The 99,752-nt window shown below is 66.9% G+C and carries 88 protein-coding genes and 2 pseudogenes; 31 read left to right on the top strand and 59 right to left on the bottom strand.

The annotated features are described in order from the left end of the window. The 5 genes from HAV18_RS36435 to HAV18_RS36415 all read right to left on the bottom strand — a co-directional run. On the bottom strand, window positions 1-2,451 hold a 2,451-nt coding region (locus tag HAV18_RS36435; protein WP_279573968.1), incomplete at its 3' end, for an ESPR-type extended signal peptide-containing protein. A gap of 1,401 nt (window positions 2,452-3,852) precedes the next feature. Continuing rightward, on the bottom strand, window positions 3,853-4,755 hold the full coding sequence (locus HAV18_RS36430; protein ID WP_166965465.1) for a ferritin-like domain-containing protein: 903 nt from the start codon (window positions 4,753-4,755) through the stop codon (window positions 3,853-3,855). Between the two features lie 95 nt (window positions 4,756-4,850). After that, entirely contained in the window at window positions 4,851-5,069 is a 219-nt protein-coding gene (locus HAV18_RS36425; protein WP_021157097.1) for a hypothetical protein, read from the bottom strand. Between the two features lie 243 nt (window positions 5,070-5,312). After that, on the bottom strand, window positions 5,313-5,963 hold the full coding sequence (locus HAV18_RS36420; protein WP_166965463.1) for an NADPH-dependent FMN reductase: 651 nt from the start codon (window positions 5,961-5,963) through the stop codon (window positions 5,313-5,315). Window positions 5,964-6,273: 310 nt separating this feature from the next. Then, window positions 6,274-6,579 (bottom strand): NIPSNAP family protein, encoded by a 306-nt coding sequence (locus HAV18_RS36415; RefSeq protein ID WP_048251235.1) that lies wholly within the window; start codon window positions 6,577-6,579, stop codon window positions 6,274-6,276. A gap of 279 nt (window positions 6,580-6,858) precedes the next feature. Here HAV18_RS36415 and HAV18_RS36410 point away from each other — a divergent pair, with 279 nt between their 5' ends. From HAV18_RS36410 to HAV18_RS36400, 3 genes are all read left to right on the top strand, one after another. Beyond that, the gene (locus tag HAV18_RS36410) at window positions 6,859-7,647 is read left to right on the top strand and encodes a GNAT family N-acetyltransferase (RefSeq protein ID WP_166965461.1); all 789 of its coding nucleotides are present in this window, start codon (window positions 6,859-6,861) and stop codon (window positions 7,645-7,647) included. A 359-nt stretch (window positions 7,648-8,006) separates the two neighbouring features. Continuing rightward, window positions 8,007-10,091, top strand: a complete 2,085-nt coding sequence (kdpB, locus tag HAV18_RS36405; protein ID WP_166965479.1) for a potassium-transporting ATPase subunit KdpB — start codon at window positions 8,007-8,009, stop codon at window positions 10,089-10,091. A gap of 64 nt (window positions 10,092-10,155) precedes the next feature. After that, the gene (locus HAV18_RS36400) at window positions 10,156-10,863 is read left to right on the top strand and encodes a winged helix-turn-helix domain-containing protein (protein WP_166965459.1); all 708 of its coding nucleotides are present in this window, start codon (window positions 10,156-10,158) and stop codon (window positions 10,861-10,863) included. Between the two features lie 10 nt (window positions 10,864-10,873). On the opposite strand, the gene HAV18_RS36395 is transcribed toward HAV18_RS36400, so the two are convergent. The 4 genes from HAV18_RS36395 to HAV18_RS36380 all read right to left on the bottom strand — a co-directional run bounded on the left by HAV18_RS36395 (window position 10,874) and on the right by HAV18_RS36380 (window position 16,747). After that, a complete protein-coding gene (locus HAV18_RS36395) occupies window positions 10,874-11,521 on the bottom strand; it encodes a lytic transglycosylase domain-containing protein (RefSeq protein WP_166965457.1) in 648 nt (215 codons plus the stop codon). Between the two features lie 212 nt (window positions 11,522-11,733). Further along, the gene (locus tag HAV18_RS36390; RefSeq protein ID WP_166965455.1) at window positions 11,734-13,077 is read right to left on the bottom strand and encodes a DUF3999 domain-containing protein; all 1,344 of its coding nucleotides are present in this window, start codon (window positions 13,075-13,077) and stop codon (window positions 11,734-11,736) included. Beyond that, complete coding sequence (locus tag HAV18_RS36385; RefSeq protein WP_166965453.1) at window positions 13,074-16,478, bottom strand: DUF2339 domain-containing protein; 3,405 nt, start codon at window positions 16,476-16,478, stop codon at window positions 13,074-13,076. Before HAV18_RS36385 ends, HAV18_RS36390 begins: the two co-directional genes overlap by 4 nt. Window positions 16,479-16,504: 26 nt before the next feature. Next, window positions 16,505-16,747, bottom strand: coding sequence for a hypothetical protein (locus HAV18_RS36380; protein WP_166965451.1), 243 nt, complete (start codon window positions 16,745-16,747; stop codon window positions 16,505-16,507). Window positions 16,748-16,962: 215 nt separating this feature from the next. Between HAV18_RS36380 and HAV18_RS36375 the strand changes: the two are divergent. The 4 genes and pseudogenes from HAV18_RS36375 to HAV18_RS36360 all read left to right on the top strand — a co-directional run. Beyond that, window positions 16,963-18,254: pseudogene (locus tag HAV18_RS36375) on the top strand (glycine betaine/L-proline ABC transporter ATP-binding protein); the annotation flags it as partial. Continuing rightward, window positions 18,247-19,143 carry a choline ABC transporter permease subunit gene (gene choW / locus HAV18_RS36370; protein ID WP_166965449.1) on the top strand — a complete coding sequence of 299 codons (897 nt, stop codon included), beginning with the start codon at window positions 18,247-18,249 and terminating at the stop codon, window positions 19,141-19,143. The pseudogene HAV18_RS36375 and the gene choW, both read left to right, overlap by 8 nt. A 107-nt stretch (window positions 19,144-19,250) precedes the next feature. After that, on the top strand, window positions 19,251-20,249 hold the full coding sequence (locus tag HAV18_RS36365) for a GlxA family transcriptional regulator (RefSeq protein ID WP_047902460.1): 999 nt from the start codon (window positions 19,251-19,253) through the stop codon (window positions 20,247-20,249). Window positions 20,250-20,348: 99 nt separating this feature from the next. Next, window positions 20,349-21,296, top strand: a complete 948-nt coding sequence (locus HAV18_RS36360; protein ID WP_166965447.1) for a choline ABC transporter substrate-binding protein — start codon at window positions 20,349-20,351, stop codon at window positions 21,294-21,296. 152 nt (window positions 21,297-21,448) lie between these two features. On the opposite strand, the gene HAV18_RS36355 is transcribed toward HAV18_RS36360, so the two are convergent. The 4 genes from HAV18_RS36355 to HAV18_RS36345 form a co-directional block, all read right to left on the bottom strand. Beyond that, window positions 21,449-22,867: a tetratricopeptide repeat-containing glycosyltransferase family protein gene (locus HAV18_RS36355; RefSeq protein WP_166965445.1), complete on the bottom strand. Its 1,419-nt coding sequence runs from the start codon at window positions 22,865-22,867 to the stop codon at window positions 21,449-21,451. Between the two features lie 135 nt (window positions 22,868-23,002). After that, on the bottom strand, window positions 23,003-23,959 hold the full coding sequence (locus tag HAV18_RS36350) for a leucyl aminopeptidase (protein WP_166965443.1): 957 nt from the start codon (window positions 23,957-23,959) through the stop codon (window positions 23,003-23,005). Between the two features lie 78 nt (window positions 23,960-24,037). Then, complete coding sequence (locus HAV18_RS40230; protein ID WP_021163990.1) at window positions 24,038-24,166, bottom strand: hypothetical protein; 129 nt, start codon at window positions 24,164-24,166, stop codon at window positions 24,038-24,040. A 332-nt stretch (window positions 24,167-24,498) separates the two neighbouring features. Next, a complete protein-coding gene (locus tag HAV18_RS36345) occupies window positions 24,499-24,924 on the bottom strand; it encodes a PACE efflux transporter (RefSeq protein ID WP_166965441.1) in 426 nt (141 codons plus the stop codon). A 158-nt stretch (window positions 24,925-25,082) separates the two neighbouring features. Here HAV18_RS36345 and HAV18_RS36340 point away from each other — a divergent pair, with 158 nt between their 5' ends. After that, window positions 25,083-26,012, top strand: coding sequence for a LysR substrate-binding domain-containing protein (locus tag HAV18_RS36340; protein WP_166965439.1), 930 nt, complete (start codon window positions 25,083-25,085; stop codon window positions 26,010-26,012). Window positions 26,013-26,040: 28 nt separating this feature from the next. Here the strand turns inward: HAV18_RS36340 and HAV18_RS36335 are convergent, their stop codons facing one another. The 4 genes from HAV18_RS36335 to HAV18_RS36320 form a co-directional block, all read right to left on the bottom strand. After that, window positions 26,041-26,226, bottom strand: coding sequence for a hypothetical protein (locus HAV18_RS36335; RefSeq protein WP_243771833.1), 186 nt, complete (start codon window positions 26,224-26,226; stop codon window positions 26,041-26,043). A gap of 93 nt (window positions 26,227-26,319) precedes the next feature. Further along, window positions 26,320-28,386: a c-type cytochrome gene (locus HAV18_RS36330; RefSeq protein WP_166965437.1), complete on the bottom strand. Its 2,067-nt coding sequence runs from the start codon at window positions 28,384-28,386 to the stop codon at window positions 26,320-26,322. A 292-nt stretch (window positions 28,387-28,678) separates the two neighbouring features. Further along, window positions 28,679-29,830: an exo-alpha-sialidase gene (locus HAV18_RS36325; RefSeq protein WP_166965435.1), complete on the bottom strand. Its 1,152-nt coding sequence runs from the start codon at window positions 29,828-29,830 to the stop codon at window positions 28,679-28,681. Between the two features lie 67 nt (window positions 29,831-29,897). Beyond that, a complete protein-coding gene (locus HAV18_RS36320) occupies window positions 29,898-30,167 on the bottom strand; it encodes a MoaD/ThiS family protein (protein WP_166965433.1) in 270 nt (89 codons plus the stop codon). A 99-nt stretch (window positions 30,168-30,266) separates the two neighbouring features. Here HAV18_RS36320 and HAV18_RS36315 point away from each other — a divergent pair, with 99 nt between their 5' ends. After that, the gene (locus HAV18_RS36315; protein WP_243771832.1) at window positions 30,267-30,770 is read left to right on the top strand and encodes an ASCH domain-containing protein; all 504 of its coding nucleotides are present in this window, start codon (window positions 30,267-30,269) and stop codon (window positions 30,768-30,770) included. A 94-nt stretch (window positions 30,771-30,864) separates the two neighbouring features. On the opposite strand, the gene HAV18_RS36310 is transcribed toward HAV18_RS36315, so the two are convergent. Continuing rightward, entirely contained in the window at window positions 30,865-31,554 is a 690-nt protein-coding gene (locus tag HAV18_RS36310; RefSeq protein ID WP_166965431.1) for an aspartyl/asparaginyl beta-hydroxylase domain-containing protein, read from the bottom strand. 241 nt (window positions 31,555-31,795) lie between these two features. Between HAV18_RS36310 and HAV18_RS36305 the strand changes: the two genes are divergently transcribed. Next, window positions 31,796-32,140, top strand: coding sequence for a DUF4148 domain-containing protein (locus tag HAV18_RS36305; protein ID WP_166965429.1), 345 nt, complete (start codon window positions 31,796-31,798; stop codon window positions 32,138-32,140). Window positions 32,141-32,211: 71 nt separating this feature from the next. After that, on the top strand, window positions 32,212-32,487 hold the full coding sequence (locus HAV18_RS36300; RefSeq protein ID WP_166965427.1) for a DUF4148 domain-containing protein: 276 nt from the start codon (window positions 32,212-32,214) through the stop codon (window positions 32,485-32,487). Window positions 32,488-32,754: 267 nt separating this feature from the next. On the opposite strand, the gene HAV18_RS36295 is transcribed toward HAV18_RS36300, so the two are convergent. The 3 genes from HAV18_RS36295 to HAV18_RS36285 all read right to left on the bottom strand — a co-directional run bounded on the left by HAV18_RS36295 (window position 32,755) and on the right by HAV18_RS36285 (window position 35,463). Continuing rightward, the gene (locus HAV18_RS36295; protein WP_166965425.1) at window positions 32,755-33,282 is read right to left on the bottom strand and encodes a cytochrome b; all 528 of its coding nucleotides are present in this window, start codon (window positions 33,280-33,282) and stop codon (window positions 32,755-32,757) included. 70 nt (window positions 33,283-33,352) lie between these two features. Next, a complete protein-coding gene (locus tag HAV18_RS36290; protein WP_166965423.1) occupies window positions 33,353-34,807 on the bottom strand; it encodes an ATP-binding protein in 1,455 nt (484 codons plus the stop codon). After that, entirely contained in the window at window positions 34,804-35,463 is a 660-nt protein-coding gene (locus HAV18_RS36285; protein ID WP_166965421.1) for a response regulator, read from the bottom strand. Before HAV18_RS36285 ends, HAV18_RS36290 begins: the two co-directional genes overlap by 4 nt. A gap of 225 nt (window positions 35,464-35,688) precedes the next feature. Between HAV18_RS36285 and HAV18_RS36280 the strand changes: the two genes are divergently transcribed. From HAV18_RS36280 to HAV18_RS36270, 3 genes are all read left to right on the top strand, one after another. Further along, complete coding sequence (locus HAV18_RS36280) at window positions 35,689-36,093, top strand: hypothetical protein (protein ID WP_166965419.1); 405 nt, start codon at window positions 35,689-35,691, stop codon at window positions 36,091-36,093. 67 nt (window positions 36,094-36,160) lie between these two features. After that, a complete protein-coding gene (gene hpnI / locus HAV18_RS36275; protein ID WP_208102261.1) occupies window positions 36,161-37,330 on the top strand; it encodes a bacteriohopanetetrol glucosamine biosynthesis glycosyltransferase HpnI in 1,170 nt (389 codons plus the stop codon). After that, window positions 37,327-38,412 carry a lysylphosphatidylglycerol synthase domain-containing protein gene (locus tag HAV18_RS36270; protein ID WP_166965417.1) on the top strand — a complete coding sequence of 362 codons (1,086 nt, stop codon included), beginning with the start codon at window positions 37,327-37,329 and terminating at the stop codon, window positions 38,410-38,412. Before hpnI ends, HAV18_RS36270 begins: the two co-directional genes overlap by 4 nt. A gap of 50 nt (window positions 38,413-38,462) precedes the next feature. Here the strand turns inward: HAV18_RS36270 and denD are convergent, their stop codons facing one another. The 8 genes and pseudogenes from denD to HAV18_RS36230 all read right to left on the bottom strand — a co-directional run bounded on the left by denD (window position 38,463) and on the right by HAV18_RS36230 (window position 45,844). Beyond that, window positions 38,463-39,434: a D-erythronate dehydrogenase gene (gene denD / locus HAV18_RS36265; RefSeq protein WP_166965415.1), complete on the bottom strand. Its 972-nt coding sequence runs from the start codon at window positions 39,432-39,434 to the stop codon at window positions 38,463-38,465. A gap of 28 nt (window positions 39,435-39,462) precedes the next feature. Then, window positions 39,463-40,239, bottom strand: coding sequence for a 2-oxo-tetronate isomerase (gene otnI, locus HAV18_RS36260; protein ID WP_166965413.1), 777 nt, complete (start codon window positions 40,237-40,239; stop codon window positions 39,463-39,465). A 68-nt stretch (window positions 40,240-40,307) separates the two neighbouring features. Continuing rightward, window positions 40,308-41,633, bottom strand: a complete 1,326-nt coding sequence (locus tag HAV18_RS36255) for an MFS transporter (protein WP_166965411.1) — start codon at window positions 41,631-41,633, stop codon at window positions 40,308-40,310. A 112-nt stretch (window positions 41,634-41,745) separates the two neighbouring features. Further along, window positions 41,746-42,384 (bottom strand): aldolase, encoded by a 639-nt coding sequence (locus HAV18_RS36250; RefSeq protein ID WP_166965409.1) that lies wholly within the window; start codon window positions 42,382-42,384, stop codon window positions 41,746-41,748. Next, the gene (otnK, locus tag HAV18_RS36245) at window positions 42,381-43,682 is read right to left on the bottom strand and encodes a 3-oxo-tetronate kinase (protein ID WP_166965407.1); all 1,302 of its coding nucleotides are present in this window, start codon (window positions 43,680-43,682) and stop codon (window positions 42,381-42,383) included. Before otnK ends, HAV18_RS36250 begins: the two co-directional genes overlap by 4 nt. Before the next feature lie 19 nt (window positions 43,683-43,701). Further along, window positions 43,702-44,622, bottom strand: a pseudogene (gene ltnD / locus HAV18_RS36240) (L-threonate dehydrogenase); the annotation flags it as partial. Window positions 44,623-44,662: 40 nt separating this feature from the next. After that, window positions 44,663-45,367: a FadR/GntR family transcriptional regulator gene (locus HAV18_RS36235; protein WP_166965405.1), complete on the bottom strand. Its 705-nt coding sequence runs from the start codon at window positions 45,365-45,367 to the stop codon at window positions 44,663-44,665. Window positions 45,368-45,580: 213 nt separating this feature from the next. Then, window positions 45,581-45,844, bottom strand: coding sequence for a TauD/TfdA family dioxygenase (locus HAV18_RS36230; RefSeq protein WP_166965403.1), 264 nt, complete (start codon window positions 45,842-45,844; stop codon window positions 45,581-45,583). Window positions 45,845-46,176: 332 nt separating this feature from the next. Here HAV18_RS36230 and HAV18_RS36225 point away from each other — a divergent pair, with 332 nt between their 5' ends. Then, window positions 46,177-47,223, top strand: a complete 1,047-nt coding sequence (locus HAV18_RS36225) for a LysR family transcriptional regulator (RefSeq protein WP_166965401.1) — start codon at window positions 46,177-46,179, stop codon at window positions 47,221-47,223. A 42-nt stretch (window positions 47,224-47,265) separates the two neighbouring features. Here the strand turns inward: HAV18_RS36225 and HAV18_RS36220 are convergent, their stop codons facing one another. Then, window positions 47,266-48,324 carry a GlxA family transcriptional regulator gene (locus HAV18_RS36220; RefSeq protein WP_166965399.1) on the bottom strand — a complete coding sequence of 353 codons (1,059 nt, stop codon included), beginning with the start codon at window positions 48,322-48,324 and terminating at the stop codon, window positions 47,266-47,268. Between the two features lie 303 nt (window positions 48,325-48,627). On the opposite strand from HAV18_RS36220, the gene HAV18_RS36215 reads away from it, so the two are divergent. The 7 genes from HAV18_RS36215 (at window position 48,628) to HAV18_RS36185 (ending at window position 56,754) form a co-directional block, all read left to right on the top strand. Beyond that, window positions 48,628-50,013, top strand: coding sequence for an L-serine ammonia-lyase (locus tag HAV18_RS36215; protein ID WP_166965397.1), 1,386 nt, complete (start codon window positions 48,628-48,630; stop codon window positions 50,011-50,013). A gap of 15 nt (window positions 50,014-50,028) precedes the next feature. Continuing rightward, complete coding sequence (locus tag HAV18_RS36210) at window positions 50,029-51,273, top strand: sarcosine oxidase subunit beta family protein (RefSeq protein ID WP_006480591.1); 1,245 nt, start codon at window positions 50,029-50,031, stop codon at window positions 51,271-51,273. A gap of 22 nt (window positions 51,274-51,295) precedes the next feature. After that, entirely contained in the window at window positions 51,296-51,610 is a 315-nt protein-coding gene (locus HAV18_RS36205) for a sarcosine oxidase subunit delta (protein WP_166965395.1), read from the top strand. Continuing rightward, window positions 51,607-54,618 carry a sarcosine oxidase subunit alpha family protein gene (locus HAV18_RS36200; RefSeq protein WP_166965393.1) on the top strand — a complete coding sequence of 1,004 codons (3,012 nt, stop codon included), beginning with the start codon at window positions 51,607-51,609 and terminating at the stop codon, window positions 54,616-54,618. Before HAV18_RS36205 ends, HAV18_RS36200 begins: the two co-directional genes overlap by 4 nt. After that, window positions 54,608-55,240 carry a sarcosine oxidase subunit gamma gene (locus HAV18_RS36195; RefSeq protein WP_166965391.1) on the top strand — a complete coding sequence of 211 codons (633 nt, stop codon included), beginning with the start codon at window positions 54,608-54,610 and terminating at the stop codon, window positions 55,238-55,240. Before HAV18_RS36200 ends, HAV18_RS36195 begins: the two co-directional genes overlap by 11 nt. Further along, window positions 55,237-55,677, top strand: a complete 441-nt coding sequence (locus tag HAV18_RS36190; RefSeq protein WP_166965388.1) for a dihydroneopterin aldolase — start codon at window positions 55,237-55,239, stop codon at window positions 55,675-55,677. Before HAV18_RS36195 ends, HAV18_RS36190 begins: the two co-directional genes overlap by 4 nt. A 333-nt stretch (window positions 55,678-56,010) precedes the next feature. After that, window positions 56,011-56,754, top strand: coding sequence for a hypothetical protein (locus HAV18_RS36185; protein WP_166965386.1), 744 nt, complete (start codon window positions 56,011-56,013; stop codon window positions 56,752-56,754). 137 nt (window positions 56,755-56,891) lie between these two features. Here HAV18_RS36185 and HAV18_RS36180 read toward each other — a convergent pair whose 3' ends face one another. Continuing rightward, window positions 56,892-58,004: an alkene reductase gene (locus tag HAV18_RS36180; RefSeq protein WP_166965384.1), complete on the bottom strand. Its 1,113-nt coding sequence runs from the start codon at window positions 58,002-58,004 to the stop codon at window positions 56,892-56,894. A 170-nt stretch (window positions 58,005-58,174) separates the two neighbouring features. Between HAV18_RS36180 and HAV18_RS36175 the strand changes: the two genes are divergently transcribed. Then, entirely contained in the window at window positions 58,175-59,050 is an 876-nt protein-coding gene (locus HAV18_RS36175) for a LysR family transcriptional regulator (RefSeq protein WP_166965383.1), read from the top strand. Window positions 59,051-59,080: 30 nt separating this feature from the next. Here HAV18_RS36175 and HAV18_RS36170 read toward each other — a convergent pair whose 3' ends face one another. The 6 genes from HAV18_RS36170 to HAV18_RS36145 form a co-directional block, all read right to left on the bottom strand. Further along, window positions 59,081-59,491, bottom strand: a complete 411-nt coding sequence (locus HAV18_RS36170; protein ID WP_166965381.1) for a lysozyme inhibitor LprI family protein — start codon at window positions 59,489-59,491, stop codon at window positions 59,081-59,083. A 40-nt stretch (window positions 59,492-59,531) separates the two neighbouring features. Then, window positions 59,532-60,200: a lytic transglycosylase domain-containing protein gene (locus HAV18_RS36165; protein WP_166965379.1), complete on the bottom strand. Its 669-nt coding sequence runs from the start codon at window positions 60,198-60,200 to the stop codon at window positions 59,532-59,534. A 219-nt stretch (window positions 60,201-60,419) separates the two neighbouring features. Then, window positions 60,420-61,208 (bottom strand): ABC transporter permease, encoded by a 789-nt coding sequence (locus tag HAV18_RS36160; protein WP_243771831.1) that lies wholly within the window; start codon window positions 61,206-61,208, stop codon window positions 60,420-60,422. Beyond that, on the bottom strand, window positions 61,205-62,152 hold the full coding sequence (locus HAV18_RS36155; protein WP_166965377.1) for an ABC transporter ATP-binding protein: 948 nt from the start codon (window positions 62,150-62,152) through the stop codon (window positions 61,205-61,207). Before HAV18_RS36155 ends, HAV18_RS36160 begins: the two co-directional genes overlap by 4 nt. Further along, window positions 62,149-63,327, bottom strand: coding sequence for an ABC transporter permease (locus tag HAV18_RS36150; protein WP_166965375.1), 1,179 nt, complete (start codon window positions 63,325-63,327; stop codon window positions 62,149-62,151). Before HAV18_RS36150 ends, HAV18_RS36155 begins: the two co-directional genes overlap by 4 nt. Further along, the gene (locus tag HAV18_RS36145) at window positions 63,324-64,247 is read right to left on the bottom strand and encodes an ABC transporter substrate-binding protein (RefSeq protein WP_166965373.1); all 924 of its coding nucleotides are present in this window, start codon (window positions 64,245-64,247) and stop codon (window positions 63,324-63,326) included. The genes HAV18_RS36150 and HAV18_RS36145 overlap by 4 nt, the downstream gene beginning before the upstream one ends. Window positions 64,248-64,413: 166 nt before the next feature. Here HAV18_RS36145 and HAV18_RS36140 point away from each other — a divergent pair, with 166 nt between their 5' ends. Next, window positions 64,414-65,343, top strand: a complete 930-nt coding sequence (locus tag HAV18_RS36140; protein WP_166965371.1) for a 2-hydroxyacid dehydrogenase — start codon at window positions 64,414-64,416, stop codon at window positions 65,341-65,343. Between the two features lie 19 nt (window positions 65,344-65,362). Here the strand turns inward: HAV18_RS36140 and HAV18_RS36135 are convergent, their stop codons facing one another. Both HAV18_RS36135 and HAV18_RS36130 read right to left on the bottom strand, forming a co-directional pair. Beyond that, window positions 65,363-65,731 carry an NUDIX domain-containing protein gene (locus HAV18_RS36135; protein ID WP_166965369.1) on the bottom strand — a complete coding sequence of 123 codons (369 nt, stop codon included), beginning with the start codon at window positions 65,729-65,731 and terminating at the stop codon, window positions 65,363-65,365. Between the two features lie 132 nt (window positions 65,732-65,863). Further along, window positions 65,864-67,831, bottom strand: coding sequence for a Xaa-Pro dipeptidyl-peptidase (locus HAV18_RS36130; RefSeq protein WP_166965367.1), 1,968 nt, complete (start codon window positions 67,829-67,831; stop codon window positions 65,864-65,866). Between the two features lie 591 nt (window positions 67,832-68,422). Between HAV18_RS36130 and HAV18_RS36125 the strand changes: the two genes are divergently transcribed. Beyond that, window positions 68,423-69,238 (top strand): hypothetical protein, encoded by an 816-nt coding sequence (locus tag HAV18_RS36125; protein WP_166965365.1) that lies wholly within the window; start codon window positions 68,423-68,425, stop codon window positions 69,236-69,238. A gap of 33 nt (window positions 69,239-69,271) precedes the next feature. Here the strand turns inward: HAV18_RS36125 and HAV18_RS36120 are convergent, their stop codons facing one another. Continuing rightward, window positions 69,272-70,540, bottom strand: a complete 1,269-nt coding sequence (locus HAV18_RS36120) for a lipoprotein-releasing ABC transporter permease subunit (protein WP_208102260.1) — start codon at window positions 70,538-70,540, stop codon at window positions 69,272-69,274. A 285-nt stretch (window positions 70,541-70,825) separates the two neighbouring features. Between HAV18_RS36120 and HAV18_RS36115 the strand changes: the two genes are divergently transcribed. Both HAV18_RS36115 and pbpC read left to right on the top strand, forming a co-directional pair. After that, window positions 70,826-76,831: an MG2 domain-containing protein gene (locus tag HAV18_RS36115; protein ID WP_166965361.1), complete on the top strand. Its 6,006-nt coding sequence runs from the start codon at window positions 70,826-70,828 to the stop codon at window positions 76,829-76,831. A gap of 63 nt (window positions 76,832-76,894) precedes the next feature. Then, window positions 76,895-79,306: a penicillin-binding protein 1C gene (gene pbpC, locus HAV18_RS36110; protein ID WP_166965359.1), complete on the top strand. Its 2,412-nt coding sequence runs from the start codon at window positions 76,895-76,897 to the stop codon at window positions 79,304-79,306. Between the two features lie 362 nt (window positions 79,307-79,668). Here pbpC and HAV18_RS36105 read toward each other — a convergent pair whose 3' ends face one another. The 7 genes from HAV18_RS36105 to HAV18_RS36075 form a co-directional block, all read right to left on the bottom strand. Further along, a complete protein-coding gene (locus HAV18_RS36105) occupies window positions 79,669-80,262 on the bottom strand; it encodes a phosphatidylcholine/phosphatidylserine synthase (protein WP_243771830.1) in 594 nt (197 codons plus the stop codon). Between the two features lie 231 nt (window positions 80,263-80,493). After that, the gene (locus HAV18_RS40415) at window positions 80,494-80,757 is read right to left on the bottom strand and encodes an antibiotic biosynthesis monooxygenase (RefSeq protein ID WP_208102259.1); all 264 of its coding nucleotides are present in this window, start codon (window positions 80,755-80,757) and stop codon (window positions 80,494-80,496) included. A gap of 96 nt (window positions 80,758-80,853) precedes the next feature. Beyond that, window positions 80,854-82,260 carry a methyl-accepting chemotaxis protein gene (locus HAV18_RS36095; protein WP_166965355.1) on the bottom strand — a complete coding sequence of 469 codons (1,407 nt, stop codon included), beginning with the start codon at window positions 82,258-82,260 and terminating at the stop codon, window positions 80,854-80,856. Window positions 82,261-82,486: 226 nt separating this feature from the next. Beyond that, window positions 82,487-82,720 carry a hypothetical protein gene (locus HAV18_RS36090; protein ID WP_166965353.1) on the bottom strand — a complete coding sequence of 78 codons (234 nt, stop codon included), beginning with the start codon at window positions 82,718-82,720 and terminating at the stop codon, window positions 82,487-82,489. A 238-nt stretch (window positions 82,721-82,958) separates the two neighbouring features. Next, entirely contained in the window at window positions 82,959-84,887 is a 1,929-nt protein-coding gene (locus HAV18_RS36085; protein WP_166965351.1) for a protease pro-enzyme activation domain-containing protein, read from the bottom strand. Window positions 84,888-85,622: 735 nt separating this feature from the next. Then, complete coding sequence (locus tag HAV18_RS36080; RefSeq protein WP_166965349.1) at window positions 85,623-85,919, bottom strand: hypothetical protein; 297 nt, start codon at window positions 85,917-85,919, stop codon at window positions 85,623-85,625. A gap of 24 nt (window positions 85,920-85,943) precedes the next feature. Beyond that, entirely contained in the window at window positions 85,944-86,282 is a 339-nt protein-coding gene (locus HAV18_RS36075) for an XRE family transcriptional regulator (RefSeq protein ID WP_166965347.1), read from the bottom strand. A 78-nt stretch (window positions 86,283-86,360) separates the two neighbouring features. Between HAV18_RS36075 and HAV18_RS36070 the strand changes: the two genes are divergently transcribed. Beyond that, window positions 86,361-87,260, top strand: coding sequence for a hypothetical protein (locus HAV18_RS36070; RefSeq protein ID WP_166965345.1), 900 nt, complete (start codon window positions 86,361-86,363; stop codon window positions 87,258-87,260). Between the two features lie 207 nt (window positions 87,261-87,467). Next, a complete protein-coding gene (locus tag HAV18_RS36065) occupies window positions 87,468-87,701 on the top strand; it encodes a hypothetical protein (RefSeq protein ID WP_166965343.1) in 234 nt (77 codons plus the stop codon). 96 nt (window positions 87,702-87,797) lie between these two features. Here the strand turns inward: HAV18_RS36065 and HAV18_RS36060 are convergent, their stop codons facing one another. The 7 genes from HAV18_RS36060 to HAV18_RS36030 all read right to left on the bottom strand — a co-directional run bounded on the left by HAV18_RS36060 (window position 87,798) and on the right by HAV18_RS36030 (window position 93,685). Then, window positions 87,798-88,805: an aldo/keto reductase gene (locus tag HAV18_RS36060; RefSeq protein WP_166965341.1), complete on the bottom strand. Its 1,008-nt coding sequence runs from the start codon at window positions 88,803-88,805 to the stop codon at window positions 87,798-87,800. 50 nt (window positions 88,806-88,855) lie between these two features. Beyond that, entirely contained in the window at window positions 88,856-89,182 is a 327-nt protein-coding gene (locus tag HAV18_RS36055) for a carboxymuconolactone decarboxylase family protein (protein ID WP_166965339.1), read from the bottom strand. A 132-nt stretch (window positions 89,183-89,314) separates the two neighbouring features. Then, window positions 89,315-90,208 (bottom strand): LysR family transcriptional regulator, encoded by an 894-nt coding sequence (locus HAV18_RS36050; protein WP_166965337.1) that lies wholly within the window; start codon window positions 90,206-90,208, stop codon window positions 89,315-89,317. An 86-nt stretch (window positions 90,209-90,294) separates the two neighbouring features. Further along, a complete protein-coding gene (locus HAV18_RS36045; protein ID WP_166965335.1) occupies window positions 90,295-91,185 on the bottom strand; it encodes an alpha/beta hydrolase family protein in 891 nt (296 codons plus the stop codon). A 98-nt stretch (window positions 91,186-91,283) separates the two neighbouring features. After that, on the bottom strand, window positions 91,284-92,024 hold the full coding sequence (locus HAV18_RS36040) for an alpha/beta fold hydrolase (RefSeq protein WP_166965333.1): 741 nt from the start codon (window positions 92,022-92,024) through the stop codon (window positions 91,284-91,286). After that, complete coding sequence (locus HAV18_RS36035) at window positions 92,021-92,827, bottom strand: DinB family protein (RefSeq protein WP_166965332.1); 807 nt, start codon at window positions 92,825-92,827, stop codon at window positions 92,021-92,023. The genes HAV18_RS36040 and HAV18_RS36035 overlap by 4 nt, the downstream gene beginning before the upstream one ends. 87 nt (window positions 92,828-92,914) lie before the next feature. Beyond that, complete coding sequence (locus HAV18_RS36030; protein WP_166965330.1) at window positions 92,915-93,685, bottom strand: alpha/beta hydrolase; 771 nt, start codon at window positions 93,683-93,685, stop codon at window positions 92,915-92,917. 182 nt (window positions 93,686-93,867) lie between these two features. Between HAV18_RS36030 and HAV18_RS36025 the strand changes: the two genes are divergently transcribed. Then, entirely contained in the window at window positions 93,868-94,464 is a 597-nt protein-coding gene (locus tag HAV18_RS36025; protein ID WP_166965328.1) for a TetR/AcrR family transcriptional regulator, read from the top strand. Window positions 94,465-94,532: 68 nt separating this feature from the next. Here HAV18_RS36025 and HAV18_RS36020 read toward each other — a convergent pair whose 3' ends face one another. Then, window positions 94,533-94,964 carry a YciI family protein gene (locus tag HAV18_RS36020; protein WP_166965326.1) on the bottom strand — a complete coding sequence of 144 codons (432 nt, stop codon included), beginning with the start codon at window positions 94,962-94,964 and terminating at the stop codon, window positions 94,533-94,535. A 209-nt stretch (window positions 94,965-95,173) separates the two neighbouring features. Here HAV18_RS36020 and HAV18_RS36015 point away from each other — a divergent pair, with 209 nt between their 5' ends. Beyond that, on the top strand, window positions 95,174-95,398 hold the full coding sequence (locus HAV18_RS36015) for a hypothetical protein (protein ID WP_166965323.1): 225 nt from the start codon (window positions 95,174-95,176) through the stop codon (window positions 95,396-95,398). 42 nt (window positions 95,399-95,440) lie between these two features. On the opposite strand, the gene HAV18_RS36010 is transcribed toward HAV18_RS36015, so the two are convergent. The 4 genes from HAV18_RS36010 to HAV18_RS35995 form a co-directional block, all read right to left on the bottom strand. Next, window positions 95,441-96,142, bottom strand: a complete 702-nt coding sequence (locus HAV18_RS36010) for an MBL fold metallo-hydrolase (protein WP_166965321.1) — start codon at window positions 96,140-96,142, stop codon at window positions 95,441-95,443. Between the two features lie 202 nt (window positions 96,143-96,344). Then, window positions 96,345-97,766 (bottom strand): MFS transporter, encoded by a 1,422-nt coding sequence (locus HAV18_RS36005; RefSeq protein WP_166965319.1) that lies wholly within the window; start codon window positions 97,764-97,766, stop codon window positions 96,345-96,347. Between the two features lie 150 nt (window positions 97,767-97,916). Beyond that, window positions 97,917-98,678 (bottom strand): ABC transporter permease, encoded by a 762-nt coding sequence (locus HAV18_RS36000; protein ID WP_069749046.1) that lies wholly within the window; start codon window positions 98,676-98,678, stop codon window positions 97,917-97,919. A 3-nt stretch (window positions 98,679-98,681) separates the two neighbouring features. Beyond that, window positions 98,682-99,629, bottom strand: coding sequence for an ABC transporter ATP-binding protein (locus tag HAV18_RS35995; RefSeq protein WP_166965317.1), 948 nt, complete (start codon window positions 99,627-99,629; stop codon window positions 98,682-98,684). Between the last annotated feature and the right edge of the window lie 123 nt (window positions 99,630-99,752).

The raw sequence follows: 99,752 nt of genomic DNA, 5'->3' as shown, positions 1-99,752 counted from the left end.
GTTGGCGGACGACAGGCCCGTCGACGTGGAGGTCGACAGTGAGGTAACCGAACTGTTGGCCGAGCTAATGCCGGTGGACAGCGAGTTGATACCGGTCGAGGTCGACGTGGACAGCGAACCGATCGAGCTGTTAGCCGACGAAAGCCCCGTCGACGTGGAAGTCGAGAGCGAAGTGACCGAGCTGTTGGCCGAGCTAATGCCGGTGGACAGCGAGTTGATGCCGGTCGACGTCGACGTCGACAGCGAACCGATCGAGCTGTTGGCCGACGACAAGCCCGTCGACGTGGAAGTCGACAGCGAAGTGACCGAGCTGTTGGCCGAGCTGATGCCGGTAGACAGCGAGTTGATACCGGTCGACGTCGACGTGGACAGCGAACCGATCGAGCTGTTGGCCGACGACAAGCCCGTCGACGTGGAAGTCGACAGCGAAGTGACCGAGCTGTTGGCGGAACTGATGCCGGTAGACAGCGAGTTGATACCGGTCGACGTCGACGTGGACAGCGAACCGATCGAGCTATTGGCCGACGACAAGCCCGTCGACGTGGAAGTCGACAGCGAAGTGACCGAGCTGTTGGCGGAACTGATGCCGGTGGACAACGAGTTGATACCGGTCGAGGTCGACGTGGACAGCGAACCGATCGAGCTGTTGGCGGACGACAAGCCCGTCGACGTGGAAGTCGACAGCGACGTGATCGAGCTGTTGGCCGACGACAGACCCGTCGACGTGGAAGTCGACAGCGAGGTAACCGAGCTGTTGGCCGAGCTGATGCCGGTGGACAGCGAACCGATCGAGCTGTTGGCGGACGACAAACCCGTCGACGTGGACGTCGAGAGCGAAGTGATGGAGCTGTTCGCGGACGACAGGCCGGTCGAGGTCGATGTGGACAACGACTTGATCGAGCTGTTGGCGGACGACAAGCCCGTCGACGTGGAAGTCGACAGCGAGCCGACCGAGCTGTTGGCCGAGCTGATACCGGTGGACAGCGAGTTGATGCCGGTCGAGGTCGACGTAGACAGCGAGCCGATCGAGCTATTGGCCGAGCTGATACCAGTGGACAGCGAGTTGATACCAGTCGAGGTCGACGTGGACAGCGAACCGATCGAGCTATTGGCCGACGACAGACCCGTCGACGTGGAGGTCGACAGCGAACCGATCGAGCTATTCGCCGACGAAAGCCCCGTCGACGTCGACGTCGACAGGCTCGTGATGTTCGACGTCGTCGTGCTCGCCACGGCGTAGAGCTGGCTGCCGTTGATCGCGTCGGTGCTGGTCGCGCTGACGAGGCCTGCCGCGACGTTCTGGATGCGGCGTTCCGCATTCGGTTGGCCGACGCTGACGATGCCGCCCGTAGGCGTCCCGGCCTGATAAGTGCCGAACGACTGACCACCGATCGTGGTGCTGTTGACGGCAGTGCTGCCGCCGGACGTCGTCGTCAGCGCACTGTTCGTCACGGAGCTGCTGCCGAGTGCGACCGAATTCGCGACGTTCGCGGTCGAGCCGACGCCGATGGCGATGGCGTTGGTGGTCGATGCAGTGGCGCTTTGCGCGAATGCAACGGAACCCGAACCCGACGCGGTCGCGTTCGAGCCGAAGGCAGTCGCATAGGAGTTCGACGCCACGGCGGCCGAGCCGACAGCCACGGCGCCGGAGCTGCCGCTGGCCGTCGAGCCGTTACCGAGTGCAAGTGCGTCCGTGCCGGTCGCTACCGTGGTGGCCGTGAAGCTGCCGACCGTACCCATCGCGATCGAACCCAGGCCCGACGACGTGGCCGAATTGCCGATCGCGACCGAGCCGTTCGTGCCGGTGGCCGATGCCCCGCGGCCGACTGCGACGGACGTATTGTTCGCGGTGGCGTTGGTGCCGAAAGCGATGGAATCGGTGCCGGTCGCCGTCGCGTTCGAGCCAATTGCGTTCGCGCCACTGGCGGACGCATTCGAGAACCGGCCGAGCGCGATCGAGTTGGTGCCCGACGCCACTGCGCCGCCCGTGCCCGAGCTGTTGCCGCCGCCGATTGCGATCGCGCTCTGGCCCGATGCCGTGGTGTCGTTGCCGACTGCGGTCGCGCCCGTGTTCAGCGCCTTCGCGCCGGAGCCGATACCGATCGCGCTGGCGCCGGTCGCCGTCGTGGCCTGGCCGAAAGCCTGGGAATAATTACCCGCAGCCGTCGCGTTCGCGCCGATCGCGATCGACGTTGCGCCGCTGGCCGTCGTCGTGCTGCTGTTGTTACCGCCGATCGCGATCGCCTGTGCGCCAGTCGCACTCACGCCACCGCCGCCATTGCCCGCGGCATATTGCGCGTGCGCGACGCCCGCCCCCGCCACGAGCACAGCGGCCGCGACGGCCTTCACGACAGCCGACTTGTTCGGCTTGCCCCGTGCCGAATCGTGTTCGGACGCAGCGACCCAGGCGCCGAGGGCTTCGTTCCAGATCGAGCGGTATGTGCGGTTCATGTCCTGCTACCTCCAAATGTGCACGCCACACACCGGTCTCTTTCGTTAGAGGAATACTCCGTGCGCTCGCGCGAATCTCAAAATTGATGGGCGGAGTTTATTGGAGGAGGTTTTTTTAGATTGATAAAAAGTGATAAATAGCGGGTTTGGAAAGTTAAAGGATGGTTAATACATCGCGTTTTGATGTATCAATGAAGAATGAATTTGAAAGATGTAAGAATGTATGGTGTAGGATTTTAGTTGCCAGCCCGGATGTCAATAATTTGCATAAAAATCAGCATGTTACGATGATTTTGTGCGGTAGGTTACACATGAAAACGGCCTAAACGTAAGACAAATGAAATAGCAAACGTTTGCGGCTTGAGCGTTTCTTTCTTGATTGTAATATTTCGGAGTGTGCTGGTGGATAATGTGGTTTCCATCTTGTTAATTTGTTAATTCAGAATTTGAAGATGGATTTCATGTTGATTTATCCGATTATCTATAAATCAATTTAATTCGAAATATCGAACATCAGGCTGTGCTGATTTGCGCATCTCGTTCGCTGAGATGGCCCGCGTGACGGGCGTTCCGGGCCGGTTGGCTCGTCGAATTTGTAAAAAAGTGCTACAGGGCATTGGACGGGGCCGTCATCATTCATCTTTCGAATTTGTCCTATTGACTATTTCGGTGATGTTGTCAGTCTGGCGGGATTCGAAGATGGGGCGAACCCGTCCGCGAGGCGTTACCCGCTTCAGTTTTGCGCGTGCTGGCGACAGGTTGTTAAAGACGCTGGCCGGGGTCGGCGGCGACGTTCCCGAATCGTCAAATCTTGGGTGTGACAATTTGTCCGCGCGCCCCGAAGCGCCGCGAAAAAAGGGCGGGAGTAAGTGTGTCGGGTGCGCCACATCCGGCAGGCGGATGCCTGTCAGTGAGGTTCCACACCGCATGCGATGTGGCGACTTCGAGTGGGCCGCGGGCCAAGGGGGGGGGCCCGCCATGCGAGTGCGACGAACGCGCCTCGAGGTTCGAACGGGACTCGGAACTCGGGTCACGGGAACAGAACGGATGCGTCGATCGGTGCGTACCGCGCTATTGCGCGCCCGGATGCGGGCGATGCGATTTCGAGCGGCCAGCTTCGGTCGGCATTCAGCCGGCGCCGGCGATTCGATCGCCGAGGGGCGTTGCCCCGGTGCTCGACCGGGTCACTCGGCCACCGGCCACCGGCCACTGGCCACCCGGCCACCCGGCCACCGGCCACCGGCCACCGGCCACCGGCCACCGGCCACCCGGCCACCCGGCCACCCGGCCACCCGGCCACCCGGCCACCCGGCCACCCGGCCACCCGGCAACCGGCAACCGGCCACCGGCAACCGGCCACCCGGCCACCCGGCAACCGGGCCATTGCCCGGAGCACTCGCCTTACTTCTTGAGAAACCGCAGCGCGAGCCGCGCCATGCGTGGCACGAACATCGGACGCAACAGGCGCTTGTCGTAGCCGGCCATCCGCCGATCGTTCTCGGCGAGGCACAGTGCGATCAGCTCGCGTGGGTTCAACGCTTCGCCGATGTCGGCGGTGTTCGTCGCCGGGAAGTTCGCGTCGTGCGCGACGCCGTCGGTGTCGATGCCGCGCGCGATGCTGATGCGGTCCCGGATCAAATGCACCCATACGGCCGCGACCCGCGCGAAGAACCAGGGCCGGCGCCACCACGGCAGGCTGCGCCAGTACCACGCGTACCAGTTCACAAAGAACAGGATGTGGCGGCCTTCTTCCTGGATCACGGGCTCGAAGGTGTCGACGAGTTCGGGCGGGAAATAGCCAGAGCGCTGCGCGGAGCGGAACAGGCCGAATGCGAAGAAGCTGTCGATGCATTCGCTGAAGCCGGTCATCATCCACGACCACTCGGGGTCCTTCGGTGCCGGGTAGGGCGGCTCGGGGGCGAGCCGGATGCCGTATGCCTCGACGAGCTTCGACAGCACGACCTTGTGGCGCGCTTCCTCGCCGCCGTCCATCTCGAGCGCGCGGCGCAGCAGCGGATCGCCGATCGACTCCGCGTAGGTTGCCACGCGGATCGATGCGCGACCCTCGGTCTGCACCGCGATGTCCCAGATCGGCAGCGACGTGAGCCGCTTGAGTTCGTCGGGTTTGAGCGCCGGCCAGTCGATCACGGCCGGCTTGTACGGGTTGTGTGTGTCGAGCAGCATGCGGCAGAACATCTGCATGTGCGCATCGGAACCGATCCGGACCGGACCTTGCCTCTCGAAGGTCCAGTTGCGCATTGCGTGATCTGCGGCTGCGTGCTGTTCCTGCAGCGTGTCACTCATGGCTATTGTTGTGCGATTACGGACCGAAAGATTTTTGCATAGCTTCCGTAAACGCGTATTTTCGAGCGGCCATGTGCACGCCGGCCAGGCGTGCGTCACGCGTGCGTGTCGACCCAGAGGCGGCCCCAGCGGGACGCGTAGGCAAGCGCGTGCTCTTCCTCGAAGAAGAAATCGATCGCGTCGAATGAAACCGAGCGCGGCGACGGGCCGCTGCTCGCCTTCGCGATCGTCAGGTTGGCGGCGAACAGCCCGTTCGGTAACCGGGCGGCAGCGGGGGCGACTTCGTAGCCCTTGTAGCGGATCGTACGGTTCATGGCGTGCGCGGAGAAAGTTCGGAGATTCAGCGTACGAAAACCCGCCTGCCGCGTGAACCAATCTTTCGGCCAATGCAAATCACGCGGCGGGCCGAATCGTTATCGGCGCGGGGCGCGGCGCGCAGGGAAAGGGCAACCGGGGAGAGGTGTCGGCGTGTACGGCGCGTGGCCGCTCGTCCGAACGCGCACCGCCCGCGCCGGGGAACCAGGTCGGCCGGGCGCGGGCGGTGGAAGGCGGGGAAATTACTGGTTGGCGATCTTCAGCACGGGCGCGAGCGCATCGACCGATGCCGCATGCGCGGCCGCGCGATGCGATGCGAACGCGAGCGCGAACTCGGCCGCTTGCGCGCCGACCGTCTCGAGCTGGGCCACAACCTTCGGATCCGAGCAGCTGTCGGCGCTGTCGAAGCGCGTTTCGAGCGTGTTCACGGTCGCGCCGAACGGCGTCGGCCAGCCGCGTAGCGCATGCACGATCGAACGCAGCGACGTCAGCACGGTGCCGGCTGCCTGCCAGCCATACGCGGTGACGATCAGGCCGACCGCGCGTCCGTCGAGATAGGGGCGATCATCCGCACGCAGTTCCTCGAGCGTGTCGAGTGCGTTCTTGACGAGGCCGGAGACGCCGCCGTGATAGCCGGGCGTCGCGATGATGATCGCGTCGGCCTGGCGCACGGCGTCGATCAGTTCGCGCTGCGCGTCGGTCAGCGTTTTGTGTTCAGGGGCGTAGTGCGGCAGCGTATGCAGGAACGGGCCGTCGAACAGGCGCGTGCGTGCGCCGGCCGCCTGCGCGCCGCGCAGTGCGAACGACAGCGCGCGTTCGGTCGACGACGCTGCCCGGGTGGTACCGCCAATGCCGACGACGAACGGGCGGCGGTGTTGATCGAATGCAGTCAAGGGGCGCTCCTTGGGGATGGCTTGCCCGGCTAAGCACAGGCTTAAAACCAGATGGTAACGACCCCGTCGCCACTCTGAAAACGACTTTTCGTTCTATCGATATGCCGGGCGGCGGGGGCAATCGTGTGCGCGCCCGCGCGGATCGATAGCAGAAATGCTTGGTTGGGAGGGCCGGCCGTGGTCGATAAGATGGGCCCGTCTCCTCCATGATGTCTCTACTGACATGGGTTGGCCCCGCCGCGCGGATGCAGGCGGGGCTTTTTTTTGTCCCGGTCAGGAAAAGGGGCGTGATGCCGGCGGACGTTGCCCGTTACTCGAACACGGGCCGGAAGAAGCTGCGCTCGTAGCTGACGATGCAGCGCGTTTCCTCGGCGTAGCGGAACGCGGCCTGGCAGGCCGGATCGTCCTTCGAGCGTTCGCGGTAGCGCTCGTATTCGGCGAGGCTCGGGAACGAGAACATCGCGAGCGCAATGTTGCTCGCCCCTTCGGACGGCAGGAAGTAGCCGTGATGCGTGCCGCCGAACTGCTCGACGAGCGGAATCCACATCTTGCCGTAGGTTTCGAACTGGTCGAGCTTGTACGGATCGACGACGTAGCGAAGGAAGCAGGTAATCATGAGCGCGCCCGGAGCGAAGAGGATCCGGCGAGTGTGGATGGCGCGGCAGCATGTGTCAACGGCGCGCGCCGGCGATTGATGCCGTCGCGGGATGCGTTGCTTGCGCGCACAACGATCGGCGTTCCCCCATGCGTTCGCAACGACGCACGCGACGCCGCGGCACATACCGTCGCGACCGTCTCTCTCGCCCGCATTTCCCCAAACTTTTACGACATTTTTTCTTGCGAGGGCCGCCGGCGCGCTCATAGACTTCGGGCATCCCAACCACGGAGCAAGGCAATGTCGATACCCTGGAACGCGATCGCCGAACACACACCTGCCGCGCCGCCTTCCGTGTGCGCCGATCGGGTGATCGTGCGGCGTTTCGATCCGGCCTTCGACAGCTATGCGCAACTCACGCCGATGCTGCATCGCGCGTTCGCGCGGCTCGGTGCGATGGGACTCAACTGCACGTGTGTCGACCAGGACGAAGACGTCACACGCCGCCGCGCGGAAGCGGGCGAGTGCTACGTCGCCGTGTGCGGCGGACGCGTGATCGGCACGGCCACACTGTATGCAACCGATCCGTCGTCGGCGTGCTCGCTGTACCGGCGCGAAGGCGTCGCAAGCGTGCGGCAGGTAGCGGTGGATCCTGATTGCCAGAGCCGCGGGATCGGCGCGCTGCTGCTGTCGTTCGCCGAGCAGTGGGCCGCGCTGCGCGGTTATACGCTGCTCGCGCTCGATACGCCGCATCCCGCTTCGCATCTGCTCGCGTTCTACGGCGCGCAGGGTTTTGAAGTCGTCGACGTGATGCGCTTCGACGGCAAGCGCTACGACAGCGCGATCCTTTGCAAGCGGCCCGTCCTGCATGTCGCGCGCCGCGTGTCGCCGGCGTCGCGAATGGTTGCGCGCGTGGCGGCCGTGCGGCGAGCCGCGTATGCGTTGCCGTCGCGCGTGGCCGCGGTGGCCCGCCGCGACCGGCAAGTGCGCCGGGGCGCCGGCTGGGCGGCGCGACGCGCGGCCGGCGCCGCGAGCTGCCGTTCGTCGCCGTGGCGCCCGCGCCAGCACGGGCGCTACGCGTTGAGCTGAACGCCGCCCTCATTTTTCCCGTTTTGCCGCGTAAACGTCGAATGAGCGGAGTGTGGCGCTCCCGCTCGTGTACGGCCCTTGAGACACCCCCGCCGCGCCGCGGCGAAACGGACGTTTACGCGCTTTTTATGCCCCGACGCGATCCTTTGCCGCGATCTTCACGCGAACCTTCATAAGATGGTTGCGTGGAAACGGAAAGCCGCACGCGAACTCGCGCGAAGGCATCCGGCATCGCCCGATGCGATGCCGGATGCCGCTGCGCAAGGCGTGCCGGCAAAAGGAAAACCGCCATGTCTCTCGCACCCGTGACAGACCCGCGCCCCGCGCAGCCTGGCCGCGCGCGCACCGCCGCGCGCTCGATGTTCGATCCCGCGCTCGTGCGCCCGGCGATCGCCGATTCGTTCCGGAAACTCACGCCGCGCACGCAGTTCCGCAACCCGGTGATGTTCTGCGTGTACGTCGGCAGCATCCTGACGACGATCCTGTGGATCGCCGCGCTGTTCGGCCAGGCCGAGGCGCCCGCCGGCTTCATCGTCGCGATCGCGCTGTGGCTGTGGTTCACCGTGCTGTTCGCGAACTTCGCCGAGGCGCTCGCCGAAGGGCGCTCGAAGGCGCAGGCCGCATCGCTTCGCAGTGCGAAACACAACGTGGTCGCGAAAAAGCTCGCGGCGCCGCATGCGAAGGCCGCCGTCGAGGTGATGGCATCGACCGACCTGCGCAAAGGCGATATCGTGCTCATCGAAACCGGCGACGTGATCCCCGCCGACGGCGACGTGATCGAAGGCGTCGCGTCGGTCGACGAATCGGCGATCACCGGTGAATCCGCGCCGGTGATCCGCGAATCGGGCGGCGATTTCTCGTCGGTGACGGGCGGCACGCGCGTGCTGTCCGACTGGATCGTCGTGCGGGTCGCCGTCAATCCGGGCGAGGCGTTCCTCGACCGGATGATCGCCATGGTCGAGGGGGCGAAGCGCAAGAAGACGCCGAACGAAATCGCACTGACGATCCTGCTGGTCGCCTTGACGATCGTGATGCTGCTCGCCACCGCCACATTGCTGCCGTTCTCGACCTTCGCGGTCGACGCGATGAAGGCCGGCCACGTCGTGACGATCACCGCGCTCGTCGCGCTGCTCGTGTGCCTGATCCCGACGACGATCGGCGGCTTGCTGTCCGCGATCGGCGTGGCCGGGATGAGCCGGATGATGCAGGCGAACGTGATCGCGACGTCAGGCCGGGCAGTGGAAGCGGCCGGCGACGTCGACGTGCTGCTGCTCGACAAGACCGGCACGATCACGCTCGGCAACCGCCAGGCGTCGGCGTTCGTGCCCGCGCCGTTCGTGACCGAGGAAGCGCTGGCCGATGCCGCGCAGCTGTCGTCGCTTGCCGACGAAACGCCGGAAGGCCGCAGCATTGTCGTGCTCGCGAAACAACGCTTCAACCTGCGCGAGCGTGACCTGCAGGCACTGCATCCGGTGTTCCTGTCGTTCAGCGCGCAGACGCGGATGAGCGGCGTCGACCTGTCCCCTAACGGGACTTCCACCGGGGCGCCCGCCCGCGAAATCCGCAAGGGTGCGGCGGATGCGATCACGCATTCCGTCGAGTCCCACGGTGGCCGCGTCACGCGCGAAGTCGAAGCAGTTGTGACCGACATCGCGCGTCGCGGCAGCACGCCGCTCGCGGTTGCGGAGCGTGTCGACGGTGTCGCCCGCGTGCTCGGCGTGATCGAGCTGAAGGACATCGTGAAGGGCGGCATCAAGGAGCGCTTCGCGGAGCTGCGCAAGATGGGCATCAAGACCGTGATGGTGACGGGCGACAACCGGCTGACGGCCGCGGCGATCGCGGCGGAAGCGGGTGTCGACGATTTCCTCGCGGAAGCGACGCCGGAAACCAAGCTCGCGACGATCCGCGAGCACCAGGCGGCCGGCCGGCTCGTCGCGATGACGGGCGACGGTACCAACGACGCGCCGGCACTCGCGCAGGCCGACGTCGCGGTCGCGATGAACACCGGCACGCAGGCGGCGAAGGAAGCCGGCAACATGGTCGACCTCGATTCGAACCCGACGAAGCTGATCGAGATCGTCGAGATCGGCAAGCAGATGCTGATGACGCGCGGCTCGCTGACGACGTTCTCGATCGCGAACGACGTCGCGAAGTACTTCGCGATCATTCCGGCGGCATTCGCGACGACGTATCCGCAATTGCGCGTGCTCGACGTGATGCACCTCGCGTCGCCGGCGTCGGCGATCCTGTCGGCGGTGATCTTCAATGCACTGATCATCGTCGCGTTGATCCCGCTCGCGCTGAAGGGCGTGCGCTATCGTCCGCTCGGCGCGGCGCCGCTCTTGCGCCGCAACCTGCTGCTGTACGGCCTCGGCGGCGTGCTGCTGCCGTTCCCGTTCATCAAGCTGATCGACATGGTGCTGGTGGCATGCGGATGGGCCTGAGCATGGACGCGCATCCCGCCGCGCGCGCAGGCGCGCATGACGCACCGGACGAAGGCGCGGCCACATGAGCGAACCGACCGTCGTCATCGTGATCGTCGACGAAGACAGGTTCATCCGGCATTTCGTCCGTGTCGCGCTGAAGGCTGAACACATGCACGTGTGCGAGGCCGCGACCGGCGCGACCGGCGCGGCGGGCGTGGCGGCTGTCGGTGCGCGCCGTCCCGACCTGATCGTCGCGGACACGAACCTGCGGGATATCGGCGGCACCGACCTGATCCGTGCGCTACGTGCGTGCTCGGCCGCGCCGCTGATCGTGCTGTCGGCGTTGAGTGCGGAAAGCGACAAGGTGGCCGCGCTCGACGCGGGCGCGGACGACTACCTGACCAAGCCGTTCGGCGCGGCCGAGCTGATTGCGCGGATTCGCGCGCACCTGCGGCGGCAGGCCGGCGGCGGGCGCCTCGACGCAGTGCGCGTGCGCTTCGGCGACGTGACCGTCGATCTCGGCGATCGCCAGGTGCTGCGCGGTGGGGTGCGCGTGCATCTGAGTCCGATCGAATACCGGTTGCTGGCCGTGCTCGCGCATCACGCGGGCCGGCTGCTCACGCACGACCGCCTGCTGAATGAGGTGTGGGGCGCGGCGCACGGCAAGGATGCGCACTACCTGCGCGTGTATGTCGGCCACCTGCGGCGCAAGCTGGAGTGCGATCCGCGGCGGCCCGAGCACATCGTGACGGAGACGGGTGTCGGCTATCGGCTCGCCGGCGCCGTGTAGCGTAGCGCGGTCAGGGGTTGGCGGCCGTGCGCAGTGCGTCGTTCGCCGTGCCGTTCGCCGGGCGCAATTGCGCGTCGAACTGCTGCACGCGCAGCGCGACGCGCTGCGCATAGCGTTTCGTGCCGCCGTTGTAGCGCACGAGCGCGGTTTCGACGTCGCCGTCCGCATCGTCGAGATAGCCGCGGAAGATGGCCGCGCCGATCCGCACGTTGGTGGCCGGATCGGACAGGTCCTTCACATGCGCGACGAGATCACGATGGGCAGTGGGCAGCACCTGCATCAACCCGCGCGCGCCGGCCACACTGACCGCGTGGCGATCGAAGCCCGACTCGACCGCGATGATCGCGAGCAGCAGCGCCGGTGCCAGCCCGTAGCGATCCGATTCGGTCTGCACGGCGCGCGCGATCGTGCGCGCTTCGGCGTATGCGACGTGAAAGCGGTTGCGCAGGGTCGTGACGATCGTGTCGACGGTGGGGGGAAGCGATACGTCGGGCGTGCTGGCGGCGGTGACCGGCGCCGCTGGCGTGTCGTCGGCATGCGCGGGTAGCGCAAGCGCCAGCGATAGCGCGATCGGGAGGCGCAGCAGAAGCCGCTTCAGCGGGAGCGCCGGGCGCGCGTGCGGCGCCGGTAGGTCATGCGATGAATAGGTTTCCTGCATGTCGTCGCATCGTGGTTCCGATGCGACGACTGTACGCAGTTATGCGTTGCGACCGTCGAAAGAAACCGGCACGCCCGATAAACGGCGCGTAAAGATGGGCGACCGCAGACCGCAGACCGCAGACCGCAGACCGCAGACCGCAGACCGCAGACCGCAGACCGGCAACCAGCAACCAGCAACCAGCAACCAGCAACCAGCATGACCGTGCCGCATCACTCGTCGCGACTGCTCGACTCGCCGCCGCCTTTCGCGAGGCGCCATGCGATCGTGCCGAGCACCCCGACCGCGACGACCAGCGCGCCCCACAGCACGTAGCGGCGCGGTGCGTCCGTATCGGCGGCCGGCACCGGCACGACCGCCGATACCGGCAATGCCGCGCCGACGCGCGCGGGCCGCACTTCGGGCGCCATGCCGACCAGCAGTGCGTCGCGGCCGACGGCCGACGACACGAGCGACGCGTCGCCGACGCCGAGCGTAAACGGCGGCGTGCCGCGTGCAACGAAAGTCAGCGCGGCCGGATGCCAGCCGATCGCGACGGCCGGCTGGCCGCCGCCGAATCCGCCGTTGCGCATGTCGACGACGATGCGCCACGCGCGATCCGTATTCGCCGCGAACTCGAGCGGCAGGTTGCGCTGCTCGCCGGCCTTCCCCTGCAGCCGGAACAGCACGGCGCCCGCGACGTCGCGCCACGGCGCCTGCGCGTCGGCGCGGCTCTGCAGCGTCGCGCGCGCGACGGTATTCGGTTGCGGCAGGTCGATGCGCACGCGGTCGACGGGATACGCGCCGTCGGTGTCGAACAGATACTCGCCGGGCGTGCCACCGGCCCGCACGCGCACGGCGTCGCGCCATTGGCGCGGCACGGACGCGGTGTCGGTCCCGCGCGTGTCGCGCGGGTGCGTCTCGACGTCGATCGACGCGATCGCGGGCGCGCCGTCGAGCCAGTCGAGCCGCAGGTAGCGCGGCGCTGCGCCTTCGAGCGCGATGCGTTCCTGCACCAGCATGTCGTCGCCGTGGCCGACCTTCAGCAACTGCGTGCTGCCGAGCGGCCGCCAGCTGCGCAGGTCGTCGCTGGCTTCGACGGCGACACGCCCCTGGTAGCTGTCGTCGCCCACGTGGACGAGCAGTGCGTCGATGTCGCCGTCCGCATGCGACAGGTCGACGAGATCCGCGCCGTGCTTCGCACGCACCGGTGCGGCGACGCCCGCGCGCAGCGCGCCGTCCGGGCCGACCGTCACGCCGAGCGGCGCGTTGCCGTTGTCGGCGTGAGCGGGCGGCAGCGGGAACCAATGCACCGGCGTGCGCGCCGACGGTACGGCGGGTGCGGCAGCCGCGGGCGCGTCGAGCGAATACGGCACCGGCTCGCCCGCGCCGTTGAAGATGCGCACGTCGCCGAGATCGTCGCGCCGGCTCGCCGCATAGACGGGCTGCGGCACGGTGAGCTGGTAATACGCGGCAGCGCCGTCCAGGTCGAGCGAGAAGCGCTGCGCGGGCGCGCCGTCGGCGGTCGCGAACGACGCGAGCAGGCTCAGTCCGAGCAGCGCGGCGAGTCGTTTCATTGCGGGTCGTCCTGTTGCGCGGCGGCCTTCGGCGGCAGCGGCGAGAAATAACCGATCAACAGCAGCAGCACGCCGATGCCGATGAACGACACGATGCGCTCGATGCCGGTCACGTGCGACAGGTCGAACAGGAACAGTTTGACGACCGTGAGCGCGAGCAGTGCGGCGCCGACGAACCACAGCGGACGCAGCCCGCGGCGCGTGGCCCAGATCGTGATCGCGAGCGCACAGAGCGTCCAGTACACGGACACCGACGCCTGCACGAGCGTCGATTCCGCCATCGCGCCGAGTTCGTACGGCACGCCGGCCCAGTGATGCAGCGTGCGCAGCAGGATCGCGTTCAGCCACAGGAACGCGGTCGCGCCGGCCGCGCTCAGCAGCTCGACGCGATAGTTGCCGAACGACCAGCCGAGCTTGCGTGCGCGCAGGAACCACGACGCGGCGAGCGCATAGACGACCGCGAGCACGAGGTCGAGCGGGTTGAAGAGCGGCACGCGCGCCCAGCTTCCGCCGTCCTGCGTGAAGTTCGCGTAGAAGGTCCACACCCACATCACGACGATCAGCGGCAGCGACGCGAGCGCGCACACGCGGGCGATGCCGTCGCGGCGCGTCAGCCACATCCCGGCGAACGCGAACAGGCTCCAGCCGACCATGAACACCTGCTGGATGCCGAACGACGACAGCACGGTGTCGATGTCGTAGGCCATGTGGAAGCGGTGATGCAGCGTGCGCAGCATCAGCGCGTTGAACCACAGGAACACGGTGACGATCGCGGCGTAGTCGACGACGCGCGGATGCCATGCGATGCCGAGCGTGCGCAGGCACCGCAGCCACACGGTGAACGCGACGAACACGAGGAATTGCGCGATGTCGAGCGGGTTAAGCAGCGGCAGCCAGAAGAGCGGCGCCGCGTTGCCGTCGCTGCTCACACTGGCGATGCTCCACAGCCACAGCAGCGCGGCGAGCGGTGCCGCGCCCCACACCTGGTACGCGCGCGGGAACGCCGCGACGGGCCAGCGCAGGCGCGAGCCGGGGCCCGACACCAGCAGGAGCAGCGCACCGAAGCCGTAGGCCCACGCGCTCCAGCTCCATGCGCCTTCGGGCACGAACGCGCGCAGGCGCCAGAAGCCCTCGAGCGACAGCAGCCCGCACAGGGTCCAGAACATCAGCGTATGCAGCGGCGCGATGATGCCTGCGCCGATGGATGGCACGAGGCTAGGCGCCGGGCCTTTCGCGGAATCTGCGCTTGCCGTGCCGCGCGACTGGCGCCACAGCAGCGCAAGGCCTGCGCCAGCAGCGACCGGCCACGCGAACGCGCCCATCCCCGACAGCGGCGCTTCATGCGCATCGAACACACGCAGCGCGAGCAGCGCCAGCACCGGCGTCAGCGCGAGCGCGGGCCATTCGGCGAGCGGCCACGCAAGCCGGCGGCGCGCGACATGCGCGAGCCACGCGGTGCCGGCCGCGAACAGTGCGGTCGAATCGACGACGAAGCGGTCGGCATGCAGGTCGACGTGACGGCTCGCGTAGACGAGGATCTCGTGCAGCCCGCCGCTGACCCACCACAGCAGGCCCCACGCGGCTGCCGCGGCCCCGATCTCGGGCATCCACGCATGCCAGGCGCGCGCTTCCTCGCGCCCGTGCAGCCACCAGCCGGTGAACAGGCCGGCGAGCGCGATCAGCAGCATCGCGATGTACGGGCTGTTGAGCACGGGCAGCGCGGTGGCATCGGCCGGCCCGAGCAGGCTCGTGAAGAACGCGCCGGCCGCGGCGACCTGCATCAGCAGCCCGAAGCCGAACCGCAGCATGCGCTTCTCGCGCACGCCGAGCCAGACGACGGCCGCGCCTTCGATCGCCCACGCGGCGCTGGTCGTCGGGCCCGAGAACGCGAGCGGCACGGCCAGCGTCGCGAAGATCACCGCGAGCGCGAGTGTGGATTCGAACAGCAGCGCGAGGCGGTCGCGGCGCCGCGCGAGCCATGCGGTGACGACGACATAGAACGCCGACAACGCAACGGCGCTCCATGCGAGCCCGAACGGCATGTCCTTCACGAGCGACGCCTGCAGCGCGGTCGCGACGATCGGCGTGCCGAACACGAGCGTGCCGTCGACGTAGTGCCGCAGCGCGAGCTCGCGCTTCACCGCATACAGCAATGCGATGCCGACGTACATCAGGAAGAACAGGACGAGGAACGGCTCGGTGCTCGCGAACAGCGCGGGGCGGTAGGCCGTCACGCCCCACGCCGAGCCGATCGTGAACGTGAACACGAAGCCGAGCAGGTTCAGCGGACGCCAGGCCTTGAACCACGCGATCGCGAAGATGCCTGCGTTCAGCAGCGCGTAGTAGCTGAACAGCGCGACGTGGTTGCCGTGCCCGGTCGATAGCAGCACCGGCGCGAGAAAGCCGCCCGCGGTGCCCATGAACGCGAGCGGCAGCGCGTTCTGCCGCACCGCGAGGAACGCGCTCAGCGCGCATACCGCGACCATCAGCGGAAACGCGGCGCCGACGGGCAGCAGCGCATAAAGCTTGGTCGCGGCGAAGATCGTCAGGTACAGGATGCCGACGCCGCCCCCCTGCAGCACGAGCCCGTACGCCGCGCGGCGCGCACGCACGCGCCAGCCGATCGCGAGCAGCGCGGCCGCGGCGAGCGCGGTGCCGGCGAGGCGGAATTCGATCGGCAGCATGTTGTTGTCGGCCGCGTACTTGAGCAGGAACGCGACACCGAAGAACAGCACGATGATCCCGACGCGCACGACCGTGTTGCCGCCGAGCAGCCAGTCGCGCGCGGCGCGAAATGCACGCTCGACGATGTCGGGTTCGCGCGGTTTGGGCGGCGTGGGGGGAACCGACGGTGCGGGGGGCGGGGCGGCAGGCGTTTCGCTCGCGCGAGTCGCGGCCGGTGTCGGTACCGGCGCGGCGGTGCGAACCGGTGCGGGGGCCGGTGCCGATGCGAACGCCGGTGCGTCCGCGCGTGCGGCCGCCGCCGGGGCGGGCGGGCGCGGCGGCAGCGCGGCCGAAGGCGGGACGGGAGCGGATGTCGTTGCGGACGCAGATGCGGTGCCGGCGGGCGTGTGCGCCGTTGCGTCGGTCGCGGCCGAGCCGGCCTTCGCGCCGGCCAGCTGGCCGCGCAGCGACGCGACTTCACGCGTCAGCGTTTCGACGGTTGCTTCGAGGCGCGCGACGCGATCGGCAAGCGGAACCGGCGGCTGTGCGGGCTGCACCGGCATCGCGAACGTATCGGGTGCTGCGCCCTTGTTCTTGCGCTTGCGCTGTTGCAGCGTGTGATCGAGACAGAACCCGATCGCGGCGCCGAGCACTGCGCCGTTGAGGGCGGAGAAATCCCCGATCAATGCGGCAATCCCGCCCACGATGAAGCCGATTGCGGTAAAAGCCCAGTTCATCTCGCCCTGCTCCCTCTCTCGTATCGTTATCGGCCTGCGATCGGACGGTTGCCGATCGAGGCGGTGTCGGCATGGCCGGCAGGCGAACCGGCATGCACTGCTGACAGCGGTGGCCGCGTGGCGGCCTGCGTCGCACTCAGCCTGTTGGCGGGGAATGTATCACAGCGGCCGTCGCGGATTTTCCGGGTTGGCGAGGTATCGCGGCGTGCGCCGTCCGGTGTCGTCGCGCGGCTTTTTGCACGGTCATGCTTTTTACGGGTGAATGCCATGCGCGCATTCGTCTGAGCAGATCGACGCGTGATCGGACGTGAAATTGTCGTAAAGCGACGCGTGCCCGATGCGAATTGGCGCATAACGCGACGCGATATGCGCCGCGCTGCTGCGCACAAGTCCGGCGCGCGATGCCCGCCGTTGCTGGCCGTGCGCGTATTGCGCCGCCGCAATCGGGTGCCGCCGCGTGCCGCGGCCCGCCCGGCGGGGCTGGCGGCCGTGTCGTATTTGCGCAAGCGTTTGTCGTAATTCGTCGGCAGGTCGGGGTTTTTTCTGGCAACTATGTAGGCACGCTATGACTCGCGTGAGTCCCCGCTACACGAGGAGAAGGTTTCGATGGATGCCCCCAAGGTCGTGGTCGAAGGTCTGTGCAAGGTGTTTGGAAGCAACCCGCAGCAGGCGCTCGACATGCTCGCCGCCGGCGCGACGAAAGACGATGTGCTCAAGCGCACCGGTCAGGTCGTCGGCGTGCACAACGTCTCCTTCGATGTGCAGGAAGGCGAAATTTTCGTGCTGATGGGCCTGTCCGGCTCCGGCAAGTCCACGCTGATCCGCCTCGTGAACCGGCTGGTCGATCCGAGCGCCGGCAAGGTGATGATCGACGGGCTCGACGTCGCATCGGCGCGCCGCTCGGCGCTGACCGCGCTGCGCCGCAAGGACATGAGCATGGTGTTCCAGTCGTTCGCGCTGATGCCGCATCGCTCCGTGGTGTCGAATGCCGCGTTCGGCCTGGAAGTCGCGGGCGTCGGCAAGAAGGAACGCGAGCGCCGCGCGATGGAAGTGCTCGAGCAGGTCGGCCTTGCACCGTTCTCGAACAAGCTGCCGTCCGAGCTGTCCGGGGGCATGCAGCAGCGCGTCGGCCTCGCCCGTGCGCTGGCCGTGAACCCGTCGCTGATGATCATGGACGAGGCGTTCTCCGCGCTCGATCCGCTCAAGCGCCGGGAAATGCAGGATGTGCTGCTGCAACTGCAGAAGGAACAGCGCCGCACGATCATGTTCGTGTCGCACGATCTGGAGGAAGCGCTGCGCATCGGCAACCGCATCGCGATCATGGAAGGCGGCCGCCTCGTGCAGGTCGGTACGCCGCAGGACATCATCGCGAACCCGGCCGACGATTACGTGCGTGCGTTCTTCGACGGCATCGACACCAGCCGCTACCTCACGGCCGGCGACCTGATGCAGACGGGCGCCGTGCCGATCGTGTCGAAGTGCGACGCCGCGAACGTCGCGGCAACGCTGAACGGCAGTGCCGAATACGCGTTCGTGCTCGACGCCGAACGCAAGATTCGCGGCTTCGTCACGCGTGATGCGATCGGTCAGGCCACGCCGTCCGTGCGGCCGATCGAAAGCATCCGGCGCGATGCGTCGCTCGAACACGTCGTCGCGCGCGTGGTCGCGAGCCCGAATGCACTGCCTGTCGTCGACGACGACGGCTGCTACTGCGGCTCGGTCGATCGTGCGCTCATCCTGAAGGCCATCACGCGTTCGCGAGGTTCCCATGTCTGAAATGATTCCGCTCGGTACCTGGGTCGACCAGGGCGTTCACTACCTGCTCGACCACGACGCGAAGACGTTCGACACGATCGGTCAGGCGATCGAGGGGCTCGCGGCATTCGTCGAGCACAGCCTGCAGGCGATCCCGATGTGGATGATGATGGCGATCTTCATCGGCGTCGGGCTGTGGCGGGTGGGCTGGCGCTTCGCGCTGTTCACCACCGCGTCGCTGCTGCTGATCTTCGCGACGGGCTTCTGGGACCAGACGGTCATTACGCTCGGCCTCACGCTGTCGTCGACGATCATCAGCCTCGTGCTCGGCATCCCGCTCGGCATCTGGGCCGCGAAGAGCAAGTGGGTCGCCGCGACCGTGCGCCCGATCCTCGACCTGATGCAGACGATGCCGGCGTTCGTCTACCTGATTCCGGCCGCGATGCTGTTCGGTCTCGGCCGCGTGCCGGGGATCCTGTCGACGGTGATCTTCGCGATGCCGCCGGCGGTGCGCCTGACGAGCCTCGGTATCCGCCACGTGAACCGCGAGATCGTCGAAGCCGGCCAGGCCTTCGGCTGCACGCCGTGGCAGTTGCTGTACAAGGTGCAGTTCCCGAATGCGCTGCCGTCGATCATGCAGGGCGTGAACCAGACGATCATGATGGCGCTGTCGATGGTGATCATCGCGTCGATGGTCGGCGCGGGCGGCCTCGGCAACGACGTGCTCGCCAGTATCCAGCGCCTCGACATCGGCCTCGGTTTCGAAAGCGGCCTGTCGGTCGTGCTGCTCGCGATCATTCTCGACCGCATCACCGAAAGCTTCGGCCGTGCGCCGGGCACCGTGAAGGCGCCGCTGTTCGCCGGTCTCAAGCAGTTGTTTCGCGTGAAGGCTGCGCCCGCACGGGCCTGACCTCCGGCGGCCGGACTACCACCGGCCGCTCACCCTGAATGAATAACGGCTTCCGCGGCTTGCGCTGCGGGGCTGGCCCCCTGCAACCTCCTCGCCAGGAGACCGATGTGACGTCCGCCGTCGCTGTCGCGCCCGCCGCCTGCGTTTCACCGGTTTCGTCCCTCGCCCATTTCGGCTTCCTGACGCTGCCGAATTTCTCGATGATCGCGTTCTCGAGCGCGGTCGAAGTGCTTCGGATGGCGAACTACGTCGGGCGTGCCGATCACTATCAGTGGTCGATCTACTCGCTCGACGGCGCGCCCGCACATGCCAGCAACGGCATCGCGGTGCGGCCCACGCAGGCACTCGACTACACGAACCTGCCGGATGTGATGATCGTGTGCGGCGGCATCCGCATCCGCGACGTGGTCGACGAGGGCGCGCGCGATACACTCGCGGCGCTCGCCGAACGCGGACTGCCGCTCGGCGGCATCTGCACGGGCGCGTATGCGCTGATGTCGAGCGGGTTGCTCGACGGCTATCGCTGCACCGTGCACTGGGAAAACCTGTCCGCGCTGCATGCCGAGTTTCCGCAGGTCGGCTTCGCCGACGAGCTGTTCGTGGTCGACCGCGACCGGCTGACCTGCACCGGCGGCACCGCGCCGCTCGACCTGATGCTGAACCTCGTCGGCATGCGGTTCGGCCAGCAGCTTGCCGCGCAGGTATCCGAGCAGTTCATCCTGGAGCGCATCCGCAGCTCGACCGATACGCAGCCGATTCCGGTCGATGCGCGCGTCGGCTTCTCGCGCGCGGAGCTGATCGAGGTCGTGCGGCTGATGGAGGCGAACATCGAGGAGCCGCTGTCGCTCGAGGAACTCGCACGGCTCGTGCGGCTGTCGCAGCGGCACCTGCAGCGGATGTTCAAGGTGTACCTGAACGTGTCGCCGACCCACTATTACCTGACGATGCGCCTGAAGCGCGCGCGCGACCTGCTGCGCACGACGGATGCATCGATCGCGCGCGTGACGACGGTCTGCGGGTTTCATTCGCCGTGTCATTTCAGCAAGGCCTACCGCGCGCAGTTCGGCCACGCGCCGAGCTACGAGCGCCGGTTGCCGGGGCGCTGATCAAAACCCATGGTCCGCGACGCCGCCGGGATCGCGGCGCGCGGCTTCAATAAACGATCCCGAATTCAAGCAAACGACATCACTTTGAGGAGAAGCAAGATGAAGCGCCTATTGATCGCAGCGGTGTGCGGGATCGGGATAACCGCGCCGATGTCGGCCGTTTATGCGGCCGATCCGCCCGTGTGCAAGAACGTGCGCTTCGCGGATGTCGGCTGGTCCGACATCGCGGCGACCACGGGCCTCGCGTCGACGATGCTGCAGGGGCTCGGCTACAGCCCGACGAAGACGATCGCGTCGGTGCCGATCACGTTCGCGGGGATCAAGAGCAAGCAGATCGACGTGTTCCTCGGCTACTGGTCGCCGACGATGGACCCGATCATCCAGCCGTTCACGAAGGCCGGCTCGATCAAGGTGCTCGCGACGCCCAACCTGACCGGCGCGAAATACACGCTCGCGGTGCCCGACTACGTGTACCAGGGCGGCCTGAAGTCGTTCGCGGACATCCAGAAGTATGCGGACAAGCTCAACGGCAAGATCTACGGGATCGAGCCGGGCAACGACGGCAACCTGCTGATCAAGAAGATGATCGACGGCAACCAGTTCGGCCTCGGCAAGTTCAAGATGGTCGAGTCGAGCGAGGCCGGGATGCTGGTCGAGGTGAATCGCGCGATCCGCGACAAGCAGTGGATCGTGTTCCTCGGCTGGGAACCGCATCCGATGAACGTGCAGATGAAGATCGACTACCTGAGCGGCGGCGACGACGTGTTCGGCCCGAACTACGGCGAAGCGAAGGTGCTCACGGCGACGCCGCCCGACTACGCGCAGCGCTGCCCGAACGTCGCGAAGTTCGTGTCGAACCTGCAGTTCACGACGACGATCGAGAACCACGTGATGGTGCCGATCATGAACAAGGAAGACCCGAACAAGGCTGCGGCCGAGTACCTGAAGGCGAACCCGCAGGCGCTCGACAAGTGGCTCGCGGGCGTGACGACGCTCGACGGCAAGCCGGGCCTGCCGGCAGTGAAGGCTTATCTCGGCGTGCATTGAACGACGTGTTCGGGCTTTCGCCGGGCCCGCAAGCGGCTTGACGGACTGGTTGGTGCCCCCCGTCCCGGGAAGATCCGGGGACGGGGGGCGTCGGCATGTCTGTCCGGCGTATTCAGGCGGGATGGTTCGAATCAGGCATCAGGTATCACGCATCAGGCCACCGCATGCATGAGCCACGCGGTGATGCGTCGAATCACGTCGCTCCAGTCACCTTCGCGGGTTTGCCGCATAGCGGTCGCATCCCTGATCCAGGGGCTCGCGGTACCCTCGACCCCCCAACGCCAATCGCCGCAGATGTGGGTCGGTACGCAAGTCCGCCTACCCATCATGACCGCCAGATTGGCGACGCCTGAGTCGACCGCGACCACGGCATCCAGTTGGGCAATGCATGCCGCCGTGTCGCCGAAATCCCGAATCACCGGCTGGTAGTGGCTGACATTGCCGGCCGGCGTGCCCGCCAGCGCCTGGGCAGCGGGATGATGCAGATTCACGAAGTGCATGCATTCCGCGATGGCGGGGTGTGCCACGATCGCGTTGATCGCATCGAGCGGCAGGCTGCGGCGGCTGGCCCAGCACCTGACGACGGCGCCCTTTTCAGGCCAATGTCGTTGAACGCAATCCCAAAACAGTCCGATCAGCTTCTTGCCCGGATGTTGCTCGCGCACTTGCGCCGCCCATTCGATAGCGATCCGCTGCTTGTGCGGCGGCGTCTGGATGTAGGGCGCGAACCATTGTTCCGACAGGCGTGTCCGCCGGGCCTTCAGCATCGGCAAATGGAGCAGCGTGGCATGCAGGTCCGGCGCGAACCTGTCGGCAAGTGATTGCAGTGCACCGGGCAATGGGGCATGAAACTGCACCGGATTGGGGGCGGCGACGACCTCGCACCGCGGCAGTGACGCCTGCATGAGCGCGTGGCTCTGCGGATGGCAGGTGAGCATGACGTGCGCGCCTTCGTCCAGCCAGTCGGCCACGCAGGCTGCCAGGAGAAAGTTGTCACCGAAGCCGTGCTCATGCGTGATCAGGACACGCTTGCCGCGCACGTCCGATTCACCATCCCATGCCGGGATGTCGACCGGGCGGTAATTGGCGGACAGGCGCGGAACGTCGTCACGCATTCGCCAATAGGCGAAGCCGCGCGGATCGCCCGCCTTGAGCATCGCCTCTCCCATCGCAAATCCGATCGACGCGGTCATCTCGGTATGGCCGGAGGCGGCCATCCGGTAGGCTTCGTCCAGCAACGCAATGGCCTGCGCGAGATCGCCGGCCATCATCAGGCTCATGCCCAGTCGCAGGCGGTAGAGTTCGGGCCGGCTGTGCCGCGACGGATCACGTTGCCATGTTTCGGCGGCTTCGACGTACCGGCCCAGCAGGTAGAGCGCATCGGCACGCCGTGTCAGGGAGACGGCGTCGTGCGGATCGAGCGCCAGCGCGAGGTCGGCCCAGGGGAGCATTTCCTCGTCTCGCCTGAGGGCAGTCAACAGTTCGCAGATTCGATGCAGAAGCGCGGGATCATGTGAATCGTCCGCGTATTGCGTCTGCGCAGCATGCAGCTGCTGTTCGAGATCGGGCATGAATTCGGCTCCGGCGGGCGCGGTCACCGTGCAGCACGGGCGCAACGGGAACCAGCGCGAGCAGGATGCCGAAGGTGCGCATCACGAGGCCGGCACCTTGTCGGTGCTTCGATGCCGGCCGTGTCGCCGAAGGGGCTACACACGGAATGAGCCGTCGAAGATGACGGTGTCGTCGAACCGTATTGTTCCGGACGAAAACACCAGATCCAGATGATGGCTGCCACGTTCACCGCCGCCGAGGCCGAGGTGCAATCCGGGATGGCGTTCCTCGAAACTTGCATTTCGCCCATGCAGCTTGACGTTCAGGTTCGTCCCGATCCCGAACTCCTCGACGATCCTGTTTCCTGCGCATTTATCGAGATACAGCTTGAAATCATCCTCGAGCTGCCGATTGGCCGATTCGACGCTGATCACGTGGCCCCGTTCGATCCCGATGTTCAAGATCGGGTCGATGACGCCGTACTTGATGGCAAAGGGCACCGTGCTCAAGAACGTGCCGCCGAATACGACGTTTCCGGTCAGGTCGAGTACCCGGGTCGCCACTTCGCCCGGCATCAGGTCGTAGTGGTTGCGGCCATCCAGGCTTTTCCATGTCTGATCCAGCGTTCCGTGCAGCGAACCGCCGAAGCCATCGTGAAATTGCACGCGTCGAGCGCGTTGTGCCGCCGCAATGATGCGTTCGTTGCGTGCGGCAATGTCGTCGATGTTCTCGGAAAAGGCCTCCTTGAAGAATTCGCCGTATTCCCGAAGCAATACCGACTTCTTCCAGTGCTCGGCCATTTTCGGCTTGAGGGGCGGGATGAATGACGGCCCGTGCGGGTTGATGTCGGAACGAACGGAGGAGTCATACATGAAGATGAACATGTCACATCGGTCGATTTCCTTTATGACCTGTTCGTGATCTTCCGTGTCAAGCTCGACGTAGGTGAACGAGTATTCGAGTTTTTCAGGGCAATGCTGAATGATCGATTGCGCGGTATTTCTCTGGCTTTTGTCCGAGCCGACGAGAATGCTGGCGCCGGGCGAGTGTTTCTGCATCATGGCTGGATGTCCGCGGACGCACGAAAAGAAATTCTCGACGCTTTTTTCCATGATTATCTCCGGGGTATCCAGGTTCTGGATCAAAAAAATGGCGGGTCATTACGATCCGCCATCATTCGGGCTGCCCGCTTATGCCCACAGAGCCGTGGCGAATGGAATGACTGCGCTGTCTTTCATCATCTCGACCCAGTCTTCATGCTGATCTTCCTGCATCCATTCGATCAGCGGGAGATCCTGCTTTTCCTGATTTTCGTTCATGATGATTTCCTTGTTTAGGAATTGAACCGCGAACATCGCAAATCGCCCTCGAAAATTCGAGGGCGGATTTAGCGATTAAGTGGGCGCATGGAGTTGCGCTGATTATGTGGGATGGATGTGGGTGATTATTTTATGTTAATCGTCAACCAACATTAGCATTCGGATTTGCGGAGAGACAATGTAACGTAAACCCTAGGGTTGTTTTGATTTTGTGAATGCTGGCGGCGGTATTATTTGAATGTCGAACAAATGAAATGGGGTGCGTTTTGGAATTGAAATAAACGCACCGATTGATATCGATCTCGAATTTCCGATCACCGGGGCGGCTCGACTCATTGCCCCTTCGTCGCCACCGGCACGTCGAACACCCGGTCGAACGCCCACTGGAATACGAACGCGTAACAGAAGAAGAACGCAAACAGCCCGATGTCGACGACGAACGCGTCGAACCACGAGATGCCGAGCCACCACGACACGACGGGCACCAGGATGAAGATCAGCCCGCCTTCGAATCCGGTGGCGTGCAGGATCCGCCGCCCGAGCGTGCGTGCCGGCTGCCGGCGCGACGCTTCCCAGCGCTCGAACAGTGCGTTGAAGATCATGTTCCACAGCAACGCGATCGCCGACATCGTCGCCGATAGCGCGCCCGAATAGACGAGGTCCTGCCTGAAGATCGCCGCGATCACGGGCGAGATGCAGGAAATCGCGATCGCTTCGTAGAGCACCGCTTGCGTGATCCTGCGCGTGAGGCCTTGCACGTTGTTTCTCCGGTTCGACGCCACTCCGGCGCCACTCGCCGCGGCACCGTGCCGTGACGTCCAGCAAGGCTATCCGCGTTGCACGCCCGCTTCAATTCACCTAATCTCACCCGGATTCAATCGAATTCAACCCGGCCCGATCCGGCCCGTGAGGCCCCGTGTTCTCGAAACTTCCCCTGACCGCATTGCGTGTATTCGAAGCGTCGGCGCGGCTTGGCGCATTCAAGGCTGCCGCGGACGAACTGTCCGTGACGCCGGCCGCCGTGTCGCACCAGATCAAGTCGCTCGAAAGCCGGCTCGGCGTGTTGCTGTTCGAGCGTGGCGCGAGCGGCGTGCGGCTCACGGAGGAAGGCGAGCGCCTGTTTCGCGCGAGTCACGATGCATTGCTGGCGCTGAGCCGCGGGCTCGATGCGGTGCGGCCCGAAGCGACCGGCGAGCGCACGCTCGTGCTGACCACCACGCCCGCATTCGCCGCGATGTGGCTGATTCCGCGTCTCGGCCGGTTTCGTCGCATCGATCCGCAACTGCACATCAAGATCGAAACCGGTAACGCGCTCGCCGATCTCGAACGCGATGCGCGGATCGATCTCGCGATTCGCGCGACGTCGCGCACGTTTCCGGCGCTGCACGAGATTGCGCTGATCGACGAGTATTTCGGCGCCTATGCGGCCGCCGGGTTCGACGCGCATCGCGCGGACGAGCCGCTCGACCTGATCGAGACCGTGTGGGATACGCCGCTGCCGGTGTCGGTCGACTGGGCGTCGTGGTGCCGCGCGGCCGGCCGCGAAGCGTGGCTCGCGCGCGCGGTGTTTCGCCACTACGACGACGAGCATTACGCGTTGCAGGCCGTGCTGCATGGGCAGGGCATCGCGCTGCTCAGCTCGGTGCTGGCGGCCGAGCATGTCGCGCACGGGGCATTGACGCCGATCGAGCCGTCGGTGCGGCTCGACGGCGCGCGCTTCATCGCGCTGTGCCGGCCCGGGCGGGAGCGCGAGCCGCAGGTCAGGTCGTTTCTCGACTGGCTCGAAGCGGAGATCGCGCAGACGCGGGAGGCGGTGGCGCGGATGGGGGACGACGGACACGCGTGAGAAGGTTCGCGTGGATGACGTGGCGAGTTCAGAACTTGTGGGGCCCGCTGCCGAGCGGCTTGCCGTTGTTGCCCTGGTTGTCGACGTACGCGATCGACGTGTCGATCAGGCTGTACAGCGTGACGCTGCTTTGCGCTTGCGCACCGTCTGCGGTCGCCATGCCGACGAGCATCGATGCGACGAGCGATCCTGTCCGGGTGAAACCTGGTTTCATCGTGTCTGGCAGTCGAAAAATGCGGACGCGCGTTGCGAGGGAGCGGCCGGTGCTGCGCATCCGGCCGACGATGATCGATGGGGGCGCTGGCGGTCAGTAACGCGCATCCCGTGGCTTGCCGCCGTTCGGCCAGTCGTGGATCTTGTCCGGGAAGTCCGGGCGCGGCCGGGTCGTAAACCACGCCGCGACGTCGACCGCGTCCTGGTCACTCAATCCGCCTTGTCCGAGCGGGAACCGGTTGTGCGAACCGATAGCCATGTTCTGCTTCACGAACGCGGCGGCCGTGTAGAGGCGTGCCATGCCGGCCCCGATGTTGAACGACTGGTCGCCCCAAAGCGGCGGATAGATCGCGGTGCCGTCGGCGCGCTGCATCCCGGCGCCGTCCGCGCCGTGACACGATGCGCACTGCGCGGCATACACGGCCTTGCCGTGCGCGAGATCGGGTTTCAGCGCGGTATCGATCTTGCCGACCCCGCGGCCCGGAATCCGGTCCTTCGGTTGTGCGCCGTTTCGCATCCAGTCGAAGTACGCGACCATCGCTTTCATGTCGTCCGAGTCGACCGGGAGCGGCTTGCCGTTCATCGAACGCCGGAAACACCCGTTGATGCGGTCCGCCAGCGACAACACCTTGCCGGATCGCGGCGCGTAGCTCGGGAACTGGGACGACAGGCCGGGATACGGCGACGCGAGTGCAACGGTGCCGGCGCTCAGGTGGCAGCTCGCACAGTTGAGCGAATTGCCGACGTTGTGCGGCAGCAGTGCTTTCGTCTCGAGATTCAGCCGCATGCCGCGCACCAGTTGCGCCGCGTTCGGCTGGTCCAGCAGCGCGGAGAAGCGCGGCGTCCTGAACGTGCTCGCTTCGCCGGCGGCAGCGGCCAGCGACCTGCGCATCTTGCGGACATCCATCGCGAGTACGGGGTCGTTGCGGCCGCCCCATGACGCGCGGACGAACGTCAGGATCTCGGCCAGCTCCCGATCGGACAGCTGGTTGAACGCCGGCATCGTGTAGACGCGCGGATGGGCGCCGGTCTGCGGCGTTTGCCAGCCGGTCAGCGCGATATGGATCAACGAGTCGGTGTTTTTCGACAGCACGGCGGGATTGCCGGACAACGGCGGAAATACCGGCGAGAACCCGTGGCCGTCGGCCTGATGGCATGAACTGCAGAACTGCACGTAGCCGAGCCCGCCCTTCGACGTGTACAGCGTCCCGGGGATATCGGGCTCAGGCTTGCCCGAGGTGGGCGATACCGTGGCCGGCGCGTTCGCGGCCGCGTTCGGCAGCGAATTCAGGTACACGCCGATCGCGGAGAGATCCGTGTCGCTGAAGTACTGGGTACTGTGGTGCACCACGTCCGACATGCCGCCGGATGCGGCCGTGTAGCGATTTCGACCGGTCTTGAGCAACGTGACCAGATCGTCGACGGGCCAGAGTGCGCGCAGGTTGACGGCCCGCCAGGACTCGACCGTCGCGCCGGACAGGTACAGCGGCCCGCTGCTGCCCGACTCCGACATGGCCTTTTCCTGGAAGAACATCCCGCGTGGCGTATGGCAGGCGCCGCAATGCCCGGCGCCTTGCGTCAGGTACGCGCCGCGATTCCAGGTCGCGTCCTTGTCAGGGTTGGGCACGTAGCGGGTGTCGTCGAGGAACAGGGCATTCCAGAACGCGAGGCCCCAGCGCATGTTGAACGGCCATTTGATGCCGAGCGGCTTGTTCTCGAGTTTTACCGGTTCGACGCCGTGCTTCAGATACGCGAAGAGGGCGCGCATGTCGTCTTCGTCGAGTTTCGCGAAGGACGGGTAGGGCATGGCCGGATACAGGTGATGCCCGTCCGCCGCAACGCCTTTGCGCATGGCCCGGTCGAACTGCTCGAACGTGTATCGGCCGATGCCGGTGGCATCGTCGGGCGTGATGTTGGTCGAATAGACCGCGCCGAACGGCGTGCTCAACGCAAGGCCACCCGCGAGAGGCGGGCCGTTCGCCGACGTGTGGCACGCGACACAGTCGCCGGCGCGTGCGACGTACGCGCCTTTCTTGACCAGCTCGGTTGCGTCGACTTGCACCGGGGGCGTCGCCGCTGCCGTGATGACGGGCAGCATCGCGGCGATCGACAGTGCGGCTTTGAGGCAGAACTGCGACAGACTGCGGATCGATGATCTCATTGCAGGTGATGGTTTTTTTGGGAGACACGAGTCATCGTCTCCTCATCGGCTGTCCCGCGGTCTGACGGGAATCAACCGGCCATCACTCGATCACGAAATACTTTTTGTTTCGGCAACCGGGATATTCGGATTCGGTCCGCATGGCGCCATGACTTTCGAAGTCCGGTTGCTTCGGAAGAGGGGCGGTGCGACGGGTGCGCGGAGGCAGGCCTTCGATTCGCGCGATGTGCGGGTGTCGTGTAGCGGGTCCCCCATTGCCCACCGCCCACCGCCCACCGCCCACCGCCCACCGTCACCCGAACCGGACGCAATAAACCGGCGGCAAATGCGCCGACACCAGCCGCCAGTTTTCCCCGCCGTCGCCGGACGTCCATAACCCGCCGGTCGTCGACGCCATCGCGAGGTGCGTGCCCGAATCGTCCACCGCGAGCCCGTGCCGGTACACGAGGTCGTACGCCGGTGCGGGCGGCAGCCCGTTCGTGAATGGCTCGAAACTGCGCCCGCCGTCGCGCGTGCGCGTGACGACGAACCGGCCGTCCACCGGAATCCGGCACGCGTCCTTCACGGCCGGCACGAACCACGCGGTGTCCGGCTCGTGCGGATGCACGGCCACCGCGAAGCCGAAGCTCGAAGGCTGCGCCTCGATCCGGCGCCAGTGTTCGGCGCCGTCGGTCGAGCGGAAGATCGCGCAGTGATGCTGCGTCCACAGCACGTCCGGGTTGGCCGCGCACTGCACGACGCGGTGCGGGTCCTGCGCGTTGGGTTCGCCGCGCCGCTCGGGCGGCATGTAGTCGGCTTCCATGCCGTCGGCGGTCACACGCCACGTCGCGCCGCCGTCGGCGGTCTGCCAGATGCCGCCGCACGAGATGCCGACCGTCACGTGCCGGCTGTCGCGCGGATCGACCATCACCGAATGGATGCCCGGTGCATCGTATCCGCCGCCGCCCCATTCGGCGCGCTCCGGGCGATCCCACAATGCCCGGTTGAGCACCCAGGAACTGCCGCCGTCGTCGGAGCGGAACAGCCCGCCGGGAATCGTGCCGGCCCACAGCACGCCGGGTTCGTCCGCGCCGCCGGCTTCGAGCGACCAGATCTGCTGGAGCGTCCACGGCGGCTGCGGCGGGCCGGGCGGCGCGTCGCCCGTGTCATTCGCGGCGCCCGTGCCCGCATGTGCGCTGGCGGGCGGGGCGTCGGCAGGCTGCGGCGGGTACACGGGCACCGCGCATTCTTCCCAGTCGGCGGAGCCTGCGCGCCTGCGGTGCAGCTTGACGCCGAAATGGCCGAGGTTCAGCGCCGCATACAGCGTGCCGTCACGCGGGTCGGCGAGCGCCATGCTGACCGGCTCGCCGGCGAAGTGCGGCTCACCGAGCGTCCAGCCGCCGGTGCGGTCGGGCTGCAGCACGAACAGGCCCTTGCGGGTGGCGACGAGCAGTCGATCGTTCATGTGCGATGTCTCCTGATGGCCCGACCCGGCGTTCCGGCACGCGGTCGGCGCTTGTGCATACGTCCCCTTATCCGCCCGTCAGCGCCTGTACGACATAGACCCGGCTGGCGCCGCCGAGCCCATCCGAAAGGTGCTGCCGGTCGCGTATCGGCTGGCCGTCGATGAATACCGACAGGTGTTTGCGCAGCGCACCCTGGTCGTCGAGGATGTAGCCGCGCAGTCGCGGCTGCTCGCTGAAAACGGTGTCGAATGCTTCGCCGAGCGTGTGGGCGTCGATTTCGCGTTCGGGCGTTTCGATATGCCGCTGGATCGACGCGGCGAAAAAGAGGTGCGCCATGGCGGTGGCTGGCAGGAGCCGCGCGGAGGGGACGGTCTTTAGTTTAGGCGATCCGTCAGGGGCAAAAAGGGGGACGTCGCGTAGTCGCGCTGCGCCGGCATGCCCGATCCTTCCCGGTCGACACGTTCGGGCGCATCGGCAACAATCCTGCCCGGACCGTCATCGCATGCCGGATTCGGCCGCCATGCCGATCGACGGTCGCATGCTCTCCCCTTGCCGATGAAGGAAAACCTTGTCATGTCTCGATCCGCGCTGTCGATCGTCAAGCCCGCCGTCGACGATATCGTCGCGGGCCGCAAGCGGGTGGAAATCCGGTCGTGGGCGCCGCCGGCCATTCCGTTGCGCGATCTCGTGCTGGTGCAGAACACGATCTTCCTGCGACAGGACGGGCAGGAGGATCCCGACGGTATCGCGCTCGCGTTGGTCGACGTCGTGGGGGTGCACGACTGGACGCCTGATGAAGCCCGCTCGCAAGGCAAGCCATGGTGTGCCGGATACGTGTGCTGGGAACTGGCGAATGTGCGGGCGATCGACCCGCCTTTTCCGTGTGTCGCCAGGCGCGGCATCTATGCGCTGGCGGATGGGTTAGAAAAGGAATCCTGATTATTTCTCAGGAATTCGGAGCCGGCCGCGTTCCCTTTCGACACACCAGAGGGGGCGAAACGACCGGTCACCAGGCGTGTGCCGGCCACCCGCGCTAAACCGGAATCGATCGCCCGCGAATCCTGATTCCGAGCCGCACGATGCCGATCACCGCATTCGACAGCCACGTGAGCAAGCGCGGCATCCCGCGCCGGCGGATATCGAGCAGCAGCGCGATTCGCACTGCGTCGCTGTCGTTCCACACCTCGTGCATGAACGTGTCGTCCCACAGCAGGAAACGTCCTTCCGCGAGCCGGTATTCGTGGCCGTCTATCTTCAGCACGGCGGCCGGCGTGCCGTCCGCGCGCTTCGGCATCGACAGCACGAGATAGCCGCGCAGGATGCCGCGAAACGGCCCGCGATGCGGCGGGATGTGCTTGCCGGGCGCGAGGAACGACAGCGATGCCGACAGCACGTCCGGCGAAGTCGCGATGATCGACGCGACGGTCGGGCAGCGCGACAGGTTGCGCGGGAACGGCTGGCCGTACGCCTGCATGATGAACATCCGCCAGTCGCGTGCGTCGTTGGCCGAGATGTCGTATTGCTCGCGCATGATCTCGTGGAAGCGCGGGATGCGCGGCATGTCGCGCGCCACGGCGAATGCCTCTGCCTGGATGGCGGGCCACGCATGGACGAAGCGTTCAGCGTCGGGAAACGCGGCCGTATCGAGCACCGCGCCGCCGTCGATATGGCGGTCGTACAGCGTGCGCAGCAGGCCGGCTGCATAGTCGTAAGCGACGGACATGGGCGATCGAAGGGCGATCCGAAAAGGGTGACATCAGTCTGCCCGAAGCGCGTCGGGCGCTGCGTTACGTCAGGTTACGCCGGCTGACGAAAGAATGACAGTTCCATGAACATCCGTTCCGGGCGCTCCCGAGGCCGGGGAAGCCGAGCGACTCGGATCGGGATACGCGGGAATAAACGCACGCGCTCCGTCGTCATACGGGTGTAGCACGTCGTCTCGTTGACTTCTCGAGGAGTGGATCATGAACAAGCATTGGCTGGTGGCCGCCGCCGTGGCGGCGATTTCTTTCGCGGGCGTCGCGGCGCCCGCATCGGCACAGGCGCTGACGCGCGCGCAGGTCACGCAGCAACTGATCGATGCTGAAAACCACGGGCTTCGCCTCGTGACCGATACGTCGTATCCGGACGTGAGCCCGCTGTTCCAGCAGCAGGTCGAACAGATGCCGCAGCGCCAGGCCGGCACGGCGGTCGGCAGCGAGCCGGCCGCCTCGTCCGATGCGGGCAAGCCGGCGACGATGGCGCCGCGCCAGCGTTCCGCCGCATGCGTCGGCCCGGCGAGCTTCTGCACGATCTATTTCGGCAGCTGACGCAGCCGCCTGCGTTCGCAGGGCAGGCATTCACCCAGGTTGATCGATACGGAACATTGAAGGAGTTCATGATGAAAGCATATATCGCAGTCCTGACGATGATCGGAGCGATCGTCGGTCAGTCGGCCTTCGCGCAATCGGCCGCTCCGCTGACGCGCGCGCAGGTTCGCGACGAACTGATGCGCCTGGAAGCAGCCGGGTACGACCCGGCGAAAGGAGACGAAGGCGAGTATCCGGCGGATATCCAGGCGGCGGAAGCGAAGCTCGCCGAGCAGGACCGGGCGCGGATGGCGGCTGCCGCCGCGCATGCACCGGCGGCCGGTATGCCGGCGCAGACCAGCAACTAGGTGTCGACATGATCTTGTGCGACTTCAGGCCGTCGTGTTCGCGGCACAGCCGTCCGGCAGCCCTTCGTGCCGCTCGACGCGACACAAGGGCACCAGCCGCCGTGCCCGTCATCGCGCGCCGCTTCGCGCGGCGCCGCGATCATCTCGCCGGCCGCGCGCGATGGGCAGGCAGGCCGATCGCGCGATGAGCCGGAGCGAAGACGGTATCGGCCCTGGCGACAGGCCGGTTCATGCGCGCAACGGCATGCCGTGCTGCCGGCCGGGGGATCACCAGGGCATCATGCGCTGCACGATCTGATCGCGCAGCACGAAGCGGTGCGCCAGCGCCGCTGCCACATGCAGGCAAATGCCGGCGAACAGCACCCAGGCGAGGATGCCGTGCACATCGCCCATCGCGTGGCCGAACCCGGAGCCGGCCGCCGACAGCGCGGGCAACGGCACGATTCCGAGCAGCGTCACGCCCCATGCGCGCGACGACGCGTTGATCCAGCCGAGCAGCGGCACCGCGATCAGCAGCGCGTAGAGCGCGAAATGCGTGACGCCGGACAGCGCACGCATCGTGGCAGACAGGTCGCTCGCGGGCGGCCGATGCGTCACGCGCCACAGCACGCGGCAGGCCATCGCGGCGAGCAGCGCGGTGCCCACGATCAGGTGCGCGGCGATCAGGCCGACTGGCTGCGTATCGCGATGCACGTCGGGCATCGTCCAGCCGATCGCATATTGCGCGACGATCAGCGCGACGATCAGCCAGTGAAGAAAGCGCGCAACGGCGTCATATCGGGCGGGCGTGGACATGGGGACTCCTGGCGGACGATGGAGACGGTAACGATCGGGCGGATTCTACGGCCGTATCCTTAACGAAACGTTAAGCACGCGGCATCTCACGCGACGAGCGGTTGCCGGTTGCGCCTGCCGGCATCGCTGCGCCCGCGCCCGCCGAAGGCAGCGCAATGGCGACACCGAGGCCCTGGCCGCCGATGCCGGGCCCGAACTGCACGGTGCCGCCGAAGTATTGCGCGATGCGCGTGACGATCGACAACCCGAGCCCGCTGCCGGGCGACTGCGCGCCGCTGCCGCGATAGAAGCGGTCGCCGAGCCGCTCGTGCTCGCCGGGTGCGACACCGGGCCCGTCGTCGCGCACGACGATGCGTTGCAGCGCGCCGTCGTCGTGCACGCCGAGCTCGATGCGGCCGCCCGGGCGGCCGTACTTCACCGCGTTGTCGACGAGGTTGTCGAGCAGGATGCCGATCAGGATCGGATCGGCGTCGATCGTTCGTCCGGAGACGGGGCCGGCCACGAGGTCGATGGCCTTGTCCGCCGCCTTCGCGAGATGGCGGTCGAGGGCGGCTTCGACGAGTTCGCGAACGGCGACGGCGCGCGTCGGAATGCGTTCGTATTCGTCGAGGCGCGCGAGCAGCAGCAACTGGTCGGCGAGCCGCGCGCTGCGGTCGACGCCTTGAACGACCCGCTGCATCGCCAGCTGCTGTTGCGCCGGATTGTCGGTCGCGATGGCCACCTGGGCCTGGACCTTGATCGCGGCAAGCGGCGTCTTGAGCTCGTGCGCGGCGTCGGACGTGAACGCGCGCTCGCGCACGATCGATTGACGCAACCGGGCCAGCAGGCGGTCGATCGCGTCGACCAGCGTGCGCACTTCGTCCGGCACGGTGGCGATGTCGAGCGGTTCGAGCGAGCGCGCGTCGCGCGCGCCGATCATCATCGACAGCGTCTTCAGCGGTGCGAGACCGCGTCCGATCAGGTACCAGAGGAGGAGCGCCAGCACCGGGAGCGCGACGATCAGCGGCAGGACGATGCCGCGCGCGATGCCGGTCGCCAGGTCGCTGCGCGTGTTCGCGGTTTCCATCACGCGGATCCAGCGCCCCGACGCGCCGTCGCGCAGCGTGTGCGTGCGCCATGTCGCGTCGCGGATGACGATCGTTTCAGGGTCGCCATGCGGGTCGCGCGCATCGGGCAGGCCGGCGGCGTCGGCCGGCAGGCTCGACGCGACGACCTGGCCCCGTGCGTCGCGCACCTCGAACAGCACGTCGCGCGGCAGGCGATCGCCGTCGGTTTCGGGGCCGGGTTTCGACCCGTGGCGATCCAGTTCGACGCGCGCGTCCGGCGGAACACGGGCGAGGCGGTCGAGGTCGGCAGGCGAGAGATTGACCAGCAGCGACGCATATTCGACGAGGCGGGCGTCTTCCCATTCGCCGATCTCGCGCGTCGCATACCGAAAGCTGCCGAATACGGCGACGAGCCACACGACGGTCACGCAGCCGAGCGCCATCGACGAAACGCGGCGCCGTATCGAGCGGGAGATCATCCGAGGTCGACGACGTAGCCGATACCGCGAACGGTGCGGATCAGTTCCGCGCCGAGCTTCTTGCGCAGGTTCGAAACATGCACCTCGATCGCATTGCTTTCGATACCTTCCTGCCAGCCGTACAGGGCGTCCTCGAGGCGCGAGCGCGACTGCGGCGTTCCCGGGTGGCCGACGAGCTGGACCAGGATGGCCCACTCGCGCGACGTGAGCGCAATGCGCGATGCATCGCGCGTCACGGTGTGGGCGGTCAGGTCGATCGTGATGTCGCGCCACACGATCTCGTCGCCGGCGCGGCCCTGCGAGCGGCGCACGAGCGCACGGCAGCGGGCGAGCACTTCGGTCAGTTCGAACGGTTTCGCGAGATAGTCGTCCGCGCCGTCGTCGAGGCCGCGGACGCGGTCGGCCACGGTGCCGCGCGCGGTCAGTACCAGCACGGGGACGGTATCACCCGCATCGCGCAACGCACGCAGCAGTTCGGTGCCCGATTTCCCGGGCAGGCCGAGATCGAGCACGACGAGCGCGAAGCGCGTCGTCGCGAGGGCGACGGCGGCTGCGTGACCGTCGCGCAGCCAGTCGACGTGATAGCCGGCCTGAGTCAGGCTGATCTCGAGGCCGCTGCCGATCAGGTCGTCGTCTTCAACAAGGAGGAGTCGCATGGTCGATTCGGGGGCGGATGCCTGCGATTGTACGAGCGCGGCCGCGCACGCCGTGCAACGGATTGTAATTGTGCGGGATCAAACTTCCCCCGATTCTGAAGAACGCTTAATGTTCGGCGGCGGCAATCCCGCTACCATCGGCCACAACATTTCCAGGGGGATTCTCCGCTTCCCCTGATCCCGAACCGGGTCAGGCCTGTCCGGCTGGCCCGTCAATCCGCGACCTTGCCGATCGATATCCGGTCGACGCGAGTCGCCCGTACGGGAGAGTCTTTCCTCATGGCACCCTCAACGATCGAGCGATGGCGCGCCTACCTGCTGATCGCCGCGCTGGCCGGCATGGTCGTTCAGTGCTTCGTGCTGGTTTCATTGCTTGCGCTGCGCGTACCCCAGGCATTTTTCACGACGATGACGTTTCGCATCTGGATCGTCGTCGCGATCGTCACTGCGATCCTTTCGGTTCGCAAGCTTGCCGAGACGGCGTTCAGGGCCGCGCTGGCATGCGGATTCGCGCATGTGACCGGAATCGACCGCCACACGGTAGCAGTTTCATCCGATTGCGCGTACCGTCGCTTGGTCATCCTTCATATCCGGCTCAACGGGAATCGGTTCCGCTACGCACACGGGTGAGCCCGCCTTCGCGCGTGCCGGCCCCGAGAGGCGCCGTGGTCCGGCCGGGCCACCACTGAGGAGTCGCATGGTATTGCTGCATGTGCTGCACGCGCTGGCCGGCGTGATGTCGATCGTCTGCGGATTGGGCGTATTGCTGGGTATTGCCTATACGATCACGGCCAGCGTGCTGGTCGGCCGGTTCTTTTCCCGGGCGGCGGCCCAGCCGAGCGAGTATCCGGGCGTGACCGTCGCGAAGCCGCTTCACGGCGACGAGTGGCAACTCGTACAGCATCTCGAAAGCTTCTTCGTGCAGGATTACCCTGGCCCGGTCCAGCACCTGTTCGGTGTGCACGATGCCGGCGACGCGGCACTCGCGGCCGTCGAGACGCTGCGTGCGCGCTATCCCGACGCGAACATCAAGGTCGTCGCCGATGCGCGGCTGTACGGGCCGAACCGCAAGATCGGCAATCTCGTGAACATGCTCGAACACGCGGAGTATTCGGTGCTCTGTTTCGCCGACAGCGACGTGCTGGTCGAGCGCGATTATTTGCGCGCGGTCGTCGGCGCGTTACAGCAGCCGGATGTCGGCATCGTGACGAGCGTGTATCGCGGCGTCGCATCGCCGGGTTTCTGGCCCGGTGTCGCCGTCGCGATGACGAACTACCATTTCCTGCCGGGCGTGATCACCGGGCTTTTCATCGGGCGCGCGCGGCCATGCTTCGGCCAGACGATTGCGATCACGCGCGCGACGCTCGAGCGCATCGGCGGCCTCGTGCGATTCGCGCATCACCTGGCCGAGGATCACGCGCTGGGCGAAGCGGTGCGGCAGGTGGGCGCGCAGGTCGTCATTCCGCCGTTCGTCGTCGGGCATGCCTGTGTCGAGGAGACGTTCGCGAAGCTGTACGCCCACGAGTTGCGCTGGAGCTGCACGATTCGCGCGGCGGACCGGCTCGGTCATGCCGGCTCGGTGCTGATGCACCCGATGCCGCTCGCGCTGCTGGCGCTGCTGTTCTCGGGCGGCACGGCCGCCGCGTGCGGGCTGGCGGTCGCGGCGCTCGCCGCGCGGGTGGTGCTGATGCTGAAAACGAGCCGTGCGACCGGCGCGGGCCTGCGCGGCGCGATCTGGCTGCCGTTCGTCGATCTCCTGCAGTTCTTCGTGTTCGTGTCGAGCTTCTTCTCGTCGCATGTCGTGTGGCGCGGCACGCGCTTTCACGTCGACCGGGAAGGGCTGTTGTCGCCGGTGAGCGAATCATGACGACGCAGGCGAACCCCGGCGCCGACGCGGCCCGGAACGCCGCGCGCAGCGACGCGCGGCTTCGGCACGCGGGGCAGGCGGCGGCGCTGGGCGGGCTGGCGCTCGCCGTGTGGCTGATCTGGCGTGAGCATCCGCTGGAAATCCTGCATCGCCTGCAGATCGCCGGCGCGGGGTTGCTGCTCGCGGCGCTGGCCCACCTCCTGCCGATGCTCGCGAATGCGTGGGACTGGCGGATGCTGATCCGCGGCCCGCGCCGGCCGTCGTTCGCGGCGATGCTGAAACTCGTGTGGATTCGCGAATCGATCAACGGCTTGCTGCCGGTCGCGCGGATCGGCGGCGAGATCGTGTCGTTCGGCCTGCTGCGGCAGGCGGGCGTGCGGCCGGCGACGGCCGTGGCCAGCCTCGTCGCCGACATGCAGCTGACGCTGATCAGCCAGCTGGTGTTCGCGCTGGTCGCGATCGGCTACGTACTCGAGCACGTCTCGTCCGATGCCGCGCGGGTGGCCGGGAACCTCGCGATCGGCATGGCCGCGCTGGTGCCGGTGCTGCTGCTGTTCGCGCTGGTGCAGCATGCGCGGCCGTTCGAGCGCGCGATGCGCGTGGTCAACCGCATCACGAGCGGGAAGGTGGTGGCGCTCGTCGGCGAATCGGCGCGTACCGATCAGTCGATCCGGATGATCTGGAGAAAGACCGGCATCGTCGTGCGCTACCTCGCGATCTGGCAGACCCTGCAGTTCGTGGGGTACGCGCTGGAAATCTGGCTCGCGCTGTATTTCCTCGGCGCGGAGCCGACCTTCGCGCAGGCGCTCGCGATCGAGGCGCTGATCCAGCTCGTGAGCAGCATCGCGTTCCTGATGCCGGGCGGACTCGGCGTGCAGGAGGGCGGGTTCGTGCTGATCGGCGGGCTGCTCGGGTTCGATCCGCCGACGTGTCTCGCACTGGCCGGCGCGCGCCGCGTGCGCGACCTGCTGTTCTATCTGCCGGGCCTGCTCGCATGGCAGTGGGCGGCCGGTTCGGCGAACCGGCCGGGCGGCGCGAACCGCGCGTCGTTGCCCATCGGGGAATCCGCGCGGCCGCATTGATGCGGCCCCGTAGCCCGTGCCCGCTCGGTGGGCGGCGCGCGGCGCGGGAGTCAGCGCCGTTCGTCGGCGAGATGGCTGCGGATCACGTCCGCGAACGACGTGTCGCCCTTCAGCCCGAGCGCTTCGGCGCGCGACGTATCCCAGCGGCCCGGCCAACTACCGACGATCTTCTCGACGCGCTCGTCGGGCACATGGCGGATCAGCTTCACGACTTCGTCGCCTGCGACTTCGCGCAGCGCCGCGATCATTTCGTCGACCGATACCGACAGGCCGGGCAGGTTGATCACCCGTTTGTTGCCGAGCTTCGCGCTGTCGATCTCGCAGCCCGCGACGAGCGCTTCGATCGCGCCGCGCGGCGACAACAGCCATAGCCGCGTCGAACCCGGCACCGGGCACACGCTTTCCTCGCCGTTCAGCGGCTCGCGGATGATGCCGCTCGCGAACGACGACGCGGCCGCATTCGGGCGGCCCGGCCGCACGCTGATCGTCGGCAGTCGCAGCACGCGGCCGTCGACGAAGCCGCGCCGCGCGTAGTCGCACAGCAGCAGCTCGGCGATCGCCTTCTCGGCGCCGTACGACGATTGCGGGTTCAGCGCGGTGTCGTCCTGCACGACGTCGGGCAGCGTGCCGCCATAGACCGCGACCGAGCTCGTGAACACGACGCGCGGCTGGTGGCCGCGCGCGCGGCACACTTCGAGCAGCGCACGCGACGCGTCGAGGTTGATCCGCATGCCGAGATCGAAATCGGCCTCGGCCTGCCCGCTGACGATCGCCGCGAGGTGGAAGATCGCACCCGTTTGCGTGTCGATCGCGCGTTCGAGCACCGCGCGCTCGGCGATGTCGCCGACGATCGACGTCACGCGAGTGTCGCCGAAATCGCTGCCTTCGACGACGTCGAGCAGCACCAGCTCGTCGATCTTCGCGCTGCGGCCGTCGGGGCCGGTCAGTTCGCCGCGCTCGAGCAGCTTGCGCGCAAGACGCTGGCCCAGAAAGCCGGCGCCGCCGGTGATCAGTACTTTCATGTTCTTTACCCTCAATGGAATACGGGAATTACAGGTACGGCTTGATCCAGCCGAGCCCTTCCGACGTGCCGGCCTTCGGGCGGTACTCGCAGCCGATCCAGCCGTCGTAGCCGAGCGTGTCGATCAGCTCGAACAGGTACGGGTAGTTGAGTTCGCCGAGATCCGGCTCGTGGCGTTCGGGCACGCCCGCGATCTGGATATGGCCGATGCCCGCGAAATCGCGCTTGAGCTTCATCGCGAGATCGCCTTCGACGATCTGGCAGTGGTAGCAGTCGAACTGCACTTTCAGGTTCGGCGCGCCGACTTCCGCGCGGATCGCCTGTGCGTCATCCTGGCGGCTCAGGAAATAGCCGGGCATGTCGCGCTGGTTGATCGGCTCGATCAGGATCGTGATGCCGTGCGCGGCGGCGGCCTGCGCCGCATGCCGCAGGTTCGACAGGTAGGTGTCGCGATGGCGTGCACGGTCGGCACCCGGCGGCACCATGCCGGCCATCACGTGCAGCTTCTTGTTGCCGAGCACGCGTGCATAGTCGAGCGCCTGGTCGATGCCGCGCCGGAACTCGTCCTCGCGGCCCGGCAGCGACGCGGTGCCGCGTTCGCCCGCGGCCCAGTCGCCGGGCGGCGCGTTGAACAGCGCCTGTTCGAGATTGTGCGCGTCGAGGCGCGCGCGGATGTCCTCGGCGGCGAAGTCGTACGGGAACAGGTACTCGACGGCCTTGAAGCCGTCGTAGGCGGCAGCGGCGAAGCGTTCGAGGAACGCGTGCTCGGTGTACATCATCGAGAGGTTGGCGGCGAAGCGTGGCATGGCAGCGGGTCCTGTGAATGAGTGGGGCGGGGCGTACGGGGCCCCGCGTCGAATGGCGACTCAGAGGTTCAGCGGTTCACGAGTTTCGCGGGCGTGAGCCACACGGCGATCGCGCCGATCACGAGCATCGCCGCCAGCACGTACATGCCGGACGCCGTGCTGTGCGTGACGTCCTTCAGGTAGCCGATCACGTACGGGCTCGCGAATCCGGCGAGGTTGCCGACCGAGTTGATGATCGCGATCCCGGCCGCGGCCGCGGAGCCCGCGAGGAAAGCGGTCGGCAGCGACCAGAACAGCGGTGCGCAGGTCAGCACGCCGCCCGCCGCGAGCGACAGGAACACGATCGACACCGCTGTATTGTGCGAGTACGACGCAGCGACCGCAAACCCGAGCGCGCCCATCAGCGCCGGCACGATCAGGTGCCAGCGGCGTTCGCGGCGCTTGTCCGCGCTGTGGCCGAACAGGTTCATCACGACGATCGCGACGAGGAACGGGATCGCGGACAGCAGGCCGATCTGCAGCGTATCGGTGATGCCGGTCGATTTCACGAGCGTCGGCATCCAGAACGTGAGGCCGTACTGGCCCGTGACGAACGCGAAGTAGATCAGCGACATCCACCACATGCGCGGGTCCGCGAACACGGCCTTCAGCGAATGGCCGTGCTTCTGCTGCTCCTGCGGCTGCGCGGCGATCTCGTCCTCCAGCAGTTGCTTCTCGCGCTCGTCGAGCCAGTTCGCGCTGCGGATGCTGTTGTCGAGATACAGGATCGTCGCGATGCCGACGAGCACGGCCGGCACGGCTTCGATCATGAACATCCATTGCCAGCCGTGGAAACCCGAGCCGCCGTGAAAGCGCTCCATGATCCAGCCCGACAACGGGTTGCCGAAGATGCCCGACACGGGAATCGCGGACATGAACACCGCGATGATCTTCGCGCGGCGATGTGACGGGAACCAGTACGTGAGGTACAGGATCACGCCGGGATAGAAGCCGGCTTCCGCGAGGCCGAGCAGGAAGCGCAGCACGTAGAACTGCGTCGGTGTCTGCACGAACGCGAACAGCGCGGACAGCAGGCCCCACGTGATCATGATCCGCGCAATCCAGATGCGTGCGCCGATCCGGTGCATCAGCATGTTGCTTGGCAGTTCGAATAAAAAATAGCCAAGAAAGAAGATGCCGGCGCCGAGCCCGAACACGGTTTCGCTGAACGCGAGATCCTGCGACATCTGCAGCTTCGCGAAGCCGACGTTCACGCGGTCGAGATACGCGACCACGTAGCAGAGCATCAGGAACGGCACGATGCGCCAGAACACTTTCTTGTAGGTGCGGTCGAGTTCCGCGGCGTGGGCGGGCGCAGCGGGCGAGCGGCCAGCGGCCGCGTCGAGAGCAGTCATCGTCGTCTCCAGGGTGTTGTCTGCCGGCGGCGCGACCGCCGCCGGATCATGTGTGTGCTGACGGAAGGGCCCGCGCACACGGCGGGCATGGAAATCGTTGCGTGGCGCGTCGTTACCAGCGCGCGCCGAAGCTCACGCGCAATTCGTCGATCGCGGCGTCGTCGAGCGGTTCGGGTTTCGGGTTCGTCATCAGCCACAGCCGCGCCGTTTCCTCGAGTTCTTCGAGCGCATACGACGCGTGCGACACCGACGCTCCCCACATCACCGGGCCGAGGCGGTCGAGCAGCACGCCGCGCACCTGGTCGGCGAGCGCCGCCACTTCGGCCGCGACGCCCGGATCGCCGGGGCGGCGGTAGCGGATCAGCGGAATGTGGCCGACCTTCATCACGTAGTACGGCGTGATCGGCGGCAGCACGTCGGTGTCGCGCCACACGCCCGCAAGCGTCAGTGCGACGAGATGCGTCGAATGCGTGTGGACGACGCCGTTCGCTTCGGCATTGCGTGCGTAGATGCCGCGATGCAGGGCGAGCGTCTTCGACGGCTTGCCGCCCGATACGGGCTGGCCGTCCGTGCCGACCTTCGCGATGTCGTTCGGGTCGAGCCGGCCGAGGCACGCGTCGGTCGGCGTGATCAGCCAGCCGTCGGGCAGCCGCGCGCTGATGTTGCCGGCGCTCCCGACTGCGTGGCCGCGCGCGTACAGGCTCGCGCCGACGACGCAGATCTCTTCGCGCAGTTTCGCTTCGTCGCTCATCGTGCGGCTCCGTCCAGCGCGCGCAGCGCCTTGTCGAAAAAGTCCGTCGTGCCGAAGTTGCCGGACTTCAGCGCGAGGCCGAGCGGCTGCGCGTCGATGGTGGCCGTCGCCGGCACGCCCGGATCGATCTGCGCGCCGATCTGCAGCGACTTCACGTCGAGCGCCTGCACGACTGCGCCGGACGTTTCGCCGCCTGCGACGACGAACTTGTGCACGCCTAGTTCGCGCAGGCCGCGCGCGATCGCCGCGAGCGTGGTTTCGACGAGATGGCCGGCCGCTTCGACGCCGAGCGTTTGCTGCACGGCCTTCACTTCGTCGGGCGTCGCGGTCGCATAGATCAGCACGGGTTGCGGCAGGTGCGAGCGCGCAAAGGCGAGCGCCTGGTCGACGACGGGTTCGCCACGCGACGCCGCAAGCGGATCGATGCGGAAGCTCGGCCGCGTCGCGCGCCATGCGGCGACCTGCGCGTTGGTGGCCTTCGACGCGCTGCCGGCGAGCACAGCCGACAGGCCGTCGATGCGCGGCAGCGACGCCGCGTTGTCGCGTTCGGGCAGTTGCTCCGCGCGGCGGAAATTCGCGGGCAGGCCGAGCGCGATGCCCGAGCCGCCGGTGACGAGCGGCAGGCCCGCGCAGGCTTCGCCGAGCACGTAGAGGTCACGGTCCGACAGCGCGTCGGCGATTGCGAAGCGCGCGCCTTCCGCGCGCAGCTGGTCGATCCGCGTGCGCACGGCGGCCGCGCCCAGCGCGATCGTGTCGTAGCGGATCAGGCCGACGGGCGACTTCGTTTGCCGCTGCAGTACGCGCACGAGGTTCGCGTCCTTCATCGGCGTGAGCGGATGGTTCTCCATCCCCGATTCGTTCAGCAGCACGTCGCCGACGAACAGGTGGCCGCGATAGATCGTGCGGCCGTTCTCGGGGAACGCCGGGCACGCGATCGTGAAGCCGCCGCCGGCCGCATCGAGCAGCGCATCGGCGACGGGCCCGATGTTGCCTGCGTCGGTCGAGTCGAACGTCGAGCAGTACTTGAAGAAAAATTGCCGGCAGCCTTGCGCGCGCAGCCATTCGTACGCGGCGAGCGATTGCGCGACGGCGTCGGCGGCGGGGATCGTGCGCGACTTCAGCGCGACGACGATCGCGTCCGCGTCGAGCGTGTTGCCGGCTGCGGCGCCGTCGGCGGGCACGCCGATCGTCTGCACGGTGCGCATGCCGCTCTTGACGAGCATGTTCGCGAGATCGGTCGCGCCGGTGAAATCGTCGGCGATGCAGCCGAGCAGGGGACGGGAAGCGGAAGCGGTCATGGCAGGAACGTCGTTCGAATCAGCGGGCAGGCGGCAGCGTGATGCCGGGGAAAGTCTTGATCACGGCGGAATCATCCTCGCCGCCGTGGCCGGCGCTCGACGCGCTCATGAACATCTGGTGCGCGGTGGCCGACAGCGGCAGCGGGAACTTGCTGCGGCGCGCGGTATCGAGCACGAGGCCGAGATCCTTCACGAAGATGTCGACGGCCGACAGCGGCGTGTAGTCGCCGTTCAGGATGTGCGGTACGCGGTTCTCGAACATCCACGAATTGCCGGCGCTGTGCGTGATCACGTCGTACAGCGCGTCGGCGTCCACGCCTTCGCGCAGGCCCAGCGCCATCGCCTCGGCCGCTGCGGCGATGTGCACGCCGGCCAGCAACTGATTGATGATCTTCACCTTCGAGCCGATGCCGTGCGCGTCGCCCAGGCGATAGACCTTGCCGGCGATCGCGGCGAGCACGTCCTCGCAGCCCGCGTATGCGGCGGCCGGGCCCGACGTCATCATCGTCATTTCGCCGGAGGCCGCACGCGCTGCGCCGCCGGACACGGGCGCATCGAGCATCTGCAGGCCGGCGGCCTCGATGCGTGCGCCGAGCGCCACCGCGAACTCGGGCGCAACCGTCGCACTCGCGATCACGACGCCGCCCGGCTTCATCGCCGCGACCGCGCCGTGCTCGCCGAACAGCACCGTTTCGGTCTGCGCGGCATTGACGACGAGCGTGACGACGACGTCGCACTGCGCGCCGAGTTCGGCGGGCGTCGCGCAGGCGATGCCGCCTTCGGCGGCGAACGCCTGCAGCACGGTGTCGCGCACGTCGCAGGCGTGCACGCGCAGGCCGGCGCGCAGCAGCGAGCGTGCGACGCCGAGGCCCATCGCGCCGAGGCCGATGACTCCAACATTTCGTGACATGGTCAACCTTGATCGATTCGGGAGAGGTTCGTGACAGCGGCGGCGCCGGCATTGGCCGCGGCAGCGGGCTTCAGCAGATGCCGGCTTCCGCGAGACGGCGAGCGGCGTTGTACATGTGCGTGCGCGCCGCGTTGCGTGCGGCCATCGGGTCGCGCGCGCGGATCGCGTCGGCGATCGCCGCGTGTTCCTCGCGCACCTGGCGCGAAAAGTCCTCGCGTGTCGCCTCGTTGCGCCGCGTGACTTTCACACCGGCTTCGAGGTACTGGTTCAGGAACTGCAGCGTCTTCAGGAAATACGGGTTGCCGGTGACGGCCGCGATCGTGCGGTGGAACGCGACATCTTCCGCGACGCCGTCGCGCCCTTCGGCCACTGCGTCGTCGATTTTGCGCAGCGCATCGTCGATGTCGGCCATGTCTTCATCGGTGTGATGCAGGGCCGCTTCGGCCGCGACCTCGGCCTCGATCGCGCGGCGCACCGCGAGCAGGTGCGGCAGCGAGGTGGCCTCGACCGCTTCCGCGTAGTCGATCCGCAGCGGCCGGATCGCGCCGTGCTGGTTCACGAATACGCCGCTGCCCTGGCGCGGCTCGACCACGCCTTCGTTCTTCAGCCGCGAGATCGCCTCGCGGATCACGGTGCGGCTCACGCCGAATTCCTGCGCGAGCACGGCTTCGGTCGGCAGCTTGCCGGTGGCGGAGAAACTGCCGACTTCGATCTGCTTGAGCAACTGCTGCGCGACGTGATCGCTCATCGCACGGGCGGGAATTTTCTCGAACATGGTGCTCTGGTTTGTCAGGTTATGTGGTCATCATACAAATTTGAGTGCAACGAGGCATCCGGGATAACCCTCGGATAACGGGAGTGAACGTCGGTAAAATTGATTGAAACCGGTTCCAATTAAGGTTAATTTCACGTGATCCGGTTGATATTGCGTTCGGTTGGAAACGAGCGGATTGGGGGCCGGTGCATGGGCGCGCCGGACCACGCACGGTCAGGCGTCGTTGAGGAGAGGTCGGATCTTATGGTCGCAGATTTGCCACGCGACCTGCCCGGGGTGGCTCAGGACGAGGGTCCCGAAGCGGGCGGAAAAGCGTTTGAGTTGAAGTGCGTCGAGATGTTGTCCGGGAAAGCACAGTACCCCGTACCGGCCCAGATTTGTCCTGATCGCGGCAATCTCTGGTTCATCGAGTGGCCGGCTTAGATCGACAGCGTCGACTCGTGCACCGAGGTTTCCGGTGCCGGGCATGATCTTCATGAAATACCCCGATTCTGAAATGCAGCTTTATGGACGTTTTTAAAAACGACGATATGCATGCATTTCCGATCAGAACATGATCATTATTCCGGTCAATGCCCATCCGGTTCTGAACCACGCGTAGATCCCAACCATCAGCATAAATATCAGGACGACCGCGCAAAGGTCGATTGCCGGGGAGTCGGGATCGACCTGTGTATGGCGATGATGCGATGGGGATTCCGCTTGAGTCCGGTTGCCACGCACCCGTCCCCCCGACTGGTATTCGACTCCAGTCAACCTGCGCTTGACCGCCGGGATTATTCGCGTAGCCACGTGTTGAACCTCGATTTGTGAAACGGCATAACGAAAATCTGGCTTGTTTACATCTGAACATTCACGGTCATCTTATATTTGACGACTTGCAATGTAAAATATCCGCTTGGTTTTATATGCATATAAATTTTGTATGCTCGGGAGGCGGAATGGAATTGCGTCATCTGCGTTATTTCGTGGCGGTGGCCGAGGAGGAGCACATCACGCGCGCGGCGGAGCGGCTCGGCATCCAGCAGCCGCCCCTCAGCCAGCAGATTCGTGATCTGGAGCGGGAACTGAATGTGTCGTTGTTCGAGCGCACGGCCCGCAGCATCCGGCTCAATCCGGCCGGCAGGATTTTTCTGGAGGATGCGCGTGCGTTGCTGGCGCTGGCCAATGCTGCCGTGTTGCGCGCGCAGCAGGCCGATCGTGGCGAACTCGGCAGGATTTCAGTCGGTTACACCAGTTCGGCGTCGTTGCATGAAGACGTACCGCGCGTCATCCAGCAGTTCCGGTCCTGTTATCCGCAGGTGCGGCTCGAGGTGCACGAGAATACGACGCGCGACCTGCTCGATGCCGTTGCCGCTCGCGCGGTCGATGTCGCATTCGTTCGGTCGTGGCCGTCTCGATATCCGGGGCTGTGCGCACTGACGTTGACCGAAGAGGCAATGTCGGTCGCGTTGCCGACCCATCATCCGCTGGCGCGCGAAACCCGGCCGATCGCACTGGGCGCGCTTGCCGACGAACCCTTCATCATGTATCGCCGGGCAGAAGGGCCGGGGATCTGGGACGATCTGCTCGCGGCCTGCCGGCGAGCCGGGTTCGTCCCGCGCGCGGTCGAAGAAGTGCCCCGCTTGCTGTCGGCGGTCACGATGGTGGCGGCCGGACTCGGCATTTCGATCCTGCCGCGTTCCGCGCAATCGCTGCATCGGGGGAGCGTCGTATTCCGTCCGCTGGATGACGCTTCGACCTTCCACGTGCCGCTCAATCTGGTCTATCCGGCCGAACTCGACCTGTTGCCGGTGGCGCGATTCGTCGACATCGCAAAGGAAAGTCTCGCCGTGCGGCCGGCAGGCAAGCGGTAACGGGGCACTATCGCAGGGCAGTGAGCGCTCGCCCACCTACGCTCAAGCGTCTTCTTCCGCGACGATATCCACGCCGCCAGCCGCCACTTCTTCCCCGCCGCGCTCCCGATAAGCCGCCGGCGGCACACCGAACTGCTTGCGGAACTCGCGCCCGAGGTGCGACGCATCGGCGAACCCGCAGCTCGACGCGATATCGGCCACCGTGCGGTCGGAACTCGTCAGCAGCCACGCGGCCGTGCGCAGCCGCACCTGCTTCGCGAACGCCTGCGGGCTCTTGCCCGTTTCGGCCTTGAACAGCCGCTCGAGCTGCCGCGTCGACAAATCGAGCTTGTTCGCGAGCTCGTCGAGCGACAGCGCCCGCCCGACATGCTGTTCCATCAGGAGAATCGCGCGCTTGACCTTCGGGTGCGTCGCCGGCTCGAGGCCTGGCGGATGCGGTTGCGGCGCATTGCCTTTCTGCATCTCGCCGACCAGCAGGATGCGCAGCGCCTTCTGCACCGTGGCGTGATCGAAATGGCGCAGCAGGATCGCGGCGGCAACGTCGATCGACGCGCGGCCGCCCGAACAGGTGATGCGGCGCCGGTCGATCACGAACAGCCGGTCGGCGATCAGGAGGTCGGGATCGGCGGCCGGAAAGCGCTCGATGAAATCCCAGTAATGGAACCAGCTCACGCAGGTGCGGTAGCCGTCGAGCACGCCGGCGCGCATCAGCGTGAACACGCCGGTGCAGATGCCGACGACGGTTGCGCCGCCGGCTGCCGCGCGGCGAATGAAGTCGAGCGTCTCGGGGCCCGCCTGCGGCCCCGAATGCAGCAGCCCGCCGACCACCACCACGTAGTCGAACGGCTCGGCCGCGTCGAACGTTTCCCACGGCGTGATCTGGATCCCGCAGCTCGCGCGCACCGGCGCGAGCGTCTCGCCGATCACGCTCCACGCGCAGCGCACGGGCTTGCTGTAGTCGCCGTCGTCCGCCGAGAGCCGCAGCATGTCGACGAAGCCCGAGAAGGCCGTCAGCGTGAAGTTCGGCAGCAGCACGATGCCGAAGCGGATGCGGCGCGGCGCGGGTTCTGCGAGGGGAGAAGCGGGTACGTCAGGTGTCATCGCGGCCAATCTCTTCACGCCGGGCGGGCGGTCTCACTCAGTCTGTTGATACGGGTGATGCGGGTACGGCGGTCGGGCGCGGCCGGGGCGGCGCGGATGAAGCCAGCGTCGCCGATCGGCTCCGGCCCGACTTGTGGTTTTCCGTCGCGAACCATCGCCAAAACGCACTTTCCGGCCTGCCGGCGTGGCGCTTGGCGGCGATGTCCCACGCCGATGCCGTTTTTGTTCTATCGGCCGATTTTACGCTTTGATGTACTGGTGCCCAACGTCACTTGATGTATGTCCCCATCCAGAGGAAGCCAGATGAACGTCAGCGCGTTCGACCTGTTCAAGATCGGCATCGGCCCGTCCAGTTCGCATACGGTCGGCCCGATGATCGCCGCGTGCCGCTTCGCGTCGCACGTGGAGGACGCGAACCTGCTCGGTTTCGTGCGCCGCGTGCGGGTCGAACTATACGGCTCGCTCGGCGCGACCGGCAAGGGCCACGGCACCGACAAGGCCGTGCTGCTCGGCCTCGAGGGCCACCTGCCCGATACGATCGATCCGGACCTGATCGAGCCGCGGCTTGCCGCGATTCGCGCGGAGAAATCGCTGTCGCTGCTCGGCAAGCAGACCGTCCGCTTCGAGGAAAAGGAGCACATCGGCTTCTATCGCAAGCTGATGAGCGGCACGAGCATCGTGCACCCGAACGGGATGCGCTTCCAGGCCTTCGACGAGCACGGCCAGCTGCTCGTCGAGAAAGAGTATTACTCGGTCGGCGGCGGCTTCGTCGTGAACCGCGACGGCGATCGCGTGAACGGCGTGCGCGCGGCGGTCGAGGTGCCGTATCCGTTCCGTACCGGCGACGACCTGATGCGCCAGTGCCGTGAACACGGGCTGTCGATCGCCGAGCTGATGATGCACAACGAAGGCGCGCTGCGCCCCGCCGACGAAGTGCGCGCCGGGCTGCTCGCGATCTGGCGCACGATGGCCGCCTGCGTCGAGCGCGGCTGCAAGGTCGAGGGCGACCTGCCGGGCCCGATGCGCGTGAAGCGCCGTGCGGCCGAGCTGAACGCCCGCCTGCGTGAGCGTTCGGAAGAGTCGCTGCGCGACCCGCTGTCGATGCTCGACTGGGTCAACCTGTATGCGATGGCCGTCAACGAGGAGAACGCGGCGGGCGGCCGTGTCGTCACCGCGCCGACCAACGGCGCGGCCGGTGTGATTCCCGCGGTGCTGCACTACTACGTGAAGTTCGTGCCGGGCTCGAACGAGGCCGGCATCGTCGAATTCCTGATGACGGCCGCGGCGATCGGGATCATCTACAAGGAAACCGCATCGATCTCCGGCGCGGAAGTCGGCTGCCAGGGCGAAGTGGGCGTCGCGTGCTCGATGGCGGCCGCTGCGCTCGCCGCCGTGATGGGCGGCACACCCGACCAGGTCGAGAACGCGGCCGAGATCGGCATGGAGCACAACCTCGGGATGACCTGCGACCCCGTCGGCGGGCTCGTGCAGATCCCGTGCATCGAGCGCAACGCGATGGGCGCGATCAAGGCGCTGAACGCGTCGCGCATGGCGCTCAAGGGCAATGGCCAGCACTACGTGTCGCTCGATTCGGTCATCAAGACGATGCGCGAGACGGGCGCCGACATGAAGACGAAATACAAGGAAACGTCGCGCGGCGGTCTGGCCGTGAACGTCATCGAATGCTAACGAAGGATCACTAACATGAGCCGCTACTCGATATTCAGCCTGTTCCGCAACGGCCTCTCGTACCACGAGAACTGGGAAAAGCAGTGGAAGAGCCCGGAACCGAAGAAGGAATACGACGTCGTGATCGTCGGCGGCGGCGGCCACGGCCTCGCGACCGCGTACTACCTCGCGAAAGAGCATGGCATCACGAACGTCGCGATCCTCGAGAAGGGCTGGATCGGCGGCGGCAACACCGCGCGCAACACGACGATCGTGCGCTCGAACTATCTGTGGGACGAATCGGCCGCGCTGTACGAGAAGGCGATGAAGCTGTGGGAAGGGCTGTCGCAGGACCTGAACTACAACGTGATGTTCAGCCAGCGCGGCGTGATGAACCTGGCCCACACGCTGCAGGACGTGCGTGACACCGAGCGCCGCGTGAACGCGAACCGCCTGAACGGCGTCGACGCGGAATTCCTGACGCCCGCGCAGATCAAGGAAATCGAGCCGACCATCAACCTGAACAGCCGCTACCCGGTGCTCGGCGCATCGATCCAGCGCCGCGCGGGCGTGGCGCGTCACGACGCGGTGGCGTGGGGCTTCGCGCGCGGTGCGGATCGCGCGGGTGTCGACATCATCCAGAACTGCCAGGTGACGGGCATTCGCCGCGAAGGCGGCGCGGTGGTCGGCGTCGATACGGTGAAGGGTTTCATCAAGGCGAAGAAGGTCGCGGTGGTCGCGGCCGGCAACACGACGACGCTCGCCGACATGGCCGGCGTGCGCCTGCCGATCGAAAGCCATCCGCTGCAGGCGCTGGTGTCCGAGCCGATCAAGCCGGTCGTCAACTCGGTGATCATGTCGAACGCGGTGCACGCGTACATCAGCCAGTCCGACAAGGGCGACCTCGTGATCGGCGCGGGCATCGACCAGTACACGGGCTTCGGCCAGCGCGGCAGCTTCCACATCATCGAAAGCACGCTGCAGGCGATCGTCGAGATGTTCCCGGTGTTCTCGCGCGTGCGGATGAACCGCCAGTGGGGCGGCATCGTCGACGTGTCGCCGGACGCGTGCCCGATCATCACCAAGACCGACGTGAAGGGCCTCTATTTCAACTGCGGCTGGGGCACCGGCGGCTTCAAGGCGACGCCCGGCTCGGGCTGGGTGTTCGCGCACACGATCGCCCGCGACGAACCGCATCCGCTGAACGCGCCGTTCGCGCTCGACCGTTTCTACACGGGCCACCTGATCGACGAGCACGGCGCTGCCGCCGTCGCGCACTGAACCGACCATTGGAGAAAGAAACATGCTGCTGATCGAATGTCCGTGGTGCGGGCCGCGCGCCGAATCCGAGTTCTCGTGCGGCGGTGAAGCCGACATCGTGCGCCCCGTGAACAACGAGAACATGACCGACCGCGAATGGGGCGAATACGTGTTCATGCGCGAGAACAAGCGCGGGCTGCACAAGGAGCAATGGCTGCACGCGCAGGGTTGCCGCCGCTGGTTCAAGGCCACGCGCGACACGGTGACCTACGATATCAAGGGCTACGAAACGTTCGGTGGGGCTGCCATCAGCGGCACCGCTGCCGGCAACGCACACGAAGAGGGCACGAGCAAATGAGCCAGAAAGACCGCCTCGGCACCGGTGGCCGCATCAATCGCGCGATTCCGCTGACCTTCACGTTCAACGGCCGCACGTATCAGGGCTTCCAGGGCGACACGCTCGCGTCCGCGCTGCTCGCGAACGGCGTGCACTTCGTCGCGCGCAGCTTCAAGTACCACCGCCCGCGCGGGATCGTGACGGCGGACGTCGCGGAACCGAATGCCGTCGTGCAGCTCGAATCGGGCCCGTACACGGTGCCGAACGCGCGCGCGACCGAGATCGAGCTGTACCAGGGGCTCGTCGCGTCGAGCGTGAACGCCGAGCCGACGCTCGAGAACGACAAGTACGCGGTCAACCAGAAGCTGTCGCGCTTCCTGCCGGCAGGCTTCTACTACAAGACGTTCATGTGGCCGCGCAAGATGTGGCCGAAGTACGAAGAGAAGATCCGTGAAGCCGCCGGCCTCGGCAAGGCGCCGGAAGCGCTCGACGCCGATCGCTACGACAAGTGCTATGCGCACTGCGACGTGCTCGTCGTGGGCGGCGGCCCGTCGGGGCTCGCGGCCGCGCATGCGGCGGCCACGTCCGGCGCGCGCGTGATCCTCGTCGACGACCAGCGCGAACTCGGCGGCAGCCTGCTGTCGTGCCGCGCCGAGATCGATGCGAAGCCCGCGCTGCAGTGGGTCGAGAAGATCGAGGCCGAGTTGCGCAAGCTGCCTGACGTGACGATCCTGTCGCGCAGCACCGCGTTCGGCTACCAGGACCACAACCTCGTGACGGTCACGCAGCGCCTGACCGATCACCTGCCGGTATCGATGCGCAAGGGCACGCGCGAGCTGCTGTGGAAGGTCCGCGCGAAGCGCGTGATTCTCGCGACCGGCGCGCACGAGCGTCCGATCGTGTTCGGCAACAACGACCTGCCGGGCGTGATGCTCGCCGGCGCGGTGTCCACCTACGTGCATCGCTTCGGCGTGCTGCCGGGCCGCAACGCGGTCGTGTTCACGAACAACGATCGCGCCTACCAGACCGCGCTCGACCTGAAGGCGTGCGGCGCGAAGGTGACGGTCGTCGATTCGCGCGCATCGTCGAACGGCGCACTGCCGGCCGCGGCGAAGCGACAGGGCGTGACGGTGATGAGCGGCGCGGTCGTGACGGCCGCAGCGGGCAAGTGGCGCGTGTCGTCGGTCGACGTCGCGTCCAGCGCGAACGGCCAGGTGGGCGGCAAGCTGCAGACGCTGCCGTGCGATCTCGTCGCGATGTCGGGCGGCTTCAGCCCCGTGCTGCACCTGTTCGCGCAATCGGGCGGCAAGGCGTGCTGGAACGACGAGAAGGCGTGCTTCCTGCCGGGCAAGCCCGTGCAGGCGGAGGCGAGCATCGGTGCGGCGGCCGGCGAATTCGGGCTGGCGCGCGCGCTGCGGCTCGCGGTCGACGCGGGCGTGGAAGCGGCGAAGGCCGCGGGCTTCACGGCCGAGCAGCGCCCGGTCGCGCCGCAGGTTGCCGAAGCTGTCGAAGGCGCACTGCAGCCGCTGTGGCTCGTCGGCAGCCGCGAAGCCGCGGCGCGCGGGCCGAAGCAGTTCGTCGACTTCCAGAACGACGTGTCGGCTGCGGACATCCTGCTCGCCGCACGCGAAGGCTTCGAATCGGTCGAGCACGTGAAGCGCTATACGGCGATGGGCTTCGGCACCGACCAGGGCAAGCTCGGCAACATCAACGGGATGGCGATCCTCGCGGGGGCGCTCGGCAAGACGATTCCGGAAACGGGCACGACCACGTTCCGCCCGAACTACACGCCGGTGTCGTTCGGCACGTTCGCGGGCCGCGAACTCGGCGATTTCCTCGACCCGATCCGCAAGACCTGCGTGCACGAGTGGCACGTCGAGCACGGCGCGCTGTTCGAGGACGTCGGCAACTGGAAGCGGCCGTGGTATTTCCCGAAGAACGGCGAGGATCTCCATGCGGCCGTGAAGCGCGAATGCCTGGCGGTGCGCAACAGCGTCGGCATCCTCGACGCATCGACGCTCGGCAAGATCGATATCCAGGGCCCGGATGCGGTGAAGCTGCTGAACTGGATGTACACGAACCCGTGGAACAAGCTCGAAGTGGGCAAGTGCCGCTACGGGCTGATGCTCGACGAGAACGGGATGGTGTTCGACGACGGCGTGACGGTGCGCCTCGCCGACCAGCATTTCATGATGACGACCACGACGGGCGGCGCGGCGCGCGTGCTGACGTGGCTCGAACGCTGGCTGCAGACCGAATGGCCCGACATGAAGGTGCGGCTGTCGTCCGTCACCGATCACTGGGCGACGTTCGCGGTGGTCGGCCCGAAGAGCCGCAAGGTCGTGCAGAAGGTGTGCCAGGACATCGACTTCGGCAACGAGGCATTCCCGTTCATGAGCTACCGGAACGGCACCGTTGCCGGCGCGAAGGCGCGCGTGATGCGGATCAGCTTCTCGGGCGAGCTGGCCTATGAAGTGAACGTGCCGGCGAACGCGGGCCGCGCGGTGTGGGAAGCGCTGATGGCGGCCGGCGCCGAGTTCGACATCACGCCGTACGGCACCGAGACGATGCACGTGCTGCGTGCGGAGAAGGGCTACATCATCGTTGGCCAGGATACCGACGGCTCGATCACGCCGTACGACCTCGGGATGGGCGGGGTCGTCGCGAAGTCGAAGGACTTCCTCGGCAAGCGCTCGCTCGCGCGCTCGGACACCGCGAAGGAAGGCCGCAAGCAGTTCGTCGGCCTGCTGACCGAGGACGAACAGTTCGTGCTGCCGGAAGGCGCGCAGATCGTCGCGAAGGACACGCAGGTGTCGGCGGTCGATCCGACGCCGATGATCGGCCACGTGACGTCGAGCTACTACAGCCCGATCCTGAAGCGCTCGATCGCGCTCGCAGTGGTGAAGGGCGGCCTGAACAAGATGGGCGAGAGCGTCGTGATTCCGCTGGCCAACGGCAAGCGCATCACCGCGAAGATCTCGAGCCCGGTTTTCTACGATACCGAAGGGGTGCGCCAGCATGTGGAATGAAACCAGAAACCAGACGCAGGTGGCAGGTGCGGGCGGCGTGACGCTTGAATCGCCGTTCGTCGGGGCGGCCGACGTGCTGAAGCCGCACCAGGCGCGCGCATCGAAGAAGTTCACGCTGCGCGAGCGGCCGTTCCTCGATCTCGTCAACGTGCGCGGCGAGTTGAGCGATCCGGCATTCGTCGCCGCGTTCGAGCGCGTGGTCGGCTGCCGGCCGCCGGCCGCGCCGAACACGGTTGCACGCGGCGCCGAGTACGACGTGCTGTGGCTCGGCCCCGACGAGTGGCTCGTGCGCTCGAACGGGCCCGTGCAGGCCGGCGTGCTGGAGGCTCAGCTCGCGGAAGCCGTGCAGGGTTCGTATGCGGCCGCCGTCGACGTCGGCAGCGGCTATACGGTTGTCGAGATCAGTGGTGAACGCGTGCGCGACGTGCTCGCACGCGGCTGCCCGCTCGATCTGCATCCGCGTGCGTTCAAGCCGGGCCAGTGCGCGCAGTCGCATTACTTCAAGACGTCGATCGTGCTGATCCCGACCGGTGACGATGCGTTCGAGATCGTCCTGCGCCGCAGCTTCGCCGACTATTTCGTGCGCATCATGCTCGACGCGGCCGCGCCGCTTGCATCATGAAGCCGTTCGACGAACCGTTCGTGGCGATCGACGCGCCGCGCCTGCGCGGGCGCGGCTGGAGCGTGTTCGTCGACGAACTGAAGGTGCCCGCGCGGATCGGCATTCATGCGCACGAGCATGAAGCGCCGCAGCCGATCGTGATCGATGCGCGCCTCGGCTATCGGTGCGAGCCGAGCGAGCAGGGCGAGTGGATCGATTACGACGGCTATTGCGCGCGCCTGGCCGCGTTCCTGTCGCACAAGCCGCATACGCGGCTGCTGGAGACGCTCGTCGCCGATATCGCGGTGCTGTCGTTCCGTGAATGGCCAGCGCTGGAGTCGCTGACGCTGTCGGTGTACAAGCCGAAGATCCGGCCCGGCACGAAGCGTGTGGGCGTGACGCTCGACTGGGCGCGCGGGGATTATTTGCGGTGGACGGGGGCGGCGGGGCAGTTTTGAGCGGGCGGGGCGGGGAGGCGATCCGCCCACGCGATGGCTCATTGTTCCTGGAATATCGGAACAATGAGACGTTTACCCCCCCGTCACTTGTCACGCGAGCGCTCTTGGGCAACCCACTGCGGACCCGCACCAGCAGCTTGCGCTGGCCTTCCCGGTCAATGCTCGCGATGCCGCCCTCTACGAGCCAAGCGTGCGGCAGTCTCTTCAGGAGCGTTCCGCGTAGCCCTGACATGGCCTGTTTCAATTCCCGTCGAGCTTCTTCCGTCCGGTTTTCGATGTTTCCCACGTACTATTCGCTATCGGGAAAAATTCACGAAGACCATCGGGAAGGCGATGATGAAACGCGCTGTGACTTGCGTTGTTGCCGCTTTGGCGCCGCTCATCGCACATGCAGGGTGCAGTGAGAACCTTCAGAACGGGTTCGCACAACTTCATCCCGGCCAGGCGCTGGATGCTGCTCACGCGGTTTGCAAGGTCTGGCCCGCGAATGAGGCGCTGACGATCGGGGTGTTACCTCTGGAGCAGAAAAGCAGCAGCGAGGGGCCGATCGTCGTCGACATCGAGGTACTGGTTGCCGATACGGCTACGGGCGCGATTGTCGCGCACCGGTTTCAGCGATCGGCGATTCACTACGGAGAGGATCACTATTTTGACGGCGTCGAGCTCGACACGGCGCGTTATCAGCTGACCTCCACTCAACGTGCCTTCGGCGTGCGCCTGAAGTCGTCTGGCGGCCCGCCCGCGGATATGTCCGGCATCGCTACGCTGAGTCTCTATTTGATCGATGGGCAGCATTTGCGCCCGGTGCTGGATCGCCTGATTGTGAGCGATTGGACCGGCGACCGTGATGGTCCTTGTACAAGTACGTCTGAAACATCACGCACACTCGCACTCGGCCCGGCAGGCACGCAAGGCTACGCCGTTTTGCGGGTCGCCGAAAAGTACGTCGAGCGCGAGAGCCGGCTCGAAGCCGATACATGCTCGGATCACACGTCACCCGCACAACGCCGTAACGTTACGCTCGACTATCGCGATGGCACCTACCGTATTCCGGACGCCATGCGAAATGCCGATTGATCGGCTGCTTCCGCTCAGTTCAACGTGACAGGTGGCGAACAATGAGACGTTCGGTCTTTGACGGATATCGCGCGGTTCACCGGCGATAGCTGCGAAACGGTTCAGGCGTGTCGCAGCTATCGCCCCGTGCGATCGCGTCAAGCCGCAGCCGCCCCATCCAGCGCCGGATAGTCGACATACCCGCGCGCATCGCCGCCGAAGAACGTGTCGTGCTGCGCGTCGTTCATCGGTGCGCCCGTCTTCAGCCGCGTGACGAAATCCGGATTCGCGAGCACCATCTGGCCGTACGCTTCGAGATCGGCGAGCCCCGACGCGACATCCGTGCCGATCGCGTCACGCACGCGGCCCGGCCGGTTCACGATCAGCGTGCCGTTCCAGTGTGCGCGCAGGTCCGCGAGCAGCGGCTCGTCGCCCCCGTGCATCACGTGCAGGTATGCGAGGCCGAGGCGGTCGAGCTGCGATGCCAGATGACGGTACAGTTCGCCGCTTTCCGGGCCTTCGTCGATGCCCCATAGCGTGGTGCCTGGCGACAGGCGGATCGCGGTGCGGTCCGCACCGATCTCGGCGGCGATCGCTTCGGCCACCTCGAGCGCGAAGCGCGCGCGGTTCTCGATCGAGCCGCCGTACGCGTCGGTGCGCGTGTTGGCGTTCGGCGCGAAGAACTGCTGGACCAGATACCCGTTCGCGCCGTGGATCTCGACACCGTCGGCGCCGGCCTCGATCGCGCGGCGCGCGGCAATACGGAAGTCGTTCACGGTCTCGCGCACTTCGTCCGTCGTCAGCGCGCGCGGTGCCGGAATCTCCTGCATCCCTTTCATCGTGAACATCGGCACGCCCGGCGCGATCGCGGAAGGCGCGACGCCCTGGCGATGATGCGGCGTATTGTCGGGGTGCGACATGCGCCCCACATGCATCAGCTGGATGAACAGGCGGCTGCCGCGTGCGTGCACGCGTTCGCTGACCGCCTTCCAGCCGGCGACGTGCGCGTCGGTGTAGATGCCGGGCGTCGTCAGGTAGCCCTGGCCGTCGTCCGACGGCTGCGTGCCTTCGCTGACGATCAGGCCGAGGTCCGCGCGCTGCGCATAGTATTCGGCGGCCAGTGCGCCGGGCGTGCCGTCGAACGCGGCGCGGCTGCGTGTCATCGGTGCCATGACCAGGCGGTTCTGCAGATCGTAGCGGCCGACGCGGACCGGGGCGAACAGTCGCGGCGCTTCCTGGCCGGCTTGAGCGGGAACGAAAAGCTGTTTCATCGCGTATTTCCTCATCGAAGTTCGGGTGACGGCACCGGGGCGGTGCCGCATCGGGCGAGGGTCGCGCAGGTCGCGCCGGCCGTGACGCCATACCTGCATCATCCATTGCTCCTTTTTCGAGATAAAGTGGGTGCAATGGAGAACATTGATCCATTGATGGGGCAACGGATATGGAACTGCTGAACGACATGGCGCTGTTCGTGGAAGTCGTGAAGGCGCGCGGCTTTCGTAGTGCCGCGCAGGCGCTGGGGATGCCGAATTCGACGCTGTCGCGGCGCATCGGCGCGCTGGAAAAGGCGATCGGCTTGCGGCTGCTGCACCGCACGACGCGCCGCATCGAGCTCACGGAAGCCGGGCAGCTGTATTTCGAGCGCTGCAAGCGCATCGTCGACGAGGCGCGGCTCGCGCACGAGCAGCTCGGTGGGCTGCTGGCCGAACCGGCGGGCGTGCTGCGCGCGTCGTTCCCGGTCGATTTCGCGGTGATCTACCTGACGCCGCTGATCGTCGAATTCGCGAACCGCTACCCGAAGCTGACGTTCGATTTCGAGCTGACGTCACGGCGCGTCGACCTCGTGAGCGAGCCGTTCGACGTCGCGATCCGGATCGGCGAATCGGCGGATTCGCAGCTCGTCGCGCGGCGGCTCGCGACGTTCCGCAACTACCTGTATGCGTCGCCGCGTTATCTCGAACGCGCGGGCGAGCCGCTCGAACCGGGCGACCTGGCGCAGCACCAGTGCATGAGCGTGCAGCGCCTCACCGCGTGGACGCTGCGTCGCGGCGAGCAGGCGGTCGACGTGCCGGTGGGCGGGCGGTTCGTCGTGAACAGCGTGGGCATGAACCGGCAACTGGCCGTGCATGATGCGGGGATCATCCAGGTGCCGGACGAAGTGGTGGCCGACGATGTGGCCGCGGGGCGGCTGCGCCGGGTGCTGCCCGAATGGGAGGGCGCGGCCGTGCCGGTCTACGCGATGACGGAAACGCGCTTGCTGCCGGCGAAGACACAGATTTTCATCGAGTTTCTGCGCGCGCATTTCGCGCAGGCGTGACGGGAGGCTGCGCGGACGATCGTCCGCCGTTCACTGCTGCGCCGGTTGCGGCGCGTCCCCCTGCGCTTCCCATTTCTTCAGGATGCGCACGCGTGCCTGGCTGAAGTCGACCCAGCAGTTCAGCCACGCATCGTCCGGAATCATCTGCTGCGGATTGGCGGCTTTCACGTAGTCGCAGGTGTCGCGCGCGAAGTTGAGCCAGCTTGCCTGCGATTGCGCGAGTTGTTTCGCCGCATCGGGGTTGCGTTGCCGGGTCTTGCGTTCGAGGGACCGGTACGCGTGTTCCACTGCCTGATTGTTGTTGTCGACGATGCATCGGCGTACCGCATCCATCGTCGGCCCGTGCTGTTCGCAATCGACCGCGGCGAACGCGGAAGCTGCGCCGCTTGCGAGCGCGGCGACGGCGAGAAGGCGGGTGGCGTGTCGGATCGTGTCGCGCATGTGCAGGACGAGTCGCAAAGAGGGGCGTGCGTAGTCGCGCTTACTGCGTGTTGCGAGCCGACGTCGATGTCGACGTCGATTCGCTGACCGGCACCATCCGCGCCTTCGTCTCGTTCGCGGCTTTCGCGCCGTCGTCCGGTTCGAGCACGAACCGGAACGAATCGACCCGCTGCATCACCTTCGCCGCATACGCATTCGAACCGCCATAGCTTTTCAGCCCGGCCTGCACGTTGCCGCCGGCCGCCCTCACGTAGCCCGACAGGATCGCGGAGCCGGCTTCGACGTTCGCGTTCGGCTCGGTCAGGTCCTTCACGTTGCGCAGCAGGCCGCGGTGCGCGGCCGGCACGACCTGCATCAGCCCCGTCGCGCCGTGCTGGCCGCGCGCCTTTTCCTGGAAGCGCGATTCGATCGAGATGATGGCGTAAACGAGTGCCGGCGGCAGCGAATATTTCGTCGCAGTCACGCTCACGATATCGGCGAGCTTCGTGGCTTTTTCTTTCGCAACGCCGAATTTCTTCGTCAGGTAGGACGTGATGCGGCGGTTTGCTTCGTTCGGCTGATCGTTGGCGTTGGCGAGCGGCGCGGAGGCGACGGCCGGTGCCGATGCAATCGCTTCGGGCGCGGATGCAGGCAGCGCGGGCGCTTGCTGCGCCGATGCCTGTTGCGCGATGCCGAACGAAAGCACGATTAGCGAGAGAAACCGTCGCATGGTGAAGTGCGGGGAAATGGGAGGCGCATAGTATATCGGCCAATCAACACGGGTTGTCGAACGTCGGCTCGAATGAAAGCAGCATGTAGGCTTGTTTCGGCGCGTAACGATGCGATGGGGCGATCGTTGCGCGGACACGCATCGTAGTCCAGATAAACGCCGAGCAATCTCGCGCTGACGTTTTTTAACAGACGAGTAAGGTGTGCTGCACCGCAAACCTTACGCGCGTCGCGCGGTCGCCACCCGCGCCAGTGCACCGATCGCATCGCTGACGAGCACTGCGAGCAGCCCGACGATCACGCCGCCCTGCAGCACGAACGCGGTATTCGACGTCTGCAGGCCCGCAATGATCACGTCGCCGAGGCCGCGCGCGGCGACCGTCGAGCCGATCGTCGCGGTGCCGAGATTGATCACGACCGCGAGCCGGATGCCGTTGACGATCACCGGGAACGCGAGCGGCAGCTCGACCGACACCAGTTGCTGCCAGCCGCTCATTCCCATGCCGCGCGCGGCATCGACGACATCGCGCGGCACGTCTTCGAGCCCCGCGATCGTGCTTTCGAACACCGGCAGGAGGCCATACAGCACGAGCGCGATGAGCACGGGCTTCAGCCCGAAGCCGACGGCTGGCACCGCGAGCGCGAGCACCGCGACGGGCGGGAAGGTCTGGCCGATGTCGACGACGCTGCGCGCGACCGGCAGGAAATCCGCGCCGGCCGGCCGCGTGACGAAGATCCCGGCCGCGACCGCGACGATCGTGCCGATCAGGCTCGACAGCGCGACCGTGCCGAGATGCGCGAGCGTCAGGTCGAGCAGGCTCGCGCGATCGTAGATGACGGGCGCGCCGTTGTCCGCGAACGGTGCGAACAGGCCCTGCAGCCACATCGGCCGAATCAGCAGCACGAGCAGCAGCGCGAGCGCGGCGGCGCGCGCCGTGAACGCGGCAAAGTGGCGGGGCAGGGGCTGACGCAAAGGCCGTGCGCGTTGCGTCGCATCCGGTGTCGTCATGCGGGCTTCCTCGCATGTGCGCGGATTGCATCGAGCGTGATGCGGCGAGCGCCGCGCGCGTCGCGTGCATCGCCGTCGTCGACGGGCAGCGCATCGACCCCGCGCCACAGCAGTTCGGACACCGCATCGCGCAGCGTGCGGGTCGCGGCGATCGGCTCGCCGTCGGCATGACCGGGTTCGGCCACTGCGTCGATCGGCGTCAGCGCGAGCAGGCGCAGCGGCCGGTCGACGCCCGCGACGAGCTGCTCGACGACGCCGGCCGCCGGCTTGCCGAGAATCTCGGCCGGCGGTGCAACCTGCAGCAGCCGGCCGCCGTCCATCACCGCGATCGTGTCGCCGAGCTTCAGCGCTTCCTCGATATCGTGCGTGACGATCACGACCGTGATGCCGAGGCGGCGCTGCAGCGCGAACAGGTCGTCCTGTGCCTTGCCGCGAATGATCGGATCGAGCGCGCCGAACGGTTCGTCCATCAGCAGCATCGCGGGCTCGGCCGCGAGCGCGCGCGCGACGCCGACACGCTGCTGCTGGCCGCCCGACAGTTCGTGCGGCAGCTTGTCCGCGAACTCGGCCGGCGCGAGATGGAACAGGTCGAGCAATTCGTTTACGCGCGCGTCGATGCGCGCGGCCGGCCAGCCGAGCAGGCGCGGCACGGTCGCGATGTTGCGCGCGACGCTCCAGTGCGGAAACAGCCCGTGCCCCTGGATCGCGTAGCCGATGCCGCGTCGAAGCTGTTCGGGCGCGACGGTGGCGGTATCGACGCCGTCGATGCGGATCGTGCCGCTGGTAGGGGCGATCAGCCGGTTGATCATGCGCAGCAGCGTCGACTTGCCGCTGCCCGACGCACCGACGAGCGCGGTGATCGTGCCGCGCTGCATCGTCAGCGAGACGTCGTCGACGGCGACGATATCGCCGAAGCGTTTGCCCGCACGTTCGATCTCGATCATCCTGCACGCCCTTTCGCGAGCGTGGTCGCGGCTTCGAATATGACGGCCGCCACCAGCGCGAGCGCGATCGTCGGGATCGCGCCGAGCAGCACGAGATCGGCGGCCGACTGCCCGATCCCCTGGAAGATGAAGGTGCCGAAGCCGCCGCCGCCGATCAGTGCGGCGACCGCGGTCAGCCCGATGTTCTGCACGAGCACGATGCGCACGCCGCTCAGGATCACCGGCAGCGCGAGCACGAGATCGACGCGCAACAACCGCTGGGCGCGCGTCATCCCCATCGCGCGTGCCGCTTCGGTCACGTGCGGCGGCACTTGCCCGAGCCCGACAACGACGCTCGATGCGATCGGCAACAACGAATACAGGAACAGCGCGAGCACGGCCGGCGCGACGCCGATGCCGCGGATGCCGAGCGCGGCCGCGAGCGGCACGTGTGCGGCGAGCAGGCCGAGCGGGGCCATCATCAGCCCGTACATCGCGATGCTGGGGATCGTCTGCACGACATTGAGCACGGGCATCGCGACGGTACGCACTACCGCGATGCGTGCACAGGCGATGCCGAGCGGCACGCCCGCGACGAGCGCGGCGGCCACCGAGCCACCGGCGAGCGACACGTGACGGATCGCTTCGCGCCAGAAATCGTCGCTGCGCACCGCGTATTCGCGCATCACGGAGAGGCCGTCCCACCAGCCGCTCGCGAGCGGCACCGAGATCGCGGCTATCGCGACGACGAGCGCGGCGAGGCGCCGCCACGGGCCGAATGCGAGGCGTGCGAGCGCGTCCGCGACAAGCACGGCCCACGCGAACAAGAGAAGCCAGACACCCGCGTCGGGTGACACGCGCGCGAGCATGTCGTCTGGGGCGACGACATGCGTCGCGGCCGCGCCGAGCGCATACGCGAGCGTCGCGAGCCATGCGCAGCCGGCTGCGAGCCGCCACGCGGGGCGGCTCGCCGTCATCGCCCACAGCGCGCCGACGATCCACAGCGCGGCCAGCACGGCGCCCTGCATCGCAGGCAGCGCGGCGAACACCGACAACCCCGTGCCGGCCGCGATCCGGTTCGGCCGCAGCACGACGAACGGCAGGCCGAGCACCGCAACGATCGTCAGGACTCCGATCAGGATGCCGACCTTGTCGGGGTTCACGCGCCGCGCGGACGCCGCCGCGCGTTCGGTCATTTCACGAAGCCCTTCGCTTTCAGGTAGCTTTTCGCGACGCCGGCGGCCGGCTCGCCGTTGATCTGGATGCGCGCGTTCAGCGACTGCAGCGTCTTCAGGTCGAGGCTCGCGAACACGGGTTTCAGGTAGTCGGCGATCTGCGGGTGCGCTTTCAGCACGGCTTCCCGGATCACGGGCGCGGGCGCGTAGACGGGCTGCACGTGCTTGTCGTCGTCGAGCACCGCGAGGCCGCTCGACGCGATGCCGCCGTCGGTGCCGTACACCATCGCCGCATTCACGCCGTCGGTCTGGTTCGCGGCGGCCTTGATCGTCGCGGCCGTATCGCCGCCCGACAGCACGACGAGCTGCTCGGGCTTCAGCTTGAAGCCGTACGCCTTCTCGAACGACGGCAGCGCGGACGCGCTGTTCACGAATTCGGCCGATGCCGCGAGTTTCACCTTGCCGCCGCCGGCCACCCACTTGCCGAAATCGGAGAAGGTCTTCAGGTGCTGCGATTGCGCGACGGGTGCGAGCAGTGCGACGCCCCATGTGTTGTTCGCGGGCGCCGGGGCGAGCCACACGAGATGGTTCGCCGCATAGTCGAGTTTCTTCGCGGCGTCGTAGCCCTGGCTCGCGTTCTTCCACAGAGGATCGTCGGCCTTGTTGAAGAAGAACGCGGCGTTGCCCGTATATTCGGGGTAGATGTCGATCTCGCCACTCGTGAGCGCCTTGCGCACGATCGGCGTGGTGCCGAGCGCGATCTTTTCGGTGACGGGGATGCCGTGCGCCTTCAGCACCTGCGCGATGAGGTTGCCGAGCAGGTTGCCTTCGGTGTCGATCTTCGACGACACCACGACGGGCGTGTCGGCGTGTGCGCCGGGCGCGACGAGGGCGGCGGCGACCGCGAGGCCCAGGATCCGGGCGGGCAGGGCGAGCTTCATGAGCCAATCTCCAGGACGGGGGCGTAGGCCGAAAGTTACTTGACTGAGCCGGCTTTGGCAAACCGCGTGCGGCGGCGTGTCCACAGCCCGCGTGGGGATAACCCGCATCCGTCATCCGGGCTTGTTACACTGAAATCCGTTCCCGCTCCTGCCGACACTTCCTGCCATGAAGCCCGAGTTGCTGGTTCTCATCGCATTGCGCGGCGACGCGCATCGCGAGATCGCCGCGTCGTTCGACGTGCGCCACGCCCCGACCCCCGAAGCACGCGAACGCGCGATCGCCGAGCACGGCGGCACGATACGCGCGGTGCTGACCAACGGCAGCACGGGGCTCACCGGCGCCGAGATCGACCGCCTTCCGCAACTCACGTTCGTCAGCGCGCTCGGGGCCGGCTACGAGCACATCGACGTTGCGCACGCAAAGGCGCGCGGCGTGACCGTGGTCACGGGCGCCGGCACCAACGACGATTGCGTGGCCGATCACGCGTTCGCGCTGCTGCTCGCGGCGGTGCGCAACGTCGTGCAACTCGACGCGAAAACCCGCGCGGGCGTGTGGCGCGACGGACTCGCGATGCCGCCGAACGTGTCGGGCAAGAAGCTCGGCATCGTCGGGCTCGGCAAGATCGGCGAGAAGTGCGCGCGACGCGCAGCCGGCTTCGACATCGAGATCGGTTATCACAACCGGTCGCCGAAGAATGCTCCTTACCGCTATTTCGACCGCGTCGACGCGCTCGCGCAGTGGGCTGATTTCCTGATCGTCGCGACGCCGGGCGGCGCGGGCACGCGGCACCTGATCGACCGTGCGGTGCTCGATGCGCTCGGGCCAGGCGGCTTTCTCGTCAACGTGTCGCGCGGCAGTGTTGTCGATACCGCTGCTTTGGCAGACGCGCTGCGCGAACGGCGCATCGCGGGCGCGGGGCTCGATGTGTACGAAGGGGAACCGGAACCGCCGCGCGCGCTGACGGATCTCGACAATGTCGTGCTGACGCCGCACATGGGTGGCTGGTCGCCGGAGGCGCTCGATCGCTCGGTGCAGCAGTTTCTCGACAACGCGGCGCGGCATTTCGCGGGTGAGCCGGTGTTGACGCCGGTGTGAGCGGCGGGGCGGGCGCGAATCAGCCCGCCTGCCTGCAGAATTCCCAATAGAAATCCGGCAGGTTTGCGGGCTTGTCGGCATCGAGATCGATCCAGCCGAACTGGTTGTGCTCGTCGCTCAGGACGATTTCATGACGATCGACCTGGCACTCGAAGCACACGATGAGCACGCGCTTGCCCGGCACGACCTCGCACGAGCGGCTCGCCACGTAGCGGAGCGCCGAGGCGACGATCCCGCATTCTTCCCGCACTTCGCGCGTGACGGTTTCTTCGAGCGATTCGCCCGCTTCGGGCCAGCCGCCCGGCAGTTCCCATTCGTCGCGTGGATTGCGCAGGAACAGGACCGAGCGTCCGTCACGGACGATGGCTTTCGCGCTGAGGGGGATCATGTGGGTTCACCGTTGGCGTTCGACTTCCGCAGCCTATCGCAGGTGTTCCCTTTTTGCAGCGATTCCCCCGCCTGCGCCGATGGGCGAACAGGCGGGGGATGGGGTGCCGTCATGCCGGCAGTTGGCGTGCGGCTACGCGCCCGTCGACGCTGCCGCCAGCGGCACCGTCACCGACGTCCCGGCCGGATCGAGCGTCAGGCCCGTGCCCGGCGTCGGCCGCAGCGTTGCCTCGTTGTCGCTGGACAGCACGACGAGCCCCAGCCGGTGGCCGGCTTCCAGCTTGTAGTCACGCGGCATGAACGTCAGCTTCAGGTCGTACGGCATCCCGGGCAGCACGGGCTCCGAGCGCCATTCGGACCACCGGTTGCGCGGGTCGGTCCAGGCGCGCGTGACGATCGTGGCCGACCCGTCCGGCGCGCGATCGACCAGCAGGGCCGTCACGTTGGCCACCGCCGTGAAGGTCAGCCTGACGCGTGCGGTCGCGGCACCGGACAGGCGTGTCGCGGCCGTGAGCGGCGCGGTTTCGAAGCGGCTGCGATTCTCGCCGGTCGGTGCGTTCGCCAGCGTGAGCGCGGTGATGCGCGCATCGTCCGTGAAGCGTGCGAGCGGGCCGCCGGTCGGCAGGCGCAGCAGCGTGCCGGTGCCCGCACCGTCGCCGCCCGCAAAATACGTGACCGGCGTGGCGTGGCGTGCGGCCCAGTCCGCTTCCTTCAGCAGCGTGCCGTCGGCCTGCTCGATCACCGCGCGCGGATCGCGTTCGACGCCGTTGTCGAAGCCGATCAGATAACGCGTAAACCAGCGGTTCACCTCCGCGGTCCACGCATCGGCCATCGCCGGCACGCGGGTCGGGTCGGTGTGCTTCAGGCGGTGCAGCCACAGCTGCGTCGGCACGCCCTGGCGCCGCATCGCGAGATACCACGAGGTCGACTGGTCGACCCGCACGTTGTCGTCGGTCAGCCCTTGTGCGACGAGCGCCGGCGCGACCGCGAACGCAGACGGGATGTCGCGTGCGGCCCAGAACGGCGAATAGTCGCCGGTCGTGCGGTCTTCCTTCTGCAACGCTTCGTCGATCAGGTGCGTGCAACGCTCCGGATGCGCGTTCGTCAGCAGCGCCTTGATGTACACGTCGACGTCTTCGCCCTGATAGCCTTCCGGCGCGCGTACGAGCCCGCCCGAGCGGTAGTAGCCGTACATGTTCGTCAGCCCGGCGACCGGCACGATCGCGTCGAGCCCGCGCGTGCGCAGGCTCGCGACCATCTTCGGCAGCGTGCCGTCGTACGACACGCCGTACATGCCGACGTGGCCCGTCGACCAGTTCGCGACGACCGTCTTGCCGGTCGCATCCTTCGCGGTCGCGTCGCGGCCGAGCCAGCGGATCACCGATGCCATCGCGACCGATTCGTCACGCGTGAGGATCGTCGGGCACCCGTCCGAGCCGGCGGTGCCGAGCGAATCCGCGTAGACGATCGTGAAGCCGCGCGGAATGAAGTAGCTCTCGATCCACGAGCGCCCGGCGGCGGCCGCTTCGACCTGCTGCAGCATCCGCACCTGGGGCGCGGCGGCCATGATGCGCGCGGAGGCGCCGGTCGCCGCCGTGGCCGCAGTGGCGGCCGGATGCGGCGTGCCGTCGAGTTCGACGTCGACGTTGTGGTCGGGGCTGTCGGCGAGGCCCGCGTAGTACGGGCTCGCGAGCACGATGACGGGGGTGCGCGCGCCATTTGCGGTTTCGGTCGGGCGCACGATGCGTACGTGGATGCGGTCGCGCGTGCCGTCGCCGTCGGAATCGACCGGCGTGTCGACCCACGCGTTCTCCTCGATCGTGCCGCCCGACAGCGACGGCTGCACCTGGCCGTTCGTGATCACGGGGCGGTAGCGGCCGCCGCTGGCCGGGTTGGCGTACGGGACGCCGGACGGCGAAATGCGTGATGCGAGCGACTGCTTGTCGGCCGCCGATGCGGCGGCCCCCTCCTGTTGACCCTGCGCAAGCGCGGAGACGCCCGCCACGCTGCCGCCGTCGTCGCCGCCGCACGCGGCGAGCGTCGTGGCTGCAATGAGCGCGGGAAGCCACGCACGACGCAATCCGGTTCGATGAATGTCCATTGTCGACCTCTTGTTTTGATTGTCTGGAACCGGCCGACCCGCGATATGCCCCCTGCGGGCCGGCCGGGTGCTGCATCGGATAAAGCGGAACTGCATCTTCGAAAGCGCCGGGAGTCATGCCCGGGTGTCACGGCCGGCGTCGACGCGCGTCACGCAACGCGCAACCCGGCGGGGGGCGGGGCGATTGCGTTGCCCCGACCGGAAAGCGTCAGCACGGCGGCCGATTCATGCCGTACGGTCGACGCGAGGCCGGCGGTACGAAATAAATGGAGGAGTACGAATCAAATGTGGGCATGCCCGATCTTCCTTCAGGTTTCGGATGAAACGGAACGGCACGATGCGATGAGGCGGGGATGGTGCGAACGGCGGTGCTGCAACGGCAGGAAAGCGCGACGCGAGTCGGCGAGGCGGGCCGGATTGCTTTCCGGAAGCTTGCGCAAACTTATCGCAGTGAAATCTCGGTGTCAAACTTTTTTAGTTTCGATCAAACAATGTATTGGCGCATGCCCCGAAATCCATGTGCGATCGGTCTAAATTTCCGCGATATCTGTCCGTAAACGGTAAAAAGCAGATCGAAAGGAGAGAGAGGGCATGACGATATCCGTCACGGCAGCGAGCGGCCTTTCGCTCGCGCAGATGGTGCAGGAAGCGGCGCTCGACGGGCGCCAACCGCCTGACGCGGCGGCCGGGAAACCGCAGGACCCGCCGCTTACCATCCGGGTGCTGGACCAGGACGCGATGCACGCGGCGCGCATGAAGCAGATGACGATCCTCGGCAACCTGTCGACGCAGCTGCGCGGCGTCACCAGCCAGCTCGCGACGAGCATGAAGGAGATCATCGCGAAACGCCCGGACCTGGCCGACGCGCAGTTCGACTTCATGACCGACAACGGCCGGATCAAGGTCGTGTCGAAGACGATGACGGAAAGCGATCGCGCGTGGGTGGAGTCGACGCTGAACGCGAACGCGGGCCTCGTGCTCGCGACGCGCGAGTTTCACCAGCAGGCCGTCGACTTCGCCGAGCAGGGCGCCGTCGCGGTGGGCGACACGTTCACGGACGACGATCGCAAGGTGGCCAGCCAGCGCGCCGACGCGGACTTCCTCTTCATGAAGGAGATCAACGCGTCCGTCGCGCGCAACCAGAAATTCGAAGAGATCGGCGGGCATTTCACCACGCAGGACGGCACGCGGCTGAAGTTCGACCCGTCGGCCGGCAGCGCGCGCGGCACGCTCGCACTGCTGGAGACCGATCGTCAGCTGTCGTCGGGCGCGGCGATCTTCGTCAACGACGTGTCCGGCCAGAAGACGTACGGCAGGCGCGCGGGCCTGATCGACGTCGGCTTCGGGTACGCGTTCGAGGACATCCTGAACGGCACCCACAGCGTCGGTTTTCACGAGACGGCCTGACGGCGCGCCTCGCCGCGCCGAAGCGCCACGCGCCTATTCGTCGCGCAGCGCTTCGGCCGGCCGTACCCGCGCGGCGCGCCAGCTCGGGTAGAGCGTCGCGACGCACGACATCAGGAACGCGGCCGCGGCGATCTCGATCACGTCGGTCGCCGCGAGTTTCGACGGCAGTGAGCTGAGGAAGTACACGGACGGCGTCAGGAAGCGGATGCCGAGCAACTGCTCGATCGCCGGCAGCACCCACGGAATGCTCACCGCGATCGCACAGCCGAGTGCGACGCCCGCCAGCGTGCCGGCGAGGCCGATCGTCATCCCCTGGATCGCGAAGATCCTCATGATCGACCCGGGCGGCGCGCCGAGCGTGCGCAGGATCGCGATGTCGCCCTGTTTCTGCGTGACGGTCATCACGAGCGACGACACGAGGTTGAACGCGGCGACCGCGACGATCAGCATCAGGATCAGCGACAGCATGCGCTTTTGCAGCCGCTCGGCTTCGAACCACGTGCGGTTCTGCCGCGTCCAGTCGCGGATATAGAGGTCGCCCGACAGCGTGCGCGACAGCGCCAGGGCGATGTCCGGCGCGCGCTGCAGATCGTCGAGGCGCAGCCGGATGCCGGTCGGCGCGCGCGCATTGAACAGCGTCTGCGCGTCGCGGAGATGAATGTACGCGAGCGCGCTGTCGTACTGGTAGTGGCCCGATTCGAACGTGCCGACCACGTTGAACTGGCGGAACTGCGGCAGTGCGTCGCCGATGCGCGCGGTGTTGCCGGGCGCGAAGAACGTGATGCGGTCGCCGATCTTCACGTGCAGCGCGTCGGCCAGTGCCGAGCCGAGCACGATGCCCATCCCGCCCGGCACGAGCGCGTCGAGGCGCCCGGTTTTCAGCTTGCGCGCGATCTCGGACACGCGCGGCTCGAGCACGGGATCGATGCCGCGCAGCGCGACGCCCGTCACGCTGCCCGCGTTCGTCAGCAGCGCCTGCGCATCGACGTACGGTGCGACGGCGCGCACGGCCGGGTTCTGCAGCGATTCGTGCGCGGTGAGCCGCCAGTCGGGCATCGCGCCGGTCGGCGAGAAGATTTCCACGTGCGCGAGCACCGACAGCATCCGGTCGCGCACTTCCGTCCGAAAACCGTTCATCACCGACAGCACGACGATCAGCGCCGCGACGCCGAGCGCGATACCGGCCATCGCGGCACCGGCGATGAACGACACGAAGCCGTCGCCGGCCGAGCGCCGGCCGCCGCGCGCATAGCGCAGCCCGATCTGCCATTCGAACGGGAGTTTCAAGCGGTTTCCTTTCATTTCGATTCGATTCGTGCCGAGCCGCGCATTCTAGCGAACGCGGCGCGACCGCGCGCGGCGGATGGGCGGCGAGCCGAAAACCCGCCCGACCGGCCGGTCGATGGCCGGCGTTGCAAGCCGGCACACCGATATTTCCATCGTTTCGGGTCTGATCGATAATGGCGCCCAGCATCCGGTCGAACATACCAAGCATGTACGGCGCAACCGGGCCGCGCCGTCACAGACCCATAACAATTCGGGGGAGGTTGCCGCAACAGGCAGCATGTCCTCGACAAGGAAATAACAATGGATTTGCTGCGCTTCCTGCTGCTCCTGCCGATTCGCGTCGCGGGCTTCGTCTGGTGGCTGCTCGGCTCCGCGCTGCGGCCGCTGGTCGGCGACGTGTCGTGGACAGCGCCCGCGTGGATGGGCATCACCGTCGCGGCCGTGCGCCGCCGCCCGTGGCATGCCGGCGGCCTCGTGCTGCTCGCGGCCGCGCTGGGCTACGGCGGCTACTGGTTCAAGCACCGCCCGAAGCCGCCCGAGCCCGAGACCGTCAGTTTTACCGTGAAGGCGCCGGCGATCACCACCTATGAGGTGGACGACAGCGACAAGCCGAAGATCACCGTGCATCCGCTCGAAGTCGTGTTCGCACAATCGGCCGCGCCGATCGAACAGGTCGGCAAGCCGGCCGGAGACGGCATCGAGATGACGCCCGCGCTGAAGGGCGCATGGGAGTGGGCCGACGACAAGACGCTGCGCTTTACGCCGGCAGCTGACTGGCCGGTCGGCGCGCACGTCGAGGTGCGTTTCGCGGTGCACCGGGTGTTCGCGCCGCAGGTGACGATGCACGACGACCGTTTCGCATTCGACTTGCCCGCATTCGCCGCGACGTTCGGCAACAATGAGTTCTACCAGAATCCCGACAATCCGGCGGAGAAGCAGGCGCTGCTGCAGTTGCGCTTCAACTACCCGGTCGATCCGGCCGAATTCGAGAAGCGCATCGGCCTCGTGCTGGTCGGCCGCGACGGCAAGAATGCGTCGCCGCTGCGCTACACGGTCAACTACGACAAGATGAAGACGAGCGCGTGGGTCTACTCGCAGCCGCTCGAGATTCCGCGCGATCCGCTGGTGGCACGGCTCGACGTCGACAAGGGCGTGAAGAGTTCGCGCGGCGGCAACGGCACGCCGGACGTGCTGCACGCATCGGTCGACGTGCCGGGGCTCTACAGCCTGTCGATCGACAACATCGCGCCGACGCTCGTCGACAACGAGCGCTACGAGCCCGAGCAGGTGCTCGTCGCCGAAGCGTCGGACGGCGTGCGCAGCGCCGATCTCGCGGCGCGTGCGAAGGCGTGGGTGCTGCCCAAGCGCAAGCCGGGCGTCGATCAATCGGACGACGATCCGCCGTACGAATGGAACGTGGCCGACATCAGCGACGCTGTGTTGAAGCAGTCGAAGCCGCTGCCGCTCGAAGCGGTGCCCACCGAGAACGATTACGCGACGCTGCAAAGCTTCAAGTATCACGCGACGCCGGGCGATCGTATCGTCGTGCGATTCGCGGGCGACTTGAAATCGGCGGGCGGCTACCTGCTCGCCGAGCCGGTGACGACCGCGTTCACGGTGCCCGACTATCCGAAGCTGCTGCGCTTCATGGCCGACGGCTCGCTGCTGTCGATGAGCGGCAGCAAGCGCTTGTCGGTCGTGTCGCGCAACCTGCCGGGGATGAAGGTCGAGATCGGTCGCGTGCTGCCCGACCAGCTCCAGCATCTCGTGAGCTTCAACAACGGCACGTACGCGCGGCCCGAGCTGTCGTATTCGTTCAGCGAGGATCACATCGTCGAGCGCTTCGTGCAGACGCGCGCATTCCCGGCCGGCGACCCCGGCAAGGCGCATTACGAAGGCATCGATCTCGGCCAGTACCTGAAGGGCGGCAAGCGCGGCGTGTTCCTGCTGCACCTGACGAAGTACGATCCGGCCGCCGAGAAGAAGGCCGACGATGCGAAGGATGGCGATGCTTCGTCCGGCGACAGCAGCCAGGATCAGTCCGACAACGCCGATTCGGGCGACAGCAACGGCAACGGCAACGGCGACGACAGCGACAGCGCGCTCGGCGACACGCGCCTGATCGTCGTGACCGATCTCGGGATGCTGGTCAAGAAGGCGCTGGATGGCAGCCAGGACGTATTCATCCAGTCGATCCGCAACGGCCGTCCGGTTGCGGGCGCAACGGTATCGGTACTCGCGGTGAACGGCCAGGCGCTGTTCACGCAGACCACCGGCGCCGACGGGATCGTGCACTTCCCCGCGTTCAAGGGGCTCGACCGCGAGAAGCGGCCGCAACTGTATGTCGTGAAGAAAGACACCGACCTGTCGTTCCTGCCGGTGGCCGGCCGCGATCGCCAGCTCGATTTCTCGCGTTTCGACGTCGACGGCGAGCGCAACGCGACGGGCCAGGGGCAGCTGTCCGCCTACCTGTTCTCGGATCGCGGCCTGTATCGCCCCGGCGATCCGTTCCACATCGGCCTGATCGTGCGCGCGGCGAGCTGGGCGCGCAGCCCGGCCGGCGTGCCGCTGCAGGCGGAGATCGTCGACCCGCGCGGGATCACGGTCGAGCGCAAGCCGGTGACGGTCGATGCGACGGGCTTCACCGAGCTCGGCTATACGACCGCCGAGACGGCACCGACCGGCACGTGGACGGTGAACCTGTACATCGTCAAGGACGGCCAGCCCGGCGCGGAGCCGATCGGCAGCACGACGGTGCAGGTGAAGGAATTCCTGCCCGACCGGATGAAGGTCGACGCGAAGCTGTCGCAGCAGGTCGTCGAGGGGTGGGTGAAACCGAAGGGGCTGAAGGGCGTCGTCGATGCGCAGAACCTGTTCGGCACGCCGGCGGAGAAGCGTCGCGTCGCGGCGACGCTGACGCTGCGCCCGGTGTGGCCGTCGTTCCGCAGCTGGCAGGGCTATCACTTCTTCGATGCACGCCGCGCGAAGGAGGGCTACACGACGACGCTGCAGGACGGCACGACCGACGACCACGGCCATGCCGAGTTCGACCTCGATCTCGACAAGTACGCGGACTCGACCTACCAGCTCTACTTCCAGGCGAAGGCGTACGAAGCGGAAGGCGGGCGCAACGTCGCCGCGAACGCGCAGACGCTCGTGTCGAACAACGACTGGCTCGTCGGCTACAAGTCGGTCGACGATCTCGGCTACGTGAAGCGCGGCAGCCCGCGCACGGTGCGGCTCGTCGCGATCGATCCGAACGCGAAGGCGATCGGCGTGAAGGACCTGCGCGCGCAGCTCGTCGAGGAACGCTACGTGTCGGTGCTGACCAAACAGGATTCCGGCGCATACAAATACGATTCGCGGCTGAAGGAAGTGCCCGTCGACGAGCAGCCGCTGACGATTCCGGCGGCCGGGCTCGACTTCACGCTGCGCACCGACAAGCCGGGCAGCTATGCGCTCGTGATCCGCAACGCGGACGGCGCCGCGGTGAACCGGATCGAGTATTCGGTCACGGGCGACGCGAACGTCACGCGTTCGCTCGACCGCAACGCGGAGTTGCAGGTGACCCTCGCGAAGCATGACTACAAACCGGGCGAGCAGGTCGAGATCGCGATCCGCGCGCCCTACGCGGGCAGCGGCCTGATCACGATCGAGCGCGACAAGGTGTATGCGCACGCCTGGTTCCATGCGGACACGACCAGTTCGATCCAGCACATCACGGTACCGGCCGGCTTCGAGGGCAACGGTTACATCAACGTGCAGTACATCCGCGATCCGTCGTCCGACGAAATCTTCATGAGCCCGTTGAGCTACGGCGTCGTGCCGTTCTCGGTGAACCTCGACGCGCGCCGCAACGCGGTGTCGGTCGATGCGCCGGCGCTCGTGAAGCCCGGCGACACGGTGAATTTCACCGTGCATTCGGCGAAGCCCGCGAAGGTCGTCGTGTTCGCGGTCGACGAGGGCATCCTGCAGGTCGCGCGCTACAAGCTCGGCGATCCGCTGAAGTTCTTCTTCCGCAAGCGGATGCTCGAAGTCGGCACGTCGCAGATCCTCGACCTGATCCTGCCGGACTTCGAGAAGCTGATGGCGATGGCCGCGCCCGGCGGCGACGCCGACGATGCGATCGGCCGTCAGCTGAACCCGTTCAAGCGCAAGCGCGACAAGCCGGTCGTTTACTGGTCGGGGATCGTCGACGTGAACGGCGACACGCGCCTGAGCTACACCGTGCCCGACTACTTCAACGGCAAGCTGCGCGTGATGGCCGTGTCGGTGTCGCCGGACCTGGTCGGCACGTTCGAAGGCGCGACGACGGTGCGCGGCGATTTCGTGCTGTCGCCGAACGTGCCGACGACGCTCGCGCCGGGTGACGAGGCCGACGTCAGCGTCGGTGTTTCGAACAACCTGACGGGCGCCGGCAACCAGCCGGTGCCGATCGCGGTCACGCTGAAGACGGGCCCGCAGTTGCAGGTGATCGGGCCGGCCACGCAGAACGTCGCGCTCGCGCCGCAGCACGAGGGCGTCGCGATGTTCCGCGTGAAGGCGACCGACACGCTCGGCTCGGGTTCGCTGTCGTTCGGCGCGCGCTATGGCGCGAAGGGCGCGCAGCAGCGCGTCGACGTATCGGTGCGGCCGGCCGCCGCGTTCCGCACGCAGCTCGACATCGCGCGGCTCGACCCGGGCAAGAAGGCGAGCGTGCCGAACCTGCGGTCGATGTACGACGCGTATGCGTCGCGCGATGCGAGCATCTCGACCGCGCCGCTCGTACTGTCCGAAGGGCTGTCGTCGTATCTCGTCAACTTCGAGCACTACTGCAGCGAGCAGATGGTGAGCGCGGCGGTGCCGCGCGTGTTCGCGGCGAAGTGGCTGTCGGTGCGCGCGCTGACGAGTGCGATGCATGCGACCGACGCCGGCGCCGACACGGCGAACGCGGCGGCGATCGCGCAGTTCCTCGGCGTGCTGCGCAGCCGGCAGAACGCGCAGGGCGGGTTCGGTCTGTGGAGCGCGACGCCCGACGCCGATCCGTTCGTGTCCGCGTACGCGATGCACGTGCTGCTCGACGCGCGCGAGCGCGGCATCGCCGTGCCGAAGGACATGCTCGACGCGGGCAACCAGTATCTGCAGAAGCTCGCGGCGAACGATTCGCTCGGCTCGCTCGACCTGCTGCGGCAGCGCGCATACGCGGTGTATCTGCTGACACGCCAGGGCAACGTGACGACCAACAGCCTCGCGGCCGTGCAGAAGCGGCTGCAGGATGCGTATCCGAACGACTGGAAGAACGACCTCGCGGCCGCATGGCTCGCCGCGTCGTACCAGTTGCTGAAGCAGGACAAGGAGGCCGCGGCGCTGATCGCGGGCCCGCAGGCGCTGCTCGAGCGCAAGCGTGCGTCCGACGGCGGCTACGTGACGGGCTACTACCTCGATCCGCTGACGCGCGACGCGAGCGTGCTGTACCTGATCGCGAAGCACTTCCCGGACCGCGTGCGCAAGCTGTCGCCGCGCGCGATGGACAACCTCGCCGCGCCGCTCGTCGACAATCGCTACAACACGCTGTCGTCGGCGATGACGATCCTCGCGCTCGATGCGTATGCGGCATCGAGCGCAGGCCAGCTCGACCAGCTCGCGATCGACGAGGTGCGCGCGGGCGCCGCGCCGAAGGACGTATCGTCGATCCAGGCGAACCTCGTGCGCTCCGGCACGTGGTCGGGCGGTGCGTCGCGCGTCGATTTCGTGAACGGCAGCTCGCTGCCCGCGTGGTGGATCACGAGCCAGTCGGGTTACGACCGCGGCACGTCGACGAAGGCGATCAAGGACGGGCTGGAGATCGTGCGCGACTACACCGATACGGACGGCAAGCCGCTCGACAAGATCACGCTCGGCCAGGAGATCGACGTGCACCTGAAGATCCGTGCGACGGGCTCGGCGAGCGTCGGCAACATCGCGATCGTCGACCTGCTGCCCGGCGGCTTCGATCCGGTGATCGCGCCGCCGCCCGTCACCGACACGCAGGACGGCGACAGCAACGGCGATGGCGGCGCGTCGGCGCCGGTGGCCGATGCACCGTGGCGCTCGCCGATCGGCGTAAAGGGTTCCACGTGGCAGCCGCAGTTCGCGGACGTGCGCGAGGACCGCGTGGTGATCTACGGCACCGCGACGACCGACGTGCGCGAGTTCGTCTACCGGATCAAGGCGAGCAACGCGGGCCGCTTCGTCGCGCCGCCTGCGTACGGCGAGTCGATGTACGACCGCCGCGTGCAGGCTCAGGCGCCCGGCGGCACGACGTTGACCGTGGAGCGCGTGCGATGACGATGCAGCTGCGGCAGCTGCGCCAGTCGTGCCAGCGGCGCCGGGTGCGAGGAGCGCCCGCGCGTGACTGACGCTTCGGTACTGCGGCGCGCGCTGCACGGCGCCGGCCGCTGGCTGTATCGCTGGCAGAACTGGATCGCCGGCGCGCTGCTCGTGTTCGGTGCGCTGGCCGCGTGCCGGTTGTGGCCGCATCCGCCGCTGCGTGACTGGAAACCGTCGTCGGTTGCAGTGACGGACGCGCAGGGCCGGTTGCTGCGCCTGACGCTCGCGAAGGACGACCGCTATCGGCTGTGGGTGCCGCTCGACCGGATGTCGCCGCAGCTCGTCGAAGCCGTGATGCTGCACGAGGACCGCTGGTTCCGCTGGCATCCCGGCTTCAACCCGTACGGCCTCGCGCGCGGCGCATGGATCACGTACGTGCGCGGCGGCAATCCGCAGGGCGGCTCGACGCTGACGATGCAGCTCGCGCGCTCGCTGTGGAAGCTGAACACGCGTACGCCGGCCGGCAAGCTCGCGCAAGTCGCGCGAGCGATGCAACTCGAACTTTTCTATTCGAAACGGCAGATCCTCGAAGCGTATCTGAACGATGCGCCGTACGGCCGCAACGTCGAAGGCGCGGGCACCGCGAGCGTCGTCTATTTCGACCGGATGCCCGATGCGCTGACGCTGCCCGAGGCGCTCGCGCTCGCGGTGATTCCGCAGGACCCGGCACGGCGCGTGCGCGGCGGGCAGGACGAGATCAACCGCGCGCTGGCCGCGTCGCGCAACCGGCTGTATGCGCGCTGGCTGACGAAGCATCCGGGCGATGCATCGCTCAAGCCGCTGTTCGCGTTGCCGCTTGCGATGCGGCCATTGTCGGCACTGCCTTTCGATGCGCCGCATGCGGTCGACCAGGCGCTCGCCGCACGCAGCGCGTGGCGCACGACCTCGGGCGGCGCGGCGGACGACAGCGACGGCGGCGCGCGGCTCGTGACGACGCTCGATCTCGACCTGCAACGCACGCTCGAACGGCAGATCGCACGCTATGTCGCGCGCAACGACACGCGCGGCGTGCGCAACGCGGCGGCCATCCTGGTCGATACGCGCGACATGGGCGTGAAGGCGCTGGTCGGCTCCGCGAACTTTTTCGACCGCACCATCGACGGGCAGGTGAACGGCACGCTCGCGCGGCGCTCGCCGGGCTCGACGCTCAAGCCGTTCATCTATGCGCTCGGTTTCGACCAGGGCGTGCTGCATCCGCAGACCGTGCTGCGCGACGTGCCGACCGCGTTTGGCCCGTATGCGCCGGAGAATTTCGACGGGCATTTCCTCGGGCCGATCACCGCGACCGATGCGCTGAACCGCAGCCGCAACGTGCCGGCCGTGTGGGTCGCGTCGCAGCTCAAGTCGCCCGACCTGTACCGGTTCCTGCAGGAAGCCGGCGTGCGCCGGCTCGCGAGCGCGCAGCACTACGGGCTCGCGCTCGTGCTCGGCGGCGGCGAAGTGACGATGCAGGATCTCGCGGGGCTCTATGCGATGCTCGCGAATCGCGGCGAATTCCGGCCGCTGCGGCTGCGCGCGGACGAACCGGCGCTGCCCGGCCGGCGCTTGTTGAGCGCGGAGGCGAGCTACATGACGATGGACATGCTGCGCCAGCATCTGCGCCCCGACGAGACGAGCGGCGCGCAACCGTCGAGCGTGCCCGTCTACTGGAAGACCGGCACGTCATGGTCGTTCCGCGATGCGTGGACGGCCGGCGTGTTCGGCCCGTATGTGCTGGTCGTGTGGGTCGGCAATTTCGACAACTCGACGAATACGGCATTCGTCGGTGTCGACGCGGCCGCGCCGCTGTTCTTCCAGGTGGTCGACGCGCTGAATGCCGAGCGCACGCTCGCCGAGCCGCCGCGCGCGGTGCCGCCGCGGCTGAAGCGCGTGCGGATCTGCCTCGCGAGCGGTGACCTGCCGAACGAGTGGTGCCCGCAGCAGGGCTGGACATGGTTCATTCCGGGCACGTCGCCGATCCGCGTGAGTACCGTGCACCGGCCGGTCGTGATCGACGACGCGACGGGGAAGGCCGCGTGCCCGCCGTACGACGGCAAGCGCACGCATACGGAGACCTTCGAGTTCTGGCCGTCGGATCTGCAGCAGGTGTTCGCGCAGGCCGGCATTCCGCGCCGGCGGCCGCCGCAGAATGCGGACTGTCGCGATGCCGGGCAGGTCGAAGGCGATCCGCCGCGCATCACGTCGCCGCTGCGCGGCAGTACGTATGCGATGCGCGTGAAGAGTACGGAGGAGATGCGCATCGCGTTCAACGCGACGGCCGATGCGAGTGCGCACGCGCTGTACTGGTTCGTCAACGATGCGTTCGTCGGGCGCAGTGTGCCGGGCGATGCGCTGTTCTGGCAGCCGCGGACGGCCGGCAGTTTTACGGTGCGGGTGGTCGATGATCACGGCCGCAGCGATCAGCGGCCGCTGGCGGTGGGGTTGGAGCAGTAGGCGTTCCGGATCACATGCGGGCAGCAGGCGAAGTGCCGGTATCGGTCATTTTCCGTAACTCTCGAGCGGGATTGCCGTCCTGCGGTTCGCACACAGACGGTAGGGGCGCCCGGGGAGGCGGAATTGCGGGCCCTTTGGAGGGGGGGCAAACAGTACGGCACGATGCCCCCGACGTAGTACCGATTGCCGGCGATCCATGTCCGATTGGTTCGCTTTGTTGACGGTTGTCGGAACGTGGGGCCGTCCGGACAGGGGCGGCTTCAGTCGAATGCGTCGGGCGACGATCGGTCTGGCGCGGCCGTTCGTGCAATCGCGGTGCCGAATTGCCGGCCCGACATCCGGGGCTTGTTCCCGTCGCACAGTCAGGGTTTGGGCACCCGGATACGGCTGATCATCAGCGACCCCGACAGACCGAAAGGCAGCGTCATCGGATGCAGCGTGGCGCCCCAGATCTGCAGGTCGCCGAGCCACAGGTTCGGGCCGATTGCGTCGAACCTCGCGGCGACCGCCAGCAACAGCACGAGGACGATCGATGTCGGAATCGGTGTGCCCTCGAAGTACGAAACCTTTCCCGTTTCCTGCGACAGCTCTTCCGCCGTCACGTTGTAACGGGCCAGCCGCGACACGCCGCAGGCCACGAAATAGACCAGTATCAACCGATCGTACAACCCTGTCATGCCGCATCCGTAACCGATGATGGCGGGGGCGACGCCGAACGAAATCACGTCGGCAAGCGAGTCGAGTTCGCGGCCCAACGCCGACGATTTTTGCCGCCAGCGCGCAATTCTGCCGTCCAGGATGTCGAATACCAGGGCGCCGACAATCAGGCCGGCCGCGTAATAGATGTGCAGCTTATCGCCACTCGCGATGTACGAAATGATTGAAAAAAGTGCGCCGGTGCCGCACACCGCGTTACCGAGCGTGAACCAGTCGGCCAGATGAAATTCACGGATCATCGAAAATCGTCGAACAGGGCTTGTCATGCTGATGTCGGCTGGAGGAAGGAGGCCACTATGCTATCAGGCATGGTGAAAGCGCTTTCGCGAAAGCGATATCCCGAATGGGCGCCAAACCGATGCGACCGTTCGTCACTCGAGACGGCACGCTTCGCGTGCAAGCGGCCTGTGTGCTTCCGGCGACAAACGTTTGGCAGAAGTCCGTTCGGTGACGGGCCCCCCGTCACTTCGTCATCCGGGCCGGCCCTGATCGCGTGCTGTGCTGGAAGATCGACTATGCGAGGCTGTCGGGGGCAAGTCGTAAAACCTGCGCGGTATCGTCCTGAGGCTCGGGCTATCCGCATCGGCCACAATCATGTGTCGCGTTGCGTCGTGTGCCGCTAATGCTTCGTTTGATACCCAGCGTTCGATCAAGAAAAATCCATTTCCCTGACCGACGACCGGATGGAGACCGTGCCGGAGACAGCCTTGTTCAGCACGTACGAGCGGCGCCAACTTTTCATGACGACGATCACGGCTGCAGTGATCAGCGGCCGCTGGCGGTGAAGTTGGAGCAGTAGAGGACGACGGCCTGCCGGTGCAGGCCCGGATTCAGACGCTGTAGCCGATCCGCAGCACACCCCATTGCCTTCCGCCGACGACGATGGGTGCGGAAACGTCCTTCATCAGCGCGAAGTTGCCGTTGCCCATGTCGCGCCGATAGGTCTGCAGCAGGAACGGCTTGTTATGCGACACGGAGGTGCGCGCCGTGCGGTCCGTGTAGATCCGGCGATTCCGGCAGTTCGCGGCGTTCCACGCGGCGTCCGCGCGCTGGGGCAGCGAGAACTTGCGGTTGTGGGTCGGCAGGTAGCACTGCCTGTCGAAGCTCGCGCAATAGACGATGCGTGCGTCGATCTCGAGGATCGGCTCCTGGATGGCCGGCAGCACGCGGTCGGTGAACGCCGTGAAGCGCGTCATGAACTGCTGCGGGTCGGTGCCGGGAATCGGCACGTAGTTCGCGTCGAAGAGCGCGTCGAGTGCGATATCGCCGCGCCCGACCGCTTCCTCGAAGAGCTTGCTGATCGCGGCGGCCGTATTCCGCGCGGTGTCGATCAGGCGCGTGTCGGGCGATTCGATGCCGGTCGCGGCCGTGAGTTCGATGAGCGTCTCGGAGACGGAGAGCAGGTTGCCGAGCCGGTCCTTGGCCTGCGAGAAGTTGTCGCTCGAATCCTCGACACCCGATGCCATCTCGCCGACCTGTTCGTCGAGGCGGTGGCATTGCGTCTCGATCTCGTCCGTCAGCGACGCGATCTGTTCGGCCTCGCCGGCGAGCTCGGTGATTGCGTGCCCGGTCGCGTGCACGACCTCGCCGATCGTACGCGTGCCCTCGCGCACGCGATGCGCGCGTGCGGCGTTGTCGGTGCCTTCCGCGATCAGGTGTTCGGTCTGCTCGGCAAGGCGCGCGAGGGTCGTCTCGATCTGGGCCGTCGCCTGTCCGGTCTTGGCGGACAGGTTCTTGACCTCGGCCGCGACGACGGCGAAGCTGCGCCCCGAATCGCCGGCGCGTGCGGCCTCGATCGCGGCGTTCAGCGCGAGCAGGTGGGTCTGTCGCGCGATCACGGAGATCTCCTCGGACACGGCCCGGACGTGATCGAGCGCGTCGCGCAGCGCGCCCATCTGGTTGCCGATCGACGTGACGCCCTCGACGAGGCCGTGGATGTCGGCGAGCGACGCCTCGATCGTCTGTTGCGACTGGCGAACCGCGTTCGACGCATTCGCGCTCACGGCGCGCACCTGCTGCGCGGCCTCGGCAATCCGGTGGTTGCCGCGCAACGTGACGGCGGCCGATTCGCGCAGCGTGTGGCAGACCTCCGCCTGCCGGGCGACGCGGGTCGCGACTTCCTCGACGTGACCCGACACGTCGCAGATCTCGATGCCGAGCCTGCCGGCCTGCTCGGCGATGTCGCCGACGAGTGCGCGCGATGAACGGCGGCTGCGGCCGATTCCGAAGAAGTTCACGTTGCTGGGTCTCCTGGTGGACACGCTTGGCCGGTCTTTGGCGAGTTTTTGGAGTGTGCCCCTGACTTGACGGCGGCGGAGCCGCCGACTTGAGGTCGGGTAAACGTCTAGATCGGCGATCCGGATGGTTGGGCTAGCACCGCGCGTTTCCCGTTTTTGTGCGGCTGTCTTCCGGCGGCCGGGCGCCGGACGGGCGGGCACCGATCATCCGTCCGAATGCGCCGAGTCAGAATACGTGATGGATGCCGACGTTGGGGCCGACCGGTGTGCCGGGCAATCCGGACAACGCACCGCGAGTGATGCCGGGGTCGGCATCCATCGTTCCGTGGTGGTTGACGACGCCAGCTTGCGCATGGAGGACGGTTCGCTTCGACAGGCTGCAACTGACGTCGACCGCGACGGGCAACGAATGACTGTGCGAATCGTTGCGATCGATCTTGCGCCACGCGCCTGTATTCACCGTCGGCTGCAATCCGAAACTGGGCGAATCGCTTGGGGGATGGATGGTGGGCATGAAAGTCGAAGAACGTCTGGCTATATCGAACAGCGGACTGGCTACGCCTCGGGGCCAGGGCCGGCGTGACGCGATAGTCGAAGCCGGCGCCATACACGAGGGGCAGGGTAGCGAAACCCTCCCCTCGTACCGCGGGCGACACGACGCGGCAGCTTCGCCGCACCGCATCGCGCAGCGGTCTTGCTTACTTCGCGGAGCTCGCGCTGACCTTCGCGAAGTCCAGGCTGCCGAAGCCCGTATCGTCGTCCCAGCCGGCCTTCGCGGTATAGCCGTGGCTGCTGTAACCGTTGTTGCCCGAGGTCACGTCGTGGAGCAGCGACGTATTGGTCGGGAAGTTCTGGTAGAACGCCGACGTCGGCAGGCCGAGGCTGTTGTTGTTCGCCGATTCGACCCGCGCCCAGCCGCCGACGAAGATCGGCGAAGCGAGGCTCGTGCCGCCGACGAGCTGGTTGGTCTGCCCGTTGATGACGATATACGCGCCCGTCGATTGCGCGGCGTCGAACGCCACGTCGGGCAGCACGCGTTTCGTCACCGTGCTGCCGAGCGCGGCGGTCTGCCAGCTCGGCGCGGTTTCGAACGCGCTCACACCGCCGCCCGTCGCCCAGATCCGCACTGCGTTGTCGACCGGGTTGCCGTTGCTGTCGAGATCCGCGTACGCGACGCCTTCGTTCCACACGGTTTCGCCGGCCCACGTCGTGGTGCCGGTGGTCGACAGCGTCGTGCCGCCGACCGCGACGACATACGGCGAACTCGCGGGCGACGACACGCTGTACTTGGACAGGTTGATCGTCGTCCTGACCGACGTGCCGTTGTACGTGCCGATGTAGCCGGGCGCGCCTTGCGGCGACGTCGACCATTGATAGACGCCCGCGTCGCCGGCCGAGACCGAGAAGACCTGGCCCTGCGCGACGGCCTGCTTGAACACGGCGTCGTCGGCGGCGAGCGAGCCGTCGGAGTTCGCGGCGGTTTCGTCGAGGCCGAGCGACACGTTGATGACGGTCGCCTTGTTGTCGGTCACGGCCTTGTTGTATGCCGCGGTCAGCGTCGCGTCGGTGAGGCCGCTGTCGTTGCTGTCGCCGTTCACCGCCGAGTAGAAGATCAACTGCTTCACGCCGCCGGAGGTGCCGATGATGTCCTGGCTGTCGAGATCCCATTCGCCCGGATCGCCGTCGTCAGCCAGCGTGCCCGATCCGCCCGCGACCACCGCCGTGTTGACGGTCGCCAGGCCGGCATTCTGCGTGAAGGTGTTCAGGTCGGCGATGGTCTGGGTCATGTCGCCCCAGGTGATGATGCCTACCGTGGTGTTGGTCGCGGCAGGCAGGCCGCTCGCGTCGTAGATCGCCGCGAAATCGGTCGGCTGGTGGCCGACTTGCTGCGACGCGGCGGCCGCGTTCTTCGCGATCCTGTTCGGTTCGATGACGGCGGCCGGCGCGAAGCGGTGGAGCAGGCGGTGCGGCACCGCGGCGTTCTGCAGGCCGAGCACCGAGTCGACGACCGAGCCGAGCGACGCCGGGATCAGCGCGGCCGAATCGTTCGCGAAGACCGGCTTGCCGCGATAGTTGAAGCGCTTGATGCTCGCGTGGAAGCCGTTCTGCGCGTTGGTCGCGTTGCCGTCGGCGGAGACCAGCGTGTTGTTCTCCGACACCGTGACGTTGCTGAAGCCGTTCGCCTTCAGGTGGGCTACGACGGCCGCGACCTGGCTGTCGGTCGGCGCGAAGCGCGCCTTGAACTGGGCCGGCGTCAGGTACTTGCGGTAGTTCGCGCTGCCCGGCTGGTTGACGTCGCGCAGGAACGCGTCGAGCTGGTCGGTGTTGCGATTCTTCAGCACCACGGTCACATGCAGCGGCTGGCTCAGTTCGAGCGGCGTCACATGCGTGTCGGTGAGCGCCGGCGTGCCGACGCTGTTCAGCGAGTACGCAGGCTGAGCCTGCGATGCGGCCGACGCAGCCGCGGCGGGCGCATTCGACAGCAGGAAGGCGCTGGTGCGGGTCGCGACCCAGTTGGTGGCAGCCTGGGCGGGCAGCGGCGCCAGCGTGGCGGCGACCGCGAGCGGCAGTGCGGCGAGGGCAAAGCGTTGCGAGAGTGTGCGATTGACGTGCTGAGTTCTCTGCATTGTGAGCTCCGAGATTTCGACGTAGAACCGGTGCAGCGCGCGACCCGGATCGCGGGTAGCGGCAGGGCGGCGCATGCAACCTGACGCAAGACCGGACCAACCAGCGTGATTCAAGGCGACATAAGTTTTCCTCCCCCTCCCACCATCAAGATCGGAGGCCGGTCCGGGTATCGGATTCGCACGTCGCGAACGTCGATCCCGCGCACGGCCCTCTATCGTGTCGGCCTGCGTCGCATCGGCGGCGGCGTGGTCCGACCTTCTCTCGTTCCGTTCAATCTGCTGCGACGGCTGCTTCAACGCGTTATCACTTAATTAGGAATCCAATATATAAAATCCGTATAAGCGGGCGATGCATTGTCGTTCGACGGCGTGGTGCGTGTGTTTCGTGTGAGGTGCTGCGGGCGAGATCGAATGCCCCGGTCAGCCGGGAGAGAGGTCGATGTCGTCGTCTTCCGCCTGAAGCGGAACGGGATGACCGGTGACGCGGGAGCTGGGTGTTGCGAGTAGATGTCGCGGCTTACGAATCAGCTACTGTTCTCGTGCAACGTAATAAAAACGGAAGTTAATTGTCGGGCCGTTGATTTCCTGATGCGGATTCGATTTCACGGCGGTATTTCTTGCGGGGAAAGATAGCAAGAAAGAAAACGCAGAGTCAAACTTTTTTTGATTGCGTTTAAAAAGTTTAGATAATCGCTTCAAAGGATGTTTTTTATGAACGGGAAGCGATTATGTAAGTCATTCGTCATCCTTGACGAGTGACGCGTGACGCAGTGCGAGCCAGGCGCTGGCGTTGCGAAAAACCGATGCCGCCGCTGCCATTTCGATGCGACGTTCCGAAACCGGCCCTCGCGGTTTCGTTGTCTGCGCGTAGCAAGTGAGCGCGCGTTCGACGCAACGCGCGATGCGCTTCGATTGAAACCGGGCGAATCGTTCGGACTTGCGTGGAACACGCATCGTGTTGCGCGGCATCTTCTTTTCCTTCTTGCCGGCTTTCGCGATTCCCGCAGCGGCAGCGCGCAGGTCGCGCGCCATGTGCCCTGCACCACTGCCCGGCGATCACCCGTCGTCCGCCTTCGCCTGTAGCCCCTTCAACCCCTGAATTACGACCAGCAGCGCGCGGCCGTGCTCGTCCGATCCGTCCCACGCGTCGACGATCGCGTCGCGCAGCAGGTCGTTGTACCGGCGGCGCGACGGCCCGGTATCGACACCATAGAAACTGCATAACTTATTGAATGGCGCGCTGCGGCGCAGCCGATGCCCGTTCGACAGCCTCAGGCGCGATACGGTCGGCTGGCTGACCCCGGAGAGTCGCGCTATTTCGCTGGACGAGCGTGTATCTGCCGTCAGGCGGCGCAACAGGTCTTGAACGGGAAAATCTTGGTCCGGGGCTTCCATGCGATGCATTATACCTATACAGTTACGGCTGTTGAATGGGCTTGCTGTCACCAGCGAGGCTGTATCCCGAGAAAGTTGATGACACTGAAACACCTCCCACCCACGTTCTGCTGGACCAAGATCGGTACCGAGTCCGGCGAGGAACTGCCGACCGTCGTGCTCCGCAAGGAATGGGAGCGCCGGCTCGGGGGCGGGCGTTTTCTGTGGGGCATCAACCAGCCGCTCGGCAGCAGCGCGCAAGTCGCCGCGCATCGCACGGGCTCGCTGCTCGCGCTGTTTTCGCCGGTCGCGTCGCGCCCGCGCGCAGGCGAGCGCAAGGACGCGTTGTTGTGGAATGCATGGGTCGACGCGAGCGGGCAGGTGCGGCCGTTGCCGCCGCACACGTTCATCGCGAGCCGCTCGACCTTGCCGTCGGGCCGGCGCCGCGAGCAGCACTACGCGCTCGTGTGCGCGTCGTCCACCGCGTTGACGGTCGGCACGCAATTGCGCGTGTTTCCCGATCACCTGCGCAGCGTGAGTACCGGCAAGTCGCTCGGTGCCGCACAGGGCGCGGCTGTGGTCGATTGCGTCGGGCGTGCGAAGGAGCAGACGGGCAAGAGCTATCCGCTCGCGCTGTCGGTCGAGCTGGAGGCACCGTATTTCGTGCGGCTCGCGCAGCCGTGCGTGCTGAAGGCGCGCGATCTCGCGGAAGTGAACAAGGCGACGCGCGCCGGTGATTTCGATCGCTTTGTCGAGCTCGTCGCGCGCTTGCGCGGCCGTTCGCCGACGGACGCCGAGCGTGGCGTCACGCGCGATCTGTTCGACGTGCCGCCGATCGAAACGGCGGCCGCGTATGTTGCGCCCACGCACGTGGCGCGCTTGCGCAACCGGCCGGCGGCCGAGCATGCGCGCGATCTCACGGGCGACCTGTTCGACTTGTCACCGGGCGAGGCGGCCGCGTTCGCGGGCCTTGCGCATCCGCGCATCGGGCGCGCATGACGCATTGCGCGCAGCGGGTCGCGCAAGAATCTGTTGCAATCTCGCCATAGCGGAGCGGCGAGGGCAGAGAGACAATCGGCACGAAGCGCGCTGCGCGGCGGCCGATGCGTCGATACTCGATGGGTCGTGGTTCACGCCGCCGACATGCGCACCACGCACACTGAGCGTCGGCGTGCTTCACACTGCAACCCTGAGGGAGAAGTGTCGATGTCGACCCACATCTGTTCGCGGGAAGCCCGGGCCGCACAGCGCTTCGTCGAAGCCACGCGCAACGTCGATCAGGCCTTTCGCGCCGTGCGAGGCGAAAGCGACGACGACATCTCGTCGGCCGAATATGCACGCGCGATGTCGCGCCTCGATCGCGCGCTCGACGAGCTGGCGCTTGCGCAGGAATGCTTCGATCGCGTAGTCAGCGCCGACACAACCGCACACGACAACTGATCCCGCCGGCCCCGCGTGTTCGCGCGTCAGGCGACGCGCGTTCATCTTCATGCCGGGCATCGCGCCCGGCATGCGTTCACTTATCCCGTTCCTGCTTCAGACCTTGCGGCCTTCGACCGGATAACCGGGATCGGTATAGCCGTGCGTCGATGCGTGCCCGGGCGGCACGAGCGAATCGACGAACCGTTCATCGTCCGGGCCGAGTTCGAGCGTGAGCGCATCGATGTAGCTGTCCCAGTGCGCTTCGGTGCGCGGCCCCGCGATCGTCGAGCTGACGATGCGGTTCTTCATCACCCACGCGAGCGCAAACGCCACCGATGTCGTGCCGCGCGCGGCCGCATGTGCGGCCACCTGCTGCGCGATATGCAACGATTCGGGGCGCCATTCCGTTTGCTGGATGCGCCGGTCGCCGCGGCCCGCGCGCGAATCGGCGGGCGGCTGCGCATCCGCCGCGTATTTGCCGGTCAGCACGCCGCGTGCGAGCGGGCTGTACGGTACGACGCCGATCCCGTAATGCGCAGCGGCCGGAAGCTGTTCGACCTCGGCCGTGCGATCGACGAGGTTGTACAGCGGTTCGCTCGCAACCGGGCGATCGATGCCGAGTTGATCCGCGAGTCGCACGATCTCGGCGATGCGCCAGCCCTTGAAGTTCGACAGCCCGAAGTAGCGCACCTTGCCTTGCCGGATCAGGTCGGCGATCGCGCGCATGGCTTCGTCAAGCGGCGCATCGGTCAGCGCGCGATGGAAATAGAGGATGTCGATGTAGTCGGTGCCGAGGCGCTTCAGGCTCGCGTCGACCGATTCGACGATCCATTTGCGTGACTGGCCCTGCCGGTTCGGCCCTGCGTCCGGTCCGGCCGGATAGCCGAACTTCGTCGCGACGACCCAGCTGTCGCGACGCGGCGCAATCGCGCGGCCGACGACTTCTTCCGAGCGGCCGGCGTGATAGACGTCGGCCGTGTCGATGAAATTGACGCCCTGGTCGAACGCCTTGTCGATGATGCGCGCCGACGTCGCTTCGTCGGTCTCGCCGCCGAACATCATTGCGCCGAGACACAGCGGCGACACCTTGAGCGCGCTGCGCCCGAGATAGCGGTAATCCATGGAAGCTCCATGCGGGCACGTGCCCGCCGGTTGAATGAAAGAAGCCGCGCTTACACGCCGGCTTCGTCGAACACGCGCTGGGCGATCGTCAATGCGGAACTTGCGGTCGGCCAGCCCGAGTAGAACGCGAGATGCGTGATCGTTTCGACCAGCTCGTCGCGCGTGAGGCCGTTGTCGAGTGCTTTCTTCAGGTGGAACGGCAGTTCGTTGACACGATACAGCGACACGAGGCTCGCGACCGTCACGAGGCTGCGATCGCGCGGCGACAGGCCGGGGCGTTGCCAGACGTCGCCGAACAGCACGTTGTCGGTGTAGTCGGCGAGGGCGGGTGCGATGGCGCCGAACGCCTTGCGCGCGGCGGAAGTCGGCTCGGACATCGAGGGCTCCGGGGAAGTTGGGGAACATCGACGATGGTAGCCACCGATGCGCTTATCGATAATCCCCGGCAATTCGCATGCACTTATCGACGCGATTCATGAATCGTGATGCATGGGCGATGCCCCGCCGGCTCATGCGCGATAGCGCAGCGCATCGACGATCACCGCGAGCGCGCGCGACGATTGCCGCCGGCTCGCGTAGTACAGGTGATGACCGGGGAACGTCGGGCACCAGTCGTCGAGCACGCTGACGAGGCGGCCGGCGGCGACATGCGGCGCCGCGAGTTCGGCGGGCACGTAGGCCAGCCCGTAGCCCGCGAGCGCCGCGTCGAGCGTTTCGTAGGTGCCGTTGAAGGTGACCTGCCCGTCGACGCGCACCTGCAGCGTGTCGTCGCCGCGCGCGAGTTCCCACGCGTACAGCGCGCCGTGCGTCGGCAGGCGCAGGTTGATGCAGTCGTGCGCGACCAGATCCTGCGGCGACGCGGGGCGCGCACGTTCCGCGAAATACGCGGGCGCGCCGACGATCGCCATTTTCATGTCGGCCGAGATGCGTACGGCGATCATGTCCTTCGCAACCTGGTCGCCGAGCCGCACGCCGACGTCGAAGCGCTCTGCGACGATGTCGGACAGCCCGTAGTCGTTCACGAACTCGACCTTCAGGTCGCGATAGTCGCGCAGGACCGGCGCGAGCTTCGGCCACAGCAGCGTGCGGATCACGAAGTCGGTCGCGTTGATGCGCACGGTGCCCGCGGGCTGGTCGCGCAGTTCCGCGAGCGCCGTCAGTTCGGCCTCGATTTCGTCGAAGCGCGGCGCGAGATTCAGCAGCAGGCGTTCGCCGGCTTCGGTCGGTGCCACGCTGCGTGTCGTGCGCGTGAGCAGCCGCACGCCGAGGCGCGTTTCGAGCGAGCGGATCGTATGGCTGAGCGCGGATTGCGATACGCCGAGCTGGGCGGCCGCCCGCGTGAAACTGCGCTCGCGCGCGACGGCGATGAAAGCGAGGAGGTCCGCAAAGTTGTCGCGCGGCATGGAAGGTGTCGGGTGGTCGATGCCCGCGCATCGTACCACCGGGTTCACCGGGCCGCGCGGCAAGGCGACGAGGGATGCGGCGCGCGTCAGCCCGCGCGTGTCATGCCCGGTGCATGGGGCGCGGGATGGTACGCATAGCCGCCATGCTGGAACGACGTCGCGAAGAACTGCATCTGGTAGCGGATCGCGTTCGCCCAGTAATCCCACGTGTGGCCGCCCGGCCGCTCCGCATAGTCGTGCGGCACGCCGAGCGCGACGAGCCGTTCGTGCAGCGTGCGGTTCGAGCCGACGAACGCGTCGTCGCGACCGCAATCGATCGTCAGGTCGAGATGCGCGCGCACGAACGCGCTGGCGCTGGCGACGATCACGTTGCGGTTCCAGAACGACGGATGGCGGCCGGGGTCGCCGAACACGTGGTCGATGCCCGGCTCGTCCTCGCAGCAGCGCGGATCGACCGCGCCGCTGATGCTGCCGACCGCGCCGAACGTGTCGGGCCGGTCGAGCGCGATGCGCAGCGCGCCGAAGCCGCCCATGCTGAGCCCGGTGATCGCGCGGGCGTGCTGCGTCGCGATCGTGCGGAAGTGCGAATCGACGAAGGACACGACTTCGTCGCCGATGAAGGTTTCGTAGCGGCTGCCCGAGTCGAACGGGCTGTCGATGTACCAGCTCTCGTGCCCGCCGTCGGGCATCACGAGGATCACGTGGTAGCGGTCGGCGAGCGCTGCGATGTGCGTGTTCGACGTCCAGTCGGTGTGGTCGCCGCCGGAGCCGTGCAGCAGATAGACGACCGGATAGCGGTCGCCGTCGCGGGCGCCGCGCGCATAAGCGTCGGGCAGCACGACGGTTGCCTTGAGCGTCTCGTTCATCGCGGCGCTGGGAATCACGACGACCCGCGCGTGAAATGCGAGAGCAGGGCCTGAAATGGCGAGCAGCAGAAGCAGCCAGAAGGCGCGCGCCAGATTCCTCGATCCTCGCATGTGTCGACCCCGTCCGGCGTCGAGCGCCGGGAAATCCCTGTTCGGACGACTCTAGCAACCGTGCCTTTCAACCATATTTCGGCGAATCCTACGGGTTGTCAGGCGGGCGGCGCGCCGACGATGCGCTCGATGGCGGCGCGAAACGCATCAGGCCGCTCGGCCGGGATCAGGTGCCCGCAGCGCGCAATTGTGTCGAAGCCGGCGCAGCGCGCGAGCGCCCAGTCGGGCACGTGCCAGCCTGCGCGCGAGCGTTCGCCTGCGACGAGCCAGACGGGGTGACGCTCGAAGACTTGCGCGAGCGCCTGCAGGTAGCCGGGTTCGCCTGTCGTCGCGACCACCGAGCGGCCCATCGCGCGCAGCGTCGATGCGGGCTGATGCGCGAGCCAGCGGCGGGCGTCGTTGATGAGGCCCGCCGATGGCGCGTCGATCGCGCCGCGCAGCCAGCCGGGCGGATCGGCGCGCAGCCCGTCGAGCATCGCGTCGGCCTCACCGGGCGTCATGCGGCCGACCGACGCCGACCAGAACGCATCGTCGAGCGTGAAGTTGCCCTCGACGTTGACGATCCGCCGCACGCATTCCGGATGCGCATGCGCGAACAGCATCGCGATCGCGCCGCCGACCGAGTGGCCGACGACATCGACCGGCTGCGCGCCGAAGTGCGTATCGACGGTGTGGCGGACGTGCTCGACCTGCGCGGCGAGCGTGATCGCGTCGAACGGTACCGCGCGATGCGCGCCGTAGCCGAGCAGGTCGGGCGCGAGATGCGGGCCGTTCCATCCGCGCACGTCGAGCGTGCCGATGAAACCGTGAATGAAGACGACGGGCGTGGGCTGGATCATGGGGCGGGCGCGGATGGGAGGGGCGGCAATTCGAGTTCGGCGAGCAGTTCGTCGAGTTCGAGCACGTGTGTGCGGTCGTGGTCGAGCAGCTCGCGCACGAGTTCGTCGAGCGACATGCGGCGGATGCCGTCGCGCAGCCCGCAGCGTGCGAGCTGCGTCGGATCGAGTGCGGCGGCGGTCGTGCACAGCGCGGCGCGGCCCGTGCGGAATGCGGCGACCGCAGGGGCGAGCGGCTGAGCAAGATAGTCGCGTTGCGCGGCCAGCGCGGTGCCGTCGACGGAGGCGATCACCGGCAGTTCGAGCGTGCGCACGGCGTCGATGCGTTCGGCGAACACCACGTCGAGGTCGCGCAGGTGGCACGCATGCTCGACGAACGAGAAGCCCGTGCCGTCGGGGCGGCGCGTCCGCAGCGCGGCCGGCACGTGCGCGGCATACGCGGCGAGCCGATCGGGCAGTTGCGCCAGCGCGGCGACGACATCGGCGAACGGCAGCAGCTGCGGATACGCGCTGAACACCGTGCCGTAACTGAACAGCGTGCCGCTCAGCCGCCCGCGCGCCTGCACGACATCGTGGCCGTGGCGGCGCATGACTTCCGCGACCATCGCGCCGCAGAACTGGCGGGCTGTCGTGTCGGTTTCGATTTCGGGGAATTTCAGTGCGATTTCGTGCTGGATCGCGCCGATCGCGGCGACGCCCACGCGTGACAGTGCCGCGAATTCGACGTAGCGCGCGGGTTGCGCGATCAATGCTTCGAGCTGGGCGCCGAGCGCGGTGGTGCGGAAACGGTCGAAACGGGAATGCATGACGGAAAGAGCTTGCCGAGTAACGTATCAAAACGATACGTTACTCGGCGGATAGCGTCAACGGCGGGATTCGGGCGATGCGCTGCATCACTCCTTGCCGGCGCCCCTGGCTGCCTGCTCGATCAGCTTCGCGACTTCGGCCGGATGCGAGATGTAGGCGACGTGGCTCGACTTGAGTTCGATCGTCTTGCTGCCGGCGCGTTGCGTCATGAAGCGTTCGAGCTCGGGGTTGATCGCGCGGTCCGCGGTGGCGACCACCGCCCAGCTCGGTTTCGTCCGCCATGCGGCATGCGTGATCGGCACGCCGAACGACTGCGCGGCCGGCGTCACTTGCGAGATCGCCATGAACTTCGCTTCGGCGGCCGGCACGTCGGCCGCGAAATCGGCGTGGAACGACGCTTCGTCGAAATACAGGTGACCGTCCTCGGTGGCCTTGATCGCCTTCGTCGCGGGCGGGGTCTTCTTGGTCAGGTCGAGCGGGCTTTCTCCGGTGTCGGGCTGGAACGCGGCCACGTAGACGAGGCCCGCGACCTTGTCGTCGTTGCCGGCTTCGGTGATCACCGCGCCGCCATAGCTGTGGCCGACGAGGATGCTCGGGCCGTCCTGCGCGTCGACGACACGCCGGGTTGCCTTCACGTCGTCGTCGAACGACGTTTCCGGCTGCTGAACGACGGAAACCTTGTAGCCGTCACGCGTGAGGATGTTCGAGACGGCTTGCCAGCCCGAGCCGTCGGCGAAGTAGCCGTGAACCAGCACGACGTTCTTGACGGGGGCGGCGACGGCCGCGTGCGAACCGAGTGCGGCAGCAGACAACGCGAGTGCCGCGGCGATCTGGCGGACTTGGGAAAAGCGCTTCATTTTCATTCTCCAGAAGGAAGACAGGGTAGGAAACCGTCGGATATCGACAGGCGTCTTGTTCTGTCGATGCGTTCATCCTACTAGTAGGTAGGATTATCGACAAGGAGAAATCACGGCTGGAAAAGAGTATCTCCGGGCGGTAAACTATCGCTGTTTTTCATCCGACTAGATGGTAGGCAAATATGACGGTAACGGGGGACAGTACGGCGGGCCGCATTCTCGAAGCCGGGCGGCAACTGATCATGCGGCGCGGCTATAGCGGGTTCAGTTATGCCGACATCGCCGACGCGATCGACATCCGGAAGGCGAGTATTCACCACCACTTCCCGACGAAGGCGGATCTGGCGGTCGCCGTGCTGCAGCAGTCGCAGGCGAAATTCGATGCCGACATGGCGTTGCTCGACGCGAGCGGCGCCGACGCGCTGGTGCAGATGCGCGCATACATCGGCTACTGGGAACGCTGCATCGTGGACGACAGCGCGCCGTTCTGCGTGGCCGGCATGCTCGGCGCGGAGTTGCCGGCATTGCCCGACGAAGTCGCGCGGGCGGTGAAGGCGCATTTCGACGACCTTGCCGCGTGGCTGGTGCGTGTGCTCGAGGCAGGGGTGAAGGACGGCGTCGTGCAGCCGGGCGTGTCGGTGCAGACCGAGGCCGCGACGTTCGTGTCGCTGGTCTATGGTGCGATGCTTGCCGCCCGGGCGTACGGCAATGCGGGGATGTTCAGGGACGTGACCGGCGGGGCGGTCGAGCGGCTCGCGGTGCCGCGCAAACGCGCGTGAGCCGCGCACGCGCGAGCGGGCTGGGGCGGCGCCCGGCGGTCATGTGAAACCGCCTGACGCCGCCCGGCTTACGCGCGCTTCCCGGCCTCGGCTTGCGCGCTCATCCGCGCTTTCAGCGCCTGCAACTCGTCGGTGAATGCCGGGCTGAAGTCTTCAGCCTCGAACAGCGGGCGGATCTCGATGTCGGAGTCGCCGGGCATCGGGTTCGGGCAGCGCTTCACCCATTCGACCGCTTCTTCCATCGATTTCACCTGCCACAGCCAGAAGCCGGCGACGAGTTCCTTGGTTTCCGCGAACGGGCCGTCGATGACGGTGCGGTTCTTGCCGGCAAAGTGCACGCGCTTGCCGCGCATGCTCGGATGCAGCCCGTCGGCGGCGAGCAGGATGCCGGCTTCCGCCAGTTCTTCGTTGAACCGGCCCATCGCGGCGATCATTTCAGGGTCGGGCATCCGGCCGGATTCGGAATCGGCGGTGGCCTTGACGATTACCAGGACGCGCATGGTCGTATCTCCTTGAAAGGGAATGAAGGGGCGCCGCCGGCCGCGCCGACGGCAAAACGATCGGTTACGACAACACGACGCGCGACCGCGACGCGAATCGACATCGAGCCCGGCGAAGTTTCGATGACGCGCGCACTGGCGGGCCATGCGGCGGAGCCCGTCGCCAAAACTGGTATGCTGATCCTCACCACGTTCACGCGGAGGGTGCCATGGCTGCTAAAGAAGTCTCGAAGAAGAAGTACCTGAAAATCCTGAACAAACGCCTGCGCGCGGAGCCGGCGGCCCCGGCCGGCGCGTCGTTTGTCTTTTTCCCGCTGGGCGCGAAGGCGAAGAACGCGACGGGTGTCGTGTCCGGCGACGCGCGCAGCAAGCGCGAACTGGCGGTGATGGCCGCGGTTCAACGCAAGGCGGCCGAAGAGTTCGTCGTCGCCTGACAGGAACCTGCTGCACCGCCGTCGGCCTGCCGCCTCCGCGGCTCACGCGGCGGCGGCCTCGCAATGCGCGATCGCGCCGGCGAGCACGCGCGGGATGTCGTGCGTGATGGCCGGGCCGTGCATCGGCAGGATGACGTCGAGGTCGAGCGCCTGGATCCGGCGCAGCGCGCTCGCCATGTGCGTGAGCGACGGCAGGTAGTCCGAGCGCCGGATCGAATCGAGGATGGCCGGCAGCGGGTCGTCGGCGGCTTCGTCGCCGAAGCGCATCAGGATGTCCGACGACAGCAGCGCCTTGTACGCCGGCAAATACACCACGAGCGCATCCCATTGATGGACATGCTTCGTGAAGATCGGCACGACGTCGACACCGGAGATCGTCGTCGGCTCGCCGTCCTTCAGCGGCTTCGCGCGCACGCCGAAGATATCGGCCAGGCCGTGCGTGCAGATCGGATGCGCATACGCGACGAGTGCCGGATTGGCCGCGAGGAAGTCGGGCAGTGCGCCCATCTCGTCGACTTCGAAATGCGGGACGATCACGCTGCTCACCATCGACGGCGTGATGCCGACGGTCGCGAGGCTCGCGCTCAGTTGCGGAAAATTGGAACGCGTGCCCGTTTCGATGCAGACGACGTCGCCGCCGGGCGACCGGACGAAGAACTGGCTGAAGCCGAGCTTCAGCTTGTCGATATAAGTCGTTGCGCGAAACAGGCCGCTGCGGATTTCTTCGATACGGGCGTTGTCCATCGATGCGATCCTTGCGCGGGCAGTGGGGGCGGGCACCACAGTCGCGCGATCGCCGCGATGCACCCGGGGGCGCGCGACACGGTGCATCGATGCAGTCTAGCAGCGCCGGTCCAGGCGCGAATCCTGTCAATTCACGCAGCAGCCGGCACGGCGCTGAACGTCATGCCGGCCGGAAAGCACGCCCGGGTCGCCGATTCGGCGCTCAGGACACCTTGTCCGCCGCCGCTGCATACCGGCCACCGCCGCCTGCTTCGTCGCCCGCCGCGAGCTGCTCCAGCGCGAGGCCCTTCGTCTCGATCCCGAGCGTCCACACGGCGATCGCGGCCGCGATGAACGACAGCGCGCCGAGCGTGAACACGCCGCCCTGGCCGAACACGGGCAGCACGACACCGACCACGTAAGGCCCGATCAGCGACCCGACGCGCCCGATCGCCGACGCGAAGCCCGAGCCCGTCGCGCGCGCGCCGGTGCCGTACAGCTCGGGCGTGTACGTGTACAGCGCGGCCCACATCCCGAACAGGAAGAACTGCATCGCGAGGCCGGTGCCGATCAGCAGCGCCATGCTGCCGCCGTACAGCGCGCTCTGGCCGTATGCGTACGCCATCGCGCCGCCACCGATCAGCGACGCGATACAGGTCGGCTTGCGTCCCCAGCGTTCGACGAGCCACGCGGCGCACAGGAAGCCCGGCACACCGCCGAGCGAGATCAGCACCGTGTAGAACACCGATTTCGTGACCTCGAAGCCGGCCTGCTGCAGCAGCGCGCCGAGCCACGACGTGAGGCCGTAGAAGCCGAGCAGCGCGAAGAACCACAGCAGCCACACCATCACCGTGCGGCGGCGGTACGCGCCGCTCCAGATCTCGCGCAGCGCGCCGCGCCCGCGTGCGGCGACCGGCTCGGCGAGCCGCGACGGCGGCGGCAGCGTCGTGACACCGGCCGAGCGCATCACCTTCGCCTCGATCGTGTGCATCACCGTGTCGGCTTCCGTGTGCCGCCCCGCATGCTCGAGCCAGCGCGGCGATTCCGGCACGATGCGGCGCACGACGAGCACGAACACGGCGGGAATCGCGAGCAGCGCGAACACCGTGCGCCAGCCGAACTGCGGCAGCACGAAATACGCGACGATGCCGGCCGTGATGAAGCCGAGCGGCCAGAAGCCGTCCATCAGCGCGATCAGGCGGCCGCGCTTCTCGGTCGGCACGAATTCGGACAGCAGCGTCTGCGCGACCGGGAATTCCATCCCCATCCCGATCCCGAGCAGCACGCGGTAGACGATCAGCGCGTCGACGCTCTGCGCGGTCGAGCACAGGTAGGAGGCCGCGCCCCACAGCACCATGCTCCACTGGAACACGGGCCGGCGGCCGAAGCGGTCGGCGAGCAGGCCGGCGACGGCCGCACCGAGCACCATCCCGAAGAAGCTCGCGCTCGCGACGAGGCCGGCGGCCGCGGTCGACAAGCCGAACTCCTTGCGGATCGAGCCGAGCACGAACGTCATCGTGCCGAGGTCGACCGAGTCGAAGAAGAACGCGATCGCGATGATGAAGAAGATCCGCTTGTGATAGCCGGAGAACGGCAGGCGTTCGAGCCGGGCGGCGGCGGAGGCGGGAGCGGTGGCGGCGGGCATGGCGTCCTCTGAAATGAAAAGGGGCCGTGAAGCGCGTGCTTCGCGGCCCCGATGCTTCGTCTTCAGTAGACGCGACCACAAAATGCCGCATCAGAGGAAAAGCGCCGCCTGCTTGCCCAAATACGTCATCGGCAGGCGGCGCGCGATGCGTCAATTCTTCAGCTTGTAGCCGGTGCGGAACATCCACGCGACGATCGCCAGCAGGATCACGAGGAACAGCCCGGTCGCGGCGAGGCTGATCCACACGTGCACGTCGGCGATCCCGTAGAACGACCAGCGGAAGCCGCTGACCAGGTAGACGATCGGGTTGAACAGCGTGATGACGCGCCACGCGGGCGGCAGCATGTCGACCGAGTAGAAGCTGCCGCCGAGGAACGTGAGCGGCGTGATGATCAGCAGCGGCACGAGCTGCAGTTTCTCGAAGCTGTCGGCCCAGATGCCGATCACGAAGCCGAACAGGCTGAACGTGACCGCCGTCAGCACGAGGAACAGCACCATCCAGAACGGATGCAGGATGTGCAGCGGCACGAACAGGCCGGCCGTGGCGAGGATGATCACGCCGAGCAGGATCGACTTCGACGCGGCCGCGCCCACGTACGCGATCACGATCTCCCAGTACGACACGGGCGCGGAGAGGATCTCGTAGATCGTGCCCGTGAAGCGCGGGAAGTAGATGCCGAACGACGCGTTCGAGATGCTCTGCGACAGCAGCGACAGCATCACGAGCCCCGGCACGATGAACGAGCCGTAGCCGATGCCGTTCACGTCGCTGATGCGCGAGCCGATCGCGGAGCCGAACACGACGAAATACAGCGACGTCGAGATCACCGGCGCGATGATGCTCTGCATCAGCGTGCGGCGCGTGCGGGCCATTTCGGCGCGGTAGATCGCGCGGATTCCATGCAGGTTCATGCGTCAGGCTCCTTGCTGCACGCCGTTGCGGCGGTTGTCGATCAGGCTGACGAAAATGTCCTCGAGCGAGCTCTGCGTCGTGTGCAGGTCGCGGAAGCCGATGCCGGCCGAGCCGAGCGCGTTGATCAGCGTCGCGATGCTGGCGTCGTCGCGCTGCGAGTCGTACGTGTAGACGAGCGCGGCGCCGTCGTCCGCGCGTTCGAGGCCGAACGGCGCGAGCGCGGGCGGCACGTCCGCGAGCGGGTGCTCGAGCTGCACGGTGAGCTGCTTCTTGCCGAGCTTGCGCATCAGCTCGTGCTTCTCCTCGACGAGCACGAGCTCGCCGCCGAGGATGATGCCGATCCGGTCGGCCATTTCCTCGGCTTCCTCGATGTAGTGCGTGGTCAGCAGGATCGTCACGCCGCTTTCGCGCAGCGAATCGACGAGCTTCCACATGTCGCGGCGCAGCTCGACGTCGACGCCGGCGGTCGGTTCGTCGAGGAACAGGATGCGCGGCTCGTGCGACAGCGCCTTCGCGATCATCACGCGGCGCTTCATGCCGCCCGACAGCGTCATCAGCTTGTTGTCGCGCTTGTCCCACAGCGACAGCGCCTTCAGCGTCTTCTCGATATGCGCGGGATCGGGCGCCTTGCCGAACAGGCCGCGGCTGAACGACACGGTCGCCCAGACGGTTTCGAACGCGTCGGTCGTCAGTTCCTGCGGCACGAGGCCGATCATTTCGCGGGCTGCGCGGTAGTGATCGCGGATGTCGTGGCCGCCGACCGTCACGCGGCCTGAGGTCGGCGTGACGATGCCGCAGATCGAGCCGATCAGCGTCGTCTTGCCGGCGCCGTTCGGCCCGAGCAACGCGAAGATCTCGCCTGGGCGGATGTCGAGGGTCACGTGCTTCAGCGCCTGGAAGCCGGACGCGTAAGTCTTGGAGAGGTCGGAGACGGAAAGGATCGGTTGCATGCTCACGGATGGCACGGCCGGCCGGCGCGAAGGCGTGCGCCGCGCGTGCCCGGCGTCGCCGCCGCTGCGAAGCGGCCGGGACCGGGGACGGCATGGCGAACGGGCGTCATGTCGAACGGCGTT

This window comes from Burkholderia sp. D-99 (assembly GCF_011605345.1).
GTDB lineage: Bacteria > Pseudomonadota > Gammaproteobacteria > Burkholderiales > Burkholderiaceae > Burkholderia.
The sequence above is the reverse complement of the archived record's forward strand: the minus strand, read 5'-3'. Positions and strand labels throughout refer to the sequence as shown.

Coding starts and splice junctions, on each gene's coding strand:
- HAV18_RS36005 (WP_166965319.1), bottom strand. CDS start 97,766: ATGCCCGCCGCCACCGCTCCCGCCTCCGCCGCCGCCCGGCTCGAACGC.
- otnK (WP_166965407.1), bottom strand. CDS start 43,682: ATGACCGCTTCCGCTTCCCGTCCCCTGCTCGGCTGCATCGCCGACGAT.
- HAV18_RS36010 (WP_166965321.1), bottom strand. CDS start 96,142: ATGGACAACGCCCGTATCGAAGAAATCCGCAGCGGCCTGTTTCGCGCA.
- HAV18_RS36205 (WP_166965395.1), top strand. CDS start 51,296: ATGCTGCTGATCGAATGTCCGTGGTGCGGGCCGCGCGCCGAATCCGAG.
- kdpB (WP_166965479.1), top strand. CDS start 8,007: ATGTTCGATCCCGCGCTCGTGCGCCCGGCGATCGCCGATTCGTTCCGG.
- HAV18_RS35995 (WP_166965317.1), bottom strand. CDS start 99,629: ATGCAACCGATCCTTTCCGTCTCCGACCTCTCCAAGACTTACGCGTCC.
- HAV18_RS36180 (WP_166965384.1), bottom strand. CDS start 58,004: ATGAAACAGCTTTTCGTTCCCGCTCAAGCCGGCCAGGAAGCGCCGCGA.
- HAV18_RS36425 (WP_021157097.1), bottom strand. CDS start 5,069: ATGAACCGTACGATCCGCTACAAGGGCTACGAAGTCGCCCCCGCTGCC.
- HAV18_RS36200 (WP_166965393.1), top strand. CDS start 51,607: ATGAGCCAGAAAGACCGCCTCGGCACCGGTGGCCGCATCAATCGCGCG.
- HAV18_RS36015 (WP_166965323.1), top strand. CDS start 95,174: ATGGCTGCTAAAGAAGTCTCGAAGAAGAAGTACCTGAAAATCCTGAAC.
- HAV18_RS36395 (WP_166965457.1), bottom strand. CDS start 11,521: ATGCAGGAAACCTATTCATCGCATGACCTACCGGCGCCGCACGCGCGC.
- HAV18_RS36080 (WP_166965349.1), bottom strand. CDS start 85,919: ATGGCGCGCGACCTGCGCGCTGCCGCTGCGGGAATCGCGAAAGCCGGC.
- HAV18_RS36210 (WP_006480591.1), top strand. CDS start 50,029: ATGAGCCGCTACTCGATATTCAGCCTGTTCCGCAACGGCCTCTCGTAC.
- HAV18_RS36000 (WP_069749046.1), bottom strand. CDS start 98,678: ATGAACCTGCATGGAATCCGCGCGATCTACCGCGCCGAAATGGCCCGC.
- HAV18_RS36175 (WP_166965383.1), top strand. CDS start 58,175: ATGGAACTGCTGAACGACATGGCGCTGTTCGTGGAAGTCGTGAAGGCG.
- HAV18_RS36320 (WP_166965433.1), bottom strand. CDS start 30,167: ATGGCGCACCTCTTTTTCGCCGCGTCGATCCAGCGGCATATCGAAACG.
- HAV18_RS36330 (WP_166965437.1), bottom strand. CDS start 28,386: ATGAGATCATCGATCCGCAGTCTGTCGCAGTTCTGCCTCAAAGCCGCA.
- HAV18_RS36130 (WP_166965367.1), bottom strand. CDS start 67,831: ATGGACATTCATCGAACCGGATTGCGTCGTGCGTGGCTTCCCGCGCTC.
- HAV18_RS36290 (WP_166965423.1), bottom strand. CDS start 34,807: ATGATCTCCCGCTCGATACGGCGCCGCGTTTCGTCGATGGCGCTCGGC.
- HAV18_RS36270 (WP_166965417.1), top strand. CDS start 37,327: ATGACGACGCAGGCGAACCCCGGCGCCGACGCGGCCCGGAACGCCGCG.
- HAV18_RS36055 (WP_166965339.1), bottom strand. CDS start 89,182: ATGTCCGAGCCGACTTCCGCCGCGCGCAAGGCGTTCGGCGCCATCGCA.
- otnI (WP_166965413.1), bottom strand. CDS start 40,239: ATGCCACGCTTCGCCGCCAACCTCTCGATGATGTACACCGAGCACGCG.
- HAV18_RS36305 (WP_166965429.1), top strand. CDS start 31,796: ATGAACAAGCATTGGCTGGTGGCCGCCGCCGTGGCGGCGATTTCTTTC.
- HAV18_RS36150 (WP_166965375.1), bottom strand. CDS start 63,327: ATGACCGAACGCGCGGCGGCGTCCGCGCGGCGCGTGAACCCCGACAAG.
- HAV18_RS36025 (WP_166965328.1), top strand. CDS start 93,868: ATGACGGTAACGGGGGACAGTACGGCGGGCCGCATTCTCGAAGCCGGG.
- HAV18_RS36020 (WP_166965326.1), bottom strand. CDS start 94,964: ATGCGCGTCCTGGTAATCGTCAAGGCCACCGCCGATTCCGAATCCGGC.
- HAV18_RS36415 (WP_048251235.1), bottom strand. CDS start 6,579: ATGATTACCTGCTTCCTTCGCTACGTCGTCGATCCGTACAAGCTCGAC.
- HAV18_RS36315 (WP_243771832.1), top strand. CDS start 30,267: ATGCCCGATCCTTCCCGGTCGACACGTTCGGGCGCATCGGCAACAATC.
- HAV18_RS36195 (WP_166965391.1), top strand. CDS start 54,608: ATGTGGAATGAAACCAGAAACCAGACGCAGGTGGCAGGTGCGGGCGGC.
- HAV18_RS36065 (WP_166965343.1), top strand. CDS start 87,468: ATGTCGACCCACATCTGTTCGCGGGAAGCCCGGGCCGCACAGCGCTTC.
- HAV18_RS36075 (WP_166965347.1), bottom strand. CDS start 86,282: ATGGAAGCCCCGGACCAAGATTTTCCCGTTCAAGACCTGTTGCGCCGC.
- choW (WP_166965449.1), top strand. CDS start 18,247: ATGTCTGAAATGATTCCGCTCGGTACCTGGGTCGACCAGGGCGTTCAC.
- HAV18_RS36295 (WP_166965425.1), bottom strand. CDS start 33,282: ATGTCCACGCCCGCCCGATATGACGCCGTTGCGCGCTTTCTTCACTGG.
- HAV18_RS36155 (WP_166965377.1), bottom strand. CDS start 62,152: ATGATCGAGATCGAACGTGCGGGCAAACGCTTCGGCGATATCGTCGCC.
- HAV18_RS36285 (WP_166965421.1), bottom strand. CDS start 35,463: ATGCGACTCCTCCTTGTTGAAGACGACGACCTGATCGGCAGCGGCCTC.
- HAV18_RS40230 (WP_021163990.1), bottom strand. CDS start 24,166: ATGAACGAAAATCAGGAAAAGCAGGATCTCCCGCTGATCGAATGGATG.
- HAV18_RS36050 (WP_166965337.1), bottom strand. CDS start 90,208: ATGCCGCGCGACAACTTTGCGGACCTCCTCGCTTTCATCGCCGTCGCG.
- HAV18_RS36035 (WP_166965332.1), bottom strand. CDS start 92,827: ATGCATTCCCGTTTCGACCGTTTCCGCACCACCGCGCTCGGCGCCCAG.
- HAV18_RS36310 (WP_166965431.1), bottom strand. CDS start 31,554: ATGTCCGTCGCTTACGACTATGCAGCCGGCCTGCTGCGCACGCTGTAC.
- HAV18_RS36360 (WP_166965447.1), top strand. CDS start 20,349: ATGAAGCGCCTATTGATCGCAGCGGTGTGCGGGATCGGGATAACCGCG.
- denD (WP_166965415.1), bottom strand. CDS start 39,434: ATGAAAGTACTGATCACCGGCGGCGCCGGCTTTCTGGGCCAGCGTCTT.
- HAV18_RS36165 (WP_166965379.1), bottom strand. CDS start 60,200: ATGCGACGGTTTCTCTCGCTAATCGTGCTTTCGTTCGGCATCGCGCAA.
- HAV18_RS36250 (WP_166965409.1), bottom strand. CDS start 42,384: ATGAGCGACGAAGCGAAACTGCGCGAAGAGATCTGCGTCGTCGGCGCG.
- HAV18_RS36135 (WP_166965369.1), bottom strand. CDS start 65,731: ATGATCCCCCTCAGCGCGAAAGCCATCGTCCGTGACGGACGCTCGGTC.
- HAV18_RS36115 (WP_166965361.1), top strand. CDS start 70,826: ATGGATTTGCTGCGCTTCCTGCTGCTCCTGCCGATTCGCGTCGCGGGC.
- HAV18_RS36185 (WP_166965386.1), top strand. CDS start 56,011: ATGATGAAACGCGCTGTGACTTGCGTTGTTGCCGCTTTGGCGCCGCTC.
- HAV18_RS36400 (WP_166965459.1), top strand. CDS start 10,156: ATGAGCGAACCGACCGTCGTCATCGTGATCGTCGACGAAGACAGGTTC.
- HAV18_RS36160 (WP_243771831.1), bottom strand. CDS start 61,208: ATGACGACACCGGATGCGACGCAACGCGCACGGCCTTTGCGTCAGCCC.
- HAV18_RS36230 (WP_166965403.1), bottom strand. CDS start 45,844: ATGAAGATCATGCCCGGCACCGGAAACCTCGGTGCACGAGTCGACGCT.
- HAV18_RS36220 (WP_166965399.1), bottom strand. CDS start 48,324: ATGACACCTGACGTACCCGCTTCTCCCCTCGCAGAACCCGCGCCGCGC.
- HAV18_RS36350 (WP_166965443.1), bottom strand. CDS start 23,959: ATGGAAAAAAGCGTCGAGAATTTCTTTTCGTGCGTCCGCGGACATCCA.
- HAV18_RS36170 (WP_166965381.1), bottom strand. CDS start 59,491: ATGCGCGACACGATCCGACACGCCACCCGCCTTCTCGCCGTCGCCGCG.
- hpnI (WP_208102261.1), top strand. CDS start 36,161: ATGGTATTGCTGCATGTGCTGCACGCGCTGGCCGGCGTGATGTCGATC.
- HAV18_RS36045 (WP_166965335.1), bottom strand. CDS start 91,185: ATGCGAGGATCGAGGAATCTGGCGCGCGCCTTCTGGCTGCTTCTGCTG.
- HAV18_RS36235 (WP_166965405.1), bottom strand. CDS start 45,367: ATGTTCGAGAAAATTCCCGCCCGTGCGATGAGCGATCACGTCGCGCAG.
- HAV18_RS36125 (WP_166965365.1), top strand. CDS start 68,423: ATGACGATATCCGTCACGGCAGCGAGCGGCCTTTCGCTCGCGCAGATG.
- HAV18_RS36030 (WP_166965330.1), bottom strand. CDS start 93,685: ATGAAGCGCTTTTCCCAAGTCCGCCAGATCGCCGCGGCACTCGCGTTG.
- HAV18_RS36070 (WP_166965345.1), top strand. CDS start 86,361: ATGACACTGAAACACCTCCCACCCACGTTCTGCTGGACCAAGATCGGT.
- HAV18_RS36380 (WP_166965451.1), bottom strand. CDS start 16,747: ATGGCATTCACCCGTAAAAAGCATGACCGTGCAAAAAGCCGCGCGACG.
- HAV18_RS36255 (WP_166965411.1), bottom strand. CDS start 41,633: ATGACTGCTCTCGACGCGGCCGCTGGCCGCTCGCCCGCTGCGCCCGCC.
- HAV18_RS36385 (WP_166965453.1), bottom strand. CDS start 16,478: ATGAACTGGGCTTTTACCGCAATCGGCTTCATCGTGGGCGGGATTGCC.
- HAV18_RS36140 (WP_166965371.1), top strand. CDS start 64,414: ATGAAGCCCGAGTTGCTGGTTCTCATCGCATTGCGCGGCGACGCGCAT.
- HAV18_RS36410 (WP_166965461.1), top strand. CDS start 6,859: ATGTCGATACCCTGGAACGCGATCGCCGAACACACACCTGCCGCGCCG.
- HAV18_RS36335 (WP_243771833.1), bottom strand. CDS start 26,226: ATGAAACCAGGTTTCACCCGGACAGGATCGCTCGTCGCATCGATGCTC.
- HAV18_RS36085 (WP_166965351.1), bottom strand. CDS start 84,887: ATGCAGAGAACTCAGCACGTCAATCGCACACTCTCGCAACGCTTTGCC.
- HAV18_RS36430 (WP_166965465.1), bottom strand. CDS start 4,755: ATGAGTGACACGCTGCAGGAACAGCACGCAGCCGCAGATCACGCAATG.
- HAV18_RS36120 (WP_208102260.1), bottom strand. CDS start 70,540: ATGAAAGGAAACCGCTTGAAACTCCCGTTCGAATGGCAGATCGGGCTG.
- HAV18_RS36215 (WP_166965397.1), top strand. CDS start 48,628: ATGAACGTCAGCGCGTTCGACCTGTTCAAGATCGGCATCGGCCCGTCC.
- HAV18_RS36355 (WP_166965445.1), bottom strand. CDS start 22,867: ATGCCCGATCTCGAACAGCAGCTGCATGCTGCGCAGACGCAATACGCG.
- HAV18_RS36190 (WP_166965388.1), top strand. CDS start 55,237: ATGAAGCCGTTCGACGAACCGTTCGTGGCGATCGACGCGCCGCGCCTG.
- HAV18_RS36145 (WP_166965373.1), bottom strand. CDS start 64,247: ATGAAGCTCGCCCTGCCCGCCCGGATCCTGGGCCTCGCGGTCGCCGCC.
- HAV18_RS36060 (WP_166965341.1), bottom strand. CDS start 88,805: ATGGATTACCGCTATCTCGGGCGCAGCGCGCTCAAGGTGTCGCCGCTG.
- HAV18_RS36390 (WP_166965455.1), bottom strand. CDS start 13,077: ATGAAACGACTCGCCGCGCTGCTCGGACTGAGCCTGCTCGCGTCGTTC.
- HAV18_RS36105 (WP_243771830.1), bottom strand. CDS start 80,262: ATGATCCGTGAATTTCATCTGGCCGACTGGTTCACGCTCGGTAACGCG.
- HAV18_RS36040 (WP_166965333.1), bottom strand. CDS start 92,024: ATGATCCAGCCCACGCCCGTCGTCTTCATTCACGGTTTCATCGGCACG.
- HAV18_RS36325 (WP_166965435.1), bottom strand. CDS start 29,830: ATGAACGATCGACTGCTCGTCGCCACCCGCAAGGGCCTGTTCGTGCTG.
- HAV18_RS36300 (WP_166965427.1), top strand. CDS start 32,212: ATGAAAGCATATATCGCAGTCCTGACGATGATCGGAGCGATCGTCGGT.